This is a genomic window from Variovorax palleresanus (assembly GCF_051144945.1).
In the GTDB taxonomy this organism is placed as follows: Bacteria; Pseudomonadota; Gammaproteobacteria; order Burkholderiales; family Burkholderiaceae_C; genus Variovorax; species Variovorax paradoxus_S.
The window spans coordinates 55,164-168,052 of the sequence record NZ_JBJNVP010000001.1; the positions used below are offsets into that span (position 1 = coordinate 55,164).

The following is a 112,889-nucleotide window of genomic DNA, read 5'->3' on the forward strand; positions in this document are numbered from 1 at the left end:
AGGCTGGGGTTCACGTAGACGCGGTCGCCCGGCTTCCAGGTGTGCACGTGCGAGCCGACCGCCGTCACCTCGCCGGCCGGGTCCAGCCCGAAGACCGCGGGCAGCGGCGGCAGCGGCAGCTCCGGAAACCAGGTCGTCCAGTTGGCCAGGATGTTGCCCAGGTTGGGCACGATGCCGCAGGCGCGCACCCGCACCTGCACGTCATTGGCGGCGGGCTGGGGAATCGGGAGTTGCTCGACCTCCATCGGGGCGCCGACCTTGTGCAGTCGGGCGGCTTTCATCGTCGTCATGGTTGTCTCCTTGCTGATGGGTTTAGATGCACAAAAGCGTGTTTTATGCATTCTTTTCGACCAAGCGGCACGGCGCCATCGGGGACAACCCTTGGTGCACGGAACCTTGTTTTATGCACAATTCTAGCTTCATGCATTCAAAAGACACCATGCTCCAACACGACCTGGAACCCGTCGACGTGGCGGTCATCGGCTTCGGCCCCGTCGGCGCGACGCTCGCCGCGTTGCTCGGCCGGCGCGGCCTGCGCGTTGCGGTCTTCGACAAGTCGCAGCAGATCTACCCGCTGCCGCGCGCCTTCGCGCTCGACCACGAGGCGCTGCGCGTGTTCCAGGAGATCGGCATCGCCGGCACGCTGGCACCGCACATGACGCCCTACCGCCCGACGATCTACCAGGGGAGCGACGGAGAACCCATCCAGCACTTCGACATGGGGCCGTCGCCCTACCCGCTCGCGTGGGCGCCGTCGTACACCTTCAACCAGCCGGCGCTCGAAGCCTCGCTGCGCGAAGCCGTCGGCCAACTGCCCGGCGTGTCGATCCATCTCGGGCACGAGGTGCTGCAGCTCGACCAGTCGCCGGACCATGCGCTGCTCGGCGTCCGCCGGCCCGACGGCACCGAGGCGCAGTTGCGCGCGCGCTATGTCGTCGGCTGCGACGGCGGCACCAGCCCCACGCGCAAGCAGATGGGCCTGAAGCTCAAGAGCCTCGACTTCGACGAGCCCTGGATCGTGGTCGACATGCACGTGAATGAAGACAAGCTCGACCGCCTGCCTGCCACCAATGTCCAGTACTGCCATCCGTCGCGGCCCTGCACCTACGTGGTGGGCCCCGGCACGCATCGGCGCTGGGAGTTCCTGCTGCTGCCCGACGAGGCCGAGCAGCGCGAGATGCCGCACGAGTCCATATGGAAGCTGCTTGCCCCGTGGCTCAAGCCCGAGGACGCCCGCATCTGGCGTGCGGCAACCTACCGTTTCCACGTGGTGGTTCTCACGCAATGGCGCAACGGGCGCGTGCTGCTGGCAGGGGACAGCGCGCACCAGATGCCGCCCTTCCTGGCGCAGGGCATGTGCCAGGGCCTGCGCGATGCGGTCAACCTGGCGTGGAAACTTCAATGGGTGCTCGAGGAACGCGCGCCCGATAGCCTGCTGGACAGCTATGGCGACGAGCGCGGGCCGCAGGTCGAGGAGGTGACGGCAACCGTCAAGCGCCTGGGCCAGATCATCTGCGAGCGCGATCCGGTGCGCGCCGCGGAGCGTGACCGCCGACTGCGCGAGCAGCAAGGCGGCCAGGTGCGCATGCAGCTGCGCCAGAGCCTGCTGCCCGGCGTGCACCACGGATTGATCGACCGCGACGAGTTGCCCGCGGGCACCCCCTTCCCCCAGGCCATCGGATCGATCGAGGCCGGCGCGGCGCCGCAGATGATGGGCGACCTGCTGCCGCACGGCTTTCTGCTGGTGCTGCGCCATGCGCCCGATGCGGCCGCGCTGCGTGCCTTGCGCGAACCGGCGGCCGCCCTTGACGCGCAGCTGCTGTGCATCGATGCCGCGGCCGCGGTGTCCGGCATCGCGACACTGGCCGAAGCCGACGGCATTCTTGCGGCGTGGTTCGAGCGCCACCAGTGCGAGGCCGCGCTCGTGCGGCCGGACCACCTGGTCTACGGCGTGGCGCGCGGCGCTGGGGAAGTCGAGGCTCTGATGCGGCGGGCCTGCAGCACTCTCGGCGCCACGCTGATTCGCTCCGCCACCGCTCTCCGGGAACCGACATGACCGAGACTGCTTTCACCACCCCTTCGCTTTCCGGCACCGAGGCGCTGCTGCTCGATCTCGAGGCAGAGCGATGCGACGCCATGAAGCGCGCCGACTTTGCGCGGCTGCGCGAGATCCTCCATCCGGCACTCACGCATGTCCATGCCAAGGGCCAGATCGACGACTACGAAAGCTACTTCCGCTCGGGCGGCACGCACGTCGACTATCGGCAGATCGACCGTTCGGAACTGACAGTGCGGGTGCTCGGCAGCACCGCGCTCATGACCGGCCGGCAGCTGCTGGTGGCCGTGCGCAAGGACGGCAGCGGCACCGTGCGCATCGACTCGCGCGTGATGCAGGTCTGGACCGAACACGAGGGCCGCTGGCGGCAACTGGCGTTCCAGACCACGCCGCTGGCCATGAGCGTGACGTGAACGCATGGCGGCGCGCTGTTTCGCGCGCCTCGGCATGCCCGGTTTCCTTCTTCACACGCCCGCGGGTTGTCGTTGCATCTCGACCAGCGCGCGCAGCGCGGCCAGGTAGGACAATGGACCCAGCCCCTGGACCGTGCCCCTGACGGCCGGCGAGATGATCGAATGCGCGCGCCAGGCCTCGCGCGCGGCGATGTTCGACATGTGGACCTCGATGGTGGGAAACGGCATCGCCTTGATCGCGTCGTGCAGCGGAACGCCATGCTGCGTGAGGCCGGCCGGGTTGACGAGCGCACCCTGCGCGTCGTCGATGTGCGCATGCAGAAAGTCGATCAAGTCGCCTTCGTGGTTCGACTGGATCGTGTCCAGCCTCACGCCGAGTTCGTCCGCGAGCTTTTGCAGCCGCGCGTCGATCTCGGCCAGCGTGGTCGTGCCGTAGATGTGGGGTTCGCGGCGGCCGAACAGGTTGAGGTTGGGGCCGTGCAGGACGAGGATCTTCATGGGCGGGCTTCCGTGGCTGCTGCTCATTTGCGAATGCGCGCAAGCTCGTCGCCGTAGAGCTTGACGATGGCGGGGTCGTAGCTGGCGGCAAAGCGGTCGACCACCGGCTTGGCGATCTGCCGCATGCGCGCCTGCTCGGCCGGCGCGAGCTCGTTGAATTGCGCGCCCTTGGCCTGGAGCTCGCCCACGGCCCTTTGCGCGGCGGCGCGGCTCACCTGCCGCTGATAGCCGCGCGATTCGTCCGCGGCCTCGCGCATCATCTTCTGCTCGGTGGGACTCAGCGAGTCCCAGAACTTCTTGCTGACCAGCACGATGTTCGCCGCATACACGTGGTTGGTGGCGCTCACGAACTTCTGCACTTCGAAGAACTTGTTCGAAAGGATCACCGAGTACGGGTTCTCCTGGCCGTCCACCGCCTTCGACTCGAGCGCGCCATAGAGCTCGGCAAACGGCATCGGCACCGGGTTGGCCTTGAAGGACTTGAAGGTCTCCAGGAACACCGGGTTCGGAATCACGCGGATCTTCAGTCCTTCGAGGTCCTCGGGCTTCGTGATCGGGCGCTTGCTGTTCGTCACGTTGCGAAAGCCCAGGTCCCAGTAGCCGAGCGCGACCAGGCCCTTCTCCGGCAGCCTGGCAATCAGCGCCTGCCCGAGCGGGCCGTCGAGCAGCGCATCGGCCTGTGCAAAGTTGCCCACCGCGAACGGAAAGTCGACCAGGCCGAACTCCTTCACGATGCCCGCGAGCGAGGTGGTGGCCGGCGCCGACATCTGCTGCACGCCGCCCTGCAGCGCCGATTGCTGCTGCATCTCGTTGCCCAGCTGCGAGGCCGGGAACTCCTGCACCTTCATCTTGCCGCCGCTCTTGGCCGCGAGCAGTTCGGCGAAGCGCTTCACGCCAAAGCTCACCGGATGGTCCGCATTGTTGAGGTGGCCGAAGCGGATGACGCGCTCCTGCACGTCTTGCGCTAGGGCGGGAACGGCCAGTGCAAAGGCCAGGCCGGCGGCGGCCAGGGAGCGATGAAGCTTTCTCAAGATGATCTCCGGCAGAAGTGATGCGGCGCGATCTTATGAGCAAAGTGGAAACTCTTTCCACTAGTGAAAACACTTGGCAAAAACGCTAGAGTGGCGCCTGCCCACCCCTTCGAACGACATGACCGCCATACTCGAACGCAGCTTCAAGGTGCTTGAGCACCTCGCCGGCCACCCGGAGGGCCGCGCCCTCTCCGCGCTCTCGGCCGAGCTCGACATGCCCCTGAGCGCCACCCATCGCCTGCTGAGCGAGCTGATCCGCTGCGGCTACGTTCGCCAGGACCAGAGCCACGGCGACTACATGCTGACGATCAAGCTCGTGTCCCTCGGCCTGAGCTTCCTGAGCAACAGCGGCATCGTGGACGTGGCGCAGCCGCTGCTCGACCGTCTCGCGGCCGAAGCGGGCGAACTGGTGCGGCTCGCGGTGGTCGACGGCGACGAGCTCACCTTCGTCGCCAAGGCGCAGGGCGCGATGCGTGGCCTGCGCTACGACCCGGACATGGGCCTCTCGGTGAACCTGTCGTGCAGCTCCGCGGGCCATGCGTGGCTGTCGACCATGACCGACGAGCAGGCGCTGCAGCTCGTCGCCAGGCAGGGTTTCGGCAAGCCCGAAGACTTCGGCCCGAAGGCACCCACCAGCGTCAAGGCGCTGCTCGCCTACCTGCGCGCGGCGCGCAAGCGCGGCTTCGCGATGATCAACGAGGTCTTCGCGCCCGGCATGACCGCCATGGCCGCCCCCGTGCGCGGCGGCCACGGCGCGGTGATCGGCGTCATCACCATCGCCGGGCCGTTGGTGCGCCTGACGGAAGAGCGCATGCTCGAACTCGGGCCCGCCCTTCTCGCCACGGCGGAAGATGTCGCGCACGCCAGCGGCGCGTCGGCTCTGTTCAGGCGCAGGGCCTGAGGCTTTGCCTTTTGAAAGCTCTCCGAAAGCCGGCGGGGGAGTCTAAAGTGTTCTTGTTAATGGACATTTTTCCCTCTTGACGTCAAAATGTGGCGCATGAAGGACAAAATCCGACTCCCGATCGAGCTGGGTCAAGCCATCCAACGTGCGCGAAAGGAAGGCCGTCTGAAGGCGACCGACATCGCCTCGCGGGCAGGCCGCGCGCGCAACGTTCTCTATCGTCTGGAACGAGGGGAAGACATCACCCTCGCCTCGCTTTTCGACATCTTGCGCGCCATGGACCTGACGATCCGCCTGGAGCGCCTGGGCATGCCGACGCTTGAGGAGGTCGCAGAACGCTTTGGACAGGAAGACGACGATGCTTCCTGAAAAGATCAAGCAGCTCGACGTCGAGATCGCCGGCGAGCCGGCCGGCCAACTGCTCAAGCACTCGGTCTACGAGTTCCGCTATCTCGACAGCCGCGCGGAGCAGCCCTCGGTCGCGCTGCTCATGCCGCCGACGCAACCGACGTATCAGGACGGCGATCTCTTCGCCGTCATGGATCAGAACCTGCCCGAGGGTGACCTGTACCTTCGTCTGCGGGCGATGTTCCCCAAGCAGCAGCTCACCCAGATGCACCTGCTCGCGGTGGTGGGGTCGAACGGCATCGGTCGGCTGGGCTTCCGGCTGCCGGGAACAGAGCGGCTTGCGGCGCCTCGGACCATCGACCGCAAGACCTTGCTCGCAACCCGCTATACGCCCGAGGTGTTCGACGACCTCGTGCAGGCGTACCTCAGCACAGGTGCCGGCATTGCAGGTATGCAGCCGAAGATCATGGTGCCGGATCGGGTCAGCGTTCCAGTGCCCACGATCATCGTGAAGGCCGCCGCAGCGTCCTATCCGGGCTTGTCGGCCAACGAGTTCATGTGCCTGACAGCGGCCGGCCACGCCGGCATCGAGACGCCCACGTTCGACCTCTCGGACGACGGGCAACTGCTCCTTGTCGACCGGTTCGACATTTCGGCGGCCGGGTCTCGGATCGGTTTCGAGGACATCGCGGCGCTGATGAACCTTCGGGTGCGCGACATCCAATCCGATCGGAAGTACCACGGCAGCTACCAGCGCATCGCCGAGCTGATGCGGTATCTCCAACTGCCCAGTGAGAATCTCGAGCGCTTCTTCGAGCAGGTGGCGTTCAGCATCATGGTGCGCAACGGCGATGGCCACCTCAAGAACTACGGCTTGCTCTACACCTCGACGGCTGACTGCCGCCTGGCGCCGATGTTCGACGTGGTGACCACCGCGATCTACCGGTACAGGCGCTATGAAGGCGGACCCGAGCTCGAGGACCGCACACTGGCGCTGAAGCTCTTCGCCGGCAAGGGCCATACGAAAGCGTACCCGACGACCGAAGAGTTGCTCCTGTTCGGCAGCAAGGTCTGCGGGGTCGCAAAGCCCGGACTCGTACTCTCGCGAATCGCCGAGGGAATGCACAAGACGCTGGGGCGGGCGGCCAGTGACCAGCGCATCCCGAAGGATCTGCTGAACAAGATGACGGACATCTGGACCGACGGGATGACTTACGCCAAGGCGCAGTAGATCCCCCGATGTCGATGCCGCCGCCCCGCCTAGAGCTTCAGGTTCACCTCCACCCGCGAGTCGCCCGGCACGGATCGCGCGACCACCACGATGCGCTCTTCCAGCCGCTGGAAATGCAGGTCCACCCGGGCGTCGCCGACCCGCAGCTGCCGCACGTGCAGCTGGTCGATGTCGGCCGGCAGCCTCGGGTGCACGATGGTCACCTGGCGCCGGATGCCGTCGACCTGCAGGCCGAGGCAGGCTTGCAGCAGCATGAATGCCGAGCCCGCCGCCCAGGCCTGCGGCAGGCAGGCCACGGGATACGCGATCGGCGATTGGCCGGGCTGGCGGTCGAAGCCGCAAAACAGTTCGGGCAGGCGCATGCCGAAGTGCGCGGCGGACTCGAACAGGTTGTCCAGAATGCGCACCACGCCTTCGCGTTCGCCATAGCGCGCCATGCCGGCCGCGCACAACGCGGCGTCGTGCGGCCATACCGATCCGTTGTGGTACGACATCGGGTTGAAGCGCACCGCCTCGACGGGCAAGGTGCGGATGCCCCACCCCGACGCGAAGGCCGGCGATAGCAACTGGCGGCCCACGGCCATGGCCCGTTCGACGATCGGCAGGCCGGTGAACAGCAGATGTCCCGCGTTGGAGGCGCGCACGCGGCAGGGCTGGTTGCGGCCGTCGATGGCCAGCGCATAGAACTGCAGGTCGTCGAGCCAGAAGCGATTCTCGACCGCGGCGCGCATGCCGGCCGCACGCTGGCGCCAGTGCCCGGCACCGGGGTCGACGCGCCACTCGGCAATCGCCGCCATCGCAAGAAAGGCCGCATACACATAGCCTTGCACCTCGACGAGTGCGATCGGCCCTTCGGGCGTGCGGCCGTCGATGTGAAAGATGGAGTCGTGGCTGTCCTTCCAGCCCTGGTTGACGAGCCCGCTGGCTGCGCCGCGCTGGTAGGCGAGCAGGCCGTCGGGGTGGCGCGCCATGTTCCGCTCCATCCACTCGCAGGCTGCGAGCAGCGCGGGCCAGATCCGGTCGATGGTGGCGTGGTCTGCGGTGCGCTGCGCATAGGCGCCCGCCAGTGCCACGAAGAGCGGCGTGGTGTCGACCCCGCCGTAGTACTGCCCGAAGGGCAGCTCGTCGACCGCGGCCATCTCGCCCTTGCGGGTCTCATGCATGATTTTTCCGGGCTCCGCGTCTCGGAAGCTCGAGGTCTGGCGCGACTGCCGCGCAGCAAGAAACTCGAGCACGCCCTGCGCCAGCCTGGGGTCGATCCACAGGGTCTGGAAAGCCGTCACGATGGCATCGCGGCCGAAGGGCGTCGAGAACCACGGAATGCCCGCGTACGGATAGGGACCGGTGGGCAGGTCGGTGGTGAGCAACGCGAGGTCGGCGCGCGAGCGGTCGAGCCACGCCTGAAACAGGCGGCCCGAACTCTCCAGCCGCGAACCGCGCCGCTGCCGCGCGCGCATGCGCCATCGCGCGAGCACGCCGGCCTCCCTGAACCGTTCGGGGCCGGGCCGCGCGGGCTCGGTGCCCACTTCGACGTAGAGCGTCCACTCGCCGTGCGCCGCGAGCGGCACTCTGAAGTTGGCGGTGCCGGCGTCGAGATGCTGCGGCACCTGCGAGAAGCCGATGCAGGCCCGCCGCAGCACCGTGTCGAGCCCCTCGTAGCGCAGCTCCACGGCCTGCGCGCCGACTACCGGCGCATCGAACTCGCCGCGCCGCGCGCGCTGCTGGCCGCGCACCTCGAACATGTCGCGGAAGTCGGCGCCGAACTGCAGCGCGAGCGGCGCCTCTGCGGGCTGGTCGCTGTAGTTCACGAGCCGCAGCCGCTCGAACAGCCGCGCGCCCCAGAGAAAGCGCTTGCGCTCGAGATGGATCACGCCCTGCGGCATCGATGTGGAGCCGAGCACCGGCAGCGGACGGTTGGTGAGGTTTGCGGTGAAGAACACGTTGTCCTGGCTGACGCCGCTGGACAGCAGCGACGGCCGCGCGCCGTTCAAGCGCAGCACGAAGGTCGAGAGCATGCGCGTGTCATGGTGAAAGAGTCCATCCACGCCCCCGTCCACGTCGCCATGCGCATCCATCACGAAGTAGGTGTCCCCCTCCTTGAGCACGAAGGCATGCTGCACCGCGCGTTCGGTCGCCGGCTCGGCCTGTTCGGTTGCAGGCACTTCCTGGCTCATGCTCACGCCGCCTCGGGGTAGAGTTCGCTCTGCGGCGGAAGCACGCTGCCGCCGATGAGGCGTGCGTACAGCTCGACATAGGCACTGGCCATCGTATGCGCCGAGAACCGCCGTTCGAACACCTGCCGCACGCGGCCGCGGTCGAGCCCACCTGCGGCATGCACCGCTTCGACGGCCTGGGCTACGTCTTCGACGATGAGGCCGCTCACGCCGTGCTCGATCACTTCGGGCACCGAGCCGCAGCGCCATCCGATCACCGGCGTTCCGCAGGCCATGGCCTCGATCATCACGAGGCCGAAGGGTTCGGGCCAGTCGATCGGAAAGAGCAGCGCCCGCGCACCGCCGAGAAACGCGGCCTTGTCTTCATCGCCGATTTCGCCGATGAACTCGACCAGCGGGTTGTCGAGCAGCGGCCGGATCTCCTGCGCGAAATAGCGCGCATCGACCGCATCGACCTTGGCCGCGATCCTGAGCGGCATGCCGGCCCTCGTCGCGATCTCGATGGCGCGGTCGGGCCGCTTTTCGGGGGAGATGCGCCCGAGGAAGGCCAGGTAGCTGCCAGGGTTCGGCTGGAAGGCATAGGGCGTCTCGTCGAGCCCGTGCGAAATGTTGGCGAACCAGTTGGCAAAGGGCAGCGGCTTGCGCTGGTGCCGCGAGATCGAAACCAGCGGGTATTGCTTCCAGCGCATGTAGGCACCGGGCAGGTCGGCGATGTCGAGGCGGCCATGGAGCGTGGTGAGGGTACGGGCGGCCATGTCCTCGAAGAAGGGGAAGTGCAGCAGATCGACATGGAAATGCAGCACGTCGAATTCGTCCGCTCGTCGCCGCACCTCGTGCAGCATGTTCAGGTGGCTGGCCAGGTCGGACTTCAGGGGCGCGGGGTCCAGGCGCAGGGCCTGCGCCCGCGTGGGCGCCAGCTGGGCCCGGGTCTGCGTGTCCGCGGAGGCGAACAGCGTGACCTCGTGGCCCTGGTCGACCAGCGCGTTGGCCAGGTGGGCGACAACCCGTTCGGTGCCGCCATAAAACCGTGGCGGCACGGCTTCGTACAAGGGGGCAATCTGCGCGATCTTCATCGTCAAGACAGTCTCCTCGGAAGGAAATGAATGAACAGCGAAGAAGAATGGAAGCGTGCAGCTTCCATGCGCCCATTTTGGGCCGAGCGTTCCCGAATGCAAGGGGGACGATGTCAGCCGCCGCCGCTACTTGCACGCAGCCCCGGCTTGTTCCGGATTTTCTCTTGCGTGACAGAAGGTTTTGCGGGGCGGCACGGATCGCACGGTGAGTCCGTGCCGCCGGGCGCAGGCGGCTGCCCGCTGGCTACCCCACCGTATCGAACCCCGGCGCCTGCGCCATCTCGGAGGCCTTGTAGATCTTGTGCTGCGCCGTGGGGCCAAGTGCGTCGGAGACCACCAGCAGGCGCCAGAGCGGTTCGCGTGCGGAGCAGGCGCGTTCTTCGCTCGAGAGCTGGAACGCGGGCAGGCCCGTGGCGGTGCCCTTCACCACCACCCGGAGAAGCGTTGCCCCCTTGGCGTTCGACACCTCGGTGTCGTAGCCGAGGCCTTGGCTGCTCAAGTCCTCGGCGTTGTAGCCGTAGCCCTTGAAGTGGCGCATCACGTAGGCCAGCGCGGCGACTTGCACGTCTTCGCGCGAGACCTGGCCGGATGCTGCCTGGCCCTCGGCCGCGGTGTCGGGAACGCTGCCTCGGGCCCTGGAGGCCTTGATTTCGGCTTCGTCGGGTATCCATCCCCGCGGGCCGCGAATCAGCACCGCGAGCTTTTGGGCCGGCTCCCAGATCGCGACATGCCATTCGCTCTCGTCGCGCACCCGTGTCGACACCTTGGCGCCCTTGTTGCTCTCGAGTTCGGCGATGGGCACACGGTTCGTCTGCACAACGGCGCGAAAGCCCTGGCCTGCATCGAAGGTCCGCTTGAGCAGCGCCAGGCGGTCCTTGGCGCGCTGGATCTGAAAGGGCGTGCGTTCGGCGCCGTCCGGCCGATGATGCGTGTCCAGCGACTCGAGGCAGAACCAGCGTCCCCCGGCACCCACGCTCACGTATTCCGCCCAGATGGTGGCAATGACGTTGTCGCCGGTTGCCAGCCAGGCTTGGTCGAACGGCTTTTCGCGCGCGTCGAACACGCCCATCTTGGCGACGATTTCGACCGGCGTGAGCCTCGGTCCTGACAGGCGCATCTCGTCGATGACGGCGAGTACGGGGGGATCGACTTCCTTGTCCATGCAGCGGGGGGTTTTGGCGAATTGGGGGGTGGGAGTATGCCGTATCGGTGGCCGCCTTTTGGAGATGGCTGGCCATTCGCACACCTGTTACGGCGGCCCTACATTGTTTCGCCTGCCGGAGGGTACTCCTCGGCCCAGGCAGAATCCGGCGAAGGCTTACCGCACATGAATTCCCCGACCCGGCTCCCCATCCTCCAACTCGACGACGTAGGCTTTGCCTATCCGGAGCAGCCCGCGCTGGCGTCCGGCTGGTGCGCCTCGGTGGGCGAAGGCGTCACGCTGCTCTACGGCGACACAGGCACCGGAAAATCGACCCTGTTGCGCGTGATCGCGGGCACGCTGCCCGCTTCCGGAAGGCTGACGCTGGCGGGCGCGCGCCTCGACGCGGAGCCCGAAGCCTACAAGCGCAACGTGTTCTTCTGCGATCCGGCCACGGATGCGTTCGACCCGATCACCGCGCGTGCCTGCACGGCTCTGTTGAGCGAGGGCGACGGCGGCTTCGACGCGGCACTCTGGCAAACGCTGGTCGAGGGCTTTTCACTTCAGCCGCACATCGAGAAGCCGATGTACATGCTCTCGACCGGATCGAAGCGCAAGGTGTGGCTGGCCGCCGCGCTGGCCTCGGGCCGGCCGCTGGTGCTGCTGGACGAGCCCGAGGGCGCGCTCGACGCACGCTCCATCGGCTGCCTCTGGAAAACCATCGGGTCGCTCGCCGCACGCCCCGGCCATGCCATCGTCATTGCGAGCAGCGCGCGCCTCGAACATGTGCCGCAGATCGCGCTCGCCGGCTGCATCGAACTGCCGCTTGCCTGAGCTCACCGGCGCCAGATCTTCCTATGGGCATCCCGATAGCCGTTGCCTGAATCGGAGCTGTTCGCCGGTGCGCCGTCAAAAGCTCAGGCCGCAAGCACCTGCAGGTTGCCGACACCCGGCAGCACGCGCAGCGTGGCGGCCAGCCGCACCGAATAGTCGCGGCTGAAGACCGTGCTGACCTCGATGTATTCGCAGCGCGCTTCGGCCGTGGTCAGGGTCAGCACGGCATAGCCGCGCTTGCTGGTCTCGGCGTAGCGCAGGTCGTCGACCATGCGCTTGAAGGCATCGGACAGCAGGTCGTTGGCGATCAGCGGCACGGCCCGCTCGAAGCCGGGGGAGGACACCGAGGAGGTACCGAATTCCACCCCCACCCGCTGGCCCGAGGGATCGGTGAGGTTCCCGGCCCAGGCGTTGTGCGTGTCGCCCGCCAGCGAGATCAGGTTCTTGCCCTGGCTGCGCGCCATGGCAAGCACGGCGTCGCGCGCGGCCGGGTAGCCGTCCCACGCATCGAGGTTGTAGGGCACCTTCTGCTGCGCGACCAGGGCGCGCTGGGTTTCATTGCGCGCGGACTCCGGCAGCGCCAGCGCCGCGAGGTACTCGGTCAGCTTCTCGAGGCTGAAGTCGGTCGCAATGCTCAGGGGAATGTGCATGCGCATCATGAGCACCTGCTGGCCGAGCACCTGCCAGGTGCAGGGCGATGCGGCGATGCGTCCGGACAGCCAGTCCACCTGCGGCTGGCCCAGCAGCTGCCGCGTGGGCGCGGAGGCCTCGCCGGCCAGGTATTGGCTGAGCGTGACCTGCTTGTCGCGGCCGATGAGGCGGGTGTCGAGCATGTGCACCGATGCCAGCGTGCCGATGTCGAACGAGCGGTAGTTCCGCAGCGGGTTGGCGGGGTCGGGCAGCCGCGTCGGCAGCCACTCATGGTAGGCCTGCACGGCAGCCGCGCGCCTAACGGCAAAGCTGCCTTCGGTCGACTCGTCGTGGTTCTCGGCGCCGCCCAACCACGCGTTGTCGGCTACGTCGTGGTCGTCCCACACGGCAATCATGGGCAGCCGCGCATGCAGGGCACGAAGGTTGTTGTCGGTGCGGTACTGCGCGTGGCGCAGGCGGTAGTCCGTGAGCGTCAGGATCTCGTGGTCGGGGACCGACTCGCGGTCGATGGCAATGGCGAGCTGCGAGGCATAGCCTACCCGCCCGAATTCGTAGATGTAGTCGCCCAGGTGCAGCACCACGTCGATGTCGGTGCGCTTGGCGATCTCGGCATAGACGTTGAAGTAGCCGCTCGGGAAGTTGGAGCACGACACCACCGCCAGCTTGGCCTGCGACACGCCGCCCACCGGCAGCGTCTTGGTGCGGCCGACGGGCGAGTTCTCGTTGCCCATGGCAAAGCGATAGAAATAGGTGCTGGCAGCCTGCAGGCCGACGACGTCCACCTTGACCGTGTAGTCGCGCTCGGGGCCCGTGCTCGTGGTGCCGCGCGCAACGATGATGCCGAAGCCTTCGTCGCTCGCCACTTCCCAGTCGACGTTGATGGTGCCCGGTGCGGGCGCCGTCACGCGCGTCCAGATGATCACGCGGTCGGACAACGGATCGCCGCTGGCGATGCCATGCTTGAACACCGAGCTCGAACCGTCTGGCGGCCTGCCGCCCCCGAAGCCTCCACCGAAGCCCCCTCCTCCGTGACCGCCCCCACCCCCGCCGCAGGCGGTCAGCCCGATGCCGCCGCCCGAGAACATCGCGAACAGCACCGCGCTCCGCAAGAGCGATCGTCGGGTGGTGCCTGTCAGGCCTTGCTGGGGATCGATGCCGCCGTCGTGAGCGATGGGGCTTGCCTGGTCATTCTTCTTGTCGTCGTCAGTGCGCATGGCTGTCTCCTGGTCCGCCGACGGTGAGACGCACGGCACGCCTCAATCCCCTTTCGACGTCGGCGCCATTGAATGTGAAGACTTTGGTTTTCGACGTAGGCTTGCGCCGATGCCCGCGTCAGCCGGAAGCGCACGGCGCGCTTCAGATGCTTCTGCGCCGCGCCGTCCGATCAGCGCATCAGTCGCATTCCTGAAAGCGCTTGCACTCGGGGGCGACGTGGATGGACGTCAACGTGTTCTCACCATCGATGTGCTTCGCGGTGAACCTCACCCACGCGCCTTCGGCGATGCCCGCGAGCAGCGTGCGGTCCCTCACCCTGAATGCCTGAACCGTGAACGGGATCTTGGCCCTTGGAATCAACTTCAGCCGGACGTAAAGCTTGCCGTCGGACTCTTCCTTGAAGGAGGTCAGGCGCGCGTACGTGGTCACCGGCCTCGCCGCCTCGGCGGCGGTTTCGACAGGCTTCGTTTCTGCCGCGTGAGCAGGCGCCCCCATCACCGTGGCAAGGCTCGACGCGAACACGAGAATGAAGCGCAGCATAGGTGTGGATGAAGTGTGAGGCTGCCCGATTCTGCCAACTGCAACCTTCGGCACAGCCAAAGCCTCCGAAGATTACCGGTGGCTGGCGTCGTCAGGCGGCCTTGCCGCGCAGGCGAGTATGAATGCGTGGGCACCTTCCGGGAGGCTGCGGTCTGGAAGACCAATCGCTGCGTAGCGGCTCAGGAGAAGGTACTTGTAGTCCCCCGCCTGCCAGACATGCTTGATTCGTTCCCAAGGAATGGCCGCCCTGGCATCGCCGAAGGTGATTTCAACTCCTGCAGGAGTCAGTGCAACTTGCCGAACCGGATATTTGCGCGCCAAGCGCCTGGCACTTGCCGGGCGCGCGAAGTAAAAGATGACCGGGCTGACTACCGAAAGGACCAAGAACACGGAAAAAAAGATGGTGAACCATCTTTGGGCGCCAAGGAGGACTGCAAATGCGACTACAGCTGCAAGAAACGCCGGAGGCCCAAAGGTCGACAACCGACCAAGCTCAATCAAGGAGCGGGCATAAAACAATCGCTCCGCCCGAGCAGCGCCTTCTTCATCGTAGTGGGCTTCGAAAACGAACACGACACCTGTGGACTTGGGTTCGCTGTCCAGGCTTGAAGGGCTTGAAGGGCTTGAAGGGCTTGAAGTTTGCATGAGTCCACACTTCGGCAATGGCGCTATCCGCCGATGCGAACAACAAAAACCTCGCCGTGTCTCAAATGGCCTTTGAACCAATCCTTGCCACCCTGCCTCGCAATGGCCTGTTGGCAGGAGCAGCTCAAGAGAGCAAGGCGCAAGCGTTCGGGATGCCAGTTGGTCCAGGTCGCACCCAGTAAAAGGAGCTCACCGTCGACCCCGAAGTTGGCGGCAATGGGCGATCCTTTGCCGACAGTCAGTTGAAGTGACGCATCTGGGCGTTTGCGCTCCAGCTTCGTCGGCTGAGGGGGATTCGACGTCAGTTGCATCTCGTATTCAGCCTGCGCAGCAAGGTGCTCTTCGGAATCAGCAGCGATATCTGCCAATGGCGAGTCCGCTTCATGAATGCTCACAAGCTTCACGCACAGCTCGTCGCCTTCAGCCAGGCTCATTTCTTCGATCCATTGCACATGGGATTGGCGTTCGCTCCCAAGGTCTCGCATGCCTCCGATGCGTAGCATTGCAGGATGCTCGCCATCGACCAAGATGCTTAGATGCAACGAAATAAGAAGCGCGTCTGCTGCCCCCGCAATCACAACGGGCAGGCCATTGCATCGAACTTCAAGTGCTTGCATAGGATTCGTGCACTCTTGTCCCGACTGTAGCCGTTCGCATAACCGAATACCGTGAGCCGAAGTGGTGCCCGAGCATTGGTGTCCCCCTTGGTCAGACGTCTTCACGTCCGGCCAAGGCGCGCCCGACAAGCGCGGACATTGCCGCAGCGTTCTCGGTCCCCTCTGCCGCAAGTCCGGCGACGGTCCCTTGCCTGTCTTGCAGGTCTTCGTCCTGGCTCGCCTTGAGCTTGCCAACCAGGCGGTCGATCGGAATTTCTATGCCCACCACGGCACGCACGAGCTTGTCGATGAATTCTGCTGGTGCGTCCGTCACCTTCCAAGGCGATTGCTGTTTGGACTCATGGACAGCCGTGAGGCGAACCAGCAGGTCGCGCAGCCACGCTTCATCGGTGATGGCCCGGGCGACACCGTGCGCATGGGCGACTGCGTAGTTCCAGGTGGGAACCACCTTCCCATGCGCCTGCTTGCCCGGATACCAGCCAGGCGTGATGTACGACTGAGGGCCTTGGAACATGACCACCGACTGATCCGAATCGGGAAGCTGCCTCCATACGGGATTGGCGCGCGAGACATGGCCAAGAAGCGTTCCGAACTTGCCGCGAGACCTGTCCAGCAGAAAGGGAACATGGTTGGCGACCAGTCCTTCGCTGCTGGGCGCAACCCACGCGCCAAGGGGATGGGCGTCCATCAGCGCCTGGGCTTCGGCGAGGTCGGGCAGCACATGGTGCTTTGATATGTACACAAGAACTCCAAGATTCAGTCAAGTCGAGGGCGCTGTCGCGAGAGGGAGTGCACCTCCTCGAGCGCCCCGGCTATTTTGTCCCCTGGAACTCCCGTCTCCCCAACGAGGCGGCGAATCAACTCATCAATAAGGGCCGATGCTCTTGACAGTACCGTCGCTCTATGTCGAGTGGCTAGATGCAAACAGGAGGTACTTAAGACTACATTCAAAAAACCAGAAAGGGCCGGCTTTCTTGACCCCGTCAAGTGCCGGCAATGGGAGGATCGAATGCCGCTCTTGTTCTTGATGAGACTGCAGCACACCCCGCTGCCCGTACGGGTCGTCCAGCCGGAAGAGATCCGCCATGTCTCGGTGCTTGTGGCCACGGGCCTGATAGAGGCCGACATCGCACCCCTCCATCCGACCGGCCCCTACGCTGCATCGCGCATAGCGACGGTGAAGCGCATTACGGAGGACGGTGCTGCCGAAATCGCGAAGATGAGCGATGCGCCCAAGCAGGTGAAAACCTCGATGCGATTCGCACGGGGGCAGCGGCTGATGTGATGAGTCTCGGCTCTCGGTTTCAGGGCGGCGGAAGAGCGCCAATCTCGAAGACGTCGCCGTGTCCAATGTGTTTGCCTGCGTTCCAGATGGATGCGATCGGCCTGGCAAATCTACACCGCGCGGGGCAACTGCATCTGCGGCATTGCCACCACATCGCGAAGCGAAGTGAAGCGTACTGTGTTGGCTTCGCTCGCCGATACAGAAGCATACGTCGAGTGCTTCCAAGGGATTGCATTCCCCTGAAGATCCGGCATCGCGGCGAACCGGCCGCATGACCAGGAATCATCATGCCCTCCCTCTTCAGACCCCTTGCCATCGCCGCCGCGAGCGCCGTATTCTGTGCCGCAGCCTGGGCACAGGCCGCAGACATCGGCCGTCCGCCGGCTGTCATTCCGGTCGCGTCGGAACCTCCGCCAAGGCTCGTCGTGTATCCGCCGCTGGCCGAACCGCTGGCACGCGGAGTCGTCATCGTGCAGTACCGGACCGAGAACCTGCGCATCATCCCGGTGTTCGGCAAGGCCGCCGTTGATGTATCGCCGCGTGTCGGCCACCTGCACGTCACGGTCGATGACCGGCCCGGCACCTGGGCCCACACCAGCGGCGATCCGATCATCGTCGTCGGATTGAAGCCTGGCTTGCACAAGATGCTGATCGAGCTTGCCGATCCCGGCCACAAGATCCTCGGCAGCGAAACGGTCTCGGTGAATGTTCCGGAGCCGAAGGCTTCGGAAGCCCACGCACACTGACAGACAAGCTGCCGCCGGGCGGCCTCCCGCTTACTCGATCGTGACCTTGCCCTCCTTCACGAGCCTGGCGAACTTCACGGTCTCTTCACGGATGCGGGCCGCCATGTCGGCCGAGCTGTCGCCGATGGGGTCGGCGCCAATCGCGCGCATCCTCTCGCCGAATTCGGGCGACTTGATGATCTTGACCATCTCGGCGTTCAGCTTCGCCACGATGTCCTTCGGCGTCCCCGCCGGTGCCAGCACGCCAAACCAGGTGCCGATGTCGAAGCCCTTGAGCCCGGCTTCTTCGAGGGTCGGCACATCGGGCAGCACGGCGGAGCGCTTGGCCGTGGTGACGGCCAGCGCGCGCAGCTTGCCACCCTTGATGTGCTGCAGAACGGGTGTGATGGTGTCGAAGGACATCGCCACCTGACCGCCGAGCAGGTCGGTGGTGAGCGGACCGCTGCCCTTGTACGGCACGTGCAGCAGGTTGACGCCGGTGCTGGCCTGGAACTGGGTGCCGATGAGATGCTGCGCCGTACCGTTGCCATTGGAGCCGTAGGCCAGCTCCTTGGGCGATGACTTGGCAAGCGCAACCAGCTCGGCAACCGACTTGGCCGGCGTGAGCGAAGCGTTGACCACCAGCACGTTCGGCACCATCGCCACCGTGGTGATGGGCGCCAGGTCTTTCTGGAAGTCGTACGGAAGTTTTTTATAGACGCTGGTGGCGATGGTGTGGTGCACCGCCCCCATCAGCAGCGTGTATCCATCCGGCTTGGCCTTGGCAACGTAATCGGCGCCGAGCGTGGCACCGGCGCCCGGCTTGCTTTCCACGATCACAGGTTGGCCGAGGCTCTTGGACAACGCATCGGCGAGCGCGCGGGCCAGCACGTCGGTCGTGCCACCCGAAGGGAACGGCACCACCAGGCTGATCGGCTTGGCCGGCCACGGCTCTTGCGCCGCGGCCCAGGGCGCGATGGAAAATCCGAGAGCGGCCATGGCGGCTCCCGCCAGGGCTCGGCGCCCGATGGCGAATCGTTGGTTCAACATGTCTTGTCTCCAGGTTGACGGGCTGCGCCGTTCTTCTCGTGGTTCGATGCGTATCCGCTGCTGCTGAGCTCTATGCGGCCTGCCGCTGCCGCTCGGCCGATGCGAGCTGCGTGCACACGGCCTGCGTGACCTGTGCGGTGGTGGCGGTGCCGCCGAGGTCCCGCGTATGGAGCGCAGGGTCGGCCGTCACGGCCTCGACGGCCTTCATGACGCGCTGGGCGGCCTCGGCCTCGCCCAGATGCTCCAGCAGCATCACGACCGACCAGAAGGTGCCCACCGGGTTGGCCAGGCCCTTGCCCATGATGTCGAAGGCAGAACCGTGAATCGGCTCGAACATCGAGGGGTAGCGGCGCTCGGGATCGATGTTGCCGGTCGGCGCGATGCCCAGGCTGCCCGCAAGCGCGGCGGCCAGGTCGCTGAGGATGTCCGCATGCAGGTTGGTGGCGACGATGGTGTCGAGCGACGCCGGGCGGTTGATCATCCGCGCGGTCGATGCGTCGACCAGTTCCTTGTCCCAGGTGACGTCGGGAAACTCCTTGGAGATCTGCAGCGCGATCTCGTCCCACATCACCATGGCATGGCGCTGCGCGTTGCTCTTGGTGATGACGGTCAGGAGCTTGCGGGGGCGTGACTGCGCCAGCCGGAAGGCGAAGCGCATGATGCGTTCCACGCCAGCGCGCGTCATCATCGATACGTCCGTCGCGGCTTCGATCGGATGGCCCTGGTGCACGCGGCCGCCGACTCCGGCGTACTCGCCTTCGGAGTTCTCGCGCACGATCACCCAGTTGAGATCGTCCGGTCCGCAGCGTTTCAGCGGACCGTCGATGCCGGGCAGGATGCGTGTCGGGCGCACATTGGCGTACTGGTCGAAGCCCTGGCAGATCTTCAGGCGCAAGCCCCACAGCGTGATGTGGTCGGGAATATGCGGATCGCCCGCCGAGCCGAACAGGATCGCGTCCTTGCCGCGCAGCGCGTCGAGGCCGTCGTTGGGCATCATCACGCCGTGCTTGCGGAAGTAGTCGCCGCCCCAATCGAAGTTCTCGAACTCGAACTTGAAGCCACTGCCGGCCGCGGCCAGGGCTTCCAGCACCTGCTGGCCGGCGGGCACCACTTCCTTGCCGATGCCGTCTCCGGGGATGGTTGCGATCTTGTACGTCTTCATTTGCGGCTGCGTCCTGTGATTGGGTAGGGCCGATTCTGTCGGTTGCACCCGATCGGATCGCAGGGGTAAAGTGAATCCATCATTAACCTCAGGTCAACAATCTTTTCGATCATGAGCCACGGCATCCAGCCCTCCGAACTGGGCTTCTTCGTGCAGATTGCCACCGGCGGCAGCCTGAGCGCCGCGGCGCGCAACCTGGGTGTGTCCACGCCGGCGGTAAGCAAGCGCCTGTCGCAGATGGAGCAGCGGCTTCGCATGCCGCTGGTCAACCGCACCACGCGCCGCATGAGCCTCACTCCCGAGGGCGAGGTGTTCCTGGAACATGCGCGGCGCATCCTCGGGGAGCTCGACGACCTCGACCAGCTGCTGGCCAAAGGCCGGGGATCTCCGAAAGGCCTGCTGCGCGTGAATGCGACCCTGGGCTTCGGCCGCATGCACGTGGCGCCGGTGATCTCGCGCTACAGCCGCCTCTGCCCCGACGTCGAGGTGCAGCTGCAGTTGTCGGCCGATCCGCCGCCGCTCACAGACGATGCCTTCGACGTGTGCGTGCGCTTTGGCGAGCCGCCGGACGCCAGGGTGATCGCGAAGCGCCTGGCGCCGAACCGGCGGCTGCTGTGCGCCTCGCCCAAGTACCTGTCCCAGCGCGGCATGCCGGTGGTGCCCAGCGACCTGGCACGCCACGACTGCATCGGCATTCGCCAAGGCAACGATGCCTACGGCGTCTGGCGGCTGTCGAGCGGAAAGGGCCGCAAGGAACACACCGAGGCCGTCAAGGTGCGCGGCGCGCTCACCACCAACGACGGAGAGATCGCGGTGCGCTGGGCACTCGATGGACACGGCATCGTGATGCGCGCCGAGTGGGACATCGAGCGCTATCTGGCCAGCGGCCGCCTGGTGCAGGTGCTGCCGCAGTACCGAACGCCCAGCGCCGACATCTACGCGGTCTATGCGCAGCGGCACCAGCTCTCATCGCGCATCAGGGTGTTCGTCGATTGCCTGTCGGAAGCCTTCGGGCGGCTCGGTGCCGGTACTGGAGCTAGCTGAGGTCGAATTGATTCAGGTTGACCACGGCCTGCCTCCTCGACGAGTATTGAAGGTGGCGTCGCCAGATGATGATGATGATGCCGTGCCGGCGAGCCTGCGACGCCGGCAATTCCGGAGACACGGAAACACGGAGACAAACAATGAGCAAACTGGTAGCCCCGGTGCAAGCCCTGCGCTGGCGAATCGCGATCATGGCGGCGGCACTGCTTGCCGGCCTTTCCGGCTGTGCGCAGATGCCCGCTTCGGGCGCCGCGCCCGCGGTGGTCGAGCAGCTTCTCGTGCGCGAGCGCCAACCGGCCTTTGGAGGCACCGCTTTCGGCAATGCCGGCCCCTACGAGCGCGTGGTGGCGCAAGCCCAGGTGGCGCTCGATCCGGCGCATCCGGCCAACCGCGGCATCGTCGACGCGGGAGCGGCGGCATCGGCCGACGGCAAGGTCCGCTACAAGGCCGACGTCGTCATCCTGCGGCCGCGCGACAGCGCCAGGTCGTCGGGAACGTGGGTGGTCGAAGTCGCGAACCGCGGCCGCAAGCTGATGCTCGAGATCGTCAACGGCGGCGGCCTCCAGACCGACCGCGCCGAAGAAGCCGGCACGGGCTGGCTGATGCGCCAGGGCCATACCCTGCTGTGGGTCGGCTGGCAGGGCGACATCCCGGCGGACGCCACCGGCAAGACCGTCGGCATGGTGCTGCCAACAGCCATGCAAGGCGGGCAACCGATCACCGGCGCCGCGTTCGAAGAGATCGTGTTCGATGCGCCCGGCCCGCGCGGCACCTTGCCTTTGAGCTACCCGGCCGCCTCGCTCGATCCGGCCATGGGCGAGCTGAGCGTGCGGGCGCGGCCCGAAGCTGCGCCCACCGCGATCGGTGCCGCGCATTGGCGCTACAAGGATGCGAACGCGATCGAATTCGAACGCCCCGCCGGCTTCGATGCCGGTGCCATCTACCAGTTCAGGTACACGGCACGCGACCCGCGCCCGATGGGCCTGGGCATGGCGTCGCTGCGCGACGTCGTGTCGCACCTGAAGACTGGCCTGCCCGATGCGAACGGCCAGCCAAGCCCGCTGGCCGACCTGAAGCCCAGGGTCACGGTGGCGATCGGCATCTCGCAATCGGGACGCTTCCTGCGCGACTGGGTGTGGCAGGGATTCAACGCGGGGCCGCGCGGACAGCGCGTGTTCGACGGCATGGTCGCGACCATCGCCGGTTCGCGCAAGACCTACACCAACGTGCGCTGGGCGCAGCCCGGCCGCTACTCCCGCCAGCATGAGGACCACTTCTTCTACGGCGATCAGTTTCCGTTCAGCTACGCGACCACGACCGATCCGCTGAGCGGCCGGCAGGGCGGCCTGCTTGCGCGCTGCGCTGTCGACCGGACCTGCCCCAAGGTCTTTCAGCTCGACAGCGGCCTCGAGTACTGGCAAGGCCGCGCCGCACTGGTCGTCACCGATGGCGCCGGCCGCGACATCGCGCTGCCAGACGACGTGCGCGTGTACCTCATGTCGTCGACGCAGCACGTCACCGCGCGCAACCCCACCTCCCCCATCTGCGAGACGCCCATCAACCCGGCGCAGCAGCAGCCGGTGTACCGCGCACTGCTGACCCGCATGGTCGAGTGGTCACGCGACGGCAAGGCCCCACCGGCCAGCCGCCATCCGACCGTGCGCGACGGCACGTTGGTTCCGGCGACTGCCGCGTCGATGCGGTTTCCCGATCTGTCGCCGCTCGGCGTGACGCTGCCGACGCCCAACCTTCTTACGGTGAACGATGACAGCGCGATGCCCGCAAGGCCCGACGCCACGCGCGCATACACGGTGCTCGTTCCCAAGACCGACGCTGACGGCAACGACGTGGCCGGCATCCGCCTGCCCGACGTCGCCGTGCCGCTGGCCACCTACACCGGCTGGAACCGGCGAAAGACCGGTTTCGCGCCGGGCCAGTTGTGCGGCCTCGACGGCAGCTACCTGCCCTTCTCGGCGACCGCCACCGAGGCCGCCGCCAAGCGCGACCCGCGGCTCCCGATCGCCGAACGGTACCCCAGCCGCGAGGCCTACCTGGCGAAAGTGAAAAGCGCGGTGCAGCGTCTGCAGGCGGACGGCCTGATGCTCGACGAAGACGCCGCACGCTGGATGGACAACGCAGCCAAGGATGGGCGGATTGCGGTGCTGCCATAACCTTTTTTTCTTGGAGGTCCCATGAATTACCAAGGTAGCTGCCACTGCGGCAGGATCGCCTTCGAGGTCGAGGGTGACATTCAAAGTGCGATGGCATGCAATTGCTCGATGTGCCAGCGCAGGGGATCGCTGCTGTGGTTTGTGCCGCACGATCGGCTCCGGCTCAAGACGCCGTCCGAGGACATGAGCACCTACATGTTCAACAAGCATGTGATCTCGCACCGCTTCTGCGCCGTCTGCGGCATTCACACCTTCGGCGAGGGCACCGCTCCCAAGGGCAACAAGATGGCGGCCATCAACATCCGATGCCTCGAGGGCATTGATCTGGATGCGGTGCCGGTGCAGCATTTCGACGGGCGATCGAAGTAAGTAAGTGCTACCCGGCGCGATGGGCCTTGCCTGCCGCTGCAACCGCGCAATCATGCGCACCTGATCCAACCTAGGAGAACCAGGATGACCAGCAAGAACACGATTTGTCTTTGGTACGACGGCACCGCGCTGGACGCCGCAAAGTTCTACGCCGATACGTTTCCGGACAGCGCGGTGGGCGCTGTCCATCGCGCGCCCGGCGACTACCCCGCCGGCAAAGAGGGCGATATCCTGACCGTCGAGTTCACGGTCATGGGTATCCCTTGTCTCGGCCTGAATGGGGGGCCGGCGTTCAAGCACAACGAGGCTTTTTCATTCCAGGTTGCGACCGACAACCAGGCCGAGACGGACCGCCTGTGGAACGCGATCATCGGAAACGGCGGCCAGGAAAGCGCGTGCGGCTGGTGCAAGGACAAGTGGGGACTGTCCTGGCAGATCACGCCACGGGCCCTGATAGAGGCGATCGCAGACCCTGATCCAGCGGCTGCCAAACGCGCGTTCGAAGCCATGATGGAGATGACGAAGATCGACATCGCCGCCATCGAGGCGGCTCGGCGCGGCTGACGCTCGGGCATGGGCTGTCGATGGTCATCGAAGCAGCCCTCGGACCCTCGCCTCTTGAGGTGCTTGCCGACAATCCGGTCGATGACCTCAGCTGCTGTTCCTTGCCATCAATGCATGAGACAAGGTCGTCTGTGAAGGTCAGCGCGAACGTCGCTGGCCGGCATCATGAAGTCTGAGACACCTTCACCGGACCGTTCAGCTTTCCGAGAGCCACTGCACGGAGCGTCGGAGCGAGTACCAAATCGCGCGTCATTTGTGAACTAGTTAATGAAATGAGGGCTGGAGTTAACAATGGTTAACCCCAACCGGGCCCTTGTTACATATGCTCGCGCGCTCACGCTCGGCGCTCCGGCACAGAGGGCTTGTTCGGCAGAGGCCGTACTTCCTGATCTTGTTGGTACAGCGTCTCTACACCGCGGCGGCGGGACCCACCAGGAAGATCATGAACAGAGTTTTTCGCATCGTATGGAACGATGCTCTTGCGGCATGGACAGTCGTCTCGGAGTTGAGCAGAGGTCACGCGAAGGCAAGCAGCGCTGCCAGTGCGGCAGGTGCCGCGGTGGCCCTTGCTTTGGCGACCTTGTCCATGCCCGCCGCGGCAGATTGCGTGGCCGCGGGCACAGCCATCTCGTGCGGCCCGACAGGCGGAACACAGGGCACGACGGTCGGGGCCGGGCCAGCCACGGCTGACAACACCTCGGTGGATGTCCAACCTGGTGCATTGATCAGTACAGGCAACACCTCCGCGATCAGCCTTGGCAACAATGCCGTCATCACGATTCGCGGCGGCGCCACGGTCCAGAACAGTTCCGTCAACGGCAACAGCCAGTACCCGGGGGGCATCGGCGCCAATACCGTCGAGTTCAACAGCAACAGCACCCTCACCATCGAGCAGGGCGCCAACGTCTTCGCCGATGGAACCGCCGGCAATTCGGAGGCCGTCAATCCCGTCGGTAGCGGCAACACGATCATCAATCACGGCACCGTGCGGTCGACCAATGCGGCGATCTGGTTCCAGGCGAACTCGGGCAACAACACCATCCTGAACACCGGCACGATGGAAGCGGGCTATGTGGCGGGCAGCAGCAACCCTGGCACCGCGACGGTGTTCGGAGCCAACGGCACCTCGGCCGTCGATTTCACCAACAAGGGCAGCGTCATCGGATCGCTCAACTTCGCCAACGGAAACGATGCCTTGCATGTCTTCACGGGCTCGTCGATCACCGGCAACATCAATGGTGGTGGCGGCACCAACCTGCTCACGCTCAAAAGCGAAAATGGCGCCGCATCGACCTTTGCGCCCCTCTCCCTCGCCGGATTCCAGACGCTGCAGAGCAATGCCGGCATCTGGACCTTCAATGTCGCGCTGCCGGGCTCGGGCATCACCAGCACGACCGTGAATGGCGGCACCCTGATCCTGGGCGCCAACGCCAGCACCTACACGGGCAGCATGAATGTCGCAGGCCCGGGCGTTCTGCAAAGCACCGCGGAGTTCGCGCCCCAGGCGATCGGCAATGCAGGGCTCGTGCGCTTCGCCCAGCCGACCGACGCAACGTACAACGGGCTTGTCACCGGTTCCGGCGGCATCGAAAAGACCGGCGCGGGCGTCCTCACGCTGACCGCGGACCAGGCTTTCACCGGTCTCACCACCATTACCGCGGGAACGCTGCAGCTTGGCAACGGCGGCACCGCCGGCTCGGTGCAAGGCAACATCGTCGACAACGCGACGCTGACCGTGAACCGCTCGGACGCGCTGACGCTGTCGGGCACCATCAGTGGAAGCGGCGCACTCGTGCAGGCCGGCGTGGGCACCACGATCCTCACCGCCGACAACAGCTACACCGGCGGCACCACCATCAACGCGGGTACGTTGCAGCTCGGCAGTGGCGGCACCACCGGCAGCATCGTGGGCGACGTGGTGAACAACGCGACGCTGGTCGTCAACCGCTCGGATGCGCTGACGCTTTCGGGCACCATCAGCGGCACGGGCTCGCTCGTGAAGCAAGGCGCGGGCACCACCACGCTGACCGCGGCCAACAGCTACAGCGGCGGCACAGCGCTCAAGCAGGGCCGATTGAACGTCGGCAACAGCCTGGCGCTGGGCACCGGCACACTGGCAATGGACGACGGCACCACGCTCGGCTTCGTTGCCGACGGCCTGAACCTCGCCAACGCCATTGAGCTGACGGGCAACAACGATCCGATCATCGACACCGGCGCCTTCAGCGAAACGCTCAGCGGCAACATCAGCGGCGGTGGCTTCATCACCAAGCTGGGCAGCGGCACGCTCACGCTCTCAGGTACCAACACCCACACCGGCGCGACCAATGTGGCTGAAGGCACGCTCCGGGCCGGGGCCACCGGCTCCTTCAGCGCGGCCTCGGCGCACACCGTGGCAAGCGGCGCCACGCTCGACCTGGCCGGGTTCAGCCAGACGGTCGCTTCGCTGGCCAACAGCGGCACGGTCTCGACGGTGGGCAGCGCTCCGGGCACCACCCTCACTGTCAACGGCGCCTATGTGGGCAACAACGGCGTGCTGCGGCTGGGTACTTTCCTGGGCGACAGCTCCAGCGTGAGCGACCGGCTGGTGCTCGATGGTGCGAGCGCCTCGGCCAGCGGCAAGACCAGTGTGCAGATCACCCAGCTCGGCGGCCTGGGCGCGCTGACCACAGGCAACGGCATCGAGGTGGTCTCGGCGCTCAATGGCGCCACAACCACCGCGCAGACGAGCAAGGACGCTTTCGCCCTGAGCGGCGGCCATGTCGACGCAGGCGCCTACGAGTACCGCCTGCATGCGGCGGACGCGAGCGGCGCCGGCGAGAACTGGTACCTGCGCTCGACGACCACAGTGACGACGCCCACCACCACACCAACGACAGGCACGGGCGGTTCGGCGGGCGGCACCGCAGGCACGATCGCCGTGCAGGTGCCGACCTACCGTGCCGAAGTCCCGCTGCTGTCCGCGCTGCCCAGCAAGCTGCGCCAGATGGACCTGGCCATGATCGGCAACCTGCACCAGCGCATCGGCGACGATGATGTCAGGACGGCTGGCGTCGCTTCGAGCGGCAGTGAGCGCCGGGCCTGGGGCCGCGTGATCGCCGCCGACATCGACATCCACCAGCAAGGCACCGTCAACCCGCACAGCAAGGGCAACGTCAAGGGCTTCCAGGCCGGTACCGACCTGTTCGCCACATCGAACTGGCGCGCCGGTGTGTACGTCGGCCAGCTCGACGGCCGCATCCGGGTCAACGGCTTCGCGAGCGGCATCGCCGACTTGGCCGTCGGCTCCAACGACCTGCGCAGCCAGTACCTGGGCGCCTACGGCACCTGGACCGCCGACTCGGGCTTCTACGCGGACGCCGTGCTGCAGGCCGGACGGCACCGCTACACCGCCCAACCCCTGTCGACGCTGCGCAGCGGAGGCAAGGGCGACAGCCTGATGGCGTCCATCGAAGTGGGCCAGTCCTTTGCGTTGGGGGCGAGCGGCTGGAAGATCGAGCCGCAGCTGCAACTGATTCACCAGCATCTCGGGCTGGACGACATCGCGATCTCCGGTGCGCGCGTGCGGCAGGACAGCGACGACGGCTGGATCGGGCGCATCGGCGTGCGCCTGAAGGGCGAGATCTCCACGAGCCTCGGCATGCTGCAGCCTTACGGACGCTTCAACGTCTACAAGACAAGCGGTGGCGCCGACCTGACCCGCTTCATCGGACCCGCTGGCATGGCCGACATCACCGGCCGCACCGGCTCCACCTCCAGCGAACTGGCCGGCGGCCTCACGCTGGCGCTGAGCCAGACAACCAGCGTCTACGGCGAAGTCGGCAAGCTCTGGGCCTCCGGTGGCGACGCAAAGGTGAAGAGCACGGTGCAAGGCTCGCTGGGGCTGCGCATGAAGTGGTGAGCCGGTCGCTTCGTTGACCGAACCGCTTGGACTCCAAGCGGTTCGGTTCTCGCGGGTCATCCTTTCCATACGGACCGCGGAAAAATGCGCTGTACATATTCTGAAAAATACGTATGATACGCATCATGCCAACCGCAAAGCACAACGCCAGGACAGCCGCCAAGGAGGCCTCGCACGAGCGCATCGTGTCCGCGGCTGCCCGGGCGATCCGTCGCAGCGGCTACGACGGCACTGGTGTCGCCGACATCATGAAGGAGGCTGGCCTGACCCACGGCGCCTTCTACGCCCACTTTCCGTCCCGCGAGGCCATGCTGGCCGAAGCAGCGGCCCGGGCATGCGCCGAGACAGCCGCCGCGACCGCGGGCGTGGTTGCCAGCGTGCCGCCTGCGCAGGCCTTGAACTCCATGCTCCGCACCTATCTGTCGCCCGAGCACCTGGCGCAGGTGGAGCTGGGCTGCCCCCTGGCCGCGCTGGGCTCGGAAACCCCGCGCCAGGCGCCGGACGTGCGCCGCGTGACCACTCGGCACATCAAGGAAATGATCGATTTCGTCGCCCGCCAATCGCCGGACTGGGGTCAGCCTGCTGCCCACGAACGCGCACTCGTGACCGTCGCCACCATGGTGGGCACGTTGATGTTGGCGCGCGCGGTCGACGAACCCGCGCTGTCGGCCAGCCTGTGCGAGGCGGCGCTGAAGCACCTGCCTCCGCGCTGAATCCAGGTCGCGAAGCAGCGCCTTTTTTCTCGCTCATAAATATGATGATCATCATGCGACATGCAAAAAATGGCGCTTTCATGCCGAACCACTAACCACCCCTCGCCACACCGGAACAAGGAAAGACATGAAATCACTCACCTTCAAACGCTACGGCAAGTCGCCCGGGATCGGCTTCACCGACGTTCCCCGTCCCACGCTGAAGCCCGACGAAATGCTGGTTCAGGTCCACGCTGCGAGCGTGAACCCGATCGACAACATGATCCCGACCGGGCTCTTCAAAGCCGTCTTGAAGTTCGAGTTTCCGGCTACGCTGGGCAGCGACTTGGCTGGTGTGGTGACCGAGGTCGGCAGCCGCGTAACCCGCTTCAAGCCAGGCGATGCCGTCTTCGCCAACATCTTCGACTTGGGCACCGGCTCGATCGCCGAGTTCGCGGTGGTTCCGGAGAGCGCTGCCGCGCTGAAGCCGGCCAACCTGGACTTCGTGCAGGCCGCATCGATCCCGATGGTCGGGATCACCTCGTGGCAAGCGCTGAAGGAACGCGTCAATCTTCGGGCCGGCCAGAAGGTGTTCATTCCGGCAGGCTCCGGCGGCGTGGGCACCTTTGCGATCCAGCTGGCCAAGCACCTTGGCGCCCAGGTGGGAACGACCACCAGCACGGGCAACGTCGAACTGGTGCGCAGCCTTGGCGCAGACGAGATCGTCGACTACAAGAAGCAGGAATTCGAGAACGTGCTGCGCGGCTACGACGCGGTGCTTGGCACGGTCAGGGGTGATGCGATGGAAAAGTCCGTCGGCATCCTCAAGTCGCGGGGCGCCATGGTCTCCCTGGTCGGGCCGCTGGACGCGGCATTCGCTCGCGCCCGACGGCTGAACTTCGTCCTGACGTTCGTCTTCGCAATGATGAGCCGAAAGATCAAGCGCCTGGCGAAGAAGCAGGGCGTCACCTACTCGTTTCTCTTTGCCCGCCCCGATGGCAATCAACTCGCCGAGATCGGCGAACTCCTCAAGGCCGAGCGCATCCGGCCGGTGATCGACAAGGTGTTTCCGTTCGAGCAAGCCAAGGAAGCACTTGAATACCTCGCCCAGGGACGCTCCAGGGGCAAGGTCGTCGTCAAGGTGCGATAGCGGTATTGGTCCCCCTCTTTTTTATTTGGAGATTCCCATGAAGATCGAAAATTCCGTCGCCCTCGTCACGGGCGCCAATCGCGGCATCGGCCTGGCATTCGCACGCGATCTGCTCGCTCGCGGTGCCCGCAAGGTCTACGTGGGTGCACGCGACCCCGCGACGGTCACGCAAGCTGGTGTCCAGGCCCTGCGCCTGGACGTCAACAAGCCGGAAGACGTGGCAGCCGCCGCGGCGCTGGCGACCGACGTGACGCTGGTGATCAACAACGCAGGCATTGCCCAGCCCGGCGGCTTTCTCGCGGCCGACAGTGAAGAGATCGCACGGCGCATCTTCGAGACCAACTTCTTCGCCGTGCTGCGCGTGAGCAAGGCCTTCGCGCCGATTCTCAAGGCCAACGGCGGCGGCGCGCTGCTCAACGTCCTGTCGGTTGCCTCATGGATGAACGGCGGCGAGCTGGCCGCCTACTCGGCGAGCAAGTCCGCCGCGTGGTCGCTCACCAATGCGCTGCGCACCGAACTGTCGGCGCAGAAGACCCAGGTGCTGGGGCTGCACATGGCCTATGTCGACACCGACCTCACGCGCGGGTTCGATGTGCCCAAGTCGAGCGCGGAGGAGATCGTCGCGCGCGCGCTCGACGGGCTCGAAGCCGGTGCCGACGAGGTGCTGGCCGACGAAATCACCCAGCAGGTCAAGCGCGGGATGACGGCACCGCGGCCCAGCTACCTGCCGCAGGCGGCCTGAACCGTTCACGCATCCCAGGAGCTCATGCAATGCGTCATTCGTCCAAAGCCGCCGCGCTCGCTCTCGCGCTTGCGGCATCCGCCATTTCGCAGTCGGCCGGGGCAGTCGATGCTCCGGCCGACGGCGCGAAGCCTCGTGCGCCGGTGACGGCCCAGGTGCCGCGCGTCACCTGGGCCAACGTTCCCACGCAATCCATCTCCGCGGGCGGCATCGATTTCGCGTACCGCGAATTGGGAACGCAGAACGGCGGAACGCCCGTGGTGTTTCTGGTCCACCTGGCTGCCGTGCTGGACAACTGGGACCCGCGCATCATGGACGGCATTGCGGCCAGGCACCACGTGATTGCCTTCGACAACCGCGGCGTCGGGGCGACCAGCGGATCGCCGTCCAGTTCGATGGAGCAGATGGCGGATGACGCCATCACCTTCATCAAGGCGAAGGGGTTCGAGCAGGTCGACCTCTTCGGCTTCTCGATGGGAGGAATGATCGCCCAGGAGATCGTGCTCAAGGAGCCGCAACTCGTGCGCAAGATGATTCTCGCGGGCACGGGCCCCGCGGGCGGCGAGGGCATCAGCACGGTGGCCCGCATTGCGAATTACGACCTGCTGCGCGGCTTGTTCACCGGCCAGGATCCGAAGCAATTCCTGTTCTTCACCCGCACGCCCGGCGGCATCGAGGCGGGCAAGGCCTTTCTGCAGCGATTGAAGGAACGTCCGGAAAATCGCGACAAGGAAATCACGCTCACTGCCTACATGGCGCAGTTGCGGGCGCTTGGGGCCTGGGGCCGGAAAGAACCCGCCGACCTTTCGGTGGTGAAGCAACCCGTGCTCGTCGCCAACGGTGACGACGACCGGATGGTTCCCACGTCGAACTCGCACGACCTGGCGCGGCGGTTGCCCAACAGCACCCTGGTCATCTATCCCGATGCCGGCCACGGCGGCGTGTTTCAGTTTCACGCCGACTTCGTGCCCACGGCGCTCGAATTCCTCGCCCGTTAGGACTCCGGGACGCGTTCCCGCCAAAGGCAAGGAACCAGGCGGATCGCTTCAGCCGGTCAAGCGCGAGGCGTTCCGGGCACCCCCGCCAGTGCCTTGTCCAACGCGGCAACTGCCTCCGCCCGCTGCGCCGTGGCCGACGCCGACCGGTCGTGCTGGATGAGCAGCACCGCGACCATGCCGATGACCGCCGGAATCGCGATGGCGATGAAGTTCTGGTGCAGCGGGAGGTTCATGCCCACCAGCATGCCGATCAGGATGGGGGCCAGGATCGCGCCACTGCGGCCGACGCCCAATGCCCACCCGAGGCCGGTGGCGCGCACGGCCATCGGATAGAACTGCCCGGCATAGGCGTTGGCCACGATCTGCGTGCCGATGGTCGAGGCCCCGGCCAGCCCGATGAGAACGAAGAGCGCCGGCGTCGGCATCTTGTAGCCCAGCAGCGTGAGCGAAACGGCTGCCAGCGCATACATCCCCGCGAGCACGTACTTGATGTGGAAGCGGTCGGCGAGCCACCCGCCGCCGATGGCGCCAACCATGGCGCCGACATTCAGCACCAGGACGAAGGTCAGTGCCGAGCCGAGGCTGTAGCCCGCGCTCGCCATGAGCTTGGTGAGCCACGAACTCAGCGCGAAGACCATGAACAGGCACATGAAGAACGCGATCCAGAACATCACCGTGCTGAAGCCGCGGCCGTCGTAGAAGAGGTGCTTGATCGGCGCGCTGTCGGCCCGGTCCTTGGCCGGCACCACGAAGCTGTCGGTGGCCGACGGTTGATAGCTCGGGTCGAGGCGCGAGGCGATCTTCTTGAGTTCTTCTGTGCGGCCCTTGGCCAGCAGGAACGGCATCGATTCGGGCACCGACTTGAGAATGAGCGGAATCAACAGCACTGGCAGCCCGGCCGCGAAGAAGACCGATTGCCAGCCGTAGCTCTCGATGAGCCCTTTGCCGAGGATCGCCGCGATGATGCCTCCGACGGCATAGCCGCTGAACATCAGCGTCACGAGGGTGGACCGGATCTTCTTCGGTGAATATTCAGTCATCTGCGCCACCACGTTCGGCATCACGCCCCCGATGCCGAGCCCGGCCAGGAAGCGCATCGCGCTGAATGCGATGGGACTCTCGGCCAGCCCTGCCGCAGCGGTGAAGACGCTGAACAAGCCCACGCAGATGACGATTGCCCAGCGCCGGCCGATGCGGTCGGCAATGGTGCCCATGAAGATGGCGCCGAACATCATGCCGAAGAGCGCGGAGCTGACCATGAACCCGGCATTGGTCGCGTCGACGCCCATCTTCTTCATGATCGAAGGCAGTGCGATGCCGACCACCGCGAGGTCGTAGCCGTCGAACACGATGATGAGCGCGCACCAGAGCAGCACCAGCCCGTGGAAGCGGTTGAAGCGGGCATCGTCAGCCAGCTTGTGAAGGTCGATTTGACGCATGACTCTTGTCTCCGATTCGAATGGCAAAGATGCCTGTGCACCGCCCCGTCTCTCAACGGGAGTTGCAGAGCTGTGCGGCGATGCTTGCGATCATGGTCTTGCCGGCTCGGTGGGTCCAACGCATTTTCCGGATGCCCTTTATGCGGCCTGTGAATGTTGGGGCGGGTCTACCCACAGGTCGCGCCCACCCGGCGCCCGATGCTGCCCCCATGTGATCTCCGAATGCGCGCTATCACCGATCTTTGTTGGACCGTATCCCTCCGCTCTCATAGATTGACCGGCAGGTTGAGCGCCGTTGTGGCGCTGCCCCGCACCAAGGAGACAGGTATGCAAGGAAAGATCGGCCTCGAGGAACATTTCGCGATTCCTGAAACGCTGCAGGACTCGGCCGGCTTCGTGCCTGGCGCGTATTGGAAGGAGCTCAGCATGCGCCTGCTCGACCTTCATGACGTGCGCCTGCGCCAGATGGACGCGAACGGCATGGAGATGATGATCCTCTCGCTGAACGCGCCCGCGGTGCAGGCGGTGCCGGACCCCAAGAAAGCGTATGAGCTTGCGGTGCGCGCCAACGACTTTCTTGCCGAGCAGGTGGCGAAGCGGCCCGACCGCTTCCAGGCCTTCGCCGCCCTGCCGATGCAGGACCCCGACAAGGCCACGCAGGAACTCGAGCGCTGCATGACCGAGCTCGGCTTTCGCGGTGCGCTGGTCAATGGCTTCTCGCAGGTCGGCACGCCCGACAACGTCGTCTACTACGACGCGCCGCAGTACGCATCGTTCTGGGCCGCGGCCGAGCGGCTCGACGCGCCCTTCTATCTGCATCCGCGCAATCCGCTCGCGAGCTGGGCGCAGATCTACGAAGGTCACCCATGGCTGCTCGGCCCCACATGGGCCTTTGCACAGGAAACCGCCGTTCACGCGCTGCGCCTGATGGCAAGCGGCCTCTTCGATCGGCATCCGGGTCTCAAGATCATCCTCGGCCACCTCGGCGAAGGGCTGCCCTACAACATGTGGCGCGTCGATCATCGCAACGCCTGGGTCGAGGCGCCCAAGACCTATCCGGCCAAGCGCAAGCTGTGCGACTACTTCAATGAAAACTTCTACCTCACGACATCGGGCAACTTCCGCACCCAGACGCTGATCGATGCGATGCTGGAGATCGGATCGGACCGGATCCTGTTCTCGACCGATTGGCCGTTCGAGAATGTCGACCATGCGTCGAACTGGTTCAACGACGCCAGCATCAGCGAGGCCGACCGCAAGAAGATCGGACGCACCAACGCGTTGTCGCTGTTCAAGCTGCCGCAATCCTGAGCCGCCCCGGAAAGGCAAGGTTGCTACCAATGATCGACATCGACGAGTGGACCATCACCAGCGCCGCGCTGAAGGCGCAAGGCGCAACGCCCAACCCGCGCCTGAAGACCGTGATGGACAGCCTGGTGCGGCATCTGCACGACTTTGCGCGCGAGGTGCAGCTCACCGAAGCCGAGTGGTCCCGCGGCATCGACTTTCTCACGGCCGTCGGAAAGATCACCGACGAAAAGCGCCAGGAGTTCATCCTGTTGTCCGACGTGCTGGGCCTGTCGACGCTCGTCACCGCCCAGTGCAACCGGCGCCCGACGGGCTGCACCGAGGCGACGGTGTTCGGGCCCTTCTACGTGCCCGACGCGCCGGAGTACAAGCACGGCGACGACATCTCCAACGGCGCGAGCGGCGAACCCTGCTTCGTCGGCGGAACCATCCGCGGGATCGATGGCGAGCGCATCGCCCATGCAAGCATCGACGTGTGGCAGTCCGACGATGAGGGCTGGTACGACGTGCAGCGCCCCGAGCTGGACCATGCGCAGGGTCGGGGCCATCTGGAGAGCCTCGAAGACGGGCGCTACCACTTCAAGTCCATCGTGGCCGTGCCCTACCCCATTCCCCACGACGGCCCGGTCGGCCAGATGCTGGAGCAACTCGGGCGCCATCCGTGGCGTCCCGCGCACCTGCATTTCATGATCAAGGCGACGGGCTACGAGACGCTCATCACCCATGTGTTCCGCGCGGGCGGCAGCTATCTGGAATCGGACGCCGTGTTCGGCGTGCGCTCCTCGCTCATCGCCGACTGGAAGCGCCACGAGCCCGGCTTCGCTCCCGACGGCACGCGAATGGAGGTACCGTTCTACACACTCGACTACGACTTCGTCTTGAACAGCGTGCCGAGGGACTAGACGCATGGACCGATTCGTCTACACCGCGAGCGCTTCGCGCATCGTCTTCGGCGCCGACAGCATCGACCAGCTTCCGGCGGAGATCGAGCGCCTGGGTGCCCGGCGTGCGCTCGTTTTGTGCACGCCCAACCAACGCGGGCAGGCCGAGGCCATTGCCGACCGGCTTCCCGGCCGCGTCGCATTCATCTTCGACGAAGCGGCCATGCACGTGCCGATCGAGATCGCGCGCAAGGCGCGCGCACTCGCCTCCGAGTTGAAGGCGGACTGCGCCCTGGCCGTCGGAGGCGGCTCCACCATCGGTCTCGGCAAGGCCATTGCGCTGGAGTCGGGGCTGCCCATCATTGCGGTGCCGACGACCTATGCGGGGAGCGAAGTAACGCCCATCTACGGCATCACGGAAGGCGGCCTCAAGAAGACCGGGCGCGATCCGCGCGTGCTTCCGAGCGTGGTGGTCTACGACCCCAAGCTCACGCTGTCGCTGCCCCTGGATCTGACGGTCACGAGCGCGATCAATGCCATGGCGCACGCGGCGGAGGGCCTCTACGCCCACGATGGAAATCCCGTAGTCGCGTTGATGGCCGAAGAGGGAATCCGCGCCTGCGCTGCGTCGCTGCAACCGCTTCGAGACAACCCGCACGATCTGCCGGCACGCAGCCTGGCGCTCTACGGTGCCTGGCTGTGCGGCACGGTGCTGGGGGCCGTGTCGATGGGCCTGCACCACAAGCTGTGCCACACCCTGGGCGGCACCTTCGACTTGCCGCATGCGCAAGTGCATACGGTGGTTCTTCCGCATGCGCTCAGGTACAACGCCGGCTCGGCGCCGGAAGCCATGGCCCGCATCGCGAGAGCGCTCGGCGTTGCGGATGCGCCCATGGGGTTCTTTGAACTGGCAAGAATGCATGGCGCGCCGGTGTCGCTGAAGTCGATCGGCATGCCCGCCAACGGGCTTGAAAAAGCGGCCGAGCTGGCGGCGTCGAACCAGTACCCGAATCCACGGCCGCTGGAAATAGCGGCGCTGCGCGCCTTGCTCGACCAAGCATGGGACGGCGCGCCACCAACGCCCTGATCACTTGCTCCGCGTCTGCGACACGGGCTCGCGGCTCGATCGCTCGTGAAAGAGTCCGAAGATCAGCTCGCGCAGCCAGCGGTTGCCGCTGTCCTGGTGAAACCGCTCGTGCCACTGCTGGCGAATCTCGAAGGGCCTGACCTCGAAGGGCGCTTCGACGCTGCGCAGGTCCGCGCGCGTTGCCACCATCGCCTTGGCAAGGCGTGCCGGCGCGGTCAGCAGCAGGCCCGACGTGGCGACGATCGACGTCAAGCCCAGCGAGTGGGCGGCGGTGAGAACCACCCGCCGCCGATCGAGCGCGCCTGCCCTGTCCAGGGTTTGCTGAAGCTGCGAATCGGTCGTTCCCTGGGGCCGGTACGCGATGTGTTCGGCCGCGAGGTAGTCGTCGAGCTCGATGCGCTCGCGCGCGCCCAGCGGTGACGCCTTCGACATCAGCACCACGAAGGTCTCGTCGAACAGCCGCTGCTGGTAGAACGAAGGCCCCATCGATTCCCAACTGCCGAGCGCGATGTCGATCTGCCCGTGCAGCATTCGCTGCCGGGCATCGGCCATGGAAACGTCCACGGTTTCGAAGCGGACGCCGGGCGCGATGCCGCGTGCGACGGACAGCAGCTCGGGCATCATGACCAGTTGCCCGATGTCGTTGACCGCAATCCGGAACGTGCGGCTCGATGTCTCCGGCTCGAAGGTCCGGCCCTGGTCGACAGCCTGCGCCAGGCAGGCGATGCCTTCCTCGATGGGCGCGATGAGCCGCTCGGCGACGGGGGTGGGGACCATCCCGTCCGCCGTGCGCACGAACAGCGCATCGTTGAAGCGTTCGCGCATGCGCTTGAGCGCGTTGCTCACCGCCGATTGCGTCATGCCGAGGCGGTCGCCCGCGAGCGTGACGCTGCGCGTGGCGTAGATCGCCTGGAACACCAGGAAAAGATTCAGGTCAATGGAGTTGATGTTCACCGCGTCGCCTCCTTCGCCGAGCCGTCATTCGTTGTCCAGGACTGCCAGGTTGTCATAGACCATCCGAAGCATGTCCCGGAGGGACTCGGCCTGCGCGGCAGTCAGCCCGGACAACGATACGCGCTCGTACACCTGGGCCAGGGGAATGATGCGCAGCGTGAGATCGCGTCCCGCCTCGGTCAGGCTCAGCGCGAGCGCGCGGGCATCCTCGTCCGACCGGTCGCGCACCAGCACGCCGCGCTGCAGAAGTCCGTCGACCACGCGGGAGAGCGTGGAAGGGTCCGTCGATGTGTGCAGCGCCAGGTCGGAGAGCCGCTGATGCGCCTTGTGGTGCAGCGCGACGCAGACCCGCCATTCGGTCAGCGAGAGCCTGAACTGCTTGAGTTCCTTGCTGAACGATTGCCCCATTCGCATACCTGCGCGTGCAAGCAGGTACGGAATGGCTCGCTCCAGATCGTGGTCCGGCAATTTGTCTGCAACTACATTCAATTTAGGGGGCACCTCGGTGCGGATTTTCCGTACCTCCCGAGGCTCCGCCGACGGTGATTTTCTTGTGGCCATGCTGAATGCTACAGGCAGATTCCGCAGCGGATATAGCGTAAACCCCAAGCAATTATTAGTTGCGTTTGCAAGTTTTATGGACTTCAATCGAGGCCTTCGCTATCGCGTTCCCCTCAAATTATCTGGAGACCACCATGACTGAAGCCGCGAACCCGTTTGCTCAACTCAACCGCGTCGACCTCCCCGCTCCGGCTCGAAAGTCACCCGTGAAGGACGCTCCTTCAATCGAAACAATAGCTGCATCTGCAAGCAATTTGGTGCCCATGCTGCGAGAGCGGGCCCAACGCACCGAGCAGGACCGCCGCGTTTCCGAAGAAACCACGCAGGCATTCCACGATGCAGGCTTCTTCAGGCTGATGCAGCCTGCACGCTACGGCGGCTACGAGTACGGGTTCACCGCGTTCATCGACGTGGTCAGCGAACTGGCGCGGGGCTGCACGTCGTCGTCATGGGGCTGCTCGCTGGGCGCCATTCACCAGTGGCTGGTCGCCATCTTTCCGGAAGAGGCGCAGGACGACGTCTGGCGCAAGGACCCGAGCGCGATCGTCTGCGGCTCGTATGCGCCGGCAACCATGGCCGAGAAAGTCGATGGCGGCTACCTCGTGCAAGGCAAGTGGCTCTTCGCGTCCAACGTGGACAACTCGCAGTGGGCACTGCTGGGCGTTCAGTTTCCGCCCGAAGAAAAAGGCGCCCCGCCGACGGCCGGCTTTCTGCTTGCGCCGCGGTCGGATTGGGCCATCGAGGACAACTGGCACGTGGCCGGCCAGGCGGGTACGGGGTCCAAGGCGATCGTCATCGACAAGCCGACCTTCATTCCGGGGCACCGCAAGCTGACCTTCGCGGAGGCTTCGTCCAACGCCCCGCCCGGCGCCAAGGTCAACGCAAATCCGATCTACCGCATTCCCTTTCTTTCGGCGGTGCCGGTTTGCCTTGTGTCGCCCATCATCGGCACCGCGCAAGGCGCGGTCGACGAGCTGATCGAGCTGGCCGGCACGCGGGTCACCCGGGGCGCCGTTGCCGGAGGCGGCAGCAGGCTGAGCGAATTCTTTCCCGTGCAGTCGCGCCTGGCCGAAGCCTCGGCCAGCGTCGATGCGGCGCGGCTCCTGCTCTACCGGGACACCGCACAGGTGGAGCAGATGGCCGTCGACGGCCACGTCATCAGCGTCGAGCAGCGCATCCGCAATCGGCGCGACCATGCCTTTGCCGCGCGACTCTCGCGCGATGCCGTCGAGGCGGTGTTCGCCAGCGTGGGCGGTGCGGGCCTGTCGCTGAACCAGCCGATCCAGCGCATGTGGCGCGACACCAATGCGATCTCTCGCCACATCAGCCTCAACTGGGATGCGGTGTCTTCGATGGTCGGGCAATACCTGCTCGGCCTGGAGCCCAAGGGCCAGTACTGATCGGGGGCGCCGGCCATGTACTCCTGGGCTCTCATCACGGGCGACGCGGCCGAGTCGGTCGATGCCCGCCAACTGCGTCAGGCGCTTGGCGCCTTTCCCACGGGGGTGTGCCTCGTGACCACCACCACGCCGGACGGCAAGCGCGAGGGCATGACGATCAACTCGTTCGCCTCGGTGTCGCTGGATCCGCCATTGATCCTGTGGAGCATCCGCGACGACACGCGCAGTGCCGATGCGTTTCTCGCAACCCGGCCGTTCAACCTCAGCGTGCTGACCGCCGAGCAGCGCGACCTGGCCTGGCATTTCGCCAAACCGGCGGCGGACAAGTTCGAACGTTTTGCAGGAGCGTTCGAGACCGGTTCCAACGGATGCGCGCGGCTCGTCGAGAGCGTCGCAACCTTCGAATGCTCGACCTACTCGCGCCACCAGGAGGGTGATCACACCATCATCCTCGGCCGCGTGGAGCGCTTCTCCCGGACGGACACGCCGCCTCTGCTCTTTCATTCAGGGCAGATGGGGTCGCTGTGGGAGCTTGCCGAAACCCTGGCGCGGCCGCGCTGAAGCCGTCGCTCGCTCAATGCCTGTGCCGGCCGACGTACTCGATCAACGCCTTCAGCTTCGAAGGCTGGTCGTGCCGGCTCGGGTAGTAGAGATGGAAGCCCGGAAAGGTCGGTGAGAAAGCCGTCAGCACGCGCTTCAACCGCTTGGCCCGGAGGTGGGGACGGGCCAGCTGCTCGAAGGTGTAGGCCAGCCCGACGCCTTCGAGCGCAGCGTCCAGGCCGAACATCGTGTCGCTGAGGGTGAGGTTGCCCGCGATGTCGTAGTCCACCAGCTGGCCGTCCACCTCGAACTCCCACTTGTAGATCGCCCCCGTGGCGGCAAAGCGAAAGCGGATGCAGTTGTGGCGCACGAGATCATCCGGGTGCCGAGGCGCCGGCACTCGCTGCAGGTACTCGGGCGAAGCCACCACCGCAACGGCGACGGGCCCGCCGATGGGCACGGCCACCATGTCGCGATGAATGCTCTCGCCAAAGCGGATGCCCGCGTCGAATCCCTTCTCGACGATATCGACGAAACCTTCGTCATTCGTCAGCTCGAGGTGCACATGCGGGTTGGCGCGGAGAAAGCCATCCAGCAGAGGGCGCAGTACCAGCGCGGTTGAAACCCGCGCGGCATTCAGCCGCAAGGTGCCGGAAGGCCGGCCCTGGAGAGCGTTCAGCTCGTCGCCCGCATCGATGACCTGCCCGAGTGCCGGACCGACACGCGCCAGGTAAGCCTCGCCCGCTTCCGTGAGGCTCACGCTTCGCGTGGTCCGGTTCAACAGGCGCACGCCCAGTCGCGCCTCGAGTTGCCGGATGGCCTGGCTCAATGCGGAGGGCGACACCGCCAGGTCCGCGGCGGCCGCGGTGAACCCGCCATGTTCCGCAACCTTCCAGAACGCCATCAATCCGTCGAGTTGGTTCAGCTTCATACTTTGAAGCTTAACTTCACACGGTTTGCAGCATTGCCCCATTTTTCTTTCAGATGCATGTTCGTACAGTCTGCGCACCCACAGCCCACGAAAGACCAAAGACATGGCAAGAGCACGCACAACGCGAGCCGCGGCCGAGCGCACCACAGCCGTTCGGCATTCCCTTGCGGCGACTCTCGCCGCAGTGGTTGCGACCTGCGCGGGCATCGCATCGCCGACCAACGCCGCGGCCAGCCAGGCGTTAGCGCAGAAGTACACATGCGTCGCGTGCCATCAACCCGCGACGAAAGGGGTTGGTCCATCGTGGCAGGACATCGGGGCGAAATACGGCGACGGCAAAGGAACGGCCGCGCAACTTGCGGCCAGCATCAAGGCCGGCAGCTCGGGCAAGTGGGGTTCCATGCCGATGCCCCCGCAAGCGCAAGTTCCCGATGCGGATCTGCAGGCGCTCGCGCAGTGGCTCGCTGATGGCGCCAGGTAGCCGCCGCATCGCTTCTGATTTTTTCTCTCTTTCTTTCATTCCTCCCACCTTCGGAGATCCGCCCATGAGCGCGCTCAACGTCAACGGCCGAAACCACACAGTCGACGCCGACCCCGGCACCCCCATCCTCTGGGCCCTGCGCGACACGCTGGGCATGACCGGCACCAAGTTCGGCTGCGGTGCCGCGCTGTGCGGCGCCTGCACCGTGCACCTGGACGGCCAGGCCATCCGCTCGTGCATCACGCCCATCTCCGCGGCCGAGGGCAAGAAGATCGTCACCATCGAAGCCGCGACCGATGGCAGCGACCCCATCGGTGCCGCCGTGCACACGGCATGGGTCAAGCATGACGTGGCGCAGTGCGGCTACTGCCAGAGCGGCCAGATCATGAGCGCCACGGCATTTCTCAAGTCGCAGCCCAAGGGCAAGCAACCCACCGCCGCCGAGATCGATGGCGCCATGGCCGGCAACATCTGCCGCTGCGGTACCTACGCACGCATTCGCGCCGCGGTGGCCGATGCCGCCCGAGCCCTCGCCTGAAAGAGCACCCACCATGTTGCCCACCCACATCGACCCCAGCGAACTGCCGCGCGCGCTGCAGCGCCTCATGACCGCGGGCCAATCCGACGAAGCCGCCACGCTGCCGCGCCGCAGCTTCCTGAAGCTAGCCGGCGTCGGCGGCCTGGCGATCGGCGCGTTTCCGCACCTGGCCATGGCACAGGCTGATGGCGCGGCAAAGCCGGCCGGCGCGCTCAAGCCCACGCAGCAACCGCTGGCCTTCGTGCAGATCGCGGCCAACGGCGAAGTCACCGTGACCCACAACCGGCTTGAATTCGGCCAAGGGGTGCAAACGGGCCTGCCGATGATCCTGGCCGAGGAGCTCGATGCCGACTGGAGCCTGGTGCGCAGCAAAAGCGGCACCAACGACCCGGCCTACCACGATCCGATCTTCGGCATGCACCTAACGGGCGGCTCCAACTCGATCAAGAACAGCTTCACGCAGTACCGCGAGCTCGGCGCGCGCGCGCGGGCCATGCTGCTGTCCGCGGCTGCGGCGCGATGGAAGGTCGACGTGGCCACGCTGCGCACGCAGGCCGGCACGGTGCTGGGCCCGGGCGGCCGCACGCTGGGCTACGGCGAACTGGCCGAAGCGGCGATGGCACTGCCCGTGCCCGAGAAGGTCGCGCTGAAGGACCCGAAGGATTTCAAGATCATCGGCCGCCCGACCACGCGCCTCGATGCGCGCGCCAAGAGCAGCGGGCGCCAGGACTTCGGCATCGACGTCAAGCATCCGGGCCAGCTCACGGCCGTGGTCGCGCACCCACCGGTGTTCGGTGCGCGCCTGAAATCGGTCGATGACAGCGCGGCGCGTGCCGTGAAGGGCGTGAAGGCCGTGCTGCGCGTGCCGCTGGACCGCGGCGCCGAAGGCGTGGCCGTGGTGGCCGACGGCTACTGGCCCGCCAAGCTCGGGCGCGATGCGCTGAAGCTGCAATGGGACACGGCCGCCGTCGAGAAGGTCGACAGCGACAAGCAGCTGGCGCAATATCGCGAACTGGCCTCGAAGCCGGGTCCGCGCAAGTTCGACGCCGACATGGCGCCGCTGGCCAAGGCACCCCATCAGCTCGAAGCCGAGTTCGTGTTCCCGTACCTCGCCCATGCGCCGATGGAGCCGCTCAACTGCACGGTCAAGCTGTCGGGCGACCGCGCCGAACTGTGGGTTGGCACACAGTCCGCAGGGCTGGATGCGGCGGCGGCCGCACGCGTGCTGGGCCTCAAGCCCGAACAAGTGAGAGTGAATGTACAGATGGCGGGCGGTGGCTTCGGCCGGCGCTTCGTGGGCTCGAGCGATTACGTGGTCGAGGCCTGCGAGATCGCCAAGGCCGCGCGCACTGCCGGCCTGAACGCACCGGTGCGCCTGCTCTGGAGCCGCGAGGACGACATCAAGGGCGGCTACTACCGCCCCATGCACCTGCACCGCGCGCGCATCGGCTTCGACGAGCGCGGCAAGGTGCTGGCCTGGGACCACGTCATCGTGGGCCAGTCCATCACCACGGGCACGGTGTTCGGCGAGTTCCAGGTGAAGAACGGCATCGACGCCACGGCCACCGAGGGCATGCGCGATCCGTACCCGCTGCCGATGCGCCTGACCGTGCACCACCCCAAGCTCAACGTGCCGGTGCTGTGGTGGCGCAGCGTGGGCTCCACGCACACCGCGTTCGTGATGGAGACCTTGCTCGACGAGATCGCGCGCAGCACCAAACAGGACCCGGTGGCCTACCGCATGCAGCTCTTCGGCGACAAGCACCCGCGCCACCGCGCTGCCTTGCAACTGGCGGTGGACCAGAGCGGTTACGGCAAGAAGCAGCTGCCCGCCGGCCGCGCCTGGGGCGTGGCCGTGCACGAGTCCTTCGAGTCCGTGGTCGCCTATGTGGTCGAAGCCTCCGTCAAGGACGGCCAGCCGGTGCTGCACCGGGCCACGGCAGGCGTGCATTGCAACCTGGCCGTCAACCCTCGCAGCGTCGAAGCCCAGGTGCAGGGCGCCGCGGTCATGGGCCTGTCGATGTGCCTGCCCGGTGGCGCCATCACGCTGAAGGACGGTGTCGTGCAGCAGGGCAACTTCGGCGACTTCACCGTGGCGCGCATCACCGACATGCCCGAGTTCGCCGTGCACGTCGTGCCCAGCGCGGAGCCGCCGAAGGGCATCGGCGAGCCGGGCCTGCCGCCGCTGGCGCCTGCCTTCGCGAACGCCATTGCGCAGCTCACCGGCAAGCCGATGCGGCAGCTGCCTTTCAACTTGGCCTGACGACGGCGGTGGGCCTGTGAAATTGCGCGCTCTGAAGCGCTATATCCGTGAGCTTGACCATGAACCCTTTGGACGGCATCACGTCGGACGGTTCTGGGTCAAGCGCGGTCATATCGGCCCCTCACTCGCTGCCGGCGGTTGTTTTGGTGCGGGTCCTAGAAGCACCCTGCGCTCACGCCAAGCGCCCTGCACGAAAGGGTCTGTGACCGCGTAGACGCCGTGCCCCTTGCGCATGATGATGTTCGCGTCGCGCAGTTCTTCGGAGATCCGTTGCACCTGGTCGGCCGTCACGTCGCGTCCGACCACGGCGGCGTACTCGCTCAAGGCGTCGGCGGCAAACAGGCCCGTCACATCGCCATCCGCGCGAGCAATACGGGCAAAGATGGCCCCGGCGAGGACTCCCAGATCCTCGACCTTGCGCAACTCGACGTCCGCCGCCGCGCTCTTCAGCGTTGCTGCAATCACTGGAAGAAGGTGATCCGCCTCCTGTGGGTTCTGATGCTGCAGCTGCCGCAAGGCCTTGGTCAACTCCTCAGGCCGTCGGCCCAAGGTGTTGAACGCTTCGACTGCGACAGGCAGGCTGGGCAGGACCATCGCTCCCTCGCTCGCAATGCCCGTGAGGACATAGTCGACAAAGTCCTCCCCGAGGGTGGGGTACTCGACCGTCGATGCGCCGGCGAAAGCGTGTTTGCCCTGCAGGGTCATGCCAACCACTTGAGCGCGATGCGACCCGGTTCCGATGAAGATGAAGTGGCCGGGTGTGTTGGGCCTCGGGTTGATCGCATCGCGGGCAGCCTTGATGGCCAGCAGCATCTGGGCGCCATCGTCACCCGCGAGCGCCTGCTGCACCTCGTCGACGATCAGCACCACGTCGGTCTTGGCCAAGTCGACGACCTCGGTCAAGGCCTGAGCGAGAGTGGGCCCGCCTCGAGCGCCCAGGTCGGCGAGCTGAAAGCCGAATTTCAGTCCCGCGGCGCCGATGTCCAGGCCTTTGAGCCGCTTCAGTCGCCCCAGCGCACCCGAAGCGGGAGTCTGCAGGTCTGCCAGGGCCTTGCGGATGGCCGCGTGGATCAGCGTGGCGGGATCTGCCTTGGTGTCGGCCCACAGGTCGACATAGATGACCAATGCGCCCATGGCCTCCAGGACAGGGATCAGGTCCTGTTGCAGAAAAGTGGTCTTGCCGGTGCGCCTGAGCCCTGACAGGAAAAGCCCGGATCGCAGGCCTTGGTCAAGAAAGCCTGGCCGGAGTAGTTGCCTGGCCATCTGCTCGGCCAAGGCTGTTCGGCGAAAGAAGTCCATTTTGAGTGATTTAGTCAAAAAACCTAATTAGCAGTATTGACTAAAACAGGAAAAAAGGAAAGCCGCGTGGGAGAAGCCCCATCGATCCGACCCAGAAAACCCGGCAGTATGGAGCTGGGAGCCAGAAATCACGAATGAAATCAATAAGTTAGCGAAACCGAATCGCGAAGATCGAAAGAACAAATCCGGATTGGCTCGCGAAACCGGCGACAGCTACAACGACAAAAAGTGATGCACCTCGGGCTTGCCCGGCCCCATGTGAAAACGCATGGCCTCGCCTTGCAGGTCGGCGTCGGCATGCGACACGCGGTGGTGCTGGCGCAGGTGCTCGGCCCACGACTCGACGAGAAACCACTCCACGATGCGCTCGGCATCGACCGTGTGCTCGGTGATGCCCCAGGCGTAGGCGCCGTCGCGCCGGCGCTCCAGCGAGAGCCGCTTCATCACGGCGAGGAACGCCGCGCGGTCGTCCTTGCGGATGCGGTACTCGACCTGGATCATCACGGGCCCGCGGTCGTGCGCGACGGGTTCGGTCACCAGCGGTTCGGGCCAGTGGTTGGAGGGCTGCAGGTCGGCCTCGCCGGCCGGCAGTCGCACGCGGTGGAACACGAGCGCCACCACCACGAGCCCCACCGCCCCCACCATCAGCGTGGCCGGCACGCCCACCTGCTGCGCGACCAGGCCCCAGCCCAGGCTGCCGGCGGCCATGGCGCCGTTGAACACGGTGAGGTACACCGCCAGCCCGCGCCCGCGCACCCAGTTCGGCAGGATGGATTGGGCCACGCCGTTGAGCGTGGTGAGCGCAATGATCCAGCCCAAGCCCAGTACCAGCAGCAACAGCACCGCGAGCCACTTCGGCGGCGCGAACACGAGGCTGCCCATCACGGCCGCAGTAAGCAGCGACGCGAGCAGGATGAGCCCGTCGGCGTCGAGCCTTGCGCGCAGCCGCGGCATGACCAGCGCACCGGCGATCGCGCCCGCGCCCACCGCCCCCAGCAGCACGCCGTAGAAGCCGGCCGTGCCGCCGAGCATCTGGCGCGCGACCAGCGGCAGCAGCGCCCAGACCGAACTGGCGAACAGGAAGAACACGGCCGCGCGCAGCAGCACCACGTGCAGCTCCTTGCTGGCACGCGTGTAGCGCAGGCCGGCGCGGAAGGCGCCGAAAAAATTCTCGGACAGGCCGCTGTCGACGGCGGCCGGGCGCTTCCACCACAAAAGCGCCGCGATCACGAACGCATAGCTCAGCACGTCGATCCCGTAGGTGACCGCCGCACCGAAGCTCGCGAGGATCAACCCGCCCGCGGCCGGGCCGATGGAGCGCGCGATGTTGATGCCGAGCGAGTTCAGCGCCACCGCGCCCTTCAGCTCGCCACGCGGCACCAGTTCCGGCACGATCGACTGCCAGGTCGGCCCCATCAGCGCCGCGCCGATGCCGCCCACGAAGGTCAGCGCGATGAGGTACTCGACGGTGAGCGCGCCGGTGTGCGAGAGCACCAGCAGCGCGCCGCTGACGGCCGCGAGCACCAGCTGCACGAAGATCAGGAAACGCCGCCGGTCGAGGATGTCGGAGAGCACGCCGGCCGGGATCGCCAGCAAGAAGATCGGCAGCGTGGCCGCGGTCTGGATCAGCGCCACCGCGGTCGGGTTGGCCGAGAGATCGGTCACCAGCCACGAGCTCGCCACGTCGCGCATGAAGCTGCCGATGTTGCCGAGCACGGTGGCGGCCCATAGCACCGCGAACACCGGCTGGCGCAGCGGCGCGAAGGCGCCGGGCTGCGGGGGCGATGCGGCTACGCCGGCTTGGGGTTCAGTCATGCGCACGCTCCCGCAGGTCATGCCAGGCCACCAGCAGGAAGCCGCCGACCAGGCCCAGATGCTCGAAGAAGGAATTGGCCGCCATGAAGCGCTCGGGCTGCGGCATGTCCCAGAACCGCAGCGCAACGAAGGTCGCGAGCAGCGTGAAGCCGCCCAGCGCCAGCGCGCCGAGCCAGCGCAAGAAGCCCGTGAGGATGAGCGCCGAGGCACCCAGTTCCAGCACAATGACGGCCACGGCCAGCGGTGCCGCGGGCGACAGGCCGAAGTGGTTCATCTCCGCGATGGCGGCGTTGAAATCCACCGCCTTGTTGAAGCCGCCCTGCAGATAGGCCGCGCACAGCAGCAGCAAGGCGATCCAGCGCAGCGCCGGGGTGGGTGGCCAGCGTTTCGTCATCAGACCGCCCAGCAGGCGCAGCCGAGCGCGCCCCAGAAGCTCTTGAGGTCGGCGATCGGCAGCTTGCTGCTCCACGCCGTCGCGTGCTGGTGGCCATGCACGCTGCAGTTGTTGGCGCAGGCGCAGGACATGGCCGCGTGGCGCATCGCCTTTTGCAGCGGTGCGCCCTCGGCATCGCCCCAGCCGGCATAGCCGCCGAAGCTGCGCACCGGCGACCAGTCGGGCATGGCCGGCGGCGGCGCGCCCTCGTCGTGCGACTGGAGCGGCCCCGCGGCGTACACCACCTTGCCGCCGACCATGGTCAAGAGCGCCGTGGTGTCGGCGATCTCCGACTCCGCGCAGGCGAAGAAGTCGCGGTCGGGCACCACCAGGTCGGCGAGCATGCCGGCCTCGATGCGGCCCTTCTTGCCGACCTCGTTGGAGAACCAGGTCACGTTCTCGGTCCACATGCGAAGCGCCGCTTCGCGGTCCAGGCAGTTGCGCTGCGGATAGAGCTGCATGCCGCCCACAGTCTTGCCCGTGACCAGCCACGACAGCGACACCCACGGGTTGTACGAGGCGACGCGCGTGGCGTCGGTGCCCGCGGACACCTTCACGCCCTTCTCGAGCATGCGCTTGACCGGGGGCGTGGCCTCGGCCGCACCGGCGCCGTAGCGCTCGACAAAGTATTCGCCCTGGTAGGCCATGCGGTGCTGCACCGCGATGCCGCCACCCAGCGCGGCGATGCGGTCGATCGATTTTTCCGAAATGGTTTCGCAGTGGTCGAAAAACCAGTTCAGGCCCGCCAGCGGCGTGTCTCGGTTGACCTTCTCGAACACGCCGAGCGCGCGGTCGATGGTCTCGTCGTAGGTCGCGTGCATGCGCCACGGCCACTTGTTCTGCACCAGCACGCGCACCACTTCTTCCAGATCGCCTTCCATCTCGGGCGCCATGTCGGGCCGCGGCTGGCGGAAGTCCTCGAAGTCGGCGGCCGAGAACACCAGCATCTCGCCCGCGCCGTTGTGGCGGAAGTAGTCGTCGCCCTGCTTGTATTTCGAGGTGGCGGTCCAGTTGAGGAAGTCCTGCTTCTCCTGCTTGGGCTTCTGCGTGAAGAGGTTGTAGGCCAGGCGGATGGTGAGCTGGCCGGCGTCGGCCAGCTGCTGAATGACTTGGTAGTCCTCGGGAAAGTTCTGGAAGCCGCCGCCCGCGTCGATCGCACCGGTCACGCCCAGGCGGTTGAGCTCGCGCATGAAGTGGCGCGTCGAATTGAGCTGGTATTCGAAAGGCAGCTTCGGTCCCTTGGCCAGGGTGGCGTAGAGGATGCTCGCATTGGGCTTGGCCAGCAGCAGGCCGGTCGGGTTGCCGGCCGCGTCGCGCACGATCTCGCCGCCGGGCGGCGCGGGCGTGTCCTTGGTGTAGCCCACCGCACGCAACGCGGCGCCGTTGAGCAGCGCGCGGTCGTACAGGTGCAGCAGGAACACCGGCGTGTCGGGCGCCACCGCGTTGAGCTCTTCGATGGTCGGCAGGCGCTTTTCAACGAACTGGTGTTCGGTGAAGCCGCCCACCACGCGCACCCATTGCGGCGCCGGCGTGATCGCGACCTGGCGCCTCAGCATCGCCATCGCGTCGGCCAGGCTGCGCACGCCGTCCCAGCGCAGTTCGAGGTTGAAGTTGAGGCCGCCGCGAATGATGTGCAGGTGGTTGTCGATCAGGCCCGGCAGCACGCGCCGGCCCTGCAAGTCGATCACGCGGGTGCCGCTGCCTGCCAGCGGCAGGATGTCTTGCGCGCGGCCCACACGGGTGAAGCGGCCGTCCTTGATGGCCACGGCATCGGCCACCGGGTTGGCACGGTCCAGCGTGGTGAAGCGGCCGTTGTGCAGGATCAGGTCGGGGGCGGTGGTGCCTGCCATGTCGGTTGTCCTTGAAGGGTTGGATTGTGCCGATGCGGTGCCGGCCAGCACCGCGCCGAGCGTGCCGAGGCAGAGCCGCCGGCGCTGTTCGTCGAATGATGGATCGCTCATGCGTCTTTGCCCGGTGCGGCGGCCTGGCCGGCCTTGGCGCATTGTGGCAACTCGCCGAACACATGCGGCTTGACCTGGTGGTGCAGCCAGGAGGTGGCCGCGGCCTCGGGCTGGAGCCAGCCCTTGACCAGGGGCGGAATCTGCTCGCCGAGCAGGATTCCGAGAAGCCCCACCAAGGCGATCACCGGCGGGGCCGGGGAACGCACCTGGAAGAGCGCGTAGATCACGCCGACCAGAAGGCCCAGCGCAAGCGACAGGACATAGGGCTTCATCGGGATGCGCCCGCTCAGCCTTCGTGCGCGCCGAACATGGTCTTGGCGTAGGTCACGCCCAGGCCGTAGGCGCCGCCGAACTTCTTCGCGATGCCGGTGGTGAGCTCGTAGGTGTCGGTGCGGGCCCAGTCGCGCTGCAGCTCGAGCAGGTATTGCAGCGAGGTCATCGGCTGCGCGCCGGCCTGCACCATGCGGTCCATCGCGCGGTTGTGCGCCTCGGTGGACACGTCGCCGCAGGCGTCGGCGATCACGAACACCTCGAAGCCCTGGTCGAGCGCCGACAGCGCGGGGCCGACGATGCACACGCCGGTCCACAGGCCCGACAGCACGATGCGCTTCTTGCCGATCTCGTTCACGCGGTCGATCACCGCCGCGTCTTCCCAGGTGTTCATCGAGGTGCGGTCGAGCATCTTCTGGCCCGGGAACGCGTCGGTGATCTCGCTGAACATCGGGCCCGAGAAGCTCTTCTCGGCCACGGTGGTGAGGATGGTCGACACGCCGAACCCGGCCGCCGCGTTGGCGACGAGGGCGGCGTTGTTGCGCAGGTTCACCGCGTCGATCGAATGCGTGGCAAAAGCCATCTGCGACTGGAAGTCGATCATGACGAGCGTGTGGTCGGCGGGGGTGAGCAGCTTGGCGCCGGCGGTGGGGGTGGCTTTGATGGACATGGGGTACTCCGTTTGAAAGATTGAAGAAAAAGAAGAAAGGAACAGGGGAATGGCTGCGTCGATTAGTTCGATTTGATTCACAATTGCTTCGAAGAAGAATCCCCGAGGCATGGATGAATCATCTTTCTTTCCGAGGGGCCGGTTGACGAAATTTTTCGCCTTCAATCATCGAATTTTTCGATGATTAATTTCCAAGGACCTGCCCGTGCGCAAGCTCAGCCTCGAAGCCATCGAACTCGTCGACGCCATCGCGCGCCACGGCTCCTTCGCCGCTGCCGGCGCGCGCCTGAACAAGGTGCCCTCGACCATCTCGTACGCCGTGGGCAAGCTCGAGGAGCAGCTGGGCATGCTGCTCTTCGTGCGCAACGGGCCGCGCGTGACGCTCACCGCGGCCGGCGAAGAAATGCTCAAGGAAGGCCGCTGGCTGCTCGGCGCCGCAAGCGATCTCGAATCGCGCATGCGGCAGATCGCCACCGGCTTCGAGTCGGAGCTGCGGCTGGTGCACGACTCGCTGATTCCCACGCAGGCGCTCATCGACGACATCCGCGCCTTCGAGGCGTTGCGCTGCGGCACGCGGCTGCGCATCGGCTGCGAGGCGCTCACCGGCACCTGGGAGGCTTTGCGCGAAGGGCGCGCCGACATCGTCATTGCCGCGGGCGAAGGGCCGGCCGGCGGGGGCTACCAGGCCGTGATGGTGGGCAGCCTCGAGTTCGCGTTCTGCGTCGCGCCGACGCATCCGCTGACCCGGCTCGGCCGGCCGCTGCATCGCGGCGACCTGCTCGAACACAACGCCATCGTGGTGAGCGACAGCGCGCGCACCCTGTCCGACCGTACCGTGGGGCTGCTCGCGGGCCAGCATCGCGTGGCCGTGCCGAGCATGGCCGCGAAGATCGCCTGCCAGGCCGCGGGCCTCGGGCATGGCTTTCTGCCGCGGGCCTGCATCGATGGCGACCTGGCGCGCGGCACGCTGGTCGAACTCGCCACCGACGAACCGCGCCCGCCCGAGGCCTTCTGGCTCGCCTGGAAGACCAACGCCCGCGGCCAGGCGCTGCGCTGGTGGCGCGAGCGGCTCAACCGCACGCTGGTGCCGGCGCTGCTGCCGCGCTCGCTCTGAACACCGCTCTTCAGAACACCAGGCGAGGAGCATCCTTTCGCAAGAGCGCGCACGCTGCCGGCGGTGCCCAGGCCTCAGCCAGCGCCTCGGACAGCGCAGCCAGCAGCCGCGGCACATCGTCGGCGGCATTGGCATGCAAGGCTTCGGCCACGATGAGCACACGGGAGGTTTCGTCGCGCACGGCGGAGCGGGCGCTTTGGCGGTGCGTCCACCGCCGGGCGTGCGCACGACCGTCGACATCCGCGAAGATGACTTCGCCGCGTTCGGGCGTCTCCGTTTCGCCCGAGAACGCCAGGTAGCTTTCCGTGCCGTCCGCGCACCGCACCTCCAGCCCTTCGGACACCTGCGACAGGTCGAACACCGCGATCGGGATCGCGAAGGCCACCGACACCGCATTGCAAAGATCGACGAGCGGGTGAATCGGCGGCAGCGAGCCTTCCTTCCTGAACCGCCGCAGCAAGGATTCGGACGCGCACCGGTACTGCGTGGGCTTGAGGCCCATGCGCCCGAAGGTGCGGCGCCAGGCCTGGATCTCCGGAAGATCGGCTTCCGTGCCGACGGCGGCGAGCCTCGCGCGCGCGATGCCGTGGTAGTGCGCCACCTGCGCCTCCACGGAGACGTTCGTGTGGATGCCCTGGGCCAGCAGGACGCCGGGCACCAGTTCGGCATGCCGCTCCCAGATTTCCGGCGAATGAGAGAAGAAGAAATGCATGGCGCAGTGTGTCGCTCGCGCGGCGGCGCGTCTTGAACGCTATTGCAGTGGCACCGGCCGCCCCCAGGCGCGCTGCCATGCGCCGGGCGTGTAGCCGAAATGCTGGACGAACGTGCGTGTCATGTGGCTCTGATCCGCAAAGCCGGCCGCCATGGCCGCCTCCGTCAACGCGGCGCCCTGGCGGATGAGTCCGCGTGCGACTTCGGTGCGCTGTTGCAGCAGCCACGCAAACGGCGTGACGCCATGGACCTCTTTGAAGCGCCGCAGCAGCTGGTATTTGCTCAGCCCTGAAGCAGCCGCGAGCTCGCTCAGGCTCGGCGGCTGTGCGAGGCTGTCCGCGAGCATTTCGCGGGCGCGCGAAACATCAGCCGATGCCAGAGGGACGGACAGCCGGCGTGCGCCATGGCGCCCGACGAGCATGGTGCAGGCCTGTACGAGCAGCTCCTCGCAGCGCAGTACGTCGGGCCAGGCCTGTGTCTCCAGCATGCGCAGGAGTTCGCAGAGCGCGCCCCGCAACCGGTCGTCCAGGATGACCGGGCGAATCAATGCCATGTCCTGCGCCGCGCCGGCGGATGCCGCATCGATCGCCCACCGAAGCGCATCGGGTTCGAGGTACAGCATTCGCCAGCGCCGAAAGTGCCCGCCGAGCGGCCGGCCGTCATGCACCTCGCCCGGGTTCGTCGCGATGAGGTTGCCGGCATAGGCATCGACGTTGCCGCATCCGCTGGCCGAGCTTTGGGCGCCCTCGTCGATGACCCCGACTCCGAACGTGGCATGCCAGTGCCGGCCGTAGTGGCGATCGCTCGAAATGCTCGTGCCGTGCACGCCCTCCCAGGGAGAGCCGAAGACGCGGCAGACGTGGTGCGGGTTCCTCATCGCGCGGAGTATGCATGCGCTGGGTCCGCTCCCTCGGCGTGGGCCGTTCGATATATGCTGGTGTTCCGGTGCGGCATCACGGAACATCGCGGACCGTGCCAACAACCAAGAAAGACGCATGCACCGTATCCTCGTCATCCTGCTGGGGCTGCTGCTCGGCCTTGCCGGCTGCGACGGCGGCAGCTACACGAAAAATGGTTTGCAGTGGGCTTACGACGGCACCCCCTTCAAGCCCGATGACCCAAAGACGTTTCGCGCCCTGGACAAACACTTCGCGCGCGACGCGAAGCGCGGCTACTACCGGGGCAGCACCATCGACGGCAGCGACGGCGCCAGCTTCGAGGCGCTGTCCGACCATGAGGCACGCGATCTCCAGACGGTCTACTACTGCGACACCTACCGCAAGGGCCAGGAGTACTGGGCGATTCAATACGTTCGCGTCACGCCCATCCGGGACGCGCATGCGCCGACCTATCGCGTCCTGGGCTTCGGCTATGCGCGAGATCGCTCGCGCGCATACGAAGACGGCGTGGGCTTCGCGGTGCGCGACGCGGCGAGCTTCGAGCCATTGGGCCCGCAATTTGCGCGCGATTCAGAGCGCGGCTATTTCGCTCGTGCCGAGATTCCCGGCAGCCACGGACCGACGTTCTCGCTGATCGACGCGGGGTACGCGCGCGATCGCACCAGCGCCTACCACGCCCACATCGAAACCGACACGCCCAATCGAGGACCGTACCCCGTGGTGCGCACCCTGCGCGGCGCGGACACCGCGGCCTTGCGTGTTCTGGGCCGCGGCTACGCTTCGGACGCCACGCGTGTCTGGTATCGGGGCACGCCCGTGCTTCACGCCGATGCCGCGAGCTTCGCGGTGGTCGACGATGTCGCAAGCGACATCGATGCAAATGACCGCACGGGCTCCTGGCAACAAGGACGAAAAGCTGCCGCCGCCACACGCTGAGCCCGGCCGGCCGGCCAAGGCAGATGCAGAAAGTTTCCCCTGCCGCCGCATGCACTGGCTACGATGTGTCCACGCCTACAAGGAGCACCGACATGTCGAATCACGTTTACAAGTCGCTCGAACTCACCGGCTCGTCGCCCGTCAGCATCGAGGATGCCGCGCAGACGGCCATCGCCAAGGCTCACGAGACGGTTCGAAACATCCAGTGGTTCACCGTCACCGAGACGCGCGGCCACGTGGTGGACGGCAAGGTCGCGCACTGGCAGGTGACGCTGAAGATCGGCTTCACGCTCGAGTAGCAACTGGCTGCGGCCGGCCGGCTAGTCGGCGATCACATGGAGGCTGTGCTTGCTGCGGCGCGCGCGGGCGCACATCCGCGCCAGATCCAGCAGGAAGCCGACCACGGCCGGCTTGTCCGTGCAGCCCGGCACCACCGCCAGGATGTCCTTGCGGAGCGCCGTCAGGCCGTCGCCTGAAACCACCATCTCCGCGGAGGCGCCGTAGTAGTGCTTCCAGAATTTCTGCAGCGCTCCCTGTTTCAGTTCATCGATGACAAGCGAATAGCCATCCTCCCAGATGGATTCGTCCATCGGGAGGCTGGGAAGGCCCGGCGTCTCGGGCCGCATTCCTTGTGGCACCTGGATGATTCGCCGCATTTTTTCAGCCGCTAGCTGCAGTTGCCCGGCGCACCGTTGAGTTCGGGAAACTCGGTGACAACCGTGCCGTTGGTTGCGCTTTCGACGATGAGACGTCCGCACTTTTCGCCGGCCGTGCCGACGATCTGGTTGAGGTTGGCGTCATAGCGAACCCGATTGTCGGGCTGCACGACGCGGGTCTTGTTCGGTGCATTCTGGACCATGCGGCAGAAGGTCTGCGCCGCGGTGGCATTGGTGCAGTACTGCGGCAGCAGTTGGCTCGCGCCGGACGTTGCCGTGCAATGGCGCGCAAAGATGTGCTGGTAGCCGGTCGCGGTGACGACGCACTGGGCATCCACGCCCACCTGGCTCTCCGCCGGCTTCGATCCGATGCCCTGGCAACCGGTTAGCACCGCCATCGAGACGGCGCAAAGGATGGCGAGTTGGCTTGTGTTCTTCATGATCTTCTTCCTCAGCGAAATTTGATGATGTAGTTGATGGACAGATTCTTCGGCCGCGTTTCAGAAGTGAGCCGCGCGGGCTTGATGGGCGCGCTGGTCTCCAGGTCGCCCGACGATTGGCCGGCCGCATTGCCGCTTTGCGACACCGCCGCCAGCGTCACCGCCTTGTAGGTGTGGGTGTGCGTCTGCAAGGCGTCGCATTGGTAGGTACCCACGCCGTTGGCGGTCCCGCTGCCCGTCGGCGCCATGCGCAATGCGGCATCCGGGTCCATGCCCGAGCCCGCATCGTTGCCGCGCAGAAAGAGGCCTCGGTAGTCGGGAATGCAGAAGTCGTCGCTGACCCCTCCGTACAGGTAGCCCAGCGCCGCGAAGAGTTCCGGGTACGCGCTGACCTTGAGCTTGCGCCCGTCGCACAGCATCCAGCCCTGTGCCTCGAGGTAGGTGGTCGGGATGTCGTCGCGCTTGGGCGCCGTCACCGAGTTCTGGCTCGCGCAGGCGGTGTTCTTCCAGATGTTGTTGGCGTCGCCCGAAACGGGGTTCACCTGTCCGGCAAAACCGCAGACACTGCCTATGACGCATACATCGAACATGTCGCATTTCCTTTGCGGTGAAGCCCGTTGCGAACGGCGGCGTCGGAAGATCGACGCCGCCGTGGCGCAATGGGCCGCGGGCTGTCTGGAAGGCCGGCGATCAGCGGGAGAGCAGGCGCAGACGCTGCTCGTTGGACTTGGCCGTCGATTGCGGCGCATCCCAGCTGCCATCGGCGTTCAGCGTCGTGGTGAGCGCGTAGATGCCGGTGGGATACGGCAGTTCGAGCGGGTTGTTGATCGAGTTGACGTCGATCACGTCGCCTTCCACGTAGTCACCGTAGGCGATGAAGTACTTGGGGTGCGGCGAGAAGGTCAGGCTCTGGTTCGGACGCGCCTGCACTGCGTACACGGTGCTGCCCGACATGGTCACGCCGACCGAGGCGCTCGACTTGATCGGGATGTTCGGCGATTCGCTCAGGTAGAACCGTGCCGGATCGGGACCCTTGGTGGGGTTCACGAACTGGTAGGCCTTGTTGTAGTCCAGCGTGATCATGTTGTTGCCGCCGGTGGGGTCATAGGTTTCGGCGGTCGAGTACTCGATGCCGGGCTGCAGATCGCCCGTATCGGCCCATGAGAAACCGGTGTTGACGGTCCACTGGAACTTGATGCGCGTGGTCGGACCCGGATTGGAAAACTTGGAGAACCAGGCGAGCGACATGGCGTTGGGTGCCCAGTTGGTCGGATCGCTTTGGAACACCATGAAATACGCCGAATGGCTCGCATGGTTGTTGACGGTAACGGAATAGATATTGCCCATGTCGCTCTCCAGATGAAGTGGTTGGTGGAACAGTCCGGACCGCTGTGGGACCGAACTGGAACCAACTCTAGGGAGCCACCCTCTTCAACGGAATTACAGGCGATTACACGAAGCGCCGTCTCCGGTCGAACGGCCGTTCAGCTGCGTGCGCCGCCCTCGATGAGGAACGGGTAGTTGCCGAAACGCACATCGCCGCGGCGACGCTCGACCAGCGGCGCGTCGGCCGAATGCGTGGGCAGCGCATTCAAGATCTGGTGCTTCGCGCGGAAGATCTGGATGTTCACGTAGGAAGGCTCCACGCCGAGCATGCGCGACAGCTCGTCCAGCGCGATCCAGCCCTGGCTCTGCGGCGCAAGCCCGCGTTGCGCGTCTTGCGAACGCACCCTCGCGAGGGTCACGAGGGTGTAGTGATGAATGCGCTCGCCAAGGGAAACCGACTTGCCGTCCGTCACCAGGCTCAGGCTCGTGTGCTCCTCGTTCTGGCTGACATTGAAGTGAAGGGCAACCTCCACCGGCGGCGGCGACACCGACGCAATCTGGTTTTCTGCCGTCGATTCCAGGTCGTCGCACAGCACGAACTCCCACGTGCTGCCGGAGGTCCGCACCATGGCGCCATCGCCCAGCTGGTCGATGCCGTCGATGTGCTCGAGCACCCATTGGCCTTCGCGGAAATAGACGTTCACCTCAGGCTGCTGCGCGTCCGGCAACAGGTTCTCACGCAAGCTCAGTGCCACCGGCGAGCCCTGCCCGTCACTCGGAAAGAGACAGGTCGCCGGAGGCGCCAGGTCTTCGGCGATCCAGGCCGATTCCTCGCCCAGGCCCAACTGGATTTCTGCGCCCGGCGGCAGCACGGTCCAGCGGCCGCTCGGCAGGCGTTCGCCATTCAGCGTGGTGCCGTTGCGGCTCTGATCGACGATCTCCCAGGCCAGGCGATTCCACCGGACCAGCGCATGGATCTGCGACACGTCGGGCGCCTGCAGCACCGTCTGGCAGGCCGATGGGCGCCGGCCGAAGGCATGCATGGGGCGCAGCACGATGCCGCGTTGATCGCGCTTGTTCCGGAAGATGGCCATCGGCAGTTTTTCCTTCGTCGTGTTCAGACATACAGCGCCTCGGGATTCAAGTCGCTTTCCTGCAAGGGGGTGTCGCGCCATCCCATGGCAAGCGGCACTTGATAGAGCCGTGGGTTGCCCAGCTCGGGCCAGATGTGGCACAGGCCGGGCACGACCACTTTCACGGTGCGAAGCGGAATATCCGGCCGCGTGTAGTCGAGAACCACCGTCTCCATGCCGAGCGACGCAGCGATGCGCACGCAGCGTTCGATCTCTTCGGCAATGTCCGCGCCGGCCGCCACGGCCGCCACGGCCGCCACGGCCGCCATGGTGGGTGGGCGCATCGGTGCCGCATCGCCCTCGCCATCACCCTCTTCCGCCGGCATGAGAAAACGTGGCGCGTCTTCCGGACCGCCCGAATGCGGTACGGAAAATTTCTTTCCGGCGGCGATGAGCTGGGTCATTTCCGTGAGCGCCCGCTCGCAGGCGAGCACGGCACTCGGGCTGCAACCGAAGCCGATGGCCCAGTCACCCGTTGTGCGATGCCGGCCGATGGCGGCCACGACCGGAATGCCGAAGTCGTGGGTGAGGTCCAGCGCCCAGTGCTGCCATTGCGGCCCCAGGCTGCGCGCAATGCGAGCGCGGCTTTGCACGGCGAGGCACCCGAGGTCGATGGCGGGCCTGCGGATTTCGCCGTACCACCAGATGGCGGCAGCGTCGCGCTCCACCAGTTCGAGAAAGCCTTGAAGGATGGCTTCCTCCAGCGTGTTCCCGGCAGCGCAGCCGTTCGACGTCCACACCGAATGCCGCTGGCTCTCCACCGGGGCATTGGCATGGCAGAAGGCCAGCGGCAGATAGCAGCGGGACCTGGATGTCAGCGACCAGGCCGGTGTCCACCATGCCGGCTCGTGTGCCGACGGCGCCGGCGAAGCCACCGCATGCGGCGGGCCGTTCGTTTTCAGTTGCATGCGCTGCCTGTCGCTGAAAAGCGCGAGCGCCTGCGGCAGGATGCAGCGCGCGTCCAACGCCGACGCCGCCGCGAAAACGGAGGCTTCATCGCCCTGGTGAAAGGCGGCGTACCGCTCCACGGCTTCGCACATTGCACTGGCACGGGACTGGTCCGTGGACATGCCCTTGCCAAGGCACACCTGGACCAGCACGCTGGCGGAAGGATCACCGTGCGCGGCTGGCGTCCTGAAGATTTCGCTGCGGTAGACCGTGAGTGCATCTTCCGCTTCGGTGCCCAATGGCACGACGCGCGCAATGACGCCGCACAGCGGATCGAGGTGCGGCGCCAGGCGCTCGAGCGTGGCGGCCGCGGGCATCGTGCGCCAGCCGCCATCGGGCCGGGCGCTTGCAAGGCAAGGCGCGGGCACCACCGGACGACGCTGAAGTTGCGCCATGAGCCCCGCATCGCCGCACTGCGGACACTGGGGCCTCGGCGCGACGGCATGCGGCTGCGCGGGCTCGATGGTCCACAGCGCCTGGCCGGCGTTTGCAACGATCTCCAGCGCCAGCGGAAGCAGGTGCTCCAGCCGGTCGCGAGCGAGCTTCGCGTCGGCGCGTACCGGCAAGCCGACGCTTCGGCCGCCGTGCCTGTCCTGCCACCAGGCCCTGGCAGGCTGGTTCCGCAGCAGGCGATACGCGAGGCAATGCCAGCATGCCGTGGCGGCGGCCGCATGCGGCGTGAACAGCGGTCCGACCATGGCCCGCTCGCCCGTCGGCTTGACCAGCAGCCATGGCCGCCTTTCGGCCCGCTGCTGCGTATCGATCAGGCCGAGCCTGGGATCCAGGTAGTCGTCGCAGAGGACGACGGTGTGCGCTTCATCCCCACCCACCGCGCGCGCCCAGCGCCGGGCCGCTTCGGGGTCCACGACTTGCGACAGCACGATGGCGTCGACGTGCGCCTCCACATCGACGCGTTCGAACGGCAACGAAAAATCCGGAACGACGTGGCGCTCTGTGTCATTCACCGGCACCGGCCTTGCCAGGCCCTGCCGCATCAAGGCTTCGAGCGCATGCAGCATCTCTGCCAGCAGCGCGGGCACGCCCTCTTTTCTGCAATGCGAGGCCAGGCTCACACGCTCGCGCAGCATGCGCTCGACGGCCAGCACGCCGGGCGCGCCGAGCAGGAACAGGTCGGTCTCGCTCAACAGCAGCAGGCCGTCCGGCCGCAGCAGCGGCGGCAGGAACTTGCCGTGCCACTCGAAAACACCGGTGAAGAAATCCATCGAGGGCAGGCTATGCGTCATGCGGCGATCCCAGCGCGAAGCGGGCGACCGTGTAGGGCCAGCGGCCGGTCGCCGCGCGGAATGCGGCCTCGAAGAGCCGATGCGAATCGGAGAACTGCGAATAGAGATGGTCCTCGGAAAGCGCGCGAATCGACGGATGGATGGCCGCGATGCGGGCCGAATCCTCGAAGCCCGAGACCACCGGCAGATGCATGCCGCCCACCTGCACCGGCATGCCCGCCAGGACCGGATGGACGTAGTCCAGCACGACGACGCTTGCGGACTCGCGCCGCTCGAAACGTTGGGCCAGATGAAGCAGCATGGCCTCCAGGGGTGCCTGCGGCAGATAGGGGCACACGCCTTCCAGCATCACCAGTGCGGGCCGGCCGGCCGGCAGATCGGCCGCATCCAGCCACGCCGGGTCGAGGATCGAGCACGCCAGGTTGCGCTCTCCTTCGTTGGGCGTCACGTGCTGCTCGCGCAGGCGAATCGCGTCCGGCAGATCGACGTTGAGCCAATCGACGCCAGCGCCTCGCGCCACGCGCGGCCCCAGCCGCTTGCGGCGCGTGCACAGCCCCGCCCCCAGCGTGATGCCGATGCCGCGCGGATGCGCCGCGAAGAACTCGGCCGCCAGGCGATCGATCAGTGCAGCGCGCAGGACCACGCCGCGGACGAACGCCGCATCCCGCGTGCCGGCCGACAGGTCGAACGGCAGCGCCGCGGCAATGCGGCGCGCCTCCGGATCGGAGAAGACCGACGCGGCGATGACGCTCTCCGACCCGGCCCGGGCCGCGAGCGTCAGCAGCAGCGTCGCGGTGGCGCCTTGCAACGCAGTTGCCGCCGTCCCTTCGGGCGGGGACTCAGCAAGTGAAGGGATAGGCACTGCCCGTGTTGTTGTACGCGGTGAGCGCAATCGGCCGCATCCCCTCCTCCGCCGGTGCCTGCGGGTAGTTGAGCTGGATCGTGTTCTTGATCAGCGATCCGTCCGGGCCGCCTTTCAGGTTCCACTCGCCGCGTGCCGCATCCCAGGTGAGCTTCGGGTGGGTGACGAACCGGATCTGGAAATTGAACGGGTTGTTGTAGCCCAGCCATTGGCTCAGCACCGGGGCCTTGTCGGTGGTGGGATCGCCGGTCAGGTCACCCAGGAACTGCGGAGATTGCCACGCGAGGGCAATGGCGCGCAGCACCACGCCGCCAAACGCCAGCAACGAATCCGGACCGCCACCTGGAATGCCGAGTCCGGTCGGCAGCGCGCCTTGCGGCGGTCCGACGGGCTTGTCGGTTTTCTCGAAGGCCGCGGCCGCGCCCATGAAATTCGGGAACAGCTGGTAGTAGGCGGCCAGGGCTTCGGTCGCGTGAGACGACGTCGGCGCCTGCGGCAACACGATGACGAAGGCATCGTCGGGGCTGATCCAGCCGGCCGTCAGCACCGGCTTCCATTCGGCTCTCTGGGCCGGATCGCTGTTGAGGTACAGGCTGATGTTCACCAGCGGCCACAGCGTCAGCAGGCCGAAGTCGCGGTGCAGCAGCGGCTGGATGTCTTCCTGGTCGAGCAGTTCGCGTCGGTACGCATCGTCCTGCCACGATCGTGCAAGGGCCCGGAGGTAGGCGAGACGGAATTCGAGCAAGGGCTCGGCTGCACTTTGGCGCTGGGTCATGATGGCTCTTCCTTGGTTAAGAAAAATGCGCAGGCGTCGGCTTGCGCGGACACAACTCCGGCCGCATGGCGGCCAGATCCTTCAAGCGTCTGGACACATCCCGGTCGGCCGGCGCGAGGGCCTGCAACGCGGCGAGCGCGTCGAACTCGGTCCGGTGTTTTCCACCTTCCCGCGCGACCTTTGCGGCGCGGGAGAAAGACAGCATCGCTGCCCCGCGTTCGGCGCCCGCGCCCAGAAGGTAGCGGGCCTTCTTCAGGTGCAGTTCGGCGCTGTAGAGCCTTTCGTTGAGTTGCTCCACCAGGCGCAGGCAGTCGTCGATGCGGTCGATCGCCTCGTCCCATCGCTCGCGGCCGGCCAGCGTTTCGGCGGCGAAGGCGCGGTAGTACGTCTGGCAATAGCGGCACCCCATGTTCCACAGGGCCTGCACCGTGCCGTCGGCCTGCGCGATGTCTTGCGGATCGCCCGTCGACCAGCAGCGGATGATGTCCGCATAGCCCTGGAACGCCGGCAGGCCGTAGCGCGCCGTGATGTCGAGCAGCTCGGTGGTGCTCGCCCGCGCCGCCGCCCTGTCGCCACGGGCCTGGTGGCCCAGGCTCTGATACAGCAGGGCCATGCTCAGCGAAGGAATGTGGGACATCTCCCGGGCCCACTGCACGGCCTGGGCGGCATCGGTGGCCGCCGCCTTGTCGTGGCCGGCGAACCATCGCACCAGCGAACGCCCCGTGGTCGCCCACACGCGCGTGTCGAAACCGAAATCCGCCGCATGGTGCGCGTGCGCCTCGGGGTCGTAGCGCTCGACGGCATCTGTCAACGCGCGTTCCGCCATCGCGAACCGGCCGTCGGAATAGTGCGCGAGGCCCAGGTAGGTCTGGCCGGCGACCAGCACGCCCTCGTCCTGCTGATGCCTGGCATGGCCGAGCAGCCTGTGGCTCAGCCGCCGCACCTCGTCGCGGTTGCTCGCGACATGGTGGAAGGTGATCATGGCCCACAGGTGCTGCACCTGCTTTTCGGCGGCCACCGTGTCGTCCAGCAGTTCCTGCGACAGGGCGATGCGGTCCACCACCTGGGCATGGGCCCAGCCGTACTTGTTCATCATCGCCTGCGTGACGTAGCTGTTCACGTCCAGCCGGGCTTCGCGCTGCAGGGCGCCGGCCAGATGTCCGATCCAGCCGTCGATGTGCTGCGCATAGGCGATGGTTTCGTCGTTGAGCGAACGGTGCTGCGTGAGGCGAAGCTGCCGCACCGCGTGCACGGCCGCCTGCGCATGGTCTCCGGCATCGGCCCAATGCTGCGCGACGATGCCCGGCTCGTTGGCGACGCGCTGCGGGTCGCTCTGCAGCAGGGCCTGCGCCACCTTCTTGTGCTGCTGCCGGCGCTGCGCGACGAGCATGCATTCGTACGCGGTGTCGCGGATCAGCGCATGCCGGAAGACGAAGGCGTCCGCCCCCGCGCCGGATGGATCGGCCGGCATGACGAGCCCCGCATCGCGCAGCGCCTCCAACTCCCTGTCCACCATTTCGCGCGTCTTGCCCGAGCAGGCGCACAGCAACCTTGCGTCGAACTGCCGCCCGATGGTGGCCGCCAGTTGCAGCAGGCTCTTGGCCGGCCCGAGGCGATCGAAGCGGCTCACCAGGGAGTCGCGCAGCGTGACGGGGATGGCGGCCGGCTGCGCCGTGTGCTTGAAGACCCAGGCACCGCCCTGTTCGACCAGATAGGCGTCCAGCAGCATACGCGCCATCTCCTGCACGAAGAGCGGCACGCCGTCGGTGCGGGCGACGATGTTGCGGATCACCGCGGCATCGATCTTTCTCGGTGCGAGCACCTGGCGGGCCAGCTGGCTGGCCTCTGCATCGTCGAGCCTTCGCACCTCGATGCATTCGGCCTTCAGGCCTTCGGGCTTTTCCCATTCAGGCCGAGCCGTCAGCACCAGCAGCACACGCCGGTCGGCCAGCTGCACGATCAACTGCTCGATAAATTCGATGCTCGTGGGGTCGGCCCAATGCACGTCCTCGACCACCAGCAGAAGCGGCGCCGAGGCGGCCATGTGCAACAGCCACTGAGCGGTCGATTTCAGCAGCAGTGCCTTCTGCATCGCGGGCGACACTTGGCTTGGCTGCTGGCCCGCGCCCAGAGGAAGCGACAGCCACGAACAGAAGATCGGCGTCACGGCAGGGCCGTCGCAGCCAGCGGTCTGCAGGGCCTCGTTCAGTTGGCCGCGTTGATCGTCCGGCGATGCGCCCGGCACTGCTTCGAGCTGCTGGCGCAGCAGCGCCAGGAACGGCATCAGCGCGCTGTTGCGGTGTTCCGGCTGGCATTGGGCGTTGACGGACTTCGGGCCGCCTTCCTCTGCCACGTGCTCTCGCAGCACGTCGACAAGGCAGGACTTGCCGATGCCCGGCTCGCCGCGGAGCCACACCGCGCGCCCATGGCCCACGGCGGCCTGCGCCCATTCGGCCCGCAACAGCGCCAGCTCCCGATCACGCCCGATGCACATGCGGCTCAGCGCACCCGGCGTGGACGCGGGCGGCGATGAAGATTGCTTCTGCGCATCCAGCCGGTAGGTCTGAACACCGGCGGACAGTCCCGGCATGCTCACGCTGCCGGCCTCTTCGAAATGCGCGTGGCGCGCCAACAGGCGATAACTGCTTTCGCTGGCAAGCAGCGTCCCCATCTCGGCCGTGCCCTCCAGCCGCATCGCCACGCTCACGGCATGCCCCGAGGGAATCTCGCCGCCCGCCACCACCGCCATGCCGGTGTGCATGCCCATGCGAATGCCCAGGTGCGCGCCGTGGGCCTGCCGGATGGCGGCCGACCTGCTGCGGCCGAGGGCCGTCAGCTCGAGCGCCGTCATGCACGCTTGCCGCGCGTCGGTGTCGCTCGCATGCGGGTAGCCGAACAGGACGATCATACGATCGCCCAGCGTGCCCGCCAGCAGGCCGCCGCGCCGTGTGGCCGCTTCTGAAAAGCGGCCGAGCTCTTCGCGCTGCAGCAGCTCCAGGTTCTCGATGTCCGAAGGCAGCAGAGACGCACCCTCGCCCTCCCCTTCGCTCTCGCCGGCGTCGGGCCAGACCGCGACGCTGCAGCACAGCACCGTCAGTTGCCGCTTCTCGGAAAAAGCCCTTGCCGTGGCCACGGTGCGCGCCAGCGGATCGTCCCCTGGGCCCTGCGCCGGCCTGAAGGCACCCACGAGGTCGTCGAGCCTGAGCCGGCCGAGTTCTTCGAGCAACGCGGATGCCGATCCGCAGCGTTCGGCAGGCTTCTTCTTCAACACACGCCGCAGCAGCTCCGCGACCGGGTGCGCGGCAATCTCGGCCGGCAGCGGAACTTCCTGCGGGCTCAGTTGCCGATGCACGATCTCGGCGGCCGAATCGCCCTGGATCGCGGGCGCGCCCGTCAGGCATTCGAGGAACATCAACCCCCAGGCATAGAGATCGGAGCCGGCGCTGGGCGGCTCGCCGCGAAGCTGCTCCGGCGCGCTGTATGCCGGCGTGCCGAGGCATTCCTCGTCCATCGTGAGCGTTGCGAACTGAACCTCTCTTTGCAGCGGCATCACGGTGCCGATGCCGAAGTCCAGCACCTTCGCATGCGGCAGCGCGCCGGTGAAACTCACCATCACGTTGTCGGGCTTCAGGTCGCGGTGAACGATGCCGGCGCGATGCGCGCAGTCCAGTGCATCGAGCACTTCCGCCATCAGATGGCCGGTCTCCGCCGCGGTCAGCGAGCCTTTGCGCCGGATCAGGCTCTTGAGCGTTTCTCCGGGCACGTATTCGAAGACGCCATACACGCAGGCGCCCTGCTCGCCCTTGTTGAGCAACTGCACGATGTGCGGATGATGCAGCGCGGCGCAGAGTTTGGTCTCGCGATGAAAGCGGGCCACGCGCTGCCGGCCCTCCTGCAGCTTCACGACCTTGATCGCGACCGTGTTTCCCGTGTGGTGTTGCGTTGCGCGATAGACAGTGCCGTAACCGCCAACGCCCAGCACATCGAGCACGTCGTAGCCGGGAATGCGCAACGGTTCATCCGGCGCAACATGCTCCGTTGCGTCAATGCTTGCAATGACGGCATCCTGCATTTCAGCCCCCACCTGGTTGATTGGCCAACGCAAATTCGAAGTGCGTCGCGGCTACGGTTGGCCGCGCAGTCAAATCGATCGAAACACGATTTGTTACTGTAGCTGAGGGGCGATTTTTTTCGTAAGAGATTCTTCAAAAAGAAAGCGCATTGCAGGGGCAATGGAGGTCTTTCTAACGCGTTGTTCTTCGGTTGTAGGTTGAAAGAACTCGCGCTTTTTGGCGATCGACTTCAGCCGAGATCGATGCATGGTTTTTTTGGCCCGGGCCAACGAGGGCGTGCACCGTCGGCTGCTCGACTATCCTCCGCTCGCCGCGCTTGCTGCATCTCTCGTCCTTGTGAGCCGTCGACGAAGCCAGGCACCACCGATCCGCCTTTTCGCAAAAGAGAAAGAGTCCGTTCCATGTTCCGCACCCTGCTCAAGTCCAAGATCCACCGCGTTGCCGTGACCGACTGCGAACTGCACTACGAGGGCTCCTGCGCCATCGACGAAGACCTGCTCGATGCCGCCAACCTGGCCGAGAACGAACAGGTGCACATCTGGAACATCAACAACGGCGAGCGCTTCGTCACCTATGCGATCCGCGGCGAGCGCGGCACCGGCATCATCTCGGTCAACGGCTCGGCCGCGCGCCGGGCATCGGTGGGCGACCTCATCATCATCGCGGCCTTCGGCCTGGTGCCGGAAGACCAGGTGGCAGGCTACAAGCCCAAGCTCGTGTTCGTGGATGGCGCCAACCGCATCAAGGAAGAGCGGGCGCACATTCCGGTGCAGGCGGCGTCTGAAGCTGCGATGGCGTAGCGCGAAGCGCGACGGCACGCCAGGCATCAACGCGGACCGCGCGATGTGGGGCAAGGTGATCCGCGAAGCCAAGGTCAGGCTGGACTGAAGGAAGACGGCCGCGGCCATGCCGATCGCGCTGGCGGGTATTCTTCGCCATCGAATCTGCGACGGAGGCAGTGGCCATGTACACGGAACAAGGCGGCGAAGGTCCCGACCTGCTTCTCATGCTGCACGGCATGGGCGCGACGGGGGCGGTGTGGTCGCCCATGTGCGCCGAGGCCGGTGCCCGCTGGCAGGGCCGCTGGCTCGTGCTCGACCTGCCCGGCCACGGCCAATCGGGCCGGCAAGACGCCTATGCCATCGGCCAATATGCCGCCAGTGTGGCGCGCGCCGTGCTGCCGCACATCCATCCCACGGGCCGGCTCGTGGTTCTCGGACATTCGCTGGGTGGGGTGATCGGCCTCGCGCTGGCCACGGGCTGGTTCGGCGTCACACCGCACCGCGTGTTTGCAGCCGGCATCAAGATCGCCTGGAGCGATGAGGAGCTGCGCCGCATGGAGGCGCTCGCATCGCAACCCGCGAAACGGTTCTCCACCGAAGAAGAAGCGTGGGACCGATACCTCAAGGTGTCGGGTCTTGCGGGCATCGCCGGTGCGGCGGCACCCGTCGCGGCGCGGGGCATTGCACACGACGCGGATGGCTGGCATCTCGCGATGGATCCTCGCGCCAACGGCGTGGGCAAGCCACCGCTGCCTGAACTGGTCGCTCTGGCGCGCTGTCCCGTGCACCTCGGTCGCGGAGGCCACGACGCGCTGGTGACCCTGGAACAAACTCGCGCGCTCGATCCCGATGCGCGGGACCTGGGGGCGCATGGCCACAACGTGATGGTCGAGGCGCCCGCGCAGGTCTGGGACTGGGTGGCCTCGTTCTCATGAGATGAGCCGGTGCCGGGGCCGGTCTCAGGCCCTTCGAAGCGGCACCACCCGAACTTCGGCGGCGCGCGCCCTCAGCTGGCCGCATCCGCCGTCGACGTCCTGGCCGGCCGAATGGCGCAGCTTCGTCAGGATGCCGCGCTCGTGCAGCATGCGGGCGATCTGTTCGCAACGCTCCCACGACGGGCGGCTGAACGCCACGCCGTCCACCGCGTTGAAAGGAATCATGTTCAGCACGCCGTATTTGCCGGAGAGCAGCCTGACGATGCCCTCGATCTCCTCCGGCCCGTCGTTGACGCCTTCGAGCAGCGTCCACTGGTACTGAATGGGATAGCCGGTGGCCCGCGCATAGCGCTCGCCTGCGGCGACCAGTTCCTCGGGCGTCATGTTCGGCGCGCGCGGAAGGAGCTTCCTGCGCAGGTCGGCCTTCGTGGTGTGCAGCGAGAGCGCCAGCGCGGGCCTCACACGGGCTTGGCTCAGCCGCTCGAATGCGCGCGGATCGCCCACGGTGGAGAACACCAGGTTCTTGTGGCCGATGTTGCCCACCGTGCCGAGCAGCTCGATGGCTTCGATCACGTTGTCCAGGTTGTGGGCCGGTTCGCCCATGCCCATGAACACCACTTTGCGCACCGGCCGGCGCATGCGCGCGAGAGCGACCTGGGCAATGATCTCGGCGCTCTCCACCTGGCGGAGCAAGCCGTCACGGCCCGTCATGCAGAACTGACAGCCGACGGCGCATCCCACCTGCGACGAGACGCACAGGCCGTCTCGAGGCAGCAGCACGCTCTCCACGGTCTGGCCGTCCGCCAGGGCGACGAGCAGCCGCTCCGAACCATCCGCACCGGGATGCACCGCGTGAATGCGCGCCAGTCCCGCAAGCTCGGCCTCGATGGACGGCAGGGCCTCCAGCAGCGATGACGGAAAGAAGGTCCCCGGCAGTCGCCTGCCGCTGTTGCGGGGCAGCGCATGGGACCACAGCCGCAAGATCCGCTGCTCGTGGCTGGGGCCCGCGCCGGCTTCGCGGAGGCGCCGTTTCAATTCGTGGATTCGCATGCGCTGCTTGGGGCTAAGGTGCTGTTGGGCGTGTCGGAGATGGCGTGAGTTGCCTTGCGCGTGACTGGGTACCATCGGCCATGCTTCTGTAGCCGAAGTTTCCGTGTCTGCGGTCGCCGGTTCCAGGCCCGGACCCGGACCCGGACCCCGGTTTTCCGATTATCCCGCCACTCGGAGTGCGCAGGCCGCGCTCATTCATGCCAAACGAACCCCTCACTCAGATCGAATTGGCCGACGCCACCGGAGCGGACACACGCTCGGAGACGCCCAAACGACGCTGGCCGTCCGTTGCGGCCGCGTTCATGCTTCACGCGTGCATCTTGTTCTGCGTCGTCTTGCTGCCTCCCATCGTTTACGACGCCGTTCGAACTTCGACCTACCAGGGCATCGAATGGCTGCATTTTTCAGGCGGTGTCACTTATCCCCTGTACGCCATCTACTGGATAGCGAAGCTCAAGAATTTTCGCGCCAAGTTCATACTGATTCATCTCACTGTCGTTCTGACGGTCGCAGTGGCCACGGCCTTCGCGAGCAACCGACACACACCCCTGTTCGTGGCGTTTGTGCCGACCGCGGCTTCCGCCCTTCCGCTTCTGGGTGCATTGGCTTCATGGCTTCACGGCAGCCGCAAGCTGGCTGTGACCTACCTTGTCGGGAGCTTGCTCGCACTCCTGATAGCCATACCCGCTTCCTTGCTGATCATCTACGGCATGGCGATGTCGTCCGTTGGCCCCATGCGTTATTAGGTCATCGACTGCTTCGCCTGATGTCGACCAGGCTCAGTCCTCGAGCTCGCTGGCCGTGGCGCGTTTGCGCGCGGGTGCCTGACGGCGCACTGCGCGTGCGGTGGTCCAGGGCGCGAGCAGCCCTCCCTCCAAGGGCTCCGGCACCGGCAGCTCCAATGTGGCGATGCGAACGGCGTCCTTTCCTTCGACGCCCAACGCCCGCAGAGCGCTCGCGACCGCCTGTTCCGTGAAATCCTTCGGTGAGCGCGTGGGCAGCATCGCGTGCACGCTCCCCAGGACCGTCATGGAAACGATGTTCGTCGCCAGGCGCATGGGCATGTCGGCGAAGCGGTGGTGCCGCATGCCCAGTTCGAGATCGCGCTTGACGAAGTCGAGCAGCACGCGGCCGCCGCGCATCTCCGGCCAGCCCAGCCGGACCAGGAATCCAGCCACCTCGCGGTTCGCCATCGCAAGGCGGATGGCCAGCCTCATGCCGGTCGAGACCCGGTGCGCCGGATCCTCGAAGTGCACCACGACAGGTTCCGCCATGCGGATGATGTCGTTCATCACTTCCAGAGCGAGCGCGTCGAAGAGCGTGTCGGGCGCGTCGAAATACTTGTAGAAGGTTCCGCGGGAAACCTCGGCCGCCTGGATGACATCGTCGATGGAAGTTGCCGCCGGCCCCTTCTTGGCGACGAGCTGGATGGCGCTTTCGAACAGGCGTCGGCGCATCCTGTCGCGCCGTTCCGCGGCGACCCGGGTCCGGTGGTCTTCTTTCTGCATGGGCGAATTCTGCCTTGAGGCGGACGCGGCGCGGCCAGGCCGCGTCAACCCGGTTCGTGCCGGAATGTGTAGTGCGCGAGCCGCCGGCCAAGGGCCTCTGCGTCGCCGTCCGCCGACCACCGCACCACGATGCCGCGTGTCGCGTCGCGGACGACCTCGCACGTGCGCAGAGTCACGCCCACCGCACGCGCTTCCTCATTCACCACGGCGGAGATCTCGCGATCGACCAGTGCCGGCTTGAAGATCTTGCCGACCGGCGTGGTCGGAAGCGCCGGCAGCACGTGCACCTGCTTCGGCCATGCGGCGCGTTCCGCGATCCTGCGTTCGGCCCAGGCCAGGAGTTCCTCCGGCAAGGCGGATGCGCCGGGACGCAGCTGCACATAGACCACGGGGACTTCGCCCGCATGGGCGTCGGGACGCCCGATCGCCGCCGCCAGGGCGACGGCCGGGTGTTCGTGCATCGGTTCCTCGATCAGCTTGGGATCGATGTTGTGGCCGCCCCGGATGATCAGTTCCTTGCTGCGGCCGGTGAGCCAGAAGTACCCCTCGGGGTCCTGCCGCCCCATGTCGCCGGTGTTCAACCAGCGGCGCGCCGCATGGCCCGGCTCGGCCGGGACGTCGATCCACAGGCCCACGTTGTGGGCGGCGTTCAGGTAGCCGAGAAACAGGTTGGGGCCGGAGATGGCAAGCGTACCCACTTCGTCGACCGCCGCCTCGCGGACGTAATGCCCTGCCGCGTCGAGCACCAGCACCTTGATTTCCTGCCATGGCACGCGGATCCCGATCGCACCGGCCTTGGCGACCCCCCCCGGCGGGTTGAGCGTGGAGACGCAGCCCCCTTCGGTGAGACCGTATCCCTCCAGGATCTTCACACCCGTCTCGTCCTGGAAGCGCTTGATCAGTTCGAAGGGCATGGGCGCTGCGCCGCAGAGACCGAACTGCAGCGAGCTCAGATCGTGCCCGTGCGGCGAGACCTGCATCAGGGCCGAATAGACGGTGGGCACACCCGAGAAGGAGCACAAGCGGAAGTACTCCGCAATGCGCCAGAACAGCGGGATCAATCCTGGGGCACGGTAGCCCGAAGGCGTGCCGAGCACCACGTGGCGGCCCAGGGCCCATGGCATCAATCCCGTGCCGATCTGCGCGTTCACGTGGGAGAGCGGCAGGCCGCAGAACAGCGGGCCCGAAAGCCCGCTGTCGCCGAACATGGCGGCGAGCTGCATGGCGTTCGCAGCTTCGGTGCGATGCGTCCGGACGGCGATCTTGGGCAGCCCGGTCGTGCCGCCCGTGCAGAAGCAGGAAGCCACGTCGTCCAGGCACGGCGGCTCGAATTCCAGGCTTTGGCCCTCGACCTTGCGCAGCTCGTCATGGAGATCGAGGACCGGCAGTCGCTCGAGCTGCCCCTGCAGCGCGCCGCCCGCGGCGGAGTGCGGCGGTGCTGCCGCACGCGCATAGCGGCGCGCGGAAACCGTCAGGACCGCATGCAGTCCCGGCACCTGCTGCGCGACCGCGGACACCTTCTCCCACAGGTCGCTTCCAGGCGTGGGCTCCAGCGTCACGAGCAGCTTGGGGCGCACCACGAGCATCAGCTCGCGCAGCATGTCCGGCTCGAGCAGCGGGTTCATCGCGAAGACCACGCCGGCAGCCTCGCCGCCCCAGATGACCCAGTGCGTCTCCGGAAGATTGGGAAGGACGAAGGCCACGACGTCGCCGCGGCCGAGGCCAAGCCGGCGCAGCAGATTGGCCGTCTGGGTGATGCGGGCAAGCCATTCGCCGTGCGTCCACGTGAACGGGCGCGCGTAGTCGGCCGCCTCGAGAAAAAACGAGACCGCCGGCGCGTCCGGCGCACGCCGTGCGCCGCGCGCCAACAGCTCGTACGTGCTGCGCACTTCCGCCAGCGGATCGGGAACGGCTTCTTCCAGCCGGCGCACGTCGTCCGGCGATCCGATTCCGGACGATGAGACGAGCCGCTCCGGCAGCTCGAAGGACGCGGGCGGGGCGGCATGTGGATCGTGGTTCATCGGTGGGCTCGGGAGGAATGGCTTAGGGAAAACGACAAGTCTGTCATAATGACATTTACGTCATTATCACATCACTTCGTCATCTGGCCCACCTGTGGAAAACCCATGCAATCCCTTCGCAATGTCGCTGCCGCCACGGAAGCTGGTAGCCGTTCACAAGCACCCTCGATGCGAAGTTCCGCGGCGCTGCGGCAGCCGGAAGCCATTCCGGACAGCCGCCTGCCTTCCGGCATCCAGCGCCTGAACCGGCCGCCCGCAGCCGGCCGCGCCGTCTCGCTGGCTTTCCTGCGCTGGCAGAAGAAGTCGCTGGCAAAGACCGAGCGGTTCTGGCGCGACTTTGGATTGACGATCGTGCATTCCGGTCCCGAGCGCATCGTGGCGCGCGGAACAGCGGGTACGCCATGCGTCGCGGTGGCCGAGCGCGGACCGGCCAACCGCTTCATCGGCGCCGCGTTCCAGATGTCGGCCGAGACGGACTTGCGCGTGTACGAGCGCGAGTTCGCCGGCAGCTGGCTGCGCCCCGACCAACTGCCGGTGGAAGCCCGCGGGATCGAGATCCTCGATCCCTCGGGCCGCCCGGTGTGGCTGCTCCAGGACCTGCCATCCGCACCGGCGCTGCCAAGCCGCGCCCCCGTGGTCGCGATGACCAACACCGCGGCCCATGCACCCCGCATCAACGCCACGGTGCGCACGCCGATCGAACCCGCCCGCGTGGTGCGGCTCGGGCATCTGGTGCTGCAAACGGTGGACTTCGCCGGCATGGCGCAGTGGTACATGCACGTGCTGGGGCTGATCCCGAGCGACGTGCAGTACCTCGCCGACGGCAGCCCGGCGCTGGCCTTCATGCGCCTCGACCTGGGTTCGCAACCCGCGGACCACCACACGCTCGTCCTGGTCGGCGCCATCGAGGAGCGCTACGAACACAGCGCGTACGAAGTGATCGACCTCGATGCGCTGGGGCAGGGACAGCAGGTGCTGCGCGCCGGAGGCTGGCGGCACCTGTGGGGCATCGGCCGGCATCTCCTGGGCAGCCAGCTCTTCGACTACTGGCGCGACCCGGACGGATTCGAGTACGAGCACTACACCGACAGCGACCTCTTCACCGCGGACTCGCAGACCTGCTACTCGCCGCTCGACTTCGGCGGCATCTGGGCCTGGGGGCCGGACGCCCCGGCCTCGATGAAGCCCGGCAAGAACCTTCGCACCGCGCTGCGCGTGCTGCGCCTCGTGCTCGGAAAGCGCATCAGCGTGCAGCGCCTGAAGCTGCTTGCCCAAGCCATGGACGCGCCCGCGCGTCCGTGGTCCTGACCCCCAACCCCAACTGGAAACCTGACATGCCACGCATCCTGCTTCGCTGTGACGACGGCACGCGCACCTTCTGGGCCGTGCAGTTCGGCCCCCGCCTCGCCCCCCTGGACATTGCTGCCGCGACCACCGGCGAACTCCTGTCCCGCCATTGGGCGGCCCTCTGGGAGGTCCGGGAGGACCAAGCCACCGTGCCGCTCGCCAAGGTGCGCGTGCTGGCGCCCGTGACGACCGACCAGCAGTTTCTCTGCCAGGGCGTGAACTACCGCAGCCACGTGAAGGAGTCCGGACTGAAGCTGAGCGACTTTCCGTTCAACACGCTCTTCACGAAGGCCAGCTCGTGCATCACGCCGGCCGATGCCCCGGTCGTCCGTCCGGCGAACGTGCAATTGCTCGACTACGAGATCGAGCTGGGCCTGGTGCTGCGGCACGACATCCCGGCAGGCACCGTCGTCGCGCCGGATCGGCTGCACGAATGGCTGGCCGGCGTCACGATCGTCAACGACCTGTCGGCGCGCGACGTGCAACTGCCGCAAGGACAGTTCTACAAGGGCAAGAGCTTCCGCGGCTTCGGGCCGGTCGGCCCTGGCATCGTGCTGCTGAGCGCCGACGAGTGGAAGCGCTGGCCGCAGCTGCGCATGCGCCTTGCGGTGAACGGACGGCCGCGCCAGGATGGGTATTGCGGCGACATGATCCACCAGCCGGCCGCGACCCTGACCGAACTCGCTTCGATCGTCGACCTGCATGCCGGCGACCTGATCGCCACCGGCACGCCCGCCGGCTGTGCGGCCCGGGCCCCGGGAAAGCTGGTCCTCTTCGTGATGCGGCATTTCCTCGGCGAGGCCGGCAAGTGGCGCGCCTTCATCGCGAAGGGGCGCAGCAACCCGATGTACCTGCGCCCGGGTGACCGCTTGAGCGCGACCATCCGCACCGACGACGGCAGCATCGACCTCGGCGAACAGACCACGGCGATCGTGGCGCCCTGAAACGGAACGGGCCATCGCCCTCGACAGCGAGGCGCTGCGCATCCTGCAGTCGGTCGGCGTGCAGGAGGGCGACTTCGCCGGCGTGCCGGATCAACGCCCCGCAGCACCGGCGAGCGCCGACCGTGCAGCCGCGATGACGGGACTCGCATCGTTCTCGTAGAACGAGAGCAACTCCCGCAGGCGTTCCGGATCCGCGCTGCCGGATCCCATGCGTTGTGCCGTTGCAAGCGCGGTGAGCTCGTGGAACGCGGCACCCTGCGAGCGCGCGACCGCGATGGAGCGCGCCAACGCCGCGGCCGCCGCAGCGCCGTCGCCCGCTTCAGCCTCCATCACGGCCTGCTGCAGCAGCAACGGGGAGAGCAGCATCCGCTCGGCCCCTTCGGCCAGCGCCAGGCCGGCTTCGACGCTCGCGCGGGCGTCCGCGTGACGTCCGGCTTCGCGGCAGGCCTCGGCATGGTGGAAATGGAAGCTGGCGAGCCCCGTGCGCATTCCGAGCTGTTCACCGGTCCTGGCCGCTGCACGCATCTCCGCCAGCCCCTCGTCCACGCGCCCGAGGGACACCAGCGCTCGCCCGTGCAGCCAGGCGAAGTTGCTGCGTGACTCGGGCACCGTCTCCTCCTGAATGACTTCGTAGAGGCGCTCGGTCAAGGCAAGCACCGTGTCGTGTTCGCCGGCCAGCGAATGCACGATGGCTGCGCAGTACAAGGCGGCGACTTCGGTCAGCGGGTGGCCGCCGCCTGCAGCAAGCGCCGTGGCGCGCTGCGCGAGGCTCCGCGCCGTGGCGGGCTGGCCGATGACCCAGCTGACCAGCGCCAGCGCCGCGGTGGCTTCCGATTCCGGGTCCTGCACGAAGCGGGTGGAAGGCAGCCCTTCGGCGCCGGCGCAGGCCTCCAGCGCCCCCTGCAGATACTGCTCGGCGCCGACAAGATCGCCCGTCATCATGGACACCAGGCCCATGGCATTCAGGGCCGTGATCCGGAGCGCATGGTCGCCGTTGTGTTCCGCCAGGGAAAGCATCTCGGTGGCCAGCGTGCGGGCCGGCTCGAATTCGGCGCGCGCGAAGTGCACCCACCAGCACCCGTGCAGGGCGCGCGGCCACGAGGGGCAGTCCACGGCGCCGACGGCCCGCGCGCGCTCGAAGGCCGCGGCAACTTCCGGTTCGGAGAGCACGTGCAGGCGGCTGATCGCAACGGCTTCGAGCACCCGCAGGTCTTGTTCGAGCGGCGGCTCGATGCCGCCCTTGCCGATCTGGAGTGCACGCCGGCAAGCGTGCAGCGCCTCGTGCGCGGCGCCTCGCGCCATGGCGCGCGCAGCCACCACGGCAAGCTGCGCCGCCGCGGCGGCCGGCGCGCCGCCGCGCTCGAGATGGAGGGCCAGTTCGCCTGCAATCTCGTCGGGTGCGGACCGGTGGAGCGCTTGCAGTGCCGCGGCGCAGCTGCGGTGCAACTGCAGCTTCTGCCCCGCGGACAGGCGCTCGTACAGCACCCGGCGGTAGATGGCGTGGCCGAACGCATACCGTGCCGCGATGCGGCCGTCCGCCAGCGCGGATGCGCCGGTGCTTCGCACCCAGGGCACGCGCGCGGCGGTGTCGTCGAGCAGCCGGAGCAGCTCGGGCTCCGGCAACTCGACCACCTGGTTCAGCAGGACGTGGAGGAACTCGATGCCGCACACGCTCGCCGCGCCCAGGACGCGCTGCTGCTCGTCCGACAGGCGCGAGACCTGCCGCTCGATCAGCCCGGCGATGCTGCGCGGCACCGCCAGCTGGTCGGCGGCGGGGAAGCCCTTTCCGGGGGCGATGCTTTCCGAGGCCTTCAGTTCATCGATCACGTTCACGACGAACAACGGCAGCCCGGAGGTGTGCGCATGCAGGGCCCGCGCAAATTCCTCGGGAACGGATTCGCCGATGCGCGCTTCCAGGTAGGCGCCGAGCTCTGCCTCCGACAGCGCTTCCAGCTCGATCTCCTCGCACAGGCGAAGCATGCGCAGTTCCTGGCGCAGGTCGGCGAGCGGGTGATCCTCCAGGATCAGTTCCGTGGGACGGAAGGTGCCCAGCACCATCAAGGCCGCGGGATTGCGCCGGCGCGCGAGGTATCGCAGCAGATGCACGGTGGCGTGGTCACTCCAGTGCAGGTCTTCCAGCACCAGCAGGAGCGGCCGCTCGGCGGCCATGCGGTCGATGAACTCGCCGAACTCCCGCAGCATGCGGTCCTGGTTGGCGCCGCCGGCTTGCTGCTGGAGGCCTTCCTGCTCTCGGTCTTCGATCAACCAGGGAAACTGCAAGAGCCATGTGGGTGCCACGCGCCGCATCGTCTGCACCACGCTGGCACCGCCCTCTCCGCGGCACAGTGCGTTCAGCGCTTCCAGCACGGGCATGTACGGCTCGGCGCGTCCGTAGTGTTCGATGCATTGCCCGAAGCCCTGCCTGCCCTCTGCGGAGGCGGCGAAGCGCTCGACGACGGTGCTCTTGCCGATGCCGGCGTCCCCGAGCACGAAGACGAACCTGCGCTCGCCGCGGCGCGATGCGGCGAGCGCCGATTGCAGGCGGGCGAACGCCGCGTCGCGGCCGACCAGCAGGCGGTCCGGCACCAACGCCGGCACAAGCGCAACGGGCGGGGTCGCCGCCACCACGGCAGCGTCCACGACAGGCGCGATGAAGCGGTAGCCGCGCCGTGCCGCGGTCTGGATGAAGCGTGCGTCCTTCGCATCGTCGCCCAGCGCCTGCCGCAGCTGGCTCACGATGTTCTTCAGGGCTGCTTCGTTGATGTGGCGGTGGCCCCAGACCGCATCCAGCAGCGCGTCTTTCGTGACCAGTTGTCCGGGCTGGCGCACCAGGGCGCACAGCACCTGGAAAGCCCGCGGCGCGAGTTCGAGGGCCGCACCGTCCCGCTCCAGCAGTGCCTGGGCCTCGTCCAGCCGGTAGGGGCCGAAGCGGGCCTGCAGGGGTGATGTCTGGTTCATGGATGGATTTGCAAGCTCGATCGATACCGAATCGGGACCGCGGCGAGACGACTTCAGGACGCCGCGATTTCAAACTCTCGCCATGACCCTGAACCCGCACCCGACCTATCCCGCCGCCGGCGCGTACGTCATCCGGATGCACCACGACGCGAGGCCCGAATCCGGCCAGCTGCTCGGCCGCGCCGAGCACGTCGCAAGTGGCGACAGCACCGATTTTGCCACCGCGCAGGAATTGACCGCCTGGCTGATGAGGCACGCAGCCGGAATTCGCAAGGCACTGACATGACAACAAGGAGAGTTTTGATGAACGTTCAATGGGCCATCGCACCGCTGGCAGCCGCCACCCTGCTGGCCGCCTGCACGGGCGAAGCCGCCAAGCCCTACGAGGAGGTGCGGCCCGTCCGCGTCGCCGTCGCGGGCCGCAACACCGGTTCGGTGGGCTCCGCCTACTCCGGCGCTATCGTGGCGCGCTACGAAAGCCAGTTGGGATTCCGCACCGGCGGCAAGGTGGTCGCGCGCCTCGTCGACGTCGGCGCCATCGTCAAGCGCGGGCAGCCCTTGATGCGCCTCGACCCCGAGCAGGAGGCGCTGCAGGTCGTTTCCGCCAGCGCCGACGTCGACGCGGCCAAGAGCCGTGTTGCGCAGGCGCGCATCGATCTGCAGCGCAGCGAGCAGCTGCTCGCGCGCCAGTTCGCCTCGCGCGCCGAGCTCGACCAGCAGAAGCTCGCGCTCGACCAGGCCGAGGCCCAGTTGCGCTCGGCCCAGGCGCAGCGCGAGATCCACGCCAACCAGCGCGGCTTCACGGTGCTCACCGCGGACCGCGATGGCGTCGTCACCGCGATTGGCGCGGAGACGGGGCAGGTGGTCGGGGCCGGACAGTCGGTGGTGACCGTGGCCGCCGAGGGAGAGCGCGAAGTGGCGATCAGCATTCCGGAAGGCCGCGTCGACGAACTGCGCAAGGCGCGATCGCTGCAGGTCTCGATCTGGGCACACCCTGGCCGGCACTGGAAAGGCGTGCTGCGCGAACTGGCACCCGCCACCGACAGCGTGACGCGCACCTACGCCGCCCGCATCACGATCCAGGATCCGGACCGCGAGCTGCTGCGCCTGGGCATGACGGCTTCCGTCAGTGCGCCCGACGTGGATGGCACGAGCGCGATACGCCTGCCGCTCACGGCCATCGTCGATGCAGAGGGGCGCCGCCACGTATGGGTGGTGGATCCCAAGACGACGCGCGTGGCGCCGCGCGAGGTGGTGCTGGGCAGCGCGCAGGACGACAGCGTGCTCGTCACCTCCGGCCTTGCGGGCGGTGAAACCGTGGTGACGGCCGGCGTGCACATGCTGCAGGCCGGACAGCAGGTGAAGCTGCCCGCGCTGCCGAAGGCCGAAGAGGCCCGGGGAGACGCGCGATGAAGGGCGTCAACCTCTCCGAGTGGGCGCTGAAGCACCCGCAGATGATCGCGTTCCTGCTTCTGCTGCTGACGGTCACGGGCGTCATGGCCTACCGCAGCCTGGGCCAGAAGGAAGACCCCGAGTTCACCATCAAGACGATGGTGGTGCAGGCGTACTGGCCGGGAAGCTCGGCCGAGCAAATGGCGGACCAGGTCACCGACAAGATCGAGAAGAAGCTGCAGGAGGTGGCCGACATCGACTACACGGCGACCTACGTGCGACCGGGGGAGACCCAGATCAAGGTCAACCTGCGGGACGCGACCGCGCCTTCGGCGGTACCCGACGTCTGGTACCAGGTGCGCAAGAAGGTCGGCGACATCCGCGCCACCTTGCCGGCCGGCGTGCAGGGCCCGTTCTTCAACGACGAGTTCGGCGACACCTTCGGCAACATGTACGCCCTCACGGGCGACGGGTTCGGCAACCGCGAACTGCGCCAGTTCGCGGACGCGGCCCGCAACGAGTTCCTGCGCGTGCCGGACGTGAACAAGGTGGATCTCGTGGGCAAGCAGGACGAGAAGATCTACGTCGAAGCCTCGACCGCCAAGCTGGCCTCCCTGGGGATCGACCCGGCGCTCATCGCCTCGACCCTGGCCCAGACGAACGCCGTCGCGGCCGCCGGCACGGTGCAGGCCAGCGCCGAGCAGGTGCGGCTCACGGTGAGCGGCGAGTTCGACTCCATCGAAGGCATCCGCGGCATCGGCATCCAAGCGGGCAACCGCACCTTCCGCCTGGGCGACATCGCGGAGGTACGGCGCGGCTTCGCCGATCCGGCGGTGGCCAAGATGCGTTTCAACGGCGCCGAAGCCATGGGCCTGGCGGTCAGCATGCGCAAGGGCGGCGACGTCATCCGCCTGGGCGCGGAGCTGGACGAGACGGTGAAGCGCGTGCAGGCGAACCTGCCCGTCGGCGTGCAGATCCATGCCGTGAGCGACCAGCCGCGGGTGGTGGAGGAATCGGTGCACGAGTTCAAGAAGAGCCTCGCCGAAGCGGTGATCATCGTGCTGGCGGTCAGCTTCCTCTCGCTGGGCTTTCGCACCGGCCTGGTGGTGGCGCTGTGCATCCCGCTCGTGCTCGCGCTGACTTTTCTCGCGATGTACCTGTTCGGCATCGACCTGCAGCGGATCTCGCTCGGCGCGCTGATCATCGCGCTCGGTCTTCTGGTCGACGACGCGATCATCGCGGTGGAGATGATGGCGCTGAAGCTGGAGCAGGGGTGGGACAAGTTCCGTGCCGCCACCTACGCCTACACCGCGACCGCGTTTCCCATGCTGACCGGCACGCTGATCACCGCCGCGGGCTTCCTGCCGGTCGGCTTTGCGCGCTCGGGCACGGGCGAATACGTCGTGTCGCTGTTCCAGGTGGTGGGCATCTCGCTGGTGCTGTCGTGGATCGTCGCGGTGCTGTTCACCCCCTACATCGGGTTCAAGCTGCTGAAGGAGAACCCGCACGCCGCGCACGACGAGGAGGCGGTGTACCAGCGCGGCTTCTACAAGCGCTTCCGCCGCTTCGTGGATGCCTGCCTGGTCCACCGGCGCTGGGTCATGGGCATCACCCTGGTGCTGTTCGCGGGATCCCTCGCGCTGTTCAAGCTGGTTCCGCAGCAGTTCTTTCCGGCCTCCGACCGGCCCGAGCTGATGGTGGACCTGTGGATGCCGCAGGCGTCCACGTTCGAGGCCAGCGCGCGCGAGGTGCGCGAGGTCGAGGCCATGCTGCGCAAGGACCCGGACGTGGTCGCGGTCACCAGCTACGTGGGCACCGGCAGCCCGCGCTTCTACCTGCCGCTGGACGTGCAGACGCCCAACCTGAACCTGGGCGAGCTGATGGTGATGACGCATGGCGGCGAGGCGCGGGAACGCGTGCTCGTGCGCCTGCAGCGCATCTTCGACCACGAGCTGCCCAGCGTGCGCGGCCGGGTGAACCGTTTGGAGAACGGGCCGCCCGTGGGCTATCCGGTGCAGTTCCGCGTCTTCGGCGGCGACGACCAGCGCGTGCGGGAGATCGCCGGCCAGGTCGCCGACCTCATGCGCACCAATCCGCACGTGCGCCACGTCAACCAGGACTGGGGCGAGCGGACCAAGCGGGTGCGGGTGGACGTCGACCAAGACAAGGCGCGCGCGCTCGGCATCAGCTCGTGGCAGATCAAGGCGGCGCTAGAGGGCTCGCTGACCGGCACCCCCATCACGCAGTTCCGCGAAGGCGACCAGGACATCGACGTCGTCTCCCGCCTGGTGGCGGCTGAGCGCACCGACCTGAACAACCTGAAGGACGCGAAGATCTATCTGCGCGAAGGGAAATTCGTGCCCGTGTCGCAGGTGGCGCACCTGACCCTCGGCAGCGAGGAAAGCCAGCTCTGGCGCCGCAACCGGGTGCCGACGCTGACGGTGCGCGCTGACCTCTCGGGAGCCGAAGCGCCCGACGTGACGCGCGCCCTGCTTCCCGGCATCGACGCGCTCACCAAGCAGCTTCCCCTCGGCTACGGCATCGAGGTGGGCGGCGCCTACGAATCGAGCGCCAAGGCCGAGGCGTCCATCCTTGCCGTCATGCCGGTGACCATCGTCGTGGTCCTCCTGCTCCTGATGGTGCAGCTGCAGGACATGAAGAAGATGGGGCTGGTGCTGCTCACGGCGCCGCTAGGCCTGATCGGCGTCAGCGCCATCCTGGCTGCCTTCCGCATCCCCTTCGGCTTCGTGGCGATGCTGGGCGTGATCGCGCTGGCCGGAATGATCATCCGCAACTCGGTGATCCTGGTGGTGCAGATTGACCAGGGCCTGGCGAACGGTGCGCCGCTGTGGACCGCCATTGTGGAGTCCGCCGTGCAGCGGCTGCGCCCCATCCTGCTGACTGCGCTGGCGGCGATCCTTGCCATGGTGCCGCTGACGCGCTCGGTCTTCTGGGGCCCGATGGCCTGGGCCATCATGGGCGGGCTCGCAGTCGCCACGCTGCTGACGCTCGTCTTCCTTCCGGCGCTTTACGCCGCCTGCTACCGGGCCGAACGGCCGCAATCCCCCTCCGCCGAAGCGGCGACAGGAACCTGATCATGAACGTATTCCCCCCAAGCGCCCGCTGGGCGCTGCTGGCCGCACTCGGCCTTTTTTCTGCCGCGGCGAATGCCGTGGACCTGGTCACCGCCTACGAGGCCGCGCTGCAGCACGACCCCGCGAAGCTGGCCGCGGACCAGGCACGGGTCGCGGGCCGCGAACTGGCCGTGCAGGGCGATGCCTTGCTGCGCCCGCAGATCAGCCTGCAGGCCGGCGTGAGCCGCATCCACGATCGCTCGTCGGGCAACATCCCTCCCGCGCTGGCGTCCTACCTGTCTTCGTCCGCCACAGGCACGGTAAGACAGGCCGGCGTGGTGCTCACGCAGCCCCTGTACGACGCGAAGGCGAGCGCGCAGAAGCAGCAGCTTCACCTGCAGTCGGATCTCGCGGAGACGCAGTTCGAGCAGTCTCGCCAGGACCTCGTCCAGCGTGTGTCGGAAGCCTACTTCGGCGTGCTGCTGGCCGAAGAGGCCCTGCGAGTCGCGCAGGCGGAGAAGGCCGCGCTCGGGCTGCAGCGGGACCGCGCCCAGGCGCGATTCGACGTGGGGCGCGGCAAGATCACGGACTTGCGCGAAGCGCAGGCGCGCTACGACCAGGTCGTGACGAAGGAGATCTCCGCGCGCAGCACGCTGGATCTGCGCCGGGCCGGGTTCCGCGAAACGACCGGCTTGCCCGCCGAAGGGCTGGCCGGACTTGCGGAGGGCTTCGTCCCCAGCGCGCCGGTTCCGGGCGGCCTCGAAGCCTGGCAGGAACGCGGCGAGGAGCACAGCACGCTCGTGCTCGCGAAGCGCTCCCAGCTCGAGATCGCCACGGCCGAAATCGGGAAGTACCGGCTTGCCGCGCGGCCGACACTGAACCTGGTGGCCAGCTATACGGGCACGGGGCAAAGCGGCAACCTGTCGCCGCTGCAGGGCATGGATGGCCGCAGCACGGGCAGCGTGGGCCTCCAGCTCAACGTGCCGCTGTACGCCGGCGGAGGCATCGACTCGCGCGAGCGTGAGTCGATCGCGAAACAAGGCCAGGCCGAGCAGGAACTGGCCACGGCGCGGCGCGATGTGCGGCTGCGCGTGCAGGATGCGTTCCTCGCGGTGACGACGGGCGTGTCCCGCGTGGCATCCCTCACGGAGTCGCTGCAATCCGCCCGCACGGCCCTCGAGGCCACCATGCTCGGGCGCGACGTGGGCACGCGGACGGCGCCCGACGTGCTCGATGCGCAGCAGCGCATGTTCGAAGCCGAGCTCGCGTTGGCGCAGGCGCGCTTCGACTATCTGCTCGGCCGCGTCCGTCTCTCCGCGGCGGCCGGTGAACTCGGCCTCTCCGACGTGCGCACCCTGAATGGCTTGCTTGCCTCGCGCTGAGAGGACCGGTGCCATGCGGTCCCCCTTCGCCCTCGCCAGCACCGCCGTGCGCCTGGCCTGCGCCTGCATGGCGAGCGCGCTGCTGCTGGGCTGCTCGGCGGCCCGCCCCTGGATCAACGCGCCGGTCCGCAACTCCGCACCCGCTCCCCTGCCCCTCTTGATGCAAGCGCAGCCGCAGCATGCCGAAGCCGTTCAGGAGCGTCCGATCGTCGCCGCCGTGGCCTTGTCGGGCGGCGGTGCGCGGGCAGCGGCGTTCGGCCTGGGCGTGCTGCAGGAACTCAAGGCCACGCAGCTGGAGATCGGCGGGAGAAAAACCACCTTGCTCGACGAGGTCGGCCTGGTCAGCGGGGTTTCGGGCGGCAGCATCCTGGCCGGCTACTACGCGGCCTTCGGCGACGAGGTTTTCACGCGGTTCGAAAAGGACTTTCTGCTGGTGAACTTCCAGAACGGCCTGCTGCGCCAGGCGCTGCATCCCTCCACGTTCTACCGCCTCACTTCGCCCTGGTGGGGCCGCGGCAACGTGCTGCAGGAACGGCTGGATGCCGTCTTCCGCAGCGCGACCTACGGGCAGCTGCGCACGCGGCGGCCATGGCCGCGCCTGCTGGTCACCGCCACCGACCTGACCACGGGCGTGCCCTTCGAGTTCACGCCCGAACAGTTCGCGCTGATCTGCTCGGACCTGGATTCCGTGCCCTTGTCTTTCGCGGTGGCGGCGTCGTCCTCGGTGCCGCTCCTCCTGAGTCCCATGACCTTGCGCAACCATGCCGGCAGCTGCGACCGCCCGGCGCAGGAGCAACAGCCGCCGGTCAACGCGGACCGGAACCTGTCGGCCCGCATGCTGCATCTCATCGCGCAGAGCTACAGCAACGCCGCGGACCGCCCCTACCTGCACCTCGTCGATGGCGGGCTCGTCGACAACCTCGGCGTGCGTGGCCTGGTCGACCACGCCGCCGCGGGTGGTTCGCTGCGGGAGAGCTTCCGCCACCTGCCGCCGGGCTCCGTCCGCAAGATCGTGCTCGTGAGCGTGAACTCCGAACGCGACATCGGCGAGCGGCTGGACGACACGGATCGCGTGCCGAGCACGGGCCAGGTTTTGTCGGCGCTGGTGTTCGGGGCCGGAAGCCGCTACACGAAGGAGACGATCGAGATCGTGCAGGACACGGCCCGCCGCGCGGCGGCCGAGCTGGCCACGGAGCGCGGCCGCGACGGCAGCCCCTTTGCCGCCGATGCGGAATTGCACCTGATCAACGTCAGCCTGCATGACGTGCCCGACGCCGGGCTGCGCCGCGCAGCGCTGCGCGTTCCCACCTCCTTCGAGATCCTGCCGGTCCACTCCCACCAACTGGTCGCGGGCGGGCGCAGTGCCTTGCGCGAATCCCCGCAGTTCCAGCAACTGCTGCGCAGCCTTGGCGGCCCCGGAAAGGCGGCGGGCCTTGTCGCGAGCGACGCCGCGGGCCAGCAGTGAGCATCCCCGCCATGCCCTCTCTTCCCGACATGCAGCTCTATTGGAGCAGCAGCTTCCTGGCTGCCAACGCATTCATCGGCTTGAACCTGCTCGGCGCGCTCGTGCTGGGCATGGTGGTGGGTTACGAGCGCTCCTACAACGGCCGCGCCGCGGGGATGCGCACCTACGGCCTCGTGTGCATGGCCTCGACGGCGCTCACCATCTTCGTCGGCTTTGCGCCGTTCTGGTACGGCGGCGCGGCCTCGCAGGTCGCGCCCGACGCGACGCGCGTGGTCCAGGGCGTTGTCACGGGCGTCGGCTTCCTGTGTGCCGGCGTCATCGTCAAGGATGGCCTGAACGTCAGCGGACTCACGACGGCAGCCTCCATCTGGGCCGCCTCCGCGATCGGTGTGCTGCTGGGCGTGGGCCTCTATGCGGCGGCCTTGCTGCTGTCGGTGCTCTGCATGCTGTCGATGTCGGTCGTCCACCAGATCGAGCTGAAGCTGCCGGGCCGTTCCATCTTCGACGTCTCCCTCAGCTTTTGCCCGGACGCCGCCCCGGAGCTCGAAGAGCTCACCCAGGTCGCGCTGGCGCACGGGTACCGCGTGATGCGCGGGAGTTTCAGCGTCATGTACAGCGACAACGTTCCCGTCTGGCGGTTCTGCGTCGTTTCGCTGGACCGCTCGCGCTCCACGTCGCCCGCGCAGATGGCCCAGGGCCTGGCGCGTTCCGGCGATGTCTTGCGGTTCAGCATTGTTCCGTTGAAGAACTGAGTGCCGCTGGAGCAAGCCTTCTAGCCAGTCCGCGAGCGGCGCCAGCGCGCCGGCCCCTCCACCGTCCAGCCGATGCCGGCCGCCGGGTCGAGGTCGCGATGGCAGCGCGTGAGTCCGTCGTCCAGGTCGAGCGTGACGCCGATCCGCCAATGGCCGGCAGCGCCGCGCTCCACCTGCAGCACGGCGAAGCCGTTGCCCGTACCCACGGCGGCCGTGACCATCGTGGCGACGAAGGCACCGGGCACGGGGCCGAGTTCGACCTGGCCGTCGAGCCAGAACGCGTCGGGCCGCGCATTGACGAAGGTCCAGGGTGCATACAGGCCCGAGGACACGACCGAGATCACCTCGACCGGCCCGTCCGCCGCCTGCAGCCAGAGGCTCGACACGCTCGACATGTGCCGGTCGCCCGACAGCAGCACCACGTGGCGCGCGCGGGTGTCGCGCAGCAGTTCGAGCAGCGCGCGCTGAGAGGCCGGGTACCCGCTCCAGTCGTCCAGCCCTAGGCGCTCTGCCAGGTCGCCGAAGGCGGCGGCGCGCGGCATCGGGAACAGCGCCACCGGCGAGACGATGAACTTGGGCAACGCGGCGGGCGCGGCCTCCAGCCACTTTTTCAGATCGCCCATGCCGGCCTCGGCGCGGATCGCTGCGTGGTCCAACGGGGAGGCTTGCGCGTCCGTGCGCAGCGCCCGCCGCTCGCGCGTGCTGCGCGTGTCGAGCATGTAGAACGGAAAGCCGGCCGGCGCCACGCGGTAGTCGAAGGGACGCTGGTCGAGGTGCGGGCCGATGCCGCGCACCAGCTTGTGCTGCTGCGCGAAGTAGCCGTCGAGCGCGGCGCGCACGGCCGGCGTTCCATAGGGATCGGGGTCCGGCTCCCAATCGTCCATCACCTCGTGATCGTCGAGCACCGGATAGGTCGGCAGCGAGGCCATCACCTGGCGCAGCGCCTCCAGCCTGAAGCTGAGCGCATAGGCTTGGCCGACATCGTCGCCGCCGGCCGGCACGAAGAGCCCCGCGGTCTGGTCCACGTACACCTGGTCGCCGGCCAGCACCAGCAACTGCGGCTTGTGCGGTGGCGCGAGCAGCTCGAGTCGCTGCGCGAGGCGCCGATACGACGCCTGTGCGGGCACCCGGTCGACCAGGCCCGGCACGTACTGGCAACTGGCGAGCGCGAAGCACAGCGAGGCCTGCGCGAGCTCGCCCTCGCGCTGCACGGCGCCGGTCCAAGCGGGGTCGAGACGCACCATGGCGCGCTCGCGCTGCGCGTCGGTGGCCGCGTCCAGCGTCCGCATCACCTGCTTGCGGATGGGCTCGTTGGGTTCGTCCTGCGGCTCTGCGAACAGCCCGGGCGCGAGCCGCCGGCCCAGCACCTCGACGGGGCCGCGCGCCATGGGCAGGTCGTCGTGCGCCGTCAGCACCGCGAAGCCCTGGTACTCGGCGAGCCGGTCGTCGAAGAGGTCGATCTCCACCGCCTCCTGCAAGAGCTTTTCGCGCGTGGTCTCGAGCGCCACCATCCATTCGAAGTCGAAGCACCATCGCCCGTCGCGGCGCCACGCGGGTACGAAGACCACGGCGCGCGCCGACACGTGCGCGGGGGGCGGGCGCAGCGCCAGCCGGCAATGCAGCCGGCCCGCGTTGCCGGCCGCGCGGCTCGCATGGCCGAGCCACGGGCCGGTCCACGGCAGGCTGGCGCGCCAGTCGGGCGGCACCGGCTCGCCGGGGCCGGGCTTCTTGTCGAAGGCCTCGAGGAACCGCACGATGTGCGGGAACACGTCGGTGCAGGCCTTCTCACCGATCAACGTGTCCTGGTGGCCGTAGGCGCCGAGCACCAGCAGCTGGTGCGGCGTGCCTTCGCCGAGGAACAGGTCGCCCGCGGAAGGCTTCGACGGGTCCGACGGGTCCGGCAGCTCCGGTGGTTCGCGCGGCAGGCCGCCGTCCTTGCCGAACACGCGCTTGAGCAGCCAGAAGCTCTCGTACGAACCGCGCCAGTCGAACACCGCGTTGCGCTGCCCGTGCAGCATGAACACCGGAAAGCCGAAGCGCTGGCCGACCTGCTCGAAGCCGACCGCGTGGCCCTGCCCACCGGCGTCGGTCAGCACCTCTTCGCGGGCGTAGTTGCCGACCTGGGCAAGGCCCCGCACCTTCACGAAGCCGTAGATCGAATCGAGCGCATCGAGCGTGTCCTTGCCGATGTTGTGCAGCCGCATGGTCTGGCCGAAGATGGCGTCGGCCCGGTGCCGCACGGCCGCGAAGCCCGGTGCCTTGCGCAGGCGCTCGGCCTCGCCGTCGTCGTCGGCGTAGGGAAAGGTCGCCAGCAGGCCGTCGACGAGCAGGCGCTTCATGGGCGTGAGCTCGGGCCGCGTGTCGAACTCGTCGGTGCCGACGAACTGCTGCAGGTAGCCCGCCACATAGCCCCGGAAGCGGTTGAAGGCCGTGGCGCGCAGCAGCGGCCCCACCTGCGACAGCACCACCGCGCCGATGGACGCATGCAGCCCCGGCAGGCGCAGCACCGCCACGCTGAACATGGCGGAGCCGATGCAGTGCGCCACCACGTCAACCTGGACCGGCGCCGCGTCGTCGGGCGTCGCGTATGCCGCCTGCACGGTGCGCAGGGCATCCGGAATATCGGCCTCGGCCACCTCGTCGAACGACCAGTAGGCGCGCGGCCGGTTCGCGAAGCCGATGCTGGTGCGCAGGTCGAGCACCCAGACCTCGCGCCCGGCCGCGAGCAGGCTGTGCACCAGGTTGCGGGGAATGCTCTTGTGCGCAAAGGTGGAACCGCTCGCGCCATAGCCGTGGATCAGCATCACGGGCCGCGTGCCCGCGCGGCGCACCGGCGGTCGGTAGCGCGACAGCAGCCGCGGCGGCGCGCTGCCCGGGCCGGCCGCGGTGGCGAGCTCGACCCGTTCGGGCCGCACGCCATGCACCTCGCCCGGCAGGCGCTCCCAGTCGCGCTGCGGCGAGTCGGGCGGCGGCACGAAGTGCAGCAGGTGAACGTGCAGCACGATGCGCAGCACCCACAGCGCCAGCTCGGCCAGGTCGCCCAGCTGGTTGGGCATGTCCTGCTGGTGCTCGACGCGCAGCAGGGGTTGCAGCTGCTCGACGAAGTAGGAAGGGTCCAGCACCATGCGGCCCAGCGGCTTGGCTTCATCAAGGCCGACGTGTTGCAGCTCGCCCTCGCTCAACTGCCGCCACGGGTTGCCGCCTTCGACGAACGCGATGCGCTTGGTGAGCCGCAGCCGGTCGCCCACCTTCAGCGGCGCGCCGCGCTCGGCCCGCTCCACCGCCCAGTCGTATTCGATGAGGCGCACCTGCCCGAAGTGCGAGCACAGCGCCATCAGGTCCGCCATGGCCGGGCCTTCGAATGTCACGCTCTCCTGGCCTTCGTTGCCGCTCGGGCTCGCCACGGACGAGCGCGCAGCCAGCAGCACCTCTGCCAGCGCCAGCAGCTTCTTGCGCGCCAGCGCGTGGCTGCGCAGGATGCGCTCGATGCTGTCGCTCTTCTCGCGCACCAGCATCGATGCGGTGCCGGTGCAATGCGCGACGGGCGCGTCGGCGCCCTTGCCGAAGCGCAGGACCACCACTGGCTGGGCCAGCGCGCGCGGCGCCCCGCGCAAGGCAGGCACGTCGATGGGCTCGAACTCCACCTCGGCGCTCAGCGCGAAGGCCTGGCCGTCGATATGCACTCGGCCCGTCATGCGCTCACGCAACGAGACGCGCGTGGGCGCGGGCGCGCGGGGATGGGTCAGGTCGCGGCGCAACGGGCGCTCCGACGCGGGCGGCGGTGGCGAACCGGCCAGGGCCAGGGCCCAGTCGGCGGCCAGCACTGGCACTGCGCGCTCGGCCAGCGCGGCGATGGTGAGCGAAGGGTTGATGCCGAGCGACACCGGCACGATGGAGCCGTCGAGCACCGCCAGGCCCGGCAACAGCGACGGCGCTCCCGCTGCACCGTCGTAGACGCGGCCCCAGCTGTCGACCACGCCGCGCTCGGGTCCATCGGCCATGCGGCAGCCGCCCAGCGGATGCACCGTCAGCACCGAGCCCACCGGATCCAGCAGGCCCTCCAGGCTGCGCAACGGCGGCAGCGGGTTCCACAACGGATTGGGCAGCACGCGCCCGCCGAGGCCGCCCTTGCCGTCGTGGGCCGCGTGCAGCGCACGCATCTGCGCCGCGAACACCGGCAGGGCCGCGACCTTGTCCCACATGACGCGCACCTGCGCATCGGCCAGCACCTTGTCGCTACCGCCGCAGCCGACCAGTTCGATGCTGCCGGCGGCGCCGTCGTCGCCCATCATTCCGTAGACCGGCGTGCGGCGCAGCATGTCGTCGTCCACGGCCAGCGGATCGCGCACTTCGTCGGGCGCGTGGAGGTCGAGGTCCATGTGCGCGAGCGCCTGCAGCGCGTCGGTGGTGGTCACCACTTCGGCCAGCAGGCGGCGCAGCGGCGCGGGAATGGCGAACTCCTCGATCACCAGTGGGCGCTCGCCCTTTTCCCCGCAGGTGCGCAGCAGGCCGGTGATGGTCGGGCCGATGCCGCGCTTTGCGGGCGCGTCGCCTTCGGGTGCGCTGGACAGCGCTTCGTCGTGCTGCGCGGCCGCCACCGCGATCATGTCGCCGTTGGCCGAGAAGCCCTCGCCCAGCGCCTGCGAGATGGGCAGGCCCGCGGCCTTGGAGCGCTTGAGCAGCTCTGTGGAACCCAGCGTGCCGGCTGCCACCACCACCCGCCGCGCGCGCACCACGTAGGGCCGGGCGTTGTCGGTGCGCGCCTTGCGCCGGTCGGTGAAGAAGAACTCGACCGCATAGCCGGCCCCGCCCGGCAAGGCCGCGATGCGGTACGCGGTGCCGCCGGTGAAGAGGCGCGCGCCGCGTGCATGGGCCAGCGCCAGGTAGTTGGTGTCCAGCGATTTCTTGGCGCGGTGGTTGCAGCCGCTCACGCAGTCGCCGCAGCGCAAGCACCGATGCATCGCCACCTGGGCCGGCGTGCGCGTGCCGTCCTCAAAGGCGATGGCGACGCGGGCCTTGCCGCGCGACGCCGCATGCAGGCGCGCACCGGCCTTCAGCAGGGAGTCGAGCTTCGACACGCTCTCGGGAATCTGCTCCAACGCCAGCATGGCCTCGGCCTTGTCGTAGCCCTCCGCCAGCGCCGCGAGGTCGAGGCCCGTGGGCCAGGCGCCACCCTCGAAGGCATCGGGCGTGGCACGCTCCATCACCGCCGCGTTGATGAGCGACCCGCCGCCCAGCCCGTTGCCCAGAAGCGCGTTCACGTCCCCGCCCAGGCGCAGGTCGAACAGCCCCGAGGCGTTGCCGCGCGCGGGCTTGCCGTCCTGCATGCTGAAGCGCACATGCCCCGGCAGCTCGGCGAAGGTGGCCGGAAATTCGCCCGGCAGGTATTCGCTGCCACGCTCCAGCAGGTAGACCTTGATCGGCACCGCGCCGGGTGCGATGCCGGGCGATGCGTCGACCGACAGCGCGCCCGCCAGCCGCGCCGCCGCCACCGCGCCGCCGTAGCCGCTGCCGATGATCAGCACGTCGCAGTGCAGCGCGCCGGGCGGCGCCGCGAGGATCTCGCGCACCAGCACCTCGGCACCCTGCGAGAGCAGGCGGTCGCCCGGGGCATCGTCAGTGTGGCGGCCGCCGTCGTTCATGTTCGGCTCCTCGCGGGATGGGTGGCGAATTCAGGAACCTTCGATGGCCGCGGCCAGCGCGCGGCCGAGCCCCCGGTCGTCGACGGGCTTGCGCAGCAGCGGCAGCGCCTGCCGCCGCGCCGCCTCGACCACCGCCGGGTCGGTGTCGGCCGTGACCATGACGATGGGAAGCGCAGGGTTTGCGGAGCGCCGCGCGCGCAGGCGCTCGGCGGCATCGAAGCCCGAGACGCCGCCGCCGAGCCGGCAGTCGACCACCACCGCATCCGGCTCGCCGACCTGGCCCAGTGCCTCGTCGAGCGTGGCGGCGGACAGCACGCGGCAGCCCATCGCGCCCAGCGCATTGAGGTAGGCGCCGCGCACCATCGGGTCGTCCTCCAGCACCAGCACGCAGCGCCCGGCCAGGCTCCACGGTGTGTCTGCGCCGCCACCCTCAGGGCCGTCAGCACCCACGGGTGCGGCGCGCGGCAGGCGCAGCCGGAAGCAGGCGCCCGCGCCGAGGCTGGACTCGAGCTCGACCGGCACGCCCAGCAACTCGGCCATGCGCCGAACGATGCCCAGGCCCAGGCCATGCCCCGCGGTGGGCGCGGCGCCGGAGCCCGGCGCCTGGAGCTGCACCAGATCCTCGAACACGAGCCGGTGGTTCTCGGGCGCGATGCCGGGGCCGCTGTCCTGCACGGTCAACTCGACTTCTTCCTTCGACGCGTCGGGTGCTTCCCGCGTGCGGACCCGCACCTCGACCTGCCCGCCCGCGGGCGAGAACTTGATCGCGTTGTCCATGAGGTTGGCCAGCATGCGCCGCAGCAGATCGGGATCGGTGCGCACCTCCAGGCCCGGCGGGCAGTCCGTGCGCAGGCCGACGCCGCGCGCCGACGCCGCGGCGCCGAAGCTGGCGATCACGGCGGTCAGCAGCCGGTCGATCCGCACACGCTGAGGCTGGGCCACCACCACGCCGGCATCGAGCTTCGACACGTCGAGCAGGGCGTCGAGCATGGCGCGCAGCTGCTCCAGGCTGCTGTCGACCACCTCGACGATCGCGCGCGCATCGGGTGCCATCGCCACGTGGCGCAGCGCGCCCACGTTGAGGGCCATGGCCTGCAGCGGCTGGCGCAGGTCGTGGCTGGCGCCGGCCAGGAAGCGGCTCTTGTCGTTGTTGGCGCGCACCGCCTGGTCGCGGGCGATGGCCAGCTGCGCGCGCTCGAACTCCAGCGAAGTGGCCAGCGCCTGGTTCTCGGCGCGAATGCCGAACGACTCCTCGAAGGTCTGCAGGTTGCGCCGGGCAAAGCGCGTCTGCACGCCGAAGAACATCAGCACCAGCGCGGCCACGCCCCAGCCGAGCCAGCCGCCGGCCACCAGCCACATGGCGGCCGTGGGCACGAAGAGCAGGCCCGCATAGGCCAGGAAGGCGGGCATCACGGTTGCGCTGGTGGACACGGCGCCCGCGCCCCACGACACCAGGATCATCGTGAGGACCGCGTCGAGTGTCGGGTCGAGTCGGGCCATGAAGAGAGCCGCGGAGCCGTTGCAGGCACCGATCAGCACGTTCCAGTACACGGTGGCGCGCAGCCGCTCGGCGATCGGGCGGGCGCGGTCGGCGGCCATGCGCGCGAGCGCGGCGGCGCGCCACTCGCGGCTCGCGATCACCGCCGCGAACCAGCCGAGCACCCAGGGCGCCGGAACGTCGCGCCAGACGATGGCCGCGACGACGACGGCGGTGAGCAGTATCTGCCAGCGCAGCCCCCCGGCCTGCTCGGCGACCACCTGCAGGCGCCGTTCGTCCAGCTCGTCCAGCGCGGCCGGCATGCTCACGTGGCCTCGAGCGCCCATGCCGCCTGCGCGTCGAAGACGCGGCACATGGCATCGGTGCGGTTGCGCGCGCCGAGCGCCCGGTAGACCATCGACAGGTGCACTTTCACGGTGCCCTCGGCAATCTGCAATTGGCGCGCGATCAGCTTGACCGGCATGCCCCGCATCGCCAGCGCCAGCACCTGGCGCTGGCGCGGCGACAGCTCCACGCGCAGGAAGCCGGCAAGGTCTTCGCGCGGCAGCTCGTCGGGCTCGCGCGCGCGGGTCACGTCGTCGGCCAGCACGAACTCGGCCGGCAGGTAGATGCGGTGGCGCAGCACCACGCGCAGGGCGGCCTCCATGTCCTCGAGCCGGTACGACTTGGGAATGAAGCCGGCCGCGCCGGCTTCGATGACCTCGCGCACGCGCTGGGGCGAGCTTTCGGCCGACTGCATGCACACGGGCGTGGCCTCGAAATGCGCCTTCACGGCCTTGAGCGCGGCAACTCCGGAGAGCTGGGGCAGGTGGTAGTCGAGCAGCAGCAGGTCGACGCCGGCGGGGTCCAGCTGGCAGGCTTGCTCGGCGTCCCGCACGGCCTCGAAGTGGAAGGGGCGGCCGGGTTCGATCTCGGCGGCCATGCGCTCCAGCAGGAGGCGCGTGCCGTTCCAGACGATCTCGTGGTCATCGACCAGCAGAACCTTCATACAGGCCTCTCGTCTACGGTGACCCTCCCCGTCCGCACGCAGGTTAGCGCAAAGCCCCCCAATAAGCGAGCGCCCGCACCTACACCAAAGGCCTAGTCCGATGGCCACGCCGCCACTGCGCGGCGGGACTAGGCCGCCGACCGGAAAACGCCCCGCCAGCGCCTAGGCGCTGCGTTCAATTGTTGCGGCGGGGCCCGCGCGGAAGACTGTCCGCATCGATCGCCACTTCGCATCCGATGCACCGAGGACCGCCATGAACACCCCCAAGTCTCTTGCCGCGATACGTGCCGCATGGGAACCCCTTGCGTGCCGGTTCTGCCTCCTGGCGCTCCACCACGTGGAGCTCGCGCGCTGGCTGTGCGCCGCGGCCATGATCGCGGTCTCGCTGCTGGCGGGCTGCGCCGCATTGCCCGGCGACGTGCACCGGGTCGCGTCGCACGCGCGCACCGACGTCGGGGACAGCGCCCTGGCGCGCATCGCCGCCGCGTCGCTGCCGGCTCCGGACGGCGCGATGTCCGAGACAGCCGACATCTCCGGCGTGCGACTGCTGCCGGGCGGCGACCAGGCCTTCGACGCGCGCATCGCACTCGCACAGGCCGCACGGCACACCGTCGACGCGCAGTACTACGTGGTGGCCGACGACACTTCGGGGCGGCAATTCCTGCGCGAGTTGCGCGACGCGGCGTTACGCGGCGTGCGCGTGCGCCTGTTGGTCGACGACCTGTACACGGGCGGAGAGGACGAGATGCTGGCCGGGCTGGCCGCGCACGCCAACGTGGAGGTGCGTGTCTTCAACCCGCTGCCGGTGCGCAGCGGCGGCCTGCGCACGCGCGTGCTGCTGTCGCTGCACGAGATCGGCCGCGTGAACCGGCGCATGCACAACAAGCTCTTCATTGCCGACAACAGCTTCGCAATCACGGGCGGACGCAACGTTGCCGACGAATACTTCGGGCGCAGCAAGCCTGCCAACTTCATCGACATGGACGCGCTCCTGGCCGGGCCGGCGGTGCGCGCGCTGTCGGCGAGCTTCGATGCGTTCTGGAACGGCCCGCTGTCATACCCCTTCGAGGCCATCGCGGCCGGTGGCCGCGCGACGCCGGGCCCTGCGCGCGAACGCTTCGCCGCGCTGGTGCGCGATCTCGGACGCTTCATGCCTCCTGCCGACGAGCCCGATGCGCTGGGCCGCCGCCCGGTCGGCGCGCAGCTGGCGCAGGGGCGTATCGAGCTGGTGCCCGCGAAGGTGCGCGTGATTGCGGACGCGGTGGTGCAAGGCCCCTCCGCAAGGGACGCGGGGGACGCCGGCGGGAACGTCGAGGAAGCCGCGGGGCCGCAAGGCCGCGAGGGCGCGGTCATGGCCGCGAACCTCGATCTCTTTCGGACCGCGCGCTCGGAGGTGCTCGTCGTCTCGCCCTACTTCGTGCCCATGCCCCGCATGATCGACGCGCTGACCCATGCGAGCCGTGAGGGCGCGCGCGTGTCGGTGATGACCAATTCACTCGCCACCACCGACGAGCCGCTGGTGCACTACGGCTACGCGCGCTACCGCAGCGCGCTCCTGCAGGCGGGCGCCATGTTGTACGAGCTGATGCCGGCGAGCGAACCGCATCCCGCCGGGAGCGACACCGAAAGCGGCCGCGGCTCGCTCGGCCGCCTCCACGCCAAGCTCGCGGTGGTGGACCGGCGCTGGTTCTACGTGGGGTCGATGAACATGGACCGGCGCTCGGCGCACTGCAACACCGAGCTGGGCCTGATCGTCGACAGCCCTGCGCTGGCCGGCGAGCTGGCGGACCTGATCCAGCACGTGCGCATGCCCGCGAGCTTCACCGTGAGCGCGGCACCGCGGCGGGGCGGCCTGCAATGGAGCTTCCTGCGCGATGGCCGCCGCTGGGTGCTGCACCGGGAGCCGGAATCGAACTGGGCCCAGCGGCTGCGCTGGTCGGTGCTGTCGCTGGTGGTGAGCGAGGATTTCCTGTGATGCGGCCCGTGCCTTTGCCCCCTGCCCTGCCCTTTCGCCGGTGCGCCTTCATCCATGCGCCAGCAGCATCTTCATGAACGTGATGCCGTTGCGCTGCCCTTTGTCCTCGTCGCAGTTGTTGAAGATGATGTGCGTGTTGCGCACCTTGTAGGCCAGGCGCACCACCTCCGCCATGATCTCGCGCAGCTCCCGGTCGGGATAGTCGTAGTCGAAGCGCTCGGCCGCCGAGGCCGCGCCCTTGATGTTGTAGGTGTCGACATTGCGCCCGTGCAGGCGCACCAATGCGAAGTCGGCGTTGGTGGTCTCCGCCAGCAGCGGCACGCTGTTGGCAAAGCCCTGCGGGCCGTCGACGACGGTGTGCACGGCCCCAAGCTTGCGCAGGAACTCGACGGTGCCGGCGCGATGCGCTTCGTCCCACCATGACCGGTGCCGGAACTCGATGCTCACCGTGTGGCCGGCCATCTGCTCGACGCAATGCGCCACATGCGCATGTCCCTCGCGGTTGCACACCAGCCAGGGCGGGTACTGGAAGTGCACCAGCCCGAGCTTGCTCGCCTGCCTGAGCGGTGCGATGGCCTCGCGAAAGCGGCGCCACAACTCGACGCTGATCTCGGGCGGCATGCCGCGGTAGTAGAAGGCCTTGGTGGTGGTCGTGGCCAGGGCTTGCTGGATGTCCTTGTGCAGCACCTTGGGATCGGTCTGGTGGCCGGTGAACAGCCGGAAGGCTTTCACGTTGAAGGTGAAGGCGTCGGGCGTGCGCTCGGTCCAGAGCCTTGCATTGGCGGGCGCTGGAATGCCGTAGAAGCTGGAGTCGATCTCGACCAGCGGGAAGATCGACGCGTAGTGGCGCAGGCGCGCCTCGGAGGTCTTCGCCTCCTTCGGGTAGAAGCGACCGCACGCGAGCAGCGTCTTGTCAGTCCATGAAGCCGTGCCGACCAGGATACCCATCGGCGCAGGCTACCGGTTGCAGCCACTCGACCGCAGCCTCCGTGGGCGACATTGTGCGTAGGCGGGGATCGCGCCAAAGCTCGCGCGCGACCTCCTCCAGTTCCAGCGGATCGACGGTATGCCACCGCTGCTGCAGCCGGTGCGCGCAAGCGGCGATCCAGAGGGGTGCAGGAATGGGGTCCATGCCTCGATGATACTGTATTTTTAAACAGTACTAATAAGGTTTTCAAAATATGTCGCCGAAGTGGGTCGCCGGTACTAACATTCAACCGTTCGACGCGTGGCTCGGCACGAGGCTGCCGCCGACGATCTGCTCGCTCGTGCCAGGAGAGTCGCGATGGCAAGTCCCATGAACGTCAACAAGCTCCAGACGAAATCCCATGACGAACCGGACGAGGTTCGGGAGCCCGAAAAGACCCGGGTCGAAGTGGTCCGCCTCGAGGGCTACACGCTCGGACGCTTCAAACTCGAGCCCGGGTGGCGCTGGTCGAAGTGCATCAAGCCGGTCGTGGGCACGGACAGCTGCCAGGTGGCTCACGTCGGGTATGCGGTTTCCGGGCGCATCACCGTGCAGATGAATGACGGTACGAAGACCGTCATCGAGGAAGGCATGTCGTACACCATTCCACCGGGCCACGACGCATGGGTCGAAGGCGACGACCGGTTCGTCGCCTTGGAGATGATGAGCGCAGAGGAATACGCCAAGCCCAAGAGCTGATCCGGGGTGGGGGCCACAGGGGCAGATTTCTGCGGGATGGTCGAACGGGGGATGCGGTCCGGCGGACTGATCACAATCGCCTGCGGCGGCAGCGGTTCTGTTGCGCCGCGAAACCGTTCGATTCTTCCTCCCTCAGCGATACATGTTTGCCCTGACCCGCCTGACGATCGACCGCGCCCGGAAAGAGCGCCTGCCCCAAGTTGCCGGAAGCCTGGCGTTCACGACCTTGCTGTCCATCGTGCCGGTGCTGGCCGTGAGCTTTGCGCTGCTCACGCGATTCCCGGTTTTCGCGCGGTTCAAGGATGCGCTTCAGGAGTTCTTGCTGAGCAGGCTGCTTCCGGCGGACATTGCGCGCACGGTGCTGAAGTATCTGAACCAGTTCGCCGCCAACGCCAACGGCCTGACCTGGATGGGTTCACTCTTCTTGCTGGGCGCAGCCATCGCGATGCTGCTCACCGTGGAGAACGCGCTGAACCAGATGTGGAAGGTCCGGAAGAATCGGCCGTTCCTCAAGAGGGTCGGCCTGTATCTGCTGATGCTGGCCGTCGGGCCGCCCGTGCTGGGGCTGAGCCTGTGGGCCACGTCGTATCTGCTGGGCATTTCCATGGGCCTGATCGGCGCGCTGCCGCACTCGCTCGCATTCGTGCTCGACCTCGGGCCGCTCATGCTCGGCCTGGCTGTATTGACGAGCATGTTCTACCTCGTTCCGAACACCAAGGTGCGGCTGCGTGACGCCTTTGCGGGTGGCTTGATCGCCAGCGTGGCTTTTGAACTCGGCAAGCGCGGCTTCACCAACTATCTCGTGAAGGTGCCCACGTACAAGGCGCTGTACGGGGCGTTCGCGGCGCTTCCCATGTTCTTGCTGTGGGTCTACTTCTCGTGGCTGGTCACGCTGGTCGCGGCCATGATGACCGCCAACCTGGCGCTCACGCGCAGACGGCCGGCCGGCAAGCCCGCCAGGGGGTAATCTCCGTCTCGATGAGCCCACCGCAACCCCGCCCCGCCGCATCCATCTGGAATCGCTTCTGGTCCCCGAAGAGCTTCCTCGAACAGATTCCGCCAGAGGCGTCCGCGGCCGAGGCCAAAGCCATCGAGCACAGGAACAACGTCTGGCTCAGAACCTACATGGACATGTACATCCTGAGGTGGGGCGGGCTTTGGGCGGCTTCGTCGGCAGCAGCTGTTCTGATGACGGATGCATCGGCTTTGCTGTTCGCACTCGCCCTGGTGTCGAACCTGGCGGCTCTTGCCGGCTTGGTGCTCATGATCCTGGCCTATCGCCGCGCGTCCAAGGCTGTTCAAGAGGACGCTCAGAAAGGCCGGCACTGATAGCTTGACGCCTGCGCGCGGTCACCGCCGATGTAGTGCGGGTAGCCGGGATGCCGGCACATGGGACGCGAGCCCTGCACTGCAAACGGCGGAAGGGGCGCCTTGACAACCTGCACCAGGGCATTCGCGGGTGCGTCGCCAGCGTTCACCCATCGGTCCAGCGGATCCAGCAGGTCCACCATCGTCGGCACTGCCGGCCCACCCGCGACCGCGCGAGAGTTGCCGGCATGCGTCGAGCCGGGTGAGACGTAAAGCCGCACTGAGCTTTCGGCCGCGGCGGCGCCCAGGCGCGCCACGAGTGCATCGTGATATTGAATGCCCATGAGTGCGCTCTGTGCGCGATCCGCGGCGTTCTCGCGCAGGATCAGCTTGCCACCGCGCCCGAAGAACGCCGACAGGTCCGGGTTCGTGGAGTCCATCAACGCCGAGGTTTTCTGCACCTGGTCGCGGAAATCCTCGGGGCGATAGCCGCGCACGTCATGGTTCTTGTCGCGCGCAATCGCATAGCGGATCCAGTTGCTTCCATAGATCCACTGGGTGGAATTGCGCGCGGCGTCCGGTGGCGCGGCGGGTGCCGCTGTGCCGGAAACCCAACGCACCATGCTGAGGGCGGAGGGGCCGTCGAGGCTGTCCTCGTGCCCATAGAGCCATTGCGGATACGCTGTGAGGCCGTTGGCGATGGGAAAGGGAAACACATAGGGCGAGTGAATGCCGCGCATGAGACGCAACTCGGCATCGGACAGGCAGTGCACGCCGGCGTCGCTGCCACCAGGGCAGCGCAAGCGCTGCAGATCCACGCGGGCCTGGCACCCCATGTAGTTGCTCACGACACCATCGGCCAGCCCGTCGAGCGCGTCGCATGCGTCGGCAGTGGCCTTGGCAATGAGCGCTGTTTTTTCGGCCTGCAGCCAGTCTTCGTGTTGCGGTACCTGGTTGCGCACGAAGGCATGGAACAGGCCGGTCCAGTTGATCACGGGGACGACGCTCACGATGCCGTCGTAGTCGGCAGGAAACCGCTGCGCCATGGTCAGCCCTTCGCGGCCGCCTTCGGAACCGCCGAAGTAATACATGCGCTGCGGTTGGCGTGCGTAGTACGCGCGCATGATGTCCACGGCCACGTCCTTCACCTTCTTGTAGGAAGCGAAGGCGAAGTTCTCGAGCATCTCGTCGTTCAGCGCGAAGGCGCCGGGCTCTCCGGCTGGAAACGCGGAGGCCTGATGGCCGGAGTCCTGACCGAAGGTCGCATAGCCCCGCGCAATGGGGAGGGGATCGTCCGGCGCCGCATCGCGCAGAGGCGTCAACCCGGTGATCAGCACCCCGTTGAAGCCCCCGCCACCGTACTGCAGGGCCTTGCCGTTCCAGGTGGTCGGCAGGTTCAACTGAAAGTTGATGGCCTGGGCCGCGGGGTCACGCGATGCAATGGTGCCGCTGACCTTGCAGAACTGCGGCAGGGCCGGTGCGAACGCCCCGCCATTGACCGCCGCAGCGGAGGCCGGCGTGAGAACAGCCGAAGCGACCGAGGCCTTGCCGCTGGGCAATCCCATTGCGCCGGGTGCGACGACATGGCGCGCGAGGCCGGCGCAGGCGCTTGCGAGCCGGTCGGCGTTCGGGACCGTGCCGCACGCCGACAAAGACAAGGCAAGCAGCGCAAAAGCGGTGCGAGGCAATGTCCGGAAAGCGAAATGATTCATGGTGTCTCCAGGCGCTTTTAGTACATCAGCTGGTCAGGGCTGTGATAGTGCATTGAAATCTCGCCAGAGCCCCATATTCGCCGCACACCTGACTTCAGAACGCGTGGCGCAGCCCGAAGTCGTAGCCCGTCGCGCTGCGCGGCGCCAAACCCGCCACACCTGCACCTGTCGACGCGAAGGCGGGGCCCCCAAGCCCGGCGGCCATGATGGCAGGATTGTTCTGTCCGTTCTTGATCCGGGCACGAGCCACCGTGGCGTAGAGCGCGGTCCGCTTCGACAGGTTGTGGACGTAGCCGAGCGCGAGCTTGTTCACCGAGGCGTCGCGATCCAGTGCCTGCAAAGCCGGTGCGGCGGAACTCTGGTCGTTCTTGAACTTGACGCGAGCGTATGAAGCCTTCAATACGCCGGCACCGACCGGAACGGTCATGCCGATCATGGCGCCGTTGTACTCGTCGTTGTCGGTGAAGGTTCGTCTGCCGGCGCTCAAGGGAGCGGTGGTGGTCTCAGCCTTGTCTTTGACCTGCGACAACTCGCCCATCAGCTTGAGGACACCGAAATCGTAGGACGCGCCCAAGTTGATCGTGCGCAGTTGCTCGGAAAGCCGGGTGCCGGCCACGACCCCGGCCTCGCTGATCACCAAGGTGTCAGCTGCCGTGCTCTTTCCGTAGGCAACCGCCACATCGACCGGGCCGCTTGTATAGCCAAACCGCCCGCCGTAGTAGCGGCCACGCTTGGATGGAGTGTCGGACAGGTAGCTGTACTTCACGGTCTCAGGCAGGGCGTACATGACCTGACCGTAGAAACCGCCCAGATTGCGCGGCAGGAAGTAGCCGATGCTGTTCGATGCCCGAATCGCGTTGTCATTCGCGGCAATGGCGGAGCCCGGGCCGCGCGCCGTGGCAATGTTGCCGCTGATGCTCTTGATGAGATTTTCGCCGACGCCGACTGCGCCCATCGGATCGAACACGCTCTCGTTCCAGTAGCTCGGAACATAGTCACGGCCAAGCCTGAGTTCACCGAATCCGCCCGACAGGCTCACCGTCGAGCGACGGCTGAAGGAGGCCAGAGCGGTTGCGCCGCTGTCCTGGGTGATGCCTGACTCGAGCCAGAACCCTGCCGCCAGTCCGCCGCCCAGGTCTTCGGTGCCGCGGAAGCCGATCCGGCTCGAAGAATTGGCGCCGCTCGACAAGGCAGTCTGCGAGCGCGTCACCTCCGCAAAGGCGAGCGCCGACGCCGACGGGAGTGCCAACGTGTTGTTGTAGAAGGCGCTTTTGACGCTGTAGTGACTGACTGCTGAATCAGCGACGCCGAATAGCGTCAGGGACGACTGCGCCGAAGCAGCGGCCGAAACGGCCAGTGCCGCAAAGGTGATCAAGGACTTGCGCATAGCAGGTGTCTCCAAGGGACGAACAAGGGTTGCCGGCGCCCTGCGACGCTGGCGGTGGTTGCGGCAGCCTGCCGCAAGAAGGTTCGGCAGCGATGGCCGGTCTGGGTAGTTCGGCGGATCAATCCGCCGCGAGCAGGCGAATGTCCTGCGGCGCCAGGGCGCCTTCGGCCACCACGTCCTGCCAGCGATCGAACTCGCGGCGAACGCGTTCCCGCAGTGCAGAGGGGGGACCGGCCTCGACCCGCGCACCTTGGCGTTCGAATCGAGCAACCACTTGCGGATTGGCAAGAACCTCGTTCAGGGCGCGGTTGATCTGTGCGATCACCGCGGGCGAGGTCCGTGCAGGGGCAAAGAGCCCATACCACTGCGAGACATCGACCCCCTCGATGCCCGACTCCGACAACGTAGGTACGGCAGGCAATGCTTCGAGACGCGCCGGGGCCGCGACGGCGAGGGCGCGGAGTCGGCCGTCGAGGATGAAGGGATGCGCGGTGAACAGGCTCGGGAACATGACCTCCGAGCGACCATCGAGTGTGTCCACGATGGCCGGCGCTGCACCCTCATGGGTTCTGCCCTCCATCCTCGTACCCGTGTTGAGTTGAAACAACTCCGCCGCGAAGTGTGGCGGCGTACCGTCACCGGCTGACGCATATCGGACGTTGCCTGGCGCGCTGCGCAGATGCTCGAGGAGGCTGCGAACATCATCGAAGTCGGCCTGCCGATTGGCCACCATCAGCGTCGGCGACGATCCGATCAAGCCGACCGGCTCGAAGTCTTTGACAGGGTGGTAACCCAGCTTCTGGAGTGCCGGGTTCATCGCGTGGGTGCCCACGTAGCCGAACATGAGGGTGTGGCCGTCGGGTTCTGCCCTGGCCACATACTCGCTCGCGATGGCACCATTTGCGCCGGCCCGGTTGTCCACGAGAACTTCCTGGCCGAGCAACGGCTTCAGTTCGGCCGCGATGATCCTGGCCATCGTGTCGTTGCCGCCGCCCGCGCGGGTTGGCACGATGATCGTGATGGGTTTGCGCGGGAACGTGGCCGACTCACGTGCAACGGCCTCGGGCCGCGTAAAGACGTAGTCGGGCAACTGCATCTCGCCCTGCATGATCTTTCTGGCGGTACGCACCAGCGCCGCCGCTTTCACTGTTGCGTCGTTCGCTCGACCCTCAAGCTCGACTTCCACGTCGATCTGCCCTGCCGGGTGCAGGAGAACCAGGTTGTGGCGCCCCGGCTCGCGAGCGGCGGCGCTTGCGACCGTGCCCGGGAGTGCGAAGGCGCTGAGAACGCCAATGGCACCCGTGACCGCATGCGAGGCGTGGCAGCGGCGCGGGGTGAAGTAGCGCGAGGTGATGCTGTCCGGAGAGTCTCCCGCGCTGACCAGCACCGGCTTGGGAATGACGCTGCCTGAGACATCCCCGAGTCCCATCAACAGGCCGGCCTGGAGACGCAACGTTTCGAGCCGCTCCAGCAGCACCGCATTCGAGTCAAGCGCCGCAGGCTTTTCGCTGCCGGTGACGCCAAGGTCATGCGCGCGGACGATCATGAGCGGCATGGCCGCATCGATGCACGTCACCTCGACGCCATCGATCGTGTCGATCCGCCGACCGGTCGGAAAGACCTTGCCCGTCACCGCGCCCCACGCATCCAAAAAGTTCAGAAGAATCGGTGCAGCCGTACCGGCCACGCCATCGATGCGCGCGTCTCCCTCATAGGTGACGCGCTTGCCGGGCGTCCTGACCGTGACGTCGATGCGCGATCGCGTGTTGACGTTGAAGACGCGTACCCGCGTGATTCCGTCCTGCGCCTCGATCAGCCCCTGCTCGATCGCGAAGGGCGCGACGCCCGACAGCATGTTGCCGCAGTTCGGCCGGGTGTCTACGGAACGGTGTCCGACTCCTACCTGCGCGAACAGGTAGTCCAGATCGCAGCCCGGTTCTTTTGAACGGGAAACGATGGCGACCTTGCTGTTGAGGGTGCTGCCGCCACCCAAGCCATCGAGCTGCAGCGGATCGGAGGCACCGATCGCGCCGATCAGTGCCTGATCGCGCTCCTCGTCGCTTTCAGGCAGCCACTCCCGCAGGAAGAAGGGGCCGCGCGAGGTACCCGCACGCATCAGCACGCAGGGAATGGTCCTGCTCATCTCAGTCGGCCGAAAGCTTTGCAGCCTGGACCACCTTCTTCCACTTGACCTGCTCCTGCTGCACAAAGGTGCGCATCTGCTCGGACGTCATGACTTCCACCTCGGCGCCGTGGTCCTCCAGCTTCTTGACGACGCTCTTGTCGGCCAGAGCCGCATTGAGCACCTTGTTGAGTTGCTCGATCACCGGCTTCGGGGTCTTGGCCGGCGCGAAGAAGCCGTACCACTGCGAGACGTCCACGTTGTCGACGCCTTGCTCCTTGAGCGTCGGCACGTCCGGCATCTGCGGAGAACGCTTGGTACCGGCCACGCCGATCGCCTTGAGCTTGCCGGCCTTCACGTAGGGCATCGCAGTGAAAAGGCTTGGGAACATCACCTGTGCCTGACCTCCGATGGTGTCGGTGATCGCAGGCGCCGATCCCTTGTATGGCACGTGAAGCATGCTGGTGCCGGTCGAGAGCTTGAACATCTCGGCAGCGAAATGCGGTGCGGTCCCGTTGCCAGCAGACGCGTAACTTGTCTTGTCGGGCGCGGCCTTGAGCGCGGCGACGAGTTCCTTCGCATTGTTCGCCTTGACGGAAGGGGTCACGACCATCAGCGTTGCGGACGTGCCCACCATGGCCACGGGCTCGAAGTCCTTCACCGGGTCGTAGCGCAGCTTCTGCAGTGCGGGATTCATCGCATGCGTGGCGACATAGCCGAGCATCAGCGTGTAGCCATCTGGCGCAGCGCGCATGACGAACTCGCTGGCAATCGCGCCGTTGGCGCCCGCCTTGTTGTCAACGACGACCGGCTGCTTGAGTGCAGCCGACATCGCCTGGCCGATGACTCGCGCCATCGCGTCGTTGGCGCCCCCGGCGGCGGTCGGCACGACGATGGTGATCGATTTTTCGGGGTAGGCGGCAAGCGCGCTGCTGCACAAGAGCACGGCCGCAGAAGCCAGGGCACACAGGACGGGTGCGTTACGGGTTTGCATCGATGTCTCCGATAGTTGAAATGTGGGGGTCCAGGTCGCTTCCTCGACCGTGGACGTATGGTGTTCGCATCGACGCTTGCTGTGAATTGCATGTTTAGGATCGATTGATGCACACTGTCGATCAGTCAAACATTGCTGGCGGTACGAGACGATGGCCATCAACTTCAACCTCAACGACCTGCAGGCGTTCCGCGCCGTTGCCGAACTGAGCAGCTTTCGCAAGGCGGCTGAAGCGCTGCACGTCTCGCAGCCCGCGTTCAGCAGGCGCATCGAGAAGCTGGAAGAAGCGCTGGGCGTACGGCTCCTGGAGCGGACCACGCGGCGAGTGAGCCTGACGGCGGTCGGACGCGATTTCGACCGGAAGGTGCAGCAACTGCTTGACGATCTGGACCTCACGCTGCTGGGCATCCGCGGCGTGGCGACAACGCGCATGGGCGAGGTGACCATTGCTTGCGTGCCATCGACGGTCTACTACTTCGTGTCGCAGGTGATCTCGCGCTATCACGAGCGCTATCCGAAGGTCCGGGTCAAGGTCTTCGATGCGAGCGCCAACGAGGTGCTGGCCGCGGTGTCGCGCGGCGAGGCGGATTTTGGGCTGAACTTCATTGGGGGCCAGGAACCCGACATCGAGTTCAAGCCGCTGATGGAGGAGCGCTTCGTCGCCGCTTGCCGACGCGACCATCCGCTCGCGGGCAAGCGGAAGGTGAGCTGGACCGAACTGGCGAAGTACGACTACATCTCGGTGAGCAAGGCGTCCGGAAATCGCCTGCTGCTGGACCAGGCGTTGTCGGGTTTGCCAGGGCGCCCGCAAGCGATCTACGAGGCGCAGCACGTCACGACGATGCTGGGGTTGGTCGAAGCCGGGCTCGGAGTCGCGGCAGTTCCCTCGATCGCCATGCCGGGGGCCGATCACCCGCTTTTGGTCAGCGTGCCGTTGGTCGAGCCGGTCGTCAGCCGCAAGGTGGGCCTGATCCGGCGCAAGGGCCGCACCCTCTCTCCGGCCGCCATGCAGTTCTTCGAGTTTTTCTCCGAGATGAAGGGCAAGCGCGTCCAGGCCGGGAGAAAGCGCGCTTCGGCTTGAAGGCTCAGCGGCGCGCCGTCAGTACCCGATCGACCATCACGCCGGCCTGACCAAGGTTGTTGACAGGGTCGCACATCGCGTCGAGTTGGGCGCGCGTGACGTGCTTGCTGATCTCCGGGTGCTCGGACAGGATCTCGATCAGCGGGCGATTCTTGCTGATCGCCTCGCGGCAGAGGTCATACACAAGGTCGTGAGCGTACTCGCGGCCGATGTACGGCCCCAGACCCATCATCACCGCTTCAGACATCACCAGGCCGTTGGTGAGGCCGATGTTGGCGCGCATGCGGGTAGCGTCCACCTCCAGGCCCTTGAGAATGAACTTGGTCTGCTTCAGCGCACCGGACATCAGGCAGAAGATCTCGGGCAAGGACACCCATTCGATCTCCCATGGGCCGGTCGAGCGCTCGTGGTCGGCCACCATCGCATCCATCAGCGCAGCGGCATGCTGGCGCGCCACGGAGATATTGGCATGGATGTACAGGCAGGAGATCGGGTTGCGCTTTTGCGGCATGGTCGACGACGAGCCGCGGCCGGGTGCAAAAGGCTCGAACACCTCGGCCACTTCGGTCTGCATCATCAGCTTGACGTCCATCGCGATCTTGCCGAGCGAGCCGCCCACCAGTCCAAGGAAGGCGCCCACTTCCGCGATGGTGTCGCGCACCGTGTGCCAGGAAATCAGCGGCTGGGCAAGGCCGAGTTCCTTCATCAAGCCGGCCTGCGTTTCCATCGCGCCCTTCTCCAGCGAAGACAGCGTGCCGGACGCGCCGCCGAACTCCCCCATCAGCACCCGTGGCTTGAGCTGCTGCAGGCGCTCGCGGTGACGGTCGATCCCGGCCAGGATGCTTGCCATCTTGTAGCCAAAGGTGATTGGTGTGGCCTGCTGCAGGTTGGAGCGGCCGATCACGGGCGTGTCGCGGTACTTCTTTGCCAGCGTGGCCAGCGCGTCGCCGATCTCGTCCAGGTCTTGCTCGACCAAAGCGAGGCCCTCGCGCATCTGAAGCACCGCGGCCGTATCGGTGATGTCCTGGGTGGTGGCGCCCCAATGGCAATACTCCCCCAGCTTGTCGCGACAGTTGGCGTTGATCTGATTGACGACCGCAATGATCGGGTAGCCGATCTGCTCGGTCTTGGCCTTGAGCTTTGCCCAGTCGATCTGGGAGAGCTCGCAGTTGCGGACGATCTCGTCCGCCGCTTCCTTGGGGATGATGCCGAGCTCGCCCTGCACCTTGGCCAGCGCACGTTCGATGTCGAGGTACTTGGCGGTGCGGTTCTCGTCAGACCACACGTCGCGCATGCGCGCGTCGCTGAACATGTCGCCAAAGATGCGCGAGTCGATGATGGTGGAAGCCATGAGGTTGGATCTTTCTGGGCTGGATGTTGAGGGGAGGGTCAGTTGCGGGCCAGGGCCAGCGTGCGTTGTGCCTGCAGGACCACAGGTCGATCGACCATGCGGCCATCGAGCCGCGCAGCGCCCGGGGAGGCGGCATCGGCTGCCAGAACTCGCTGCGCCCACTCCAGTGCTTCTGCGGAGGGTCTCAGCGCGGTGTGAATGGGCTCCACCTGGCTCGGATGAATGCACAGTTTGGCGCCAAAGCCAAGAGCACGTGCCGAAGCCAGGTCGGCCAAAAGGCGCTTGCGGTCGTCCAGCTGCGGTGTGACCCCGGCGACCGGCGCCGGCAGACCTGCCACGCGCGAGGCAATCGCGATGCGGCTGGCCGCGTAGGTGAGACCCGAAGCGTCGTCTTCAATTTCGATACCCAGGTCCAATGCGAAATCCAGCGTTCCGAACACCAGGCGCGACACGCCCGCGGCCGCAACGATGTCGACTCTGGCCACGCCGCGCGCACTCTCGATCAGCGCGAGGACGCTGGCCCCGGGCAGCGCGGCAAGCGTGGCCGCGACCTGCTGTGCAGACTCGGCCTTGGGCAGCAGAACGCTGCGGGCCCCGACTTTGCGCAGCGCCGCCAGGTCGTCGTCGAACCACGGGGACGCAGCGTCGTTGATGCGAACCACGGTGCGCGACTGATCGTCCGCGGATGCGGTGCGGAGCCAATCTGCGATTGCTTGGCGGGCGAGCGCCTTGTCATCGGTTGCAACTGCGTCTTCAAGGTCGAGGATGACGGCATCCGCGCCGCTTGCCAGCGCCTTGCCGAAGCGTTCCGGCCGCGTGCCAGGAACGAAGAGGTAGGTGCGAGGGATGCTGGAAGCAACGGACATGATGCCCACCTCAGACAGCCTTGGATGCACGCAGCGCATCGATCTCGGCCGCGCCGTAGCCCAGCTCGGCCAGGATCGCGTCGGTGTGCTGGCCGAGCGCGGGCACGGGGTCCATGCGCGGGCCCACGTCCCAGGTGCCGGGCGGCAGCATGGCGGGCAGCGGGCCATTCGGCGAGCCGACTTCGGTCCAGCGCCCGCGTGCCTTCAGTTGCGGGTGGGCCCAGACGTCGTTCATGGTGTTGACTTGGGCATTGGCGATTTGCGCGAGTTCGAGCCGCTCCACCACCTGCGCCCTGGTCAGGGACGAGAAGGCCTCGACGATGATCCCGCGCAGCGCGTCGCGCTCGGCCACCCTCTTGAAATTGGCGGTGAAGCGAGGATCGGCAGTCAGCGCCGGTCGCTGCAGCACCTTCTCGCAGAAACTGGCCCACTCGCGCTCGTTCTGCAGGCCCAGCATCACCATGTTGCCGTCTCCTGTGGGAAACGGGCCATAGGGGTAGATCGTTGCATGGCTGGCGCCTGTTCGCGGAGGGGGTGCCGCACCTTCGAAGGCGTAGTAGAGCGGATAGCTGGTCCATTCGGCCAGCGACTCCAGCATGGAGATGTCGATGCGCTGGCCCTTGCCGGTCTGGCCGCGCTGCAACAGCGCCGCGAGAATGCTGCTGTACGCATACATGCCAGCGGCGATGTCGGCGATGGATGGACCGGCCTTGCAAGGCTCATCGGGCGTACCGGTGACCGAGACGAACCCCGCTTCGCTCTGAATGAGAAGATCGTAGGCCTTCTTGTCACGGTACGGCCCGGGGTTGATCGGGTCGTCGCCATAGCCTGAGATGTCGCACACGATCAACCCCGGCTTTGCGGCAGACAGCTTGTCATACCCCAAGCCAAGGCGCGCGGCGGCACCGGGCGCGAGGTTCTGTACGACGACATCTGCCTTCTCCACGACCAGGCGTTGCAGGATCGTGGCCGCCTCGGGATGCTTGACGTCGAGCGTCAGGCTTTCCTTGGAGCGGTTGGTCCAGACAAAGTGCGACGCCAGGCCGTGCACGCGCTCGTCATAGCCTCTGGCGAAATCGCCTGAACCCGGTCGTTCGATCTTGATGACGCGTGCGCCGAGGTCAGCGAGTTGGCGCGTGGCGAAAGGCGCCGCGATCGCGTGCTCCAGCGTGACGACCGTGAGGCCTTTGAGTGGCTGCATGTGTTGCTCTGTCTGAGTGGGTGGGAGTTGATGGAGATCAGCGCAGGACCGCAGTCGCGTCCATCGTGAGCCAGCCTTCGTGATCGGAGGCCCAGAGCCGGATGGTCTTTCCGTCGGCTTCAGGTTGTCCCTGGAGGTGGAAAGGATGAAGGTCGAAAGTTGGCCGCACCGCCTTGAATCGAAAGCTGGCCACATCGGCTTGCGGCATCTGGCGCCGAAGGAGATCCATCAGCAGCGTTGCAATCAACGGTCCATGCACGATCAGGCCAGGATAGCCCTCGACCTTGGTGACGTACTGCCTGTCATAGTGGATGCGGTGGCCATTGAAGGTAAGCGCCGAATAGCGAAACAGCAGCACGTCATCCGGCACGATGGCGCGCCTCCATTGGGCGTCGGCAGGCGCAGCTTGTGGCGGTGGGGCGACGTCGTTCGGACCCTGCGCCTCGCGGTAGACGATGTCGTGGAACTCGACGAGCGCCGGATCGCTGCTGTCGTTGCAACGCACCTCGTGCCGGACCTTGACGAAGACAAGCGTGCCGGTGCGGCCCTCTTTGACGGTCACGTCCTCGATGGTCGAGGTTCGCGCGACCCGGTCACCGACTCGTATGGGCGAGCGAAACTCGAACTGGCTGCCGGCCCACATGCGGCGAGGCAGCGGCACCGGAGGAAGGAAGCCGCCGCGCTTGGCGTGCCCATCGGCGCCGATGTCCGACTGTTGATGCATCGGCAGAAAATACAACCAGTGCCAAAGGTACGGCAAGGTGGTACCCGTCTCGACGGGCGTTGAAGGGTGGTCCAGCGTGGCGGTCAACGCGATGACAGGCGTCGGGTTGATGGCGTCCTGGACGGTCTCGCTGCGTCCGATCCAGGCGCGAAGTTCTTCAGCTTGAAGAGTCACTCACTTGTCTCCGGTTGCGGCTCCTATATCTGAGGAACCTTGCGAACGAGTCTCGCGCCTTGGCAGGGCAAAGTGAATTGCAAGATTCAGAACGATTGATGCAGGTGGTGCATAAAACGCCGAGCAGATGTTGGCTTGGGGAGAGTTCAAGCTGAAAGGGATCGTTTTTTACGCAACTTGGCTCAGGTGCCCGCTTGCAGCAGGTGGCCGGTGCTCCGAGTTATTCCAGCGGCCGGACGGAAGCCACTTGTTCGAGGACGAAGGCCACGCGCGCCTGCACAGACAACTTTGGAATGACGCGAGTCGCGGAGCGGGCAACTCGCTCCTATGCGCCGACAGTGTCGGCGTATGTCGAGGCTGGAATGCTCGGGGCGAAGGTCCGCGTGTGGCCAGACTGTAGCCGTCACTCTGCCGGCGCAAAGGGGCCTATGGCGGCTGTGCGCTTTCGCTCCGAAGTGCGCATCCGGCGACGGGGACATGGGACAAATTGGTCGTCAGGCAGGCCGAACAGTGGACTCCTTGTCTGGCAGGCTGTGTTTTTGGGGCAGGAGTCCTACGAAACAAGACTGTCAGTATCGTTTCACAGAACTCCCGCACGGACTTCACTCCGACTTCACCTGGGTCACGCACACTGCCTGTCGACAGCGGTTCGGCGCTGGTAGAGGCCAGGGAGAAAAAAAGCCGCTCAGGGAACCGCCTCGATGCCGACCCGCTGTCACTTCTCATGTTCAGGGCTTGCAAGTCCGGCGGCAGAGCGATCTGCCCTCATCCGACCTTGGGTCGAGGACTGACTTCAAGGCTGACGTGCCCGAGTGAATCGGTGGTGCCTAGCGCTCTGGCTGCTGCCTCGCCTTGTACACATCTAAAAGCCGTTGAAGCACGGCGCGTTCGTCATCCGGCATGCCGTTTCCAAGATCGACGACGATGCCGTTGAGCAAGTAGTACTCCGTGTCATCACGAACGGAGCCGCGCGTGACGATGCGCTTATACGACGAGGCATATCGACGACGGACTTCTGACGCCGGCGATTGGTTAGCTGGACTGGTCGATTTGAATCACATGCTCCGGACCAAACTGAACGAGCGTCCCTAGTTCAAGCTCATCGGTGCAATATGGCTGGTTGTCGAGCGCGCCAACGTAGCCTGACGGGCCGGTGGACCGCACGATGACCCACATTCGCTCAACGTCAACTTCGCCGTCATGCTCGATTCGGAAGACGAGTTTCACGATGTCGCCAGGTACCAAGCACGTCCTGGCTTCGAGTGGAGGAAGATAAAACGTCGCGGGTGCAGCCGCATGCATCGCTTCCCCGTTGTCTAGTTCGAAACTGACCATGTGCCGCGGCCGGTGTACGTATGTATGTCCGGCCGCGGCCGCGCCCTACCCTCAGCCCGCCACGGCGGCCAGCGCCGCGTTGAACGTTGCGCTCGGCCGCATCACTGCATCGGTCTTGCGCACGTCCGGCAGGTAGTAGCCGCCGATGTCGGCCGGCTTGCCTTGCACGGCGGCGAGTTCGTCCACGATCTTCTGCTCGTTGGCGGCCAGGGCATCGACGAGCGGCTTGAAGTGGGCGGCCAGTTCCTTGTCTTCGGTCTGCTCGGTCAGGGCCTGGGCCCAGTACAGCGCCAGGTAGAAGTGGCTGCCGCGATTGTCGAGCTGGCCGGTCTTGGGCGACGGGCCCTTGTTGTTGTCCAGCAGCGTGCCGGTGGCGGTGTCGAGTGCCTTGGCCAGCACCTTGGCCTTGGCGTTGTTGGTCTTGATGCCCAGGTCTTCCAGGCTCACGGCCAGCGCGAGGAACTCGCCCAGCGAATCCCAGCGCAGGTGGTTCTCTTCCACCAGCTGCTGCACGTGCTTGGGTGCCGAGCCGCCGGCGCCCGTTTCGTACATGCCGCCGCCAGCCATCAGAGGAACGATGGACAGCATCTTGGCCGAGGTGCCCAGCTCCATGATGGGGAACAGGTCGGTCAGGTAGTCGCGCAGGATGTTGCCGGTGGCGCTGATGGTGTCCAGCCCGCGGACCACGCGCTCCAGCGTGTAGCGCATGGCGCGCACCTGGCTCATGATCTGGATGTCCAGTCCGGCGGTGTCGTGCTCGTGCAGGTACATCTTGACCTTGGTGATGAGCTGCGCCTCATGGGGGCGGTAGGCGTCGAGCCAGAACACCACCGGCATGCCCGAGTTGCGCGCGCGCGTGACGGCGAGCTTGACCCAGTCGCGGATGGCGGCGTCCTTGACCTGGCACATGCGCCAGATGTCGCCCGCTTCCACGTTCTGGCTGAGCAGCACCTCGCCGGTATCGAGATCGGTGATGTTGGCCACGCCGTCCTCGGGGATCTCGAAGGTCTTGTCGTGCGAGCCGTACTCCTCGGCCTGCTGCGCCATCAGGCCGACGTTGGGCACGGTGCCCATGGTCTTGGGGTCGAAGGCGCCGTGCCACTTGCAGAAGTTGATGATCTCCTGGTAGATGCGGGCAAAGGTGCTCTCGGGCATCACGGCCTTCACGTCCTTCAGGCGGCCGTCGGCACCGTACATCTTGCCGCCGTTGCGGATCATCGCGGGCATGGAGGCGTCCACGATCACGTCGTTGGGCGAGTGGAAGTTGGTGATGCCCTTGGCAGAATCCACCATTGCCAGCTCGGGGCGATGCTCGTGGCAGGCGTGCAGGTCGCGCCGGATCTCGTCCTGCGTGCTCTGAGGCAAGGCGGCAATCTTGTTGTACAGGTCGACCATGCCGTTGTTGACATTCACGCCCAGCTCCTCGAACAGCTTGGCGTGCTTCTCGAAGGCCTCGCGGTAGAAGATCTTGACGCAGTGGCCGAACACGATGGGGTGCGACACCTTCATCATGGTGGCCTTGACGTGCAGCGAGAACATCACGCCCGTGTTGTGCGCGTCCTGGATCTGCTGCTCGTAGAAATCGAGCAGGGCCTTCTTGCTCATGAACATGGAGTCGATCACCTCACGGTCGAGCAGCGAAACCTTCGACTTGAGCACGATGGCCTTGCCGCTCTTGGTGAGCAGTTCCATCTTCACGTCGCGCGCCTTGTGCAGCGTCATCGACTTCTCGCCGTGATAGAAGTCGCCGTGGTGCATGTGCGAGACGTGCGAGCGCGACGCCTGGCTCCAATCGGCCATGCTGTGCGGGTTCTTGCGCGCGAATTCCTTCACTGCCTTGGGCGCGCGGCGATCGGAGTTGCCCTCCCGCAGGACCGGGTTCACCGCGCTGCCGATGCACTTGTTGTAGCGCGCGCGGATATTCTTGTCTTCGTCCGTCTTCGGGCTCTCGGGGTAGTCGGGAATCTTGTAGCCCTTGTCCTGCAGTTCACTGATGGCGGCCTTCAGCTGGGACACCGAGGCACTGATATTGGGCAGCTTGATGATGTTGGCTTCGGGCCGAAGCGTCAGCTTGCCCAGCCCTGCC

The 112,889-nt window shown here is 66.9% G+C and carries 96 protein-coding genes (2 of these 96 cut by a window edge); 44 read left to right on the forward strand and 52 right to left on the reverse strand.

The annotated features are described in order from the left end of the window. Positions 1 to 290 carry the 5' portion of an alcohol dehydrogenase catalytic domain-containing protein gene (locus ACJ7Z0_RS00270; RefSeq protein ID WP_434788134.1) on the reverse strand. Its footprint begins 820 nt before the window's first position, so only the first 290 of its 1,110 coding nucleotides appear in the window; its start codon is at positions 288 to 290; its stop codon lies beyond the left edge, outside the window. Between the two features lie 149 nt (positions 291 to 439). Between ACJ7Z0_RS00270 and ACJ7Z0_RS00275 the strand changes: the two genes are divergently transcribed. After that, complete coding sequence (locus ACJ7Z0_RS00275; protein ID WP_434788135.1) at positions 440 to 2,056, forward strand: bifunctional 3-(3-hydroxy-phenyl)propionate/3-hydroxycinnamic acid hydroxylase; 1,617 nt, start codon at positions 440 to 442, stop codon at positions 2,054 to 2,056. Then, positions 2,053 to 2,469, forward strand: a complete 417-nt coding sequence (locus tag ACJ7Z0_RS00280; protein WP_434788136.1) for a nuclear transport factor 2 family protein — start codon at positions 2,053 to 2,055, stop codon at positions 2,467 to 2,469. The genes ACJ7Z0_RS00275 and ACJ7Z0_RS00280 overlap by 4 nt, the downstream gene beginning before the upstream one ends. 51 nt (positions 2,470 to 2,520) lie before the next feature. On the opposite strand, the gene ACJ7Z0_RS00285 is transcribed toward ACJ7Z0_RS00280, so the two are convergent. Next, the gene (locus ACJ7Z0_RS00285; RefSeq protein ID WP_434788137.1) at positions 2,521 to 2,967 is read right to left on the reverse strand and encodes a type II 3-dehydroquinate dehydratase; all 447 of its coding nucleotides are present in this window, start codon (positions 2,965 to 2,967) and stop codon (positions 2,521 to 2,523) included. A gap of 23 nt (positions 2,968 to 2,990) precedes the next feature. Further along, positions 2,991 to 3,998, reverse strand: coding sequence for a TRAP transporter substrate-binding protein (locus ACJ7Z0_RS00290; protein ID WP_431121960.1), 1,008 nt, complete (start codon positions 3,996 to 3,998; stop codon positions 2,991 to 2,993). A 118-nt stretch (positions 3,999 to 4,116) separates the two neighbouring features. Here ACJ7Z0_RS00290 and ACJ7Z0_RS00295 point away from each other — a divergent pair, with 118 nt between their 5' ends. The 3 genes from ACJ7Z0_RS00295 (at position 4,117) to ACJ7Z0_RS00305 (ending at position 6,478) form a co-directional block, all read left to right on the forward strand. Further along, on the forward strand, positions 4,117 to 4,899 hold the full coding sequence (locus ACJ7Z0_RS00295) for an IclR family transcriptional regulator (protein WP_434788138.1): 783 nt from the start codon (positions 4,117 to 4,119) through the stop codon (positions 4,897 to 4,899). A 96-nt stretch (positions 4,900 to 4,995) separates the two neighbouring features. Beyond that, positions 4,996 to 5,268 carry a helix-turn-helix domain-containing protein gene (locus ACJ7Z0_RS00300; RefSeq protein ID WP_434788139.1) on the forward strand — a complete coding sequence of 91 codons (273 nt, stop codon included), beginning with the start codon at positions 4,996 to 4,998 and terminating at the stop codon, positions 5,266 to 5,268. Next, positions 5,258 to 6,478, forward strand: a complete 1,221-nt coding sequence (locus ACJ7Z0_RS00305; protein WP_434788140.1) for a type II toxin-antitoxin system HipA family toxin — start codon at positions 5,258 to 5,260, stop codon at positions 6,476 to 6,478. The genes ACJ7Z0_RS00300 and ACJ7Z0_RS00305 overlap by 11 nt, the downstream gene beginning before the upstream one ends. 29 nt (positions 6,479 to 6,507) lie before the next feature. Here the strand turns inward: ACJ7Z0_RS00305 and ACJ7Z0_RS00310 are convergent, their stop codons facing one another. The 3 genes from ACJ7Z0_RS00310 to ACJ7Z0_RS00320 all read right to left on the reverse strand — a co-directional run bounded on the left by ACJ7Z0_RS00310 (position 6,508) and on the right by ACJ7Z0_RS00320 (position 10,887). Next, a complete protein-coding gene (locus ACJ7Z0_RS00310; RefSeq protein WP_434788141.1) occupies positions 6,508 to 8,652 on the reverse strand; it encodes an amylo-alpha-1,6-glucosidase in 2,145 nt (714 codons plus the stop codon). 2 nt (positions 8,653 to 8,654) lie between these two features. Further along, positions 8,655 to 9,725: a glycosyltransferase family 4 protein gene (locus ACJ7Z0_RS00315; protein ID WP_434788744.1), complete on the reverse strand. Its 1,071-nt coding sequence runs from the start codon at positions 9,723 to 9,725 to the stop codon at positions 8,655 to 8,657. 244 nt (positions 9,726 to 9,969) lie between these two features. Next, the gene (locus ACJ7Z0_RS00320; RefSeq protein WP_434788142.1) at positions 9,970 to 10,887 is read right to left on the reverse strand and encodes a protein NO VEIN domain-containing protein; all 918 of its coding nucleotides are present in this window, start codon (positions 10,885 to 10,887) and stop codon (positions 9,970 to 9,972) included. 165 nt (positions 10,888 to 11,052) lie between these two features. Between ACJ7Z0_RS00320 and ACJ7Z0_RS00325 the strand changes: the two genes are divergently transcribed. Beyond that, on the forward strand, positions 11,053 to 11,700 hold the full coding sequence (locus tag ACJ7Z0_RS00325) for an ABC transporter ATP-binding protein (protein WP_434788143.1): 648 nt from the start codon (positions 11,053 to 11,055) through the stop codon (positions 11,698 to 11,700). 83 nt (positions 11,701 to 11,783) lie between these two features. On the opposite strand, the gene ACJ7Z0_RS00330 is transcribed toward ACJ7Z0_RS00325, so the two are convergent. The 5 genes from ACJ7Z0_RS00330 to ACJ7Z0_RS00350 all read right to left on the reverse strand — a co-directional run bounded on the left by ACJ7Z0_RS00330 (position 11,784) and on the right by ACJ7Z0_RS00350 (position 16,110). Next, on the reverse strand, positions 11,784 to 13,565 hold the full coding sequence (locus ACJ7Z0_RS00330) for an alkaline phosphatase D family protein (protein ID WP_434788144.1): 1,782 nt from the start codon (positions 13,563 to 13,565) through the stop codon (positions 11,784 to 11,786). 178 nt (positions 13,566 to 13,743) lie between these two features. Beyond that, positions 13,744 to 14,106 (reverse strand): hypothetical protein, encoded by a 363-nt coding sequence (locus tag ACJ7Z0_RS00335; RefSeq protein ID WP_434788145.1) that lies wholly within the window; start codon positions 14,104 to 14,106, stop codon positions 13,744 to 13,746. Positions 14,107 to 14,178: 72 nt separating this feature from the next. Next, a complete protein-coding gene (locus tag ACJ7Z0_RS00340; protein ID WP_434788146.1) occupies positions 14,179 to 14,751 on the reverse strand; it encodes a YcxB family protein in 573 nt (190 codons plus the stop codon). Positions 14,752 to 14,774: 23 nt separating this feature from the next. Beyond that, positions 14,775 to 15,368, reverse strand: a complete 594-nt coding sequence (locus ACJ7Z0_RS00345; protein ID WP_434788147.1) for a hypothetical protein — start codon at positions 15,366 to 15,368, stop codon at positions 14,775 to 14,777. A 91-nt stretch (positions 15,369 to 15,459) separates the two neighbouring features. Further along, a complete protein-coding gene (locus tag ACJ7Z0_RS00350) occupies positions 15,460 to 16,110 on the reverse strand; it encodes an FMN-binding negative transcriptional regulator (protein ID WP_434788148.1) in 651 nt (216 codons plus the stop codon). A 267-nt stretch (positions 16,111 to 16,377) separates the two neighbouring features. On the opposite strand from ACJ7Z0_RS00350, the gene ACJ7Z0_RS00355 reads away from it, so the two are divergent. Next, positions 16,378 to 16,653, forward strand: a complete 276-nt coding sequence (locus ACJ7Z0_RS00355; protein ID WP_434788149.1) for a hypothetical protein — start codon at positions 16,378 to 16,380, stop codon at positions 16,651 to 16,653. 287 nt (positions 16,654 to 16,940) lie between these two features. Beyond that, the gene (locus tag ACJ7Z0_RS00360) at positions 16,941 to 17,399 is read left to right on the forward strand and encodes a DUF6130 family protein (RefSeq protein WP_434788150.1); all 459 of its coding nucleotides are present in this window, start codon (positions 16,941 to 16,943) and stop codon (positions 17,397 to 17,399) included. Positions 17,400 to 17,429: 30 nt separating this feature from the next. Here ACJ7Z0_RS00360 and ACJ7Z0_RS00365 read toward each other — a convergent pair whose 3' ends face one another. Beyond that, on the reverse strand, positions 17,430 to 18,428 hold the full coding sequence (locus tag ACJ7Z0_RS00365; RefSeq protein WP_434788151.1) for a Bug family tripartite tricarboxylate transporter substrate binding protein: 999 nt from the start codon (positions 18,426 to 18,428) through the stop codon (positions 17,430 to 17,432). A 70-nt stretch (positions 18,429 to 18,498) separates the two neighbouring features. Next, positions 18,499 to 19,590, reverse strand: coding sequence for a tartrate dehydrogenase (locus tag ACJ7Z0_RS00370; protein ID WP_434788152.1), 1,092 nt, complete (start codon positions 19,588 to 19,590; stop codon positions 18,499 to 18,501). Positions 19,591 to 19,701: 111 nt separating this feature from the next. Here ACJ7Z0_RS00370 and ACJ7Z0_RS00375 point away from each other — a divergent pair, with 111 nt between their 5' ends. From ACJ7Z0_RS00375 to ACJ7Z0_RS00415, 9 genes are all read left to right on the forward strand, one after another. After that, positions 19,702 to 20,634 carry a LysR family transcriptional regulator gene (locus tag ACJ7Z0_RS00375; protein WP_431121924.1) on the forward strand — a complete coding sequence of 311 codons (933 nt, stop codon included), beginning with the start codon at positions 19,702 to 19,704 and terminating at the stop codon, positions 20,632 to 20,634. 140 nt (positions 20,635 to 20,774) lie between these two features. Continuing rightward, positions 20,775 to 22,805, forward strand: a complete 2,031-nt coding sequence (locus ACJ7Z0_RS00380) for an alpha/beta hydrolase domain-containing protein (protein ID WP_434788153.1) — start codon at positions 20,775 to 20,777, stop codon at positions 22,803 to 22,805. Positions 22,806 to 22,826: 21 nt separating this feature from the next. Continuing rightward, positions 22,827 to 23,174 (forward strand): GFA family protein, encoded by a 348-nt coding sequence (locus ACJ7Z0_RS00385; RefSeq protein WP_434788154.1) that lies wholly within the window; start codon positions 22,827 to 22,829, stop codon positions 23,172 to 23,174. 84 nt (positions 23,175 to 23,258) lie between these two features. Beyond that, positions 23,259 to 23,738 (forward strand): VOC family protein, encoded by a 480-nt coding sequence (locus ACJ7Z0_RS00390; protein WP_434788155.1) that lies wholly within the window; start codon positions 23,259 to 23,261, stop codon positions 23,736 to 23,738. 442 nt (positions 23,739 to 24,180) lie between these two features. Further along, a complete protein-coding gene (locus ACJ7Z0_RS00395; RefSeq protein WP_434788156.1) occupies positions 24,181 to 27,639 on the forward strand; it encodes an autotransporter outer membrane beta-barrel domain-containing protein in 3,459 nt (1,152 codons plus the stop codon). A gap of 113 nt (positions 27,640 to 27,752) precedes the next feature. After that, positions 27,753 to 28,352 (forward strand): TetR/AcrR family transcriptional regulator, encoded by a 600-nt coding sequence (locus ACJ7Z0_RS00400; RefSeq protein WP_434788157.1) that lies wholly within the window; start codon positions 27,753 to 27,755, stop codon positions 28,350 to 28,352. A gap of 127 nt (positions 28,353 to 28,479) precedes the next feature. Beyond that, positions 28,480 to 29,481 (forward strand): NADP-dependent oxidoreductase, encoded by a 1,002-nt coding sequence (locus ACJ7Z0_RS00405; protein WP_434788158.1) that lies wholly within the window; start codon positions 28,480 to 28,482, stop codon positions 29,479 to 29,481. A 37-nt stretch (positions 29,482 to 29,518) separates the two neighbouring features. Then, positions 29,519 to 30,223 carry an SDR family oxidoreductase gene (locus ACJ7Z0_RS00410; RefSeq protein WP_434788159.1) on the forward strand — a complete coding sequence of 235 codons (705 nt, stop codon included), beginning with the start codon at positions 29,519 to 29,521 and terminating at the stop codon, positions 30,221 to 30,223. Between the two features lie 29 nt (positions 30,224 to 30,252). Then, complete coding sequence (locus ACJ7Z0_RS00415) at positions 30,253 to 31,221, forward strand: alpha/beta fold hydrolase (RefSeq protein WP_434788160.1); 969 nt, start codon at positions 30,253 to 30,255, stop codon at positions 31,219 to 31,221. Positions 31,222 to 31,277: 56 nt separating this feature from the next. Here ACJ7Z0_RS00415 and ACJ7Z0_RS00420 read toward each other — a convergent pair whose 3' ends face one another. Next, positions 31,278 to 32,660, reverse strand: a complete 1,383-nt coding sequence (locus tag ACJ7Z0_RS00420) for an MFS transporter (protein WP_434788161.1) — start codon at positions 32,658 to 32,660, stop codon at positions 31,278 to 31,280. A gap of 327 nt (positions 32,661 to 32,987) precedes the next feature. Between ACJ7Z0_RS00420 and ACJ7Z0_RS00425 the strand changes: the two genes are divergently transcribed. The 3 genes from ACJ7Z0_RS00425 to ACJ7Z0_RS00435 are packed head-to-tail and all read left to right on the forward strand — an operon-like array spanning position 32,988 to position 35,936. Beyond that, positions 32,988 to 33,971: an amidohydrolase family protein gene (locus tag ACJ7Z0_RS00425; protein ID WP_431121903.1), complete on the forward strand. Its 984-nt coding sequence runs from the start codon at positions 32,988 to 32,990 to the stop codon at positions 33,969 to 33,971. Positions 33,972 to 34,000: 29 nt separating this feature from the next. Then, positions 34,001 to 34,870: an intradiol ring-cleavage dioxygenase gene (locus ACJ7Z0_RS00430; RefSeq protein ID WP_434788162.1), complete on the forward strand. Its 870-nt coding sequence runs from the start codon at positions 34,001 to 34,003 to the stop codon at positions 34,868 to 34,870. 4 nt (positions 34,871 to 34,874) lie between these two features. Further along, entirely contained in the window at positions 34,875 to 35,936 is a 1,062-nt protein-coding gene (locus tag ACJ7Z0_RS00435; RefSeq protein WP_434788163.1) for a maleylacetate reductase, read from the forward strand. Here ACJ7Z0_RS00435 and ACJ7Z0_RS00440 read toward each other — a convergent pair whose 3' ends face one another. Both ACJ7Z0_RS00440 and ACJ7Z0_RS00445 read right to left on the reverse strand, forming a co-directional pair. After that, the gene (locus ACJ7Z0_RS00440) at positions 35,937 to 36,890 is read right to left on the reverse strand and encodes a LysR family transcriptional regulator (RefSeq protein WP_434788164.1); all 954 of its coding nucleotides are present in this window, start codon (positions 36,888 to 36,890) and stop codon (positions 35,937 to 35,939) included. It abuts the gene before it with no gap. Between the two features lie 24 nt (positions 36,891 to 36,914). Further along, positions 36,915 to 37,451 (reverse strand): MarR family winged helix-turn-helix transcriptional regulator, encoded by a 537-nt coding sequence (locus tag ACJ7Z0_RS00445; protein ID WP_434788165.1) that lies wholly within the window; start codon positions 37,449 to 37,451, stop codon positions 36,915 to 36,917. A gap of 134 nt (positions 37,452 to 37,585) precedes the next feature. On the opposite strand from ACJ7Z0_RS00445, the gene ACJ7Z0_RS00450 reads away from it, so the two are divergent. Together ACJ7Z0_RS00450 and ACJ7Z0_RS00455 are read left to right on the forward strand one after the other, a co-directional pair. After that, a complete protein-coding gene (locus ACJ7Z0_RS00450; RefSeq protein ID WP_434788166.1) occupies positions 37,586 to 38,851 on the forward strand; it encodes an acyl-CoA dehydrogenase family protein in 1,266 nt (421 codons plus the stop codon). Positions 38,852 to 38,866: 15 nt separating this feature from the next. Next, positions 38,867 to 39,412: a flavin reductase family protein gene (locus tag ACJ7Z0_RS00455; protein WP_434788167.1), complete on the forward strand. Its 546-nt coding sequence runs from the start codon at positions 38,867 to 38,869 to the stop codon at positions 39,410 to 39,412. A 13-nt stretch (positions 39,413 to 39,425) separates the two neighbouring features. Here the strand turns inward: ACJ7Z0_RS00455 and ACJ7Z0_RS00460 are convergent, their stop codons facing one another. Further along, positions 39,426 to 40,322 (reverse strand): LysR family transcriptional regulator, encoded by an 897-nt coding sequence (locus ACJ7Z0_RS00460; RefSeq protein ID WP_434788168.1) that lies wholly within the window; start codon positions 40,320 to 40,322, stop codon positions 39,426 to 39,428. A 103-nt stretch (positions 40,323 to 40,425) separates the two neighbouring features. Here ACJ7Z0_RS00460 and ACJ7Z0_RS00465 point away from each other — a divergent pair, with 103 nt between their 5' ends. The 3 genes from ACJ7Z0_RS00465 to ACJ7Z0_RS00475 all read left to right on the forward strand — a co-directional run bounded on the left by ACJ7Z0_RS00465 (position 40,426) and on the right by ACJ7Z0_RS00475 (position 43,604). After that, the gene (locus ACJ7Z0_RS00465; protein ID WP_434788169.1) at positions 40,426 to 40,803 is read left to right on the forward strand and encodes a c-type cytochrome; all 378 of its coding nucleotides are present in this window, start codon (positions 40,426 to 40,428) and stop codon (positions 40,801 to 40,803) included. Between the two features lie 64 nt (positions 40,804 to 40,867). Continuing rightward, a complete protein-coding gene (locus tag ACJ7Z0_RS00470; protein ID WP_434788170.1) occupies positions 40,868 to 41,341 on the forward strand; it encodes a (2Fe-2S)-binding protein in 474 nt (157 codons plus the stop codon). 13 nt (positions 41,342 to 41,354) lie between these two features. After that, a complete protein-coding gene (locus ACJ7Z0_RS00475; RefSeq protein WP_434788171.1) occupies positions 41,355 to 43,604 on the forward strand; it encodes a xanthine dehydrogenase family protein molybdopterin-binding subunit in 2,250 nt (749 codons plus the stop codon). Positions 43,605 to 43,712: 108 nt separating this feature from the next. Here ACJ7Z0_RS00475 and ACJ7Z0_RS00480 read toward each other — a convergent pair whose 3' ends face one another. The 6 genes from ACJ7Z0_RS00480 to ACJ7Z0_RS00505 all read right to left on the reverse strand — a co-directional run bounded on the left by ACJ7Z0_RS00480 (position 43,713) and on the right by ACJ7Z0_RS00505 (position 50,052). After that, entirely contained in the window at positions 43,713 to 44,903 is a 1,191-nt protein-coding gene (locus ACJ7Z0_RS00480) for an ATP-binding protein (RefSeq protein ID WP_434788172.1), read from the reverse strand. A gap of 213 nt (positions 44,904 to 45,116) precedes the next feature. Continuing rightward, the gene (locus tag ACJ7Z0_RS00485; RefSeq protein WP_434788173.1) at positions 45,117 to 46,718 is read right to left on the reverse strand and encodes an MFS transporter; all 1,602 of its coding nucleotides are present in this window, start codon (positions 46,716 to 46,718) and stop codon (positions 45,117 to 45,119) included. Continuing rightward, positions 46,711 to 47,112 carry a DoxX family protein gene (locus ACJ7Z0_RS00490; RefSeq protein ID WP_434788174.1) on the reverse strand — a complete coding sequence of 134 codons (402 nt, stop codon included), beginning with the start codon at positions 47,110 to 47,112 and terminating at the stop codon, positions 46,711 to 46,713. Before ACJ7Z0_RS00490 ends, ACJ7Z0_RS00485 begins: the two co-directional genes overlap by 8 nt. Further along, positions 47,112 to 49,001, reverse strand: a complete 1,890-nt coding sequence (locus ACJ7Z0_RS00495; RefSeq protein WP_434788745.1) for an amidohydrolase — start codon at positions 48,999 to 49,001, stop codon at positions 47,112 to 47,114. The genes ACJ7Z0_RS00490 and ACJ7Z0_RS00495 overlap by 1 nt, the downstream gene beginning before the upstream one ends. A 107-nt stretch (positions 49,002 to 49,108) precedes the next feature. Then, positions 49,109 to 49,384: a DUF1427 family protein gene (locus ACJ7Z0_RS00500; protein ID WP_434788175.1), complete on the reverse strand. Its 276-nt coding sequence runs from the start codon at positions 49,382 to 49,384 to the stop codon at positions 49,109 to 49,111. Positions 49,385 to 49,398: 14 nt separating this feature from the next. Further along, positions 49,399 to 50,052: a hydrolase gene (locus ACJ7Z0_RS00505; protein ID WP_055798514.1), complete on the reverse strand. Its 654-nt coding sequence runs from the start codon at positions 50,050 to 50,052 to the stop codon at positions 49,399 to 49,401. A 205-nt stretch (positions 50,053 to 50,257) separates the two neighbouring features. Here ACJ7Z0_RS00505 and ACJ7Z0_RS00510 point away from each other — a divergent pair, with 205 nt between their 5' ends. Next, positions 50,258 to 51,166 (forward strand): LysR family transcriptional regulator, encoded by a 909-nt coding sequence (locus ACJ7Z0_RS00510; RefSeq protein WP_434788176.1) that lies wholly within the window; start codon positions 50,258 to 50,260, stop codon positions 51,164 to 51,166. Between the two features lie 10 nt (positions 51,167 to 51,176). Here the strand turns inward: ACJ7Z0_RS00510 and ACJ7Z0_RS00515 are convergent, their stop codons facing one another. Continuing rightward, positions 51,177 to 51,878: a B3/B4 domain-containing protein gene (locus tag ACJ7Z0_RS00515; protein WP_434788177.1), complete on the reverse strand. Its 702-nt coding sequence runs from the start codon at positions 51,876 to 51,878 to the stop codon at positions 51,177 to 51,179. Between the two features lie 39 nt (positions 51,879 to 51,917). Next, positions 51,918 to 52,754: an AraC family transcriptional regulator gene (locus ACJ7Z0_RS00520; RefSeq protein WP_434788178.1), complete on the reverse strand. Its 837-nt coding sequence runs from the start codon at positions 52,752 to 52,754 to the stop codon at positions 51,918 to 51,920. A 118-nt stretch (positions 52,755 to 52,872) separates the two neighbouring features. Between ACJ7Z0_RS00520 and ACJ7Z0_RS00525 the strand changes: the two genes are divergently transcribed. Next, complete coding sequence (locus ACJ7Z0_RS00525; RefSeq protein WP_434788179.1) at positions 52,873 to 53,712, forward strand: DKNYY domain-containing protein; 840 nt, start codon at positions 52,873 to 52,875, stop codon at positions 53,710 to 53,712. A gap of 92 nt (positions 53,713 to 53,804) precedes the next feature. After that, the gene (locus tag ACJ7Z0_RS00530) at positions 53,805 to 54,011 is read left to right on the forward strand and encodes a dodecin (protein ID WP_055798497.1); all 207 of its coding nucleotides are present in this window, start codon (positions 53,805 to 53,807) and stop codon (positions 54,009 to 54,011) included. Positions 54,012 to 54,032: 21 nt separating this feature from the next. Here ACJ7Z0_RS00530 and ACJ7Z0_RS00535 read toward each other — a convergent pair whose 3' ends face one another. From ACJ7Z0_RS00535 to ACJ7Z0_RS00575, 9 genes are all read right to left on the reverse strand, one after another. Beyond that, positions 54,033 to 54,302 carry a hypothetical protein gene (locus ACJ7Z0_RS00535; protein WP_434788180.1) on the reverse strand — a complete coding sequence of 90 codons (270 nt, stop codon included), beginning with the start codon at positions 54,300 to 54,302 and terminating at the stop codon, positions 54,033 to 54,035. A gap of 77 nt (positions 54,303 to 54,379) precedes the next feature. Further along, positions 54,380 to 54,808, reverse strand: a complete 429-nt coding sequence (locus tag ACJ7Z0_RS00540) for a hypothetical protein (RefSeq protein WP_434788181.1) — start codon at positions 54,806 to 54,808, stop codon at positions 54,380 to 54,382. Between the two features lie 11 nt (positions 54,809 to 54,819). Continuing rightward, the gene (locus ACJ7Z0_RS00545) at positions 54,820 to 55,398 is read right to left on the reverse strand and encodes a tail fiber protein (RefSeq protein WP_434788182.1); all 579 of its coding nucleotides are present in this window, start codon (positions 55,396 to 55,398) and stop codon (positions 54,820 to 54,822) included. Positions 55,399 to 55,498: 100 nt separating this feature from the next. Further along, on the reverse strand, positions 55,499 to 56,155 hold the full coding sequence (locus tag ACJ7Z0_RS00550; RefSeq protein ID WP_431121841.1) for a RhiA family protein: 657 nt from the start codon (positions 56,153 to 56,155) through the stop codon (positions 55,499 to 55,501). Between the two features lie 137 nt (positions 56,156 to 56,292). Then, positions 56,293 to 57,228 carry an FHA domain-containing protein gene (locus ACJ7Z0_RS00555; protein WP_434788183.1) on the reverse strand — a complete coding sequence of 312 codons (936 nt, stop codon included), beginning with the start codon at positions 57,226 to 57,228 and terminating at the stop codon, positions 56,293 to 56,295. Positions 57,229 to 57,251: 23 nt separating this feature from the next. Continuing rightward, positions 57,252 to 59,459: a TOMM precursor leader peptide-binding protein gene (locus ACJ7Z0_RS00560; protein ID WP_434788184.1), complete on the reverse strand. Its 2,208-nt coding sequence runs from the start codon at positions 59,457 to 59,459 to the stop codon at positions 57,252 to 57,254. After that, positions 59,449 to 60,267, reverse strand: coding sequence for a class I SAM-dependent methyltransferase (locus ACJ7Z0_RS00565; RefSeq protein WP_434788185.1), 819 nt, complete (start codon positions 60,265 to 60,267; stop codon positions 59,449 to 59,451). Before ACJ7Z0_RS00565 ends, ACJ7Z0_RS00560 begins: the two co-directional genes overlap by 11 nt. A gap of 31 nt (positions 60,268 to 60,298) precedes the next feature. Further along, entirely contained in the window at positions 60,299 to 61,096 is a 798-nt protein-coding gene (locus ACJ7Z0_RS00570) for a BMA_0021/BMA_0022 family TOMM bacteriocin (RefSeq protein WP_434788186.1), read from the reverse strand. A 16-nt stretch (positions 61,097 to 61,112) separates the two neighbouring features. Continuing rightward, on the reverse strand, positions 61,113 to 65,168 hold the full coding sequence (locus ACJ7Z0_RS00575; protein ID WP_434788187.1) for a TOMM system kinase/cyclase fusion protein: 4,056 nt from the start codon (positions 65,166 to 65,168) through the stop codon (positions 61,113 to 61,115). 402 nt (positions 65,169 to 65,570) lie between these two features. Here ACJ7Z0_RS00575 and panD point away from each other — a divergent pair, with 402 nt between their 5' ends. Next, entirely contained in the window at positions 65,571 to 65,969 is a 399-nt protein-coding gene (panD, locus tag ACJ7Z0_RS00580; RefSeq protein WP_093013531.1) for an aspartate 1-decarboxylase, read from the forward strand. A 164-nt stretch (positions 65,970 to 66,133) separates the two neighbouring features. Further along, positions 66,134 to 66,886: an alpha/beta fold hydrolase gene (locus tag ACJ7Z0_RS00585; protein WP_434788188.1), complete on the forward strand. Its 753-nt coding sequence runs from the start codon at positions 66,134 to 66,136 to the stop codon at positions 66,884 to 66,886. A 24-nt stretch (positions 66,887 to 66,910) separates the two neighbouring features. On the opposite strand, the gene ACJ7Z0_RS00590 is transcribed toward ACJ7Z0_RS00585, so the two are convergent. Further along, positions 66,911 to 67,936 (reverse strand): RNA methyltransferase, encoded by a 1,026-nt coding sequence (locus ACJ7Z0_RS00590; RefSeq protein WP_434788189.1) that lies wholly within the window; start codon positions 67,934 to 67,936, stop codon positions 66,911 to 66,913. Positions 67,937 to 68,133: 197 nt separating this feature from the next. Here ACJ7Z0_RS00590 and ACJ7Z0_RS00595 point away from each other — a divergent pair, with 197 nt between their 5' ends. Continuing rightward, on the forward strand, positions 68,134 to 68,682 hold the full coding sequence (locus ACJ7Z0_RS00595) for a hypothetical protein (protein ID WP_434788190.1): 549 nt from the start codon (positions 68,134 to 68,136) through the stop codon (positions 68,680 to 68,682). A gap of 33 nt (positions 68,683 to 68,715) precedes the next feature. Here the strand turns inward: ACJ7Z0_RS00595 and ACJ7Z0_RS00600 are convergent, their stop codons facing one another. Continuing rightward, positions 68,716 to 69,444 (reverse strand): TetR/AcrR family transcriptional regulator, encoded by a 729-nt coding sequence (locus ACJ7Z0_RS00600; RefSeq protein ID WP_434788191.1) that lies wholly within the window; start codon positions 69,442 to 69,444, stop codon positions 68,716 to 68,718. Positions 69,445 to 69,488: 44 nt separating this feature from the next. After that, entirely contained in the window at positions 69,489 to 71,465 is a 1,977-nt protein-coding gene (locus ACJ7Z0_RS00605) for an acyl-CoA synthetase (protein WP_434788192.1), read from the reverse strand. Positions 71,466 to 71,633: 168 nt separating this feature from the next. Here ACJ7Z0_RS00605 and ACJ7Z0_RS00610 point away from each other — a divergent pair, with 168 nt between their 5' ends. Beyond that, entirely contained in the window at positions 71,634 to 72,773 is a 1,140-nt protein-coding gene (locus ACJ7Z0_RS00610) for a VOC family protein (RefSeq protein WP_434788193.1), read from the forward strand. A 26-nt stretch (positions 72,774 to 72,799) separates the two neighbouring features. Continuing rightward, positions 72,800 to 73,756: a fumarylacetoacetate hydrolase family protein gene (locus tag ACJ7Z0_RS00615; protein ID WP_434788194.1), complete on the forward strand. Its 957-nt coding sequence runs from the start codon at positions 72,800 to 72,802 to the stop codon at positions 73,754 to 73,756. 90 nt (positions 73,757 to 73,846) lie between these two features. On the opposite strand, the gene ACJ7Z0_RS00620 is transcribed toward ACJ7Z0_RS00615, so the two are convergent. After that, the gene (locus tag ACJ7Z0_RS00620) at positions 73,847 to 76,714 is read right to left on the reverse strand and encodes an ATP-binding protein (protein ID WP_434788195.1); all 2,868 of its coding nucleotides are present in this window, start codon (positions 76,712 to 76,714) and stop codon (positions 73,847 to 73,849) included. 82 nt (positions 76,715 to 76,796) lie between these two features. Here ACJ7Z0_RS00620 and ACJ7Z0_RS00625 point away from each other — a divergent pair, with 82 nt between their 5' ends. From ACJ7Z0_RS00625 to ACJ7Z0_RS00650, 6 genes are read left to right on the forward strand one after another with little or no spacing between them, the layout of a single operon-like run. Continuing rightward, positions 76,797 to 77,000 (forward strand): hypothetical protein, encoded by a 204-nt coding sequence (locus ACJ7Z0_RS00625; protein ID WP_431121806.1) that lies wholly within the window; start codon positions 76,797 to 76,799, stop codon positions 76,998 to 77,000. 17 nt (positions 77,001 to 77,017) lie between these two features. Continuing rightward, complete coding sequence (locus ACJ7Z0_RS00630) at positions 77,018 to 78,127, forward strand: efflux RND transporter periplasmic adaptor subunit (RefSeq protein WP_434788196.1); 1,110 nt, start codon at positions 77,018 to 77,020, stop codon at positions 78,125 to 78,127. Next, entirely contained in the window at positions 78,124 to 81,201 is a 3,078-nt protein-coding gene (locus tag ACJ7Z0_RS00635) for an efflux RND transporter permease subunit (protein WP_431121801.1), read from the forward strand. The genes ACJ7Z0_RS00630 and ACJ7Z0_RS00635 overlap by 4 nt, the downstream gene beginning before the upstream one ends. Before the next feature lie 2 nt (positions 81,202 to 81,203). Continuing rightward, positions 81,204 to 82,562, forward strand: a complete 1,359-nt coding sequence (locus ACJ7Z0_RS00640; protein ID WP_434788197.1) for a TolC family outer membrane protein — start codon at positions 81,204 to 81,206, stop codon at positions 82,560 to 82,562. A 13-nt stretch (positions 82,563 to 82,575) separates the two neighbouring features. Further along, positions 82,576 to 84,027: a patatin-like phospholipase family protein gene (locus tag ACJ7Z0_RS00645; protein ID WP_434788198.1), complete on the forward strand. Its 1,452-nt coding sequence runs from the start codon at positions 82,576 to 82,578 to the stop codon at positions 84,025 to 84,027. Between the two features lie 11 nt (positions 84,028 to 84,038). Next, positions 84,039 to 84,779 carry an MgtC/SapB family protein gene (locus tag ACJ7Z0_RS00650; protein WP_434788199.1) on the forward strand — a complete coding sequence of 247 codons (741 nt, stop codon included), beginning with the start codon at positions 84,039 to 84,041 and terminating at the stop codon, positions 84,777 to 84,779. Between the two features lie 20 nt (positions 84,780 to 84,799). On the opposite strand, the gene ACJ7Z0_RS00655 is transcribed toward ACJ7Z0_RS00650, so the two are convergent. Genes ACJ7Z0_RS00655 through ACJ7Z0_RS00665 form a run of 3 tightly spaced genes read right to left on the reverse strand, consistent with a single transcriptional unit; the run spans position 84,800 to position 92,907 of the window. Beyond that, entirely contained in the window at positions 84,800 to 90,421 is a 5,622-nt protein-coding gene (locus ACJ7Z0_RS00655; protein ID WP_434788200.1) for an alkaline phosphatase D family protein, read from the reverse strand. Positions 90,422 to 90,451: 30 nt separating this feature from the next. Then, on the reverse strand, positions 90,452 to 92,221 hold the full coding sequence (locus ACJ7Z0_RS00660) for a hybrid sensor histidine kinase/response regulator (RefSeq protein WP_434788746.1): 1,770 nt from the start codon (positions 92,219 to 92,221) through the stop codon (positions 90,452 to 90,454). 2 nt (positions 92,222 to 92,223) lie between these two features. Continuing rightward, positions 92,224 to 92,907 carry a response regulator gene (locus ACJ7Z0_RS00665; protein WP_434788201.1) on the reverse strand — a complete coding sequence of 228 codons (684 nt, stop codon included), beginning with the start codon at positions 92,905 to 92,907 and terminating at the stop codon, positions 92,224 to 92,226. A gap of 253 nt (positions 92,908 to 93,160) precedes the next feature. On the opposite strand from ACJ7Z0_RS00665, the gene ACJ7Z0_RS00670 reads away from it, so the two are divergent. Further along, the gene (locus ACJ7Z0_RS00670; RefSeq protein WP_434788202.1) at positions 93,161 to 94,882 is read left to right on the forward strand and encodes a phospholipase D-like domain-containing protein; all 1,722 of its coding nucleotides are present in this window, start codon (positions 93,161 to 93,163) and stop codon (positions 94,880 to 94,882) included. Positions 94,883 to 94,930: 48 nt separating this feature from the next. Here ACJ7Z0_RS00670 and ACJ7Z0_RS00675 read toward each other — a convergent pair whose 3' ends face one another. Next, positions 94,931 to 95,830, reverse strand: coding sequence for a DUF72 domain-containing protein (locus tag ACJ7Z0_RS00675; protein ID WP_434788203.1), 900 nt, complete (start codon positions 95,828 to 95,830; stop codon positions 94,931 to 94,933). Between the two features lie 337 nt (positions 95,831 to 96,167). Here ACJ7Z0_RS00675 and ACJ7Z0_RS00680 point away from each other — a divergent pair, with 337 nt between their 5' ends. The 3 genes from ACJ7Z0_RS00680 (at position 96,168) to ACJ7Z0_RS00690 (ending at position 97,877) form a co-directional block, all read left to right on the forward strand. Beyond that, entirely contained in the window at positions 96,168 to 96,548 is a 381-nt protein-coding gene (locus tag ACJ7Z0_RS00680; protein ID WP_093013498.1) for a cupin domain-containing protein, read from the forward strand. Between the two features lie 142 nt (positions 96,549 to 96,690). After that, positions 96,691 to 97,515 (forward strand): YihY family inner membrane protein, encoded by an 825-nt coding sequence (locus ACJ7Z0_RS00685; RefSeq protein ID WP_434788204.1) that lies wholly within the window; start codon positions 96,691 to 96,693, stop codon positions 97,513 to 97,515. Between the two features lie 11 nt (positions 97,516 to 97,526). Further along, positions 97,527 to 97,877, forward strand: a complete 351-nt coding sequence (locus ACJ7Z0_RS00690) for a hypothetical protein (RefSeq protein WP_431121774.1) — start codon at positions 97,527 to 97,529, stop codon at positions 97,875 to 97,877. Here ACJ7Z0_RS00690 and ACJ7Z0_RS00695 read toward each other — a convergent pair. The 4 genes from ACJ7Z0_RS00695 to ACJ7Z0_RS00710 all read right to left on the reverse strand — a co-directional run bounded on the left by ACJ7Z0_RS00695 (position 97,859) and on the right by ACJ7Z0_RS00710 (position 104,071). Continuing rightward, positions 97,859 to 99,568 (reverse strand): tannase/feruloyl esterase family alpha/beta hydrolase, encoded by a 1,710-nt coding sequence (locus ACJ7Z0_RS00695; protein WP_434788205.1) that lies wholly within the window; start codon positions 99,566 to 99,568, stop codon positions 97,859 to 97,861. The genes ACJ7Z0_RS00690 and ACJ7Z0_RS00695 overlap by 19 nt on opposite strands. 94 nt (positions 99,569 to 99,662) lie before the next feature. Beyond that, positions 99,663 to 100,955, reverse strand: coding sequence for a porin (locus ACJ7Z0_RS00700; protein ID WP_434788206.1), 1,293 nt, complete (start codon positions 100,953 to 100,955; stop codon positions 99,663 to 99,665). Between the two features lie 118 nt (positions 100,956 to 101,073). After that, complete coding sequence (locus tag ACJ7Z0_RS00705; protein WP_434788207.1) at positions 101,074 to 103,098, reverse strand: 4-oxalomesaconate tautomerase; 2,025 nt, start codon at positions 103,096 to 103,098, stop codon at positions 101,074 to 101,076. Between the two features lies 1 nt (position 103,099). Next, positions 103,100 to 104,071, reverse strand: coding sequence for a Bug family tripartite tricarboxylate transporter substrate binding protein (locus ACJ7Z0_RS00710; protein ID WP_434788208.1), 972 nt, complete (start codon positions 104,069 to 104,071; stop codon positions 103,100 to 103,102). Positions 104,072 to 104,222: 151 nt separating this feature from the next. Between ACJ7Z0_RS00710 and ACJ7Z0_RS00715 the strand changes: the two genes are divergently transcribed. After that, entirely contained in the window at positions 104,223 to 105,152 is a 930-nt protein-coding gene (locus tag ACJ7Z0_RS00715; protein WP_434788209.1) for a LysR family transcriptional regulator, read from the forward strand. A 4-nt stretch (positions 105,153 to 105,156) separates the two neighbouring features. Here the strand turns inward: ACJ7Z0_RS00715 and ACJ7Z0_RS00720 are convergent, their stop codons facing one another. The 6 genes from ACJ7Z0_RS00720 to ACJ7Z0_RS00745 form a co-directional block, all read right to left on the reverse strand. Then, complete coding sequence (locus ACJ7Z0_RS00720; RefSeq protein ID WP_434788210.1) at positions 105,157 to 106,503, reverse strand: class-II fumarase/aspartase family protein; 1,347 nt, start codon at positions 106,501 to 106,503, stop codon at positions 105,157 to 105,159. 38 nt (positions 106,504 to 106,541) lie between these two features. Then, positions 106,542 to 107,369 (reverse strand): HpcH/HpaI aldolase/citrate lyase family protein, encoded by an 828-nt coding sequence (locus tag ACJ7Z0_RS00725; protein WP_434788211.1) that lies wholly within the window; start codon positions 107,367 to 107,369, stop codon positions 106,542 to 106,544. Positions 107,370 to 107,379: 10 nt separating this feature from the next. Further along, a complete protein-coding gene (locus ACJ7Z0_RS00730; protein ID WP_434788212.1) occupies positions 107,380 to 108,570 on the reverse strand; it encodes a CaiB/BaiF CoA transferase family protein in 1,191 nt (396 codons plus the stop codon). Positions 108,571 to 108,607: 37 nt separating this feature from the next. Further along, the gene (locus tag ACJ7Z0_RS00735; RefSeq protein ID WP_434788213.1) at positions 108,608 to 109,468 is read right to left on the reverse strand and encodes an HTD2 family dehydratase; all 861 of its coding nucleotides are present in this window, start codon (positions 109,466 to 109,468) and stop codon (positions 108,608 to 108,610) included. A gap of 1,032 nt (positions 109,469 to 110,500) precedes the next feature. Next, entirely contained in the window at positions 110,501 to 110,695 is a 195-nt protein-coding gene (locus tag ACJ7Z0_RS00740) for a hypothetical protein (RefSeq protein WP_434788214.1), read from the reverse strand. A gap of 159 nt (positions 110,696 to 110,854) precedes the next feature. Further along, positions 110,855 to 112,889, reverse strand: the 3' portion of a protein-coding gene (locus ACJ7Z0_RS00745) for an NADP-dependent isocitrate dehydrogenase (RefSeq protein WP_434788215.1). The gene runs 203 nt beyond the window's last position; 2,035 of the gene's 2,238 nt are visible here — the last part of the coding sequence; its start codon lies beyond the right edge, outside the window; the stop codon is at positions 110,855 to 110,857.

Coding starts and splice junctions, on each gene's coding strand:
- ACJ7Z0_RS00495 (WP_434788745.1), bottom strand. CDS start 49,001: ATGGCAGGCACCACCGCCCCCGACCTGATCCTGCACAACGGCCGCTTC.
- ACJ7Z0_RS00630 (WP_434788196.1), top strand. CDS start 77,018: ATGAACGTTCAATGGGCCATCGCACCGCTGGCAGCCGCCACCCTGCTG.
- ACJ7Z0_RS00425 (WP_431121903.1), top strand. CDS start 32,988: ATGCAAGGAAAGATCGGCCTCGAGGAACATTTCGCGATTCCTGAAACG.
- ACJ7Z0_RS00645 (WP_434788198.1), top strand. CDS start 82,576: ATGCGGTCCCCCTTCGCCCTCGCCAGCACCGCCGTGCGCCTGGCCTGC.
- ACJ7Z0_RS00615 (WP_434788194.1), top strand. CDS start 72,800: ATGCCACGCATCCTGCTTCGCTGTGACGACGGCACGCGCACCTTCTGG.
- ACJ7Z0_RS00285 (WP_434788137.1), bottom strand. CDS start 2,967: ATGAAGATCCTCGTCCTGCACGGCCCCAACCTCAACCTGTTCGGCCGC.
- ACJ7Z0_RS00595 (WP_434788190.1), top strand. CDS start 68,134: ATGCCAAACGAACCCCTCACTCAGATCGAATTGGCCGACGCCACCGGA.
- ACJ7Z0_RS00395 (WP_434788156.1), top strand. CDS start 24,181: ATGAACAGAGTTTTTCGCATCGTATGGAACGATGCTCTTGCGGCATGG.
- ACJ7Z0_RS00475 (WP_434788171.1), top strand. CDS start 41,355: ATGTTGCCCACCCACATCGACCCCAGCGAACTGCCGCGCGCGCTGCAG.
- ACJ7Z0_RS00515 (WP_434788177.1), bottom strand. CDS start 51,878: ATGCATTTCTTCTTCTCTCATTCGCCGGAAATCTGGGAGCGGCATGCC.
- ACJ7Z0_RS00315 (WP_434788744.1), bottom strand. CDS start 9,725: ATGAAGATCGCGCAGATTGCCCCCTTGTACGAAGCCGTGCCGCCACGG.
- ACJ7Z0_RS00445 (WP_434788165.1), bottom strand. CDS start 37,451: ATGGCCACAAGAAAATCACCGTCGGCGGAGCCTCGGGAGGTACGGAAA.
- ACJ7Z0_RS00305 (WP_434788140.1), top strand. CDS start 5,258: ATGCTTCCTGAAAAGATCAAGCAGCTCGACGTCGAGATCGCCGGCGAG.
- ACJ7Z0_RS00535 (WP_434788180.1), bottom strand. CDS start 54,302: ATGGACGAATCCATCTGGGAGGATGGCTATTCGCTTGTCATCGATGAA.
- ACJ7Z0_RS00450 (WP_434788166.1), top strand. CDS start 37,586: ATGACTGAAGCCGCGAACCCGTTTGCTCAACTCAACCGCGTCGACCTC.
- ACJ7Z0_RS00690 (WP_431121774.1), top strand. CDS start 97,527: ATGAGCCCACCGCAACCCCGCCCCGCCGCATCCATCTGGAATCGCTTC.
- ACJ7Z0_RS00360 (WP_434788150.1), top strand. CDS start 16,941: ATGCCCTCCCTCTTCAGACCCCTTGCCATCGCCGCCGCGAGCGCCGTA.
- ACJ7Z0_RS00320 (WP_434788142.1), bottom strand. CDS start 10,887: ATGGACAAGGAAGTCGATCCCCCCGTACTCGCCGTCATCGACGAGATG.
- ACJ7Z0_RS00490 (WP_434788174.1), bottom strand. CDS start 47,112: ATGACGAAACGCTGGCCACCCACCCCGGCGCTGCGCTGGATCGCCTTG.
- ACJ7Z0_RS00385 (WP_434788154.1), top strand. CDS start 22,827: ATGAATTACCAAGGTAGCTGCCACTGCGGCAGGATCGCCTTCGAGGTC.
- ACJ7Z0_RS00330 (WP_434788144.1), bottom strand. CDS start 13,565: ATGCGCACTGACGACGACAAGAAGAATGACCAGGCAAGCCCCATCGCT.
- ACJ7Z0_RS00550 (WP_431121841.1), bottom strand. CDS start 56,155: ATGGGCAATATCTATTCCGTTACCGTCAACAACCATGCGAGCCATTCG.
- ACJ7Z0_RS00675 (WP_434788203.1), bottom strand. CDS start 95,830: ATGGGTATCCTGGTCGGCACGGCTTCATGGACTGACAAGACGCTGCTC.
- ACJ7Z0_RS00280 (WP_434788136.1), top strand. CDS start 2,053: ATGACCGAGACTGCTTTCACCACCCCTTCGCTTTCCGGCACCGAGGCG.
- ACJ7Z0_RS00585 (WP_434788188.1), top strand. CDS start 66,134: ATGTACACGGAACAAGGCGGCGAAGGTCCCGACCTGCTTCTCATGCTG.
- ACJ7Z0_RS00435 (WP_434788163.1), top strand. CDS start 34,875: ATGGACCGATTCGTCTACACCGCGAGCGCTTCGCGCATCGTCTTCGGC.
- ACJ7Z0_RS00660 (WP_434788746.1), bottom strand. CDS start 92,221: ATGCCGGCCGCGCTGGACGAGCTGGACGAACGGCGCCTGCAGGTGGTC.
- ACJ7Z0_RS00345 (WP_434788147.1), bottom strand. CDS start 15,368: ATGCAAGCACTTGAAGTTCGATGCAATGGCCTGCCCGTTGTGATTGCG.
- ACJ7Z0_RS00390 (WP_434788155.1), top strand. CDS start 23,259: ATGACCAGCAAGAACACGATTTGTCTTTGGTACGACGGCACCGCGCTG.
- ACJ7Z0_RS00590 (WP_434788189.1), bottom strand. CDS start 67,936: ATGCGAATCCACGAATTGAAACGGCGCCTCCGCGAAGCCGGCGCGGGC.
- ACJ7Z0_RS00625 (WP_431121806.1), top strand. CDS start 76,797: ATGACCCTGAACCCGCACCCGACCTATCCCGCCGCCGGCGCGTACGTC.
- ACJ7Z0_RS00715 (WP_434788209.1), top strand. CDS start 104,223: ATGGCCATCAACTTCAACCTCAACGACCTGCAGGCGTTCCGCGCCGTT.
- ACJ7Z0_RS00710 (WP_434788208.1), bottom strand. CDS start 104,071: ATGCAAACCCGTAACGCACCCGTCCTGTGTGCCCTGGCTTCTGCGGCC.
- ACJ7Z0_RS00525 (WP_434788179.1), top strand. CDS start 52,873: ATGCACCGTATCCTCGTCATCCTGCTGGGGCTGCTGCTCGGCCTTGCC.
- ACJ7Z0_RS00375 (WP_431121924.1), top strand. CDS start 19,702: ATGAGCCACGGCATCCAGCCCTCCGAACTGGGCTTCTTCGTGCAGATT.
- ACJ7Z0_RS00705 (WP_434788207.1), bottom strand. CDS start 103,098: ATGAGCAGGACCATTCCCTGCGTGCTGATGCGTGCGGGTACCTCGCGC.
- ACJ7Z0_RS00610 (WP_434788193.1), top strand. CDS start 71,634: ATGCGAAGTTCCGCGGCGCTGCGGCAGCCGGAAGCCATTCCGGACAGC.
- ACJ7Z0_RS00655 (WP_434788200.1), bottom strand. CDS start 90,421: ATGAACGACGGCGGCCGCCACACTGACGATGCCCCGGGCGACCGCCTG.
- ACJ7Z0_RS00570 (WP_434788186.1), bottom strand. CDS start 61,096: ATGACCCAGCGCCAAAGTGCAGCCGAGCCCTTGCTCGAATTCCGTCTC.
- ACJ7Z0_RS00420 (WP_434788161.1), bottom strand. CDS start 32,660: ATGCGTCAAATCGACCTTCACAAGCTGGCTGACGATGCCCGCTTCAAC.
- ACJ7Z0_RS00500 (WP_434788175.1), bottom strand. CDS start 49,384: ATGAAGCCCTATGTCCTGTCGCTTGCGCTGGGCCTTCTGGTCGGCGTG.
- ACJ7Z0_RS00695 (WP_434788205.1), bottom strand. CDS start 99,568: ATGAATCATTTCGCTTTCCGGACATTGCCTCGCACCGCTTTTGCGCTG.
- ACJ7Z0_RS00300 (WP_434788139.1), top strand. CDS start 4,996: ATGAAGGACAAAATCCGACTCCCGATCGAGCTGGGTCAAGCCATCCAA.
- ACJ7Z0_RS00725 (WP_434788211.1), bottom strand. CDS start 107,369: ATGTCCGTTGCTTCCAGCATCCCTCGCACCTACCTCTTCGTTCCTGGC.
- ACJ7Z0_RS00370 (WP_434788152.1), bottom strand. CDS start 19,590: ATGAAGACGTACAAGATCGCAACCATCCCCGGAGACGGCATCGGCAAG.
- ACJ7Z0_RS00405 (WP_434788158.1), top strand. CDS start 28,480: ATGAAATCACTCACCTTCAAACGCTACGGCAAGTCGCCCGGGATCGGC.
- ACJ7Z0_RS00335 (WP_434788145.1), bottom strand. CDS start 14,106: ATGCTGCGCTTCATTCTCGTGTTCGCGTCGAGCCTTGCCACGGTGATG.
- ACJ7Z0_RS00670 (WP_434788202.1), top strand. CDS start 93,161: ATGAACACCCCCAAGTCTCTTGCCGCGATACGTGCCGCATGGGAACCC.
- ACJ7Z0_RS00325 (WP_434788143.1), top strand. CDS start 11,053: ATGAATTCCCCGACCCGGCTCCCCATCCTCCAACTCGACGACGTAGGC.
- ACJ7Z0_RS00665 (WP_434788201.1), bottom strand. CDS start 92,907: ATGAAGGTTCTGCTGGTCGATGACCACGAGATCGTCTGGAACGGCACG.
- ACJ7Z0_RS00505 (WP_055798514.1), bottom strand. CDS start 50,052: ATGTCCATCAAAGCCACCCCCACCGCCGGCGCCAAGCTGCTCACCCCC.
- ACJ7Z0_RS00415 (WP_434788160.1), top strand. CDS start 30,253: ATGCGTCATTCGTCCAAAGCCGCCGCGCTCGCTCTCGCGCTTGCGGCA.
- ACJ7Z0_RS00310 (WP_434788141.1), bottom strand. CDS start 8,652: ATGAGCCAGGAAGTGCCTGCAACCGAACAGGCCGAGCCGGCGACCGAA.
- ACJ7Z0_RS00380 (WP_434788153.1), top strand. CDS start 20,775: ATGAGCAAACTGGTAGCCCCGGTGCAAGCCCTGCGCTGGCGAATCGCG.
- ACJ7Z0_RS00650 (WP_434788199.1), top strand. CDS start 84,039: ATGCCCTCTCTTCCCGACATGCAGCTCTATTGGAGCAGCAGCTTCCTG.
- ACJ7Z0_RS00635 (WP_431121801.1), top strand. CDS start 78,124: ATGAAGGGCGTCAACCTCTCCGAGTGGGCGCTGAAGCACCCGCAGATG.
- ACJ7Z0_RS00605 (WP_434788192.1), bottom strand. CDS start 71,465: ATGAACCACGATCCACATGCCGCCCCGCCCGCGTCCTTCGAGCTGCCG.
- ACJ7Z0_RS00730 (WP_434788212.1), bottom strand. CDS start 108,570: ATGCAGCCACTCAAAGGCCTCACGGTCGTCACGCTGGAGCACGCGATC.
- ACJ7Z0_RS00560 (WP_434788184.1), bottom strand. CDS start 59,459: ATGACGCATAGCCTGCCCTCGATGGATTTCTTCACCGGTGTTTTCGAG.
- ACJ7Z0_RS00540 (WP_434788181.1), bottom strand. CDS start 54,808: ATGAAGAACACAAGCCAACTCGCCATCCTTTGCGCCGTCTCGATGGCG.
- ACJ7Z0_RS00465 (WP_434788169.1), top strand. CDS start 40,426: ATGGCAAGAGCACGCACAACGCGAGCCGCGGCCGAGCGCACCACAGCC.
- ACJ7Z0_RS00365 (WP_434788151.1), bottom strand. CDS start 18,428: ATGTTGAACCAACGATTCGCCATCGGGCGCCGAGCCCTGGCGGGAGCC.
- ACJ7Z0_RS00575 (WP_434788187.1), bottom strand. CDS start 65,168: ATGCAGGATGCCGTCATTGCAAGCATTGACGCAACGGAGCATGTTGCG.
- ACJ7Z0_RS00430 (WP_434788162.1), top strand. CDS start 34,001: ATGATCGACATCGACGAGTGGACCATCACCAGCGCCGCGCTGAAGGCG.
- ACJ7Z0_RS00340 (WP_434788146.1), bottom strand. CDS start 14,751: ATGCAAACTTCAAGCCCTTCAAGCCCTTCAAGCCCTTCAAGCCTGGAC.
- ACJ7Z0_RS00640 (WP_434788197.1), top strand. CDS start 81,204: ATGAACGTATTCCCCCCAAGCGCCCGCTGGGCGCTGCTGGCCGCACTC.
- ACJ7Z0_RS00545 (WP_434788182.1), bottom strand. CDS start 55,398: ATGTTCGATGTATGCGTCATAGGCAGTGTCTGCGGTTTTGCCGGACAG.
- ACJ7Z0_RS00520 (WP_434788178.1), bottom strand. CDS start 52,754: ATGAGGAACCCGCACCACGTCTGCCGCGTCTTCGGCTCTCCCTGGGAG.
- ACJ7Z0_RS00410 (WP_434788159.1), top strand. CDS start 29,519: ATGAAGATCGAAAATTCCGTCGCCCTCGTCACGGGCGCCAATCGCGGC.
- ACJ7Z0_RS00555 (WP_434788183.1), bottom strand. CDS start 57,228: ATGGCCATCTTCCGGAACAAGCGCGATCAACGCGGCATCGTGCTGCGC.
- ACJ7Z0_RS00720 (WP_434788210.1), bottom strand. CDS start 106,503: ATGGCTTCCACCATCATCGACTCGCGCATCTTTGGCGACATGTTCAGC.
- ACJ7Z0_RS00400 (WP_434788157.1), top strand. CDS start 27,753: ATGATACGCATCATGCCAACCGCAAAGCACAACGCCAGGACAGCCGCC.
- panD (WP_093013531.1), top strand. CDS start 65,571: ATGTTCCGCACCCTGCTCAAGTCCAAGATCCACCGCGTTGCCGTGACC.
- ACJ7Z0_RS00680 (WP_093013498.1), top strand. CDS start 96,168: ATGGCAAGTCCCATGAACGTCAACAAGCTCCAGACGAAATCCCATGAC.
- ACJ7Z0_RS00600 (WP_434788191.1), bottom strand. CDS start 69,444: ATGCAGAAAGAAGACCACCGGACCCGGGTCGCCGCGGAACGGCGCGAC.
- ACJ7Z0_RS00530 (WP_055798497.1), top strand. CDS start 53,805: ATGTCGAATCACGTTTACAAGTCGCTCGAACTCACCGGCTCGTCGCCC.
- ACJ7Z0_RS00295 (WP_434788138.1), top strand. CDS start 4,117: ATGACCGCCATACTCGAACGCAGCTTCAAGGTGCTTGAGCACCTCGCC.
- ACJ7Z0_RS00700 (WP_434788206.1), bottom strand. CDS start 100,955: ATGCGCAAGTCCTTGATCACCTTTGCGGCACTGGCCGTTTCGGCCGCT.
- ACJ7Z0_RS00620 (WP_434788195.1), bottom strand. CDS start 76,714: ATGAACCAGACATCACCCCTGCAGGCCCGCTTCGGCCCCTACCGGCTG.
- ACJ7Z0_RS00480 (WP_434788172.1), bottom strand. CDS start 44,903: ATGGACTTCTTTCGCCGAACAGCCTTGGCCGAGCAGATGGCCAGGCAA.
- ACJ7Z0_RS00470 (WP_434788170.1), top strand. CDS start 40,868: ATGAGCGCGCTCAACGTCAACGGCCGAAACCACACAGTCGACGCCGAC.
- ACJ7Z0_RS00460 (WP_434788168.1), bottom strand. CDS start 40,322: ATGAAGCTGAACCAACTCGACGGATTGATGGCGTTCTGGAAGGTTGCG.
- ACJ7Z0_RS00275 (WP_434788135.1), top strand. CDS start 440: ATGCTCCAACACGACCTGGAACCCGTCGACGTGGCGGTCATCGGCTTC.
- ACJ7Z0_RS00485 (WP_434788173.1), bottom strand. CDS start 46,718: ATGACTGAACCCCAAGCCGGCGTAGCCGCATCGCCCCCGCAGCCCGGC.
- ACJ7Z0_RS00455 (WP_434788167.1), top strand. CDS start 38,867: ATGTACTCCTGGGCTCTCATCACGGGCGACGCGGCCGAGTCGGTCGAT.
- ACJ7Z0_RS00685 (WP_434788204.1), top strand. CDS start 96,691: ATGTTTGCCCTGACCCGCCTGACGATCGACCGCGCCCGGAAAGAGCGC.
- ACJ7Z0_RS00355 (WP_434788149.1), top strand. CDS start 16,378: ATGCCGCTCTTGTTCTTGATGAGACTGCAGCACACCCCGCTGCCCGTA.